This is a genomic window from Paraburkholderia sp. D15, assembly GCF_029910215.1.
Taxonomy (GTDB): domain Bacteria; phylum Pseudomonadota; class Gammaproteobacteria; order Burkholderiales; family Burkholderiaceae; genus Paraburkholderia.
Genome location: NZ_CP110395.1, coordinates 2,641,789 through 2,757,131 on the forward strand (window position 1 = coordinate 2,641,789; position 115,343 = coordinate 2,757,131).

The window sequence follows — 115,343 nt, forward strand, 5'->3', positions numbered from 1 at the left end:
GCTGCAAGGCCACCGCGCGCGTGTACAGATGCTGCGCGCTGTCGGCGGGCGCGCGGGCGGCTTGCGCGTGACTGTCGAGCGCGTCGTCGTAGCGCGCGAGCTGTTGCAACGTGACCGCGCGGTTGAACAGCAACTCGGGATGCGCGCCGGTCAGCGCCAGCGCGCGGTCGTAGTCGTCCAGCGCTTCGTCGTAACGGCCCAGCGTGCGCCATGCGGCGGCACGATTGCGCAACGCATCGACGTGATCCGGCGCGCGCGTCAGTGCCTCGCTATAAGCCTGCGCGGCGTCGCGATGACGATCGAGACCGAGCAACGCATTGCCGCGTCCCAGCCAGGCGGCGACGTGATCGCGATTGCGCGCGAGCAGACGCTCGCAACGACGCAGCAGTTCGTCGCGCGCATGCAGCATGTCGAGCGCCACGCAACTCGCGTAGAGCAAGGCTTCGTCGGCAGGCGCGTGTTGCAGACCTTCGTCGAGCACGGCGAGCGCTTCGGCCGCGCGTCCGAGGTCCGTCAAGACGATGCCCTCGGCCAATAGCAGCGCGGGGCGTCGGCCCTGAATCACCATCGCCAGCCGGTATTCGCGCAACGCTTCGTCGCGCTGGCCGATTTCGCGCAGCGCATGGCCACGCTCGACGTGCGTGACGGGATCGCGCGAATCGAGTTGCAACGCGCGATCGAGGCTGATCAGCGCATCGGCGGGACGGCCCAGCGCGCGCAGCGCGGCGCCGCGCCGGCTCCATGCCTGGCCTTGCGCGGGCGCGCGTTGCAGCGAGCGGTCGTAGGCGGCGAGCGCATCGTCGTAGCGTTCGAGACCGAGCAGCGCGTCGCCGCGCGCCGCATGCACGGCCGGCTGATGGGGATCGGACTGCAACGCGTGATCGAGCATCGTCAGCGCGTCCCGATAGCGGCCCACGCCCGCGAGCGCCGCGCCGTGGTTCGCGATGTTCCAGGCGTGCCGCAGGCCCGCGCGCATCGATCGCGCGATCAGCGGTTCCGCGCGCGCCGCATCGCCCTGGCGCAGATAGACGACGCCGAGCAGATGCAGGGCCTCGACGTTGTCGGGCGCCATCGTCAACACGCCTTCGTAGAGACCGCGCGCGGCGGCGAGGTCGTGCCGTTCCAGCGATGCGCGCGCATTGCGCAATGCGTCGGCGATCGCCGTCTGCAACGCGTTCGCGTTTGCGCTCAGGTTCGATAGCGGCGCGAAACGCAGCGCGGCGTCCTGCGCCGGTGCGCGGCTCATCGGCCGGCTCCGTGCGCATGCGCCGGTTGTGCCGATTGCGGCGATAGCACCGCTTGATCCGCTGGCGCGGCTTGCGACGGTTGTTCCGCCGGTGCTGGTTGTTCCGCCGGTGCCACCGATGCCGATTGTGCCGCCGGTGCCGATTGTGCCGCCGATGCCGCGTGCGTCGCCGATGCCGCCTGTGCCGCCTGCGCCGCGTGCAGCAGCCCAGGCACCGCGGCCCGCACCGCCGCCACCACCGGCGTCCAGTCGCCCGCCTCCGGCTGCCGGAACAGACGCGCATGCGGATACCACGGGTTGTCCTCCCGCTCCAGCAGCCAGCGGAAGTCCGGCGTGTGCGGCAGCATCACCGCGAGCGGCCGCCCCAACGCACCGGCCAGATGCGCGACCGACGTATCCACGCTGATCACGCCGTCCATCAGCGCGGTCAATGCCGCCGTGTCGGCGAAGTCCTTGAGTTCGTCGCCGAGGTGAAGAATCGGACTCGCTTCGAGCGTCGCCTTGTCCTCGTCGCGCACCACCTTTTGCAGGCTGATCCATTCGATCGAATCGTCAAGCAACGGCAACAGGTCGGCGAGCGCCATCGAACGGTTGCGGTCGTTCGAATGCAGCGGGTTGCCCGACCACACCAGGCCAATGCGAGGCCGTTGCGCCGCCCCCACGCCGGAATCCAAACGCGTCGCCCAGCGTTCGACGGCCACCGGATCGGCGCGCAGATAAGGCACCGTCGCGGGAATCGACGCGAGGTCGGTACGGAATTCGAGCGGCAGGCTCAACAGCGGGCAATGCAGATCGAACGGCGGCAGCGGATCGCCGCGCGCCGCCAGCAGGTCGACGCCATCGAGCGTGCGCAGCAGGCCATGCAACTCGCGCTGCGCTTCGAGCACCACGGTCGCGCCCAGCGCCTTCACGAGCGGCACGTAGCGGCAGAACTGCAGCGTATCGCCGAGCCCCTGCTCCGCGTACAGCAGAATCGTCCTGCCCGCGAGCGGCATGCCGTGCGTCCACCTCGGCTGCGCGAAATCGCGGCGGCTGCCGTCGAGTTGCGCGTCGCGCCAGCGCCATTCGTATTCGCTCCAGCCCGCCTCGAAATCGCCGATCGACAGGCACAGGAACGCGCGCATGCAATGCGCGAGCACGTAATCCGGTTCGATGTCGATGGCCTGCGCGTACGCGTCTTTCGCTTCCTCGTGACGTCGCAGCGAACGCAGCGCATTCCCGCGATGAAAATGCGCGAGCGGATCGCGCGGCGTCGCTTGCAGCACGCGGGCGAGATCGTCGAGCGCGGCCTCGTAGCGGTGCGTTTCCAGCGACGCGCGGGCGCGCGTGAACCACGCGGGCACGTAGTCGGGTTGAAGCGCGAGCGCGCGTTCGCAGGCCGCCTTCGCGTCCTCGTGCCGGCGCACGCCGATCAGCGCGCTCGCGTAATTGCACAGCACGCCGAGGCTGTCCGGCTCGGTATCGAGCGAGCGCGCGTAACTCTGCACGCCCTCGGCGTCGCGGCCCAGATGACACGCGGCGTTGCCGCGATTCGCATGCGCTTTCGCGTGCCGCGGCTCGATCGCGAGCACCCGGTCGCAACGCGCGATCGCCTCCTGATGGCGTCCCAGCTGTTCGAGCGCGATCGAACTGTTGTAGATCGCGTCGATGAACTGCGGACTCGCGGCAATCGCCGCGTTGAAGTCGGCGAGCGCGTTGCCCGCCTCGCGCAGATCGAGAAAGCTCACGCCGCGCAGGAACAGCACCTCGGCATTGCCGGGAGCGATCGCAAGCGCCATCCCGTAGTTGTCCGCCGCGTGCTGGAAGCGGCCCAGTTCGCGCAGCACGCGGCCGCGTTCGCGCAGCGCATCGAACGAGCGGCCCGCGAGCGCGAAGGCACGGTCGCAACAGGCGAGCGCTTCGTCCGCGCGGCCCAGCGCGCGCAGCGACTCGCTGCGTTTGAGCAAGGCCTCGGCGGAATCCGGCTGGAGGTCGAGCAGGCGGTCGTACGTGAGCAATGCGTCGTCGTGACGGCCAAGTTGCGCAAGCAGACCCGCGCGCTGGAACAACGCGCGCTGATGGCCGGGGTTGAGCGCGAGCGCTTCGTCGAGCCGCGCGAGCGCATCCTGGGTGCGGCCGAGCCCCAGCAGCACCGCCGAATGATTGGCCAGCACGAGCGCGGCCGGCTCCCGCTCGATCGAGCGGCGCATCAGCGCGTCGGCTTCGTCGAGACGCCCCTGCTGAAAACGCACCGCGCCGAGCAGATGCAGCGCCTGCGCGTGCCCGGGGTCGAGCGTCAGCAACTCGGCATAGGCCGCTTCCGCGCGGTCGAGTCCGCCGCCGGCGTGCGCCTCGCGCGCGCGCCGCAACAAACGTTCGAGCCGCGCGGCGTCGGGCTTCGGCACGTCGTCACGCGGACGCGGCGAATCGGCGGATAGCGCAAGCGTCGTCCCTTCGCCATTCGATGTCATGGTTCTGCCCTTGTAGTTCAGCTTTTTTATCGTTCGGTTCGGCTCGATGCAGCTTTGTCCGGCTTTGTTCGGCTCAGCTCAGTGCGGCTTTTCCAGCGCGGCGATCGCGACGCCGAGCGCTTCGATCACGTCGTGCCATTGCCCCGGCCTGTTCTGCCGGAACAGCCGCGCGCGCGGATACCACGGGCTGTCCGCGCGTTCGCGTTGCCAGCGCCATTCGGGCGGGTCGGCCAGCACGACCCAGACAGGACGGTCCAGCGCACCGGCCAGATGCGCGAGCGCCGAGTCGACCGAGATCACCAGATCGAGCGACTGCATCAGCGCCGCCGTGTCGGCGAAATCGTCGAGTTCGTCGTCGATGCGGATCATCGGTGTGGTATCCAGCGCGTCCTCGTCGGCGTCGGACATCTGCTTCTGCACGCTGATCCAGTCGACGTCCAGATCGAACAGCGGCGCCAGTTGCGCGAGGCCGATCGAACGGTTGTGGTCGTTGCGGTGCGCGGGGTTGCCGGCCCATGCGAGGCCGATGCGCGGACGGCGCGGGCCGGGTGGACGAGGTGTTGGGTGTGCTTGATGTGCCCGGTCGAGCGCGTCGTCCAGCCGCTGCGCGCAATAGCGCACGCGTTCCGGATCGGCATGCAGATATGGCGTGTCGCGCGGAATACTCGCCGCATCGGCGCGCAATGCAAGCGGCAGGCTGAGTAGCGGACATTGGTAGTCGAATGCGGGCAGCGGGTCGCCGCGCGCGATCACCTGCACTTGTGCTTGATCTTGCCCTTGCGTGGATGCCGGCAACGAAGCCATCAGCGTGTGCAACGTCCGCGGCACTTCCAGCAGCACGCGCGCACCCAACGCGGCCACGCGCGGCACGTAGCGGCAAAACTGCAGCGTGTCGCCATAGCCCTGCTCCGCGTGAATCAGGATCGTCCTGCCGTCGAGCGGCGCGTCGCCGCGCCACGCCGGCTGCGCGAACGCACGATCGTGCCGCGTCCCTTCGGCATCGCGCAGCCGCCATTCGTACGCCGTCCAGCCGCGCGCGAAGTCGCCCTGCGCGAGGTACAGAACGGCCCGCGCGACATGCGCGTCCACATAATCGGGGTTCAGTTCGATCGCGCGGCCGTACGCATTCAGCGCCGCTTCGTCGCGCCCCGCATCGGCGTGAAGCTTGCCGCGATTGAAGAAGTCGATGGCTTGCGCGGGCCGAAGCGCGGCCGCGCGATCGAGTGCGCTCAGCGCCTCGTCACGCCGGTGCAGATCCTGCAACACGCCGCAGCGGTTGAGCCACGCATCGGCGAAGCGCGGGTCGCGCGCCAGCGCCGCGTCATACGCAGCGAGCGCCGCGCCGAAGCGCTTCAGATGGCGCAGCGCGTTGCCGCGATTGCAATGCACCTCGACCGCGTCGGGCGCGATGGCGAGCGCGAGGTCGTAGCTCGACAACGCGGCCTCGTATCGTTGCAATCGGAGCAGCGCATTGCCCCGGCAGCTCAACGCGGGCGCATGCCGCGCGTCGAGCGACAGCACCCGTTCGCAGCGGCCGATCGCTTCGGCCGCGCGCCCGAGGTGTTCCAGCGCAATCGCGCTGTGATGAAGCGCGTCGATCCGGTTCGGTTCGGCGGCGATCGCCTCGTCGAAAGCGGCCAGCGCTTCGCTCGAACGATCGAGATCGGCGAGACACTGGCCGCGCATCGACAACATCGCGGCATGGCCGGGCTGGAGCGAGAGTGCGCGCTCGACGCTGTGCAACGCGTCGGCGGTGCGTCCCAGTTCGCGCAGCACGAGGCTGCGGTTGAACCACGATTCGAACGACGCGGGATCGACCACGAGCGCGCGATCGTAGCTCTGCAACGCCTCGTCGCGGCGGCCTAGCGCGCGCAGCGCGCCGCCGCGGTTGCACAACGCGTCGAGCACCAGCGGCGAGATCGACAGCACGCGGTCGAACGCGTCGAGCGCGGCCGCGTGGCGGCGTTGGGCACTCAGCGTATTGCCCTTGCGCACCAGGGTTTGAACGTCGGCGGGATCGAGCCGCAGCGCCGCCTCGAAGTGCGTGAGTCCCTCGTCGATGCGACCCGTTTCGGCGAGCACCGCGCCGAGATCGGATAACGCGCGCACGGCAGGCGCGCGCGCGATCGAACGGCGCAGCAGCGCCTCGGCCTGCGCCACGGCACCGCGCTGGTAGTGCAGCACACCGTATTGATGCAGCACGTCGGCGCGTTCGGGTTCCTGCGCGAGCAGCGTGTCGTATTCGCGCGCGGCCTCGTCGAAGCGGCCTTGCGCGTGCCAGTCTTTCGCGCGCGCCAGATTTGCCGCGCCCCGTGCCCTGTCCTCTGAGTATCCGGCCTCCACCTTCGCTCCCCTCGTCGTATTGGGCGATGTGCGGTCACCGCCGGCCGCGCCGCGCTCGCGGTAGCGCGAGCGGGCGTTGCCAGTGACTGCTTCATACCGAGACTAGCGGACAGGCAATAACAGCCGTATGACGAAAGTTACGGAACATTTCCTCGATCGCGCATGGATATGCATCGGGCATTTTATTTACCCAGCATGCGGGATTTTTCATTGTCCGATCGGAATCGTCCGCACGAATTCGACCGGCGGGCTACCCAGCGACACGGTGAAGCGAACTCCACGCGGCAACGGCAAACCGAGCGACGTGAGGTTGCTGATGCCATGCTGCGACAGAAAGTGCGTGTACGCGGCCTCGACCGCGGGCTGGCTGGGTGTCCAGCCGTCCGGTGCGAGCCACACGGCGAGTTGCATCGCGTGGGCGTCGTCGCTGACGACGATGCGCGCGAAGCGGTCCATGTGCTGGAGCGCGTCGTCGAGATCGGCGAGCGAGCCGAGCGGCTGCGACGCGCTGCGGGTGAGTTCGCGGCCCTTCAACTGGTAGCGCACCACCTGCACCTGGGTCGGCCCGCTGTCGACGCCGACATGCCGCACCAGCACGAGTTCGTTGGGCCGCATGCGCAGCGGCGGCCCGAACACTTCGTCGGCGGTCACGAGATTGAGCAGGTCGTACTGGAGTTGCGAGAAGTAGCGGCCGATCAGACGCGTCTGCGCCAGGTTGCCATTGATGTCGGCGCGCGCGCGAATCGTCGCGTCGAGACCGCGCCACGACAGCAGCGCGATCACCGCGAGCAGCGCGATGGCGACCAGCATCTCGATCAGCGTGAAGCCGTGTGTGCCGCGGCGCTCGAAGCGGCGTTCGAAGCGGCGCACGAGGGGACGCCTGAAGCGCCCCCCGGCGCCGCGCGTCATGCCGGCCATGCGCGCCGCCGCGCGCCGCCTAGTGACGCGCTTCATCCTGCACCACGGTCGCCGCTTCGGCGAGCACGTTGCGGCTCGCCGCCGACGCGAACACGCTCACCGTCACCTGCCGCACCAGCGGACTCTGGAACGCCGTCACGACCTGGCGGCAGACGAAGCGGTAGGCGCCCTGCGGACACGCGAATGTCGTGCGTCCCACCGGCGGCCACGCCGAGGAAATGCGGATCGCGGCGAGCGCGTTGTCGGCGCTCCATAGCGCGAGCAGACGCGCGCGGGCGTCGTCGGTGCCGGTGGCGAGCGCGCCGGTGGCACGCAGCACCGCGCCGAGCGCGATCGCGACGATCGCCAGCGCGATCAGCACTTCGATGAGCGTGAAGCCGCGCCGGGCGCCGGCGTCGCGGCGCCCGCGCGCCGCCCGCGTCCATGACGGGACGCGCGGCACGCGCCCGTTCGGAAGGACACGCATGGGATTCCCCGCGGAAGAGACGGTCGTACAGGAAGAAAAGCTACCGTCCGGCGACGTTAACGCGGGCCTGTGGCAAGCGCGTGTCGAATGCTACGCACCATTCGCGACAGCAGCCGACGGCAGGCGACAGCACGCTCGCCGCGATTCATCCGTCCTGCCCTGCTCGACCATCCCACCCCGCGCCCGGCTCACGGCTGCCATGCCGCGCCGTTGGGAAACGCGTACTGATCGAGCGAGGCCGCGTGCATTTCGATGCTGTAGCCGGGCCGTTGCGGCGGCATGTAGCGTCCGTGGCGGATCACCACGGGATCGATGAAATGCTCGTGCAGATGATCGACGTATTCGAGCACCCGGTTCTCCAGCGACGCCGACACGCAGATGTAGTCGAACAGCGAAATATGCTGCACGTACTCGCACAAACCGACGCCGCCCGCATGCGGACACACCGGCACGCCGAACTTCGCCGCCATCAGCAGCACGACGATCACTTCGTTCAGGCCGCCCAGCCGGCAACTGTCCACCTGGCAGAAATCGATCGCCCGCGCCTGCAGCAACTGCTTGAACATCACGCGGTTCTGGCAATGTTCGCCGGTCGCCACGCCGATCGGTTTCAGACGTTCGCGGATCGCCGCGTGGCCGAGCACGTCGTCGGGACTGGTCGGTTCCTCGATCCACCAGGGGTCGAACTGCGCGAGACGCCGCATGTTGGCGACCGCCTCGTCGACGTCCCACACCTGGTTCGCGTCCATCATCAGCTTGCGCTGCGCGCCGATCTCCTCGCGCAGAATGCGCGCGCGGCGCATGTCTTCGTCGAGGTTGCCGCCGACCTTCTGCTTGAAATGCGTCCAGCCCTGGGCGACGCCTTCGCGCGCGAGGCGGCGGATCTTGTCGTCGTCGTAGCCGAGCCAGCCGGCCGAGGTCGTGTAGGCGGGATACCCTTGCGCGAGCATTTCCGCTTCGCGCGCGGCGCGCGTGGCGGCGTGGCGATGCAGCAGCGCGATCGCTTCTTCCGGTGTGATCGCGTCCGTCACGTAGCGGAAGTCGAGACAGCGCACCAGTTCTTCCGGGCTCATGTCGACCAGCAGCTTCCACACCGGTTTGTTCCGCGCTTTCGCCCACAGATCCCACACGGCATTGACGACGGCCGCCGTCGCCAGATGGATCGCGCCCTTGTCCGGGCCGATCCAGCGCAGTTGACTGTCCGAGGTCAGCGCGCGCCAGAACGCACCCATGTCCGCCGCGATGTCCTCGAGGGTCCTGCCGGCCACCAGCGGCGCGAGCGCCTGCACCGCCGCCACGCAGATCTCGTTGCCGCGGCCGATGGTGAACGTCAGGCCGTGCCCGGTGAGCGCCTGGGGCGCATCGGTTTCGAGCGTCACGTAAGTGGCGGAGTAATCGGGCGCGGCGTTCATCGCGTCGGAGCCGTCGAGCGAGCGCGAGGTCGGGAAGCGGATGTCCCGCACGGACAGTCGGGTGATGGTGGTCACTGAAACGCCCTCCTCGGCGGCAGGTATCGGTGTCCGTCCGCGCCGCGCGGCGCGGACGGAAGGCGGCGGCTCAGTCGTACAGCACCGCGGCGATCTTCGGATCGGTCATGTTGGTCTTGTCGTACCAGTAGAAACCGGTATCGACCTTCTTCGGCAGCTTCTCGCCCTTCAGGGCCTTCATCGCCGAATCGACCACGCACTTGCCGATGCCGACCGGATTCTGCGTGATCGCGCCGAGCATCAGCCCCGAGTTGATGTCGTCCTTCTGCTCCTTGCCCGAGTCGTAACCGATCAGCACCAGCTTCTTGCCCGACTCCTTCACGCCGATCGCCGCGCCTTCCGCCGAGCCCTCATTCGAACCGAAGATGCCCTTCAGGTTCGGATTGGCCTGGATCATCGCCTTGGCGATTTCGGCGGACTTCAGGTGATCGCCGCCGCCGTATTGGACCGACACGATCTTGATGTTCGGATGCTTCGCTTTCATCTCGTTCAGGAAGCCGTCGCGCCGGTCGATACCCGTGCGGCTCGTCTGGTCGTGCACCACCAGGCCGACTTCGCCCGCGTTGCCGATCGCTTCCGCCATCTTGTCGGCGGCGAGTCCGGCGGCGGCGAGATTGTCGGTCGCACAGGTGGTCAGCGGAATATCGCTGTCGACGCCCGAGTCGAACGCGATCACCGGAATCTTCGCGGCCTGCGCGCGCCGCAACAGCGGAATCGCCGCCTTGCTGTCGAGCGCGGCGATGCCGAGCGCCTGCGGCTTCTTGGCGAGCGCGGCCGACAGCATGTCGATCTGCTTGTCGACCATCGCCTCGGTTTCCGGCCCTTCGAAGGTGATGCGCGCATGCTGCTGTTGCGCCGCCTGCTCGGCGCCGGCTTTGACGGCCTGCCAGAACTGATGCTGAAAGCCCTTCGAGATGAGCGGAATGTACGGGTCTTCCGCATACGCAGGGTTCGCTGCGCCGATCAACGCGCCCAGCCCGAGCGCAACTCCGAACAGTCTTCGATTCAACATGGCATCTCTCCTCCTAAGGTTGACCTTCTCCTTCTGCTGTTCAGGGCGCGTGAAGCATCGCGTGCGCCCGCTTTTTTCCGCTTTCCTTGACGCCCGCGACGTCACCGCGCATCAACGCTTGCTGCGCCGAAGAATGTCGGCATAGACCGCGAGAATGATGATCAGACCGGTCACGACGATCTGCCATTCCTGCGCGACCGACATGATGCGCAGCCCGTTGGTCAGCACGCTCATGATGAACGCGCCGATGATGGTGCCGAGTATCGTGCCCGAGCCGCCGCTCAGCGACGTGCCGCCGATCACCACCGCGGCGATCGCCTCGAGTTCATAGCCCTGACCGAGCGCCGGCTGCGCCGAGTTCAGGCGCGACGCGATCAGCAACCCCGCGATCCCGCAGATGGCGCCGCCGAGCGCATAGATCCCGATCTTCCAGCGGTCGACGTTGACGCCCGAGAGCCGTACCGCCTCCTCGTTGCTGCCGAGCGCGAACGTGTAGCGGCCGAGCGCGGTACGGTTCAGCGTCAGCGAACTGACGATGGCGAGAATGAACAGGATCAGCACGCCGTTGGGCACCGGCACGCTGGGCAGCACGTGCGCGATCAGCGAGTCCTGCGAGATCAGGTAGAAGTTTTCCGTGTCGGTGAAGTAGATAGGCTTGTCGGCCGACACCACCAGCGAGAGCCCCTTGAGCAGCAGCATCATGCCGAGCGTCGCGATGAACGGCGGGATCTTCATCTTCGCCGTGAGCGTGCCCGAGATGGTGCCGCATAGCGCGCCCGTGCCGATCGCGGCAAGCACGCCGGTCCACATCGGCAGATGCCAGTTGGTGAGGAACACGCCGCAGATCACCGCGGTGAAGGTCATCAGCGTGCCGACGGACAGATCGATGCCGCCCGTGATGATGATGAACGTGCAGGCGATCGCCAGCACGCCGTTGACCGCGGTCGCCTGCAGAATGCCGAGAATGTTGTCGATCTGCATGAAGGCCGGCGACGCGAAACTGAAAAACGCCAGCAGCAGGATCAGACTCGCGAACGCGAGCAGCTTCTGCAGCGCGGCCGGTTTGAAAAGCCGCGCCCTGAGCCCAGCCGCGCGCGCGCCGCCCGCTAGCGCCGATGTATCCGATGGCAATGTCATAAGCGTCTCTCGAACGATCCTTGTGGATGATTCTCGTGGCTGATTTCCGTCACTTGTTATTGCCCTGCCTTTGCTCTGCGTTTGCTCTGCCTTTGCTCTGCGTTTGCTCTGCCTTTGCCCTGCGTTTACTTCTCAAGCCGCCGTCTTCAGCGGGTCGCGCTGCGTCGCCAGATGCATGATGCTCTCCTGCGACGCCTGCGCGGCCGTCAGCTCGCCGGTGATCCGTCCTTCGCACATCACCACGATGCGGTCGCTCATGCGCAGGATTTCCGGCAGCTCCGACGAGATCATCACGATCGCCTTGCCCTCGTTCGCGAGCGCGCGCAGCAGCTTGTAGATTTCGCTTTTCGCGCCGACGTCGATGCCGCGCGTCGGTTCGTCGAAGAACAACACGTCGCAGTCGCGCTCCAGCCATTTGGCGATCACGACCTTCTGCTGGTTGCCGCCCGACAGTAGCCTCACCGGCTGCGTCGCGGACGGCGTGCGGATCGCCAGCAGATCGATGAAATGCGCGGCGGTGCGGCGAATCCGCGCGCGGCGCAGGAAGAAGTTGAACGACAGGAACTTGCGCAGATTGGACATCACGATATTCGACTCGACGTCCATGCCGGTGGCGAGACCGTAGCGCTTGCGGTCTTCGGACAGGTAACCGATGCCGTGCGCGACCGCGTCGCTCGGTTGGCGGATCGCGGCGGGCTTGCCGCGCACCACGATCTCGCCCGACTCGACGGGATCGGCGCCGAACACCGCGCGCGCCACTTCCGTGCGGCCGGCGCCCATCAAGCCGGCAAAGCCGAGAATTTCGCCGTGGCGCAGCGTGAAGCTGACATCGCGCACCAGCGGCCCGGCGTTCAGATGCCGGACTTCGAGCGCGATCTCCTTGTTCGGTGTGTTCTCATCGGGCACCGGCCGCGGTTCGACGTCCGTCAGCGTGCGCCCGACCATCATGCCGATGATCGTCTGCACGCTCGCGTCCGCCGCGGCCACGGTGGCCACGTATTCGCCGTCGCGCAACACGGTGACGCGGTCGGCGATCTGCTTGAGTTCGTCCATCTTGTGCGAGATGTAGACGATCCCCACGCCCCGGCTCTTCAGTTCGCGGATGATGCGGAACAGTTCGGCGATCTCCGCGTCGTTCAGCGCGGAGGTCGGTTCGTCCATGATCAGCACGCGCGAGTCGAACGACAGCGCCTTGGCGATCTCCACCATCTGCTGCCGCGCGACGGTGAGCGCGCCGACCATCGCACGCGGATCGAGCGTGACGTGCAGATGATCGAGGATCTCGCGCGCCTGCGCATTGAGTTTGTCCTCGTCGAGAAACACGCCGAGCCGTCCACGGGGTTCGCGGCCGATGAAGATGTTCTGCGCGACGCTCAGATGATTCATCAGTTGCAGCTCCTGATGAATGATGCCGATGCCGGCGGCCTGGGCCTCGCGCGGACTCTGGAAATCGACCGGCTGGCCGTCGCGCAGGATGTCGCCCGAGTCGCGCTGATAGACGCCCGCGAGGATCTTCATCAAGGTGGACTTGCCGGCGCCGTTCTCGCCCATCAGCGCGTGGACTTCGCCCGCCATCAGATCGAACTGGACGTCGTGCAGCGCGCGTACGCCGGGAAAGCGCTTGCTGAGCTGGCGGATGGCGATGAGCGGGGTCATTGCGCGCAGCGGCCGCGGCGGAATGCGCGGTGGCCGGCGGGCTCCGCTGGAAAAGCGGACCGGGAGCAAGCGAGAGCCCGGCGTGGCCGGGCCGGCAGACGGTAATCGCAACGAGAAACCAGGCGCATTGCTGGACTCCCAAATCGACGTCTGACGATTCTACGTTGCCCGGTGGTGGCGGCTCAAGGTGGGGGGTTCCCGGGGGTGGGGGTTAACGTGGGGTTTGGGTGGAGACCACCTCAATACACCTCATGCGGACGACACCGCCTCCTTGATCAGCAGCAACGCCATCAGAATCATCAAACAGCCGCCGGCAACGTGAATTTTCCGTTCGTTGAGCGTGCGGGCGCGTGAGCTCACCGCATGCGCCACCCACACCCAGATCGAATCGATCACGATACCCAGTCCCACCGGCACGAGCGAATAGGCCAGCAACGTCCCGACCGGATTATCCGCATCGGGTATGAAGCCCGGCAAAATCGCGCCGAAGATCACGAGCGCCTTGGGATTCGTCGCGCCGACAATAAAACCCGAAAGAAAGGACGCGCGCCTCATCTTCCCGCCGGGCCCTGTTGCCGGATGGATCCCGACCTTCAACGGCGCCTTCGGCCGGATATACATGAAGCCGATCCATGCCAGCACGATGGCGCCGATAAACCGCGCGAGCACGACGAAGAAGCCGGATTGCGCGAGCACCGTGCCGATCCCCGCCGCGAGAACGACGGCCACCGCATACGTGCCCAACGCATTACCGAGGACGCCTCGCAGCGCCGTATTGCGGCCGGAGGAAATGGCCTGCCCCACCAGGAACATGATGCTCGGCCCTGGAATCGCGATCAGCACGATGCAGGTGATGATCAATCCGGTCAGGCCCTTGCCGAGAAAGTAAAGATCGATCATCGCGCGGACGGGTTGTGGATGTAGTGCAGATACTCATGACAGGAAGGCAGTTCGTCCTGCAAGCGCCGTCCTTCCCGGGCAATGCGTTCGAACACCGCCGCTGCCTCGTCGCTCGTCATTCTTTGAACGGCCGGACGTGCATTGGCAGGCCCGAGGCCCAATCCCAGGATCATCGTGTTCCACGAATACGGCTCGAAACCGTGGTAGTGCGGATAAATCGTTTCGCTGTCCAGCAGATGATTCGATGCGGTCTTCAGGCGCATGCGCAACCCGTCCGGCAGTCCCCGGTTTTTCATCGCCTTCCAGTAGTCGGTATCGTTGCGCTTCGCGCCATGAAAATGCAGCACCAGAAATTCCTTTACCCCGTCCACCGCGCGAGCCACGCGCAGGTTGTATTCGTCACGCAGTTCATCATCCCAACGCGCGTCCGGGAAGAATCTGACCAACTGCTCGATTGCGTGCTGAATGAAAAATATCCCCGTCGATTCGAGCGGTTCGACAAAAGCACTCGATAACCCGATCGCGACGCAATTCCCGACCCACGAGTGCTCCCGCCGGCCTATGCGCATCTTGATGTGATTGGCCGTGCAGTCTGTCGTGTCCACGGGAATGGACTGCCTCAGCTCCCTTTCCGCCGACTCCGGCGAGATGAACTGATCGCAATACACGTAGCCGTAACCGTTTCTTTTGTAGAGCGGGATGGTCCAGCGCCATCCGGCGGTCATCGTCATCGCGGTCGTGTAGGGCTCTACGCGTTCCCGGTCTTCCCGCGCGACACGCAAGGCAACGGCCCGGTTATTGACCAGCACGTCCGAGAAGGACAGGAAACGCTCCGACATGGCCTGCTCGATCAACAGCCCCTTGAACCCGGAACAGTCGATGAAAAGATCGGCCTTGTATTGATCATCACGCCTCTCATCCAGATAGCTGTTCTCAGGTGTCGGCCTCCGGCGCGTTGACTGAACGCCATGCCGCGCCCGACCCGTTTATCCCCAGCACGTCGAAGCGCAATCGGGACGCTGTCCGACCGTTTCGTTCACACCGGGAATCGCGCTATTAAACAGGGCAATTTTTTTGCGATAAACCCATCGAACGAACAGCTTGTTTTGAGATATCTGGATGATCCGTAATGCGGCAGGACAGACGCGCGGGGCGAGCGCGCGTCCGTGACGACAACAGCAATGTCGAAGTCGTTACTTGCTGTCAGGCAGCACGGCGATCAGATCGACTTCGAATTTCACATCAGGCTTGAACAGCGATTCGACGCCGATCAACGTGCTTGCCGGCGGGTTGTCCGGGTCGATGATCAGACTGCGGGCATCGCGAATGACCGGCAGATGCTCGGTCTTGAGATCGCATACATAGATGGCGATCCGCACCAGATGACGCGGTTCGATGCCTGCATGCGCCATGGTGCGCTTCAGATTCTCGAACACCTGAACCACCTGGGCGCGGAAATCGGGCGGCTGGACCTGCCCATCGTCGTTGAAGGGAACATGCCCCGACAGATAGACCTGTCGGCCCTTCTCCACGACGACACCATCGGGAACACCGGGAATCCTTGCGGATTCGGGCGTTGCATAAATACGGGTAAGAAGGTTACCGGATGCAGACATAAATTATCCATTAACAGTAAATAACAAGCGACGAAAGACACGCGCACCACGAATTGATCGACACGCCTGATTCGCGGCGGATCGAAAATTCGATAAAAATCAACCAGCGCCCGTGGCCTTCATTTTAAAGACTTCAATGCCGCCCAGACGCTCCAGATTTGAGCTTCCGTTTTTTCAAAAATGAGACGGCAAGATTAATATCGTCCACACAATCGTTCTTTATTTTTCAAACCATTGACTTATTCCCGCATAGCCTCAAAATTGAGACTCTGGCTTTTAAAAAACGGGACGGCCGCGTGGGCAACATCGATGACATGTATCTCTTCAAAACGATCGCGGAAAGCGGCAGTTTCAGCGTGGCCAGCCGCCACCTGTGCGTTCCGAAATCGACGCTTGCGCGACGTCTCGCCGCCCTGGAGGAAAGTCTGGGTCTTGCCCTGTTCAACAAAACGGGCCGCGAATTGCAATTGACCAATTTCGGACATGAATGTCTGAATCATTGTCAAAAAATCGCCAAAGAAGCGGACGAAATATTTTTTCTCGCCGAAAAACACAAAACCGTACCGGATGGCTTTTTACATATCATATTTCCACCGCTACTCGGCGAGCAGGTGGCCGAAGATGTCGCATTGGCATTCACACTGAACAATCCGGGAATCAGAATTCACATCGACACGGACACCACCGTTCTCGACCCGCGCGTCGACTCGGCGGACATCATCATTCACGTCGCCTTCGACCCATTGCCGGATCTGAATATCGTCGCCAGAAAAATCGCGGAAGCGCCTTACGCACTCGTCGCGAATCCCGAGATTTTCGGATCGTCCGCGCCACCCGCATCGCCAGCGGAGTTACGGAACTGGCCATGCCTCGCGTTCGGACAGAAGCAGCCGCGTGCCAGCTGGCAGGTGCAGGACGGCACCCGTTCGTTGAATCTGGAGTTCACGCCACGGCTCTCCACCACGCATCTACCCACGCTGCGTCGGGCCGCGCTCAAGGGACTCGGTATTGCCGCGCTGCCGGCGCTGGCGTGTGTCGACGATATTTCGGCCGGCAGACTCATACGCGTGCTACCTGACTGGACGACGGCCCCTGGAATCATTCATGCGATCTACCCAAGCGGGAAATCCCTCACCACGGCCGCGAGAAAAGCGCTGGAAATGTTTGTCGAGCAGATCAGGCGGCACGTCGAGTCATTTACTTTTTGAAGCGTGAACATCCGGCGCCGCGCTCGCTGCGCCCTGCCCGATTCACTTCGATCCTGTATCGACGAACACGGCGTCGCGTTTGCCGGCGTGGTAGCGATAAATAGTGATCACCTGATCGCGTAGATCGCCGTAACGGTCGAATGCAATGCGTCCTGTTGCGCCATCCAGGGACTCCGTCGGCAAGGTCTGCAAAATGCGTGCGGCCTGCGTGGAATTCGCGTGTGTCATCGCGTCGGCAATCAGGTAAATCGCGTCATAGGCATAGGGTGCGAAGCCGCTCGAACCCGTACCGAACGCCTGGATGAAGTGACGCTCGAATGCCGCGCCGCGCTCGCCATGGCGATAGTCGACACCGGCGGTCGAACAGATCAGACCATCGGCCCCACGGCCGACGAGACTCGCGAGCGCGTCGTCGCACAGACCATCGCCACCCAGAAGCATCGCATGCAGGCCGAGTTGATGCGCCTGCCGCGCGAACAGGACACCCGTGTTGATGTAACCGCTAAACAGGATCGCGTCCGGCCGCGCGGATTTCAACGTGGTCAGCAGCGCACGAAAGTCCATCGCATACGCGCTGACCGCCTCGTGCCGAAACACCGTGATGCCGTTCTCCCGTGCGGTCTGCTCGAACGCCGACGCCAGACTCTTGCCGTACTCGCTCTGATCGTCGACCAGCACGACGCTTCGCACGTGCAACGTGTGCGCCGCGTATTTCGCGAGCACCGCGCCTTGACTCGCATCGGTGGGGACGAGGCGGAACGCCGTCGCGAAACCCTGGTGGGTATAGACCGGACTCGTCGCGCCAGGCGAAAGCTGCGCGATGCCCGCATGACTGTAGATGCGCGATGCCGGCACCGAGGTGCCCGACGTCATATGGCCGACCACGGCGACCACGCGATCGTCGACGAACGACTGCGCGACCAGGGTTGCCGTGCGCGGATCGCCCGCGTCGTCACGCGACTCGAGAACAAGCTGTACGGGCTGGCCGTTCACGCGCACCGGCTTCGCATTGAGTTCGGCGATGGCAAGCTGCGCGCCTGCTTCGGTTGCCTTGCCGTACTGTGCAAGAGGTCCGGTCAACGGCGCCGCGAAACCGATCTTCACGACTTCGCTGGTCGCCGCGCGGCAATCGGCGGCGACCAGCAGCAAGATCGCTATCAACCAGAAAAAAGACCGGCGCGTGCGTCTGGCGACATTCAGCGAATCGTCGCAACGACGACAGATACGACGACCCTGTGTTGTCGTGACGGCCGATGGCGGCCCGGTGAAGATTCGCTGAATAGTTCACTCCGTCGGAGAGGGACGCCCGATAAAACACCTGGCGCCGGTCATAAAATCAGGCAGTCATATCAGTCATGAAAGCACGCCGCCTAGAACCAGTGGCGCAGACCGACCGCATACTCCGCCTGGTTGTTCGAATCCGGCAGTTCGACTCGCGCCGCGCCTGAGGTGTGGTTGTAATCGAACTGCGCATACACGCTGGTACGTTTGGAGAGAAAGTACTCCGCTTCCGACACCGCCGTCCAGCGCACCCCATTGTTGCCGGCGATCTTCATCGTATCGCGCATGTCATCGTAGTAATACGCCTCGCGCAGTAGAACGGTCGGCGCGATCTGCCATGACACGCCGGCAAAAGCGCCTTGATCCCGCCGCGTGACGTTCGCGGTACCGTAGGGCGCACCCGCAATGTTCAACTGCGAGTCGGCGATGCCCGCGCTATCGTGATTGTTCTGATAGCCCACGTAGAACGTCGCATCGCTGTACTTGTACGACGCCGCCGCACCGACAATCTGCTGCATTCCGCCGACGCCGAGTGCTTTCGTCTGTTGATACACCGTCGTGAGCGCGACCGGCCCTTGCGTGTAGTTCAACGAGACGCCCCATTGCGAACCGCGTGCGATGCTTCCCGCGACACCGCCGACGCCATACCCCAGTGTGGCGGTGAAAGGGCCCACCGTTTTCGAATAACTCACCGAACTCGGCTTGCGAAACGTGTCGGTTCCGAACCACCACGACGTATCGTAGTAATCGCCGACGGTCAACGGATCGAGCGAACCCATTGCCAGATAGAACGGCGTGTCCTGATTGCCAAGCGTCAGCGACCCGAAGCCGCCCTTCAGCCCGACGATCGCCATGCGGTCGAACAGCGTGTTCGCCGCGGACATCGTGCCGTCCTGCAGATTGAAGCCGCTTTCGAGCTGGAAGAACGCGGTGTTGCCGCCGCCGAGATCTTCGTTGCCGATCAGACCAAAGCGACTGTGGTTGATCGCGCCGTTGCTCATGAACAAAGCGTTTTTTCCCTGCGCGTCGGCGTGCGTCTGATACACGAGGCTGGCATCGGCGAGGCCCTACAGCGTGACTGAAGACTGCGCGCAGACAAGTGGACTGCAAAGCGCCGCGGCGCACGTCAGCGCGAATTGACGGTACGACATAGTTGAATCTCCTGTTGCCTGAAAGCGCGCCGATTCCTGCGAACCGACGCATCATTGATGAAGTTTTTTATGGCGTGAAGGATCACGACGCGGCATCGCGATTGGCGAGTCGCTTCGCTGCTTCGTTCGGGTCGACGGCGTTGGTGTTGCTGAAGGTCAAGCATCCGACGCCGCCCAGCGGAGTGCGGAAGCCTGACTTGCGGCAGAGATGTTTTACTTGTGCGCGTCCGGATTGAATTCGCCGGCCACACCGCGCCCGCGCGGATCGGCGGCGGCGATCGGCGTACGGTTCACGATCTGGATTGCCTGAATGTCGCCGGAGAATGGCTGATCGGCGAGTTTGTAGCCGCGTGCCTCGATCTGCTGCGCGAGCGTGCCCGTGATCGGCATGTACGGCTCGTAGAAAATCGTATTCGGCGGCAGCAGTTGATGATGGAAGCGCATCGCCGCGACGGCATCGGGCAGCGGCATCCGGAAGTCGTACAGATTGCTGATCACCTGAAAGATCGACGTGAAGATGCGCGAACCGCCCGGCGTGCCGATCACGAGCGCGACCTTGCCGTTCTTCGTCAGAATCGTCGGCGTCATCGAAGACAGAGGACGCTTGCCCGGTTCGATCGCGTTCGCATCGCTGCCGACCACGCCGAACATGTTGGGCACACCCGGCTTCGACGAGAAGTCGTCCATCTCGTCGTTGAGTACGATACCCGCGCCGTCCACCACTTCACCGGAACCGAAGCCGCCGTTCAGCGTATAGGTGTTCGACACCGCGTTGCCCCACTTGTCCACCACCGAGTAATGCGTGGTCTCCGACTTCTCGGGCATCGAACGCAGCGGCAGCGCGGTGCCGAGTCCTGGCTTGACCGACTGCGTATCCGACGGCTGCGTCGGATTCACCTCGGCCGCGCGTTTTTCCAGGTACGTGTCGTCCGTCAGTTGCGCGACCGGAACCTTGTAGAAGTCTGGATCGCCGATGTATTGCGCGCGATCCGCGAAGACCCGCTTCTCGATCTCGGCCACCAGATGGATGTACTGCGGCGAATTGAGCGTGACACCGTCGAAGTTCTGCTTCAGATCCTCCTTCATCTTCAGCAACTGCAGCAAGCCGATACCGCCCGAGCTCGGCGGCGGCGCGGTGATCACCCGATAGCCGTTCCAGCTTCCCAGCACGGGCTGCCGCCATACCGCTTTGTACTGCGCGAGGTCTTGCTTCGTGATCAGGCCGCCGTCCTTCCGCATCTTCGCGGTGATCAGATCGGCGGTTTGTCCTGTATAGAAGCCCCGCGCGCCTTCGTTCGAAATGCGTTCGAGCACGGCCGCCAGTTCCGGTTGCCTGAAGTTCTGATCGGCTTTCAGCGAACCGAAGTACTGGTCGAAGTTGGTTCTTTTCCCGAACGCTTTCGATGCATCCGCCGCGCGCTGCGCGAGTTGTTCGTCGACGATGAAACCATCACGGGCGTAGCGGATCGCCGGGGCAATCACCTGCGACCACTTCAACCTGCCGAAGCGCCGCTGCGCTTCCCACATTCCCTCGACCGTGCCGGGCACGCCGACCGACTTGCCGCCGACCAGACTCAGGTCATCGACCACGTTGCCGTTCCTGTCGAGATACATGTCCTTCGTCGCCGCAAGCGGCGCGCGCTCGCGGTAGTCGAGAAAGTAAGGCTTGCCGTTCACCGCGAGCGTCATGAAACCGCCGCCGCCGATATTCCCCGCTTCCGGATACGTTACCGCCAGCGTGAACGCGATCGCAACGGCGGCATCGACGGCGTTGCCCCCCATTTTCATGATCTGTTGTGCCGCCGCGGCGCTGTACTTGTCCGGCACCGCGTAGGCGGCGGCGGTCAGCAAGGCAGGCGTGCTTCGCTGCGTGCTCGCCACGGCGTCGAGCGTACCGGCAACCGCGCTGCTCAACGACAGGCAGGCCACGAGGCCGGCCCCAAGCAGACCGGCCATCGAACGGGTGTTTCCTTCCATCATCTTCTTCACTCTCACTTATCAGTAATCCGGATTATTCAAATAACAACTAGACGGGGACGGGTTCCTGGGGACGAGCCCCGTCCTACTCCCCTACCTCGCTGGTATCGCGTGCGACAACCACCTTCGTGCAGACTCCTCTTTAAAATATTAGGTCTAGACTATAGACTATAAAAAATGATGCCAAGCGAGTAATTTCCCTGGCTATCGAAACGGCTGCCGGGTGATGCCGCCTGACGACAACGCGCCGGGCAAGGTTCGACGCGCATCCGGCGTCCAGCGGTCATGCGATACTTCACCCATTCCGTAATCGCACCTGGTTTCGACGCATGCCCGACCAACTTCCCACGAGACTCGATCAGACAATCAGCAGCCGCAGCGCCCCCGAAGCGATCGTCGAGCGCATTCTCGATGCGCTCACCTCGGGCGACCTGAAGGCCGGCGACCGGCTCCCGGATCAGACACAACTGGCGAAGTCGTTCGGCGTCGCGCGGATGACGCTGCGCAACGCGCTCGTCGTGCTGCAGGAACTCGGGCTGGTTTCGACGGCGCGGGGTCGCCAGGGCGGCACGTTCATCGCACCGGATGTACGCGAGCGTTTGCACGACATGGGGCGCGTCACGAAGATCAGCAGCGCGGCACTGCGTAGCTTCAGCGACTGGCGGCGCGCGATATCCGGCGAGGCATGTTTTCTTGCGGCGCTTCGCGCGTCGAATGCGCAACTACGCCAGATCGAGCAGGCGGCACAGGGTTTCGTCGATACCCTTTCCGATGTCGAAGCACGGCGCTCGGCCGATGCCCGCTTTCACGTGCTGATTGCCGAAGTCACGGGGTCGCGCCACCTGATCGAACAGGAACAGGCGATTCAGGAAGAATTCAATGTCCTTTATCAGGCGTTGCCGCCGCTCGTGCAACCCGTCGGTACGCAGTCGATGGACCACGATCCGTTGCTGCTGGCACTACGTACGCACGACCCGGATCGCGCAAGAACAGAAATGATCGAGCACATCGAGTCGACTCATGCGTGGCACTGTTCGCTGCTTCGCGTGAAGAAACTCGTCTGACCCGCCTTCCCCGCGTCCCCTAACGCGTTCACCTGTCGCTTTCCAGGGTAATCACTTACCGCCGGCTATTTTAAAGTCTAGTTTGTATACGTTATATTTGCGATCCGCAATCGCAGGCGCATGCTCGGCAATACAAGGCAAGATTGCTACTGCCGCCGGATTGGCGACGCAGGTTGAATCGTCACAAGTTCGATGATGTACTGACCATCTCACGCTCAGTATGGCTAACTTGTTTACCGCAGCAACGTACTACTCGTACCAGACAGGTGAAATGCATGATGAAGAAACTGATTTTGACCGTTGCGCTACTCGGGGCGCAGGCGGTGATTGCCTCGGCGCATGCGCAGGACGCCGGCACACTGAAGAAAATCAAGGACACGGGCGTCATTTCGCTGGGTCATCGCGAATCGTCGATCCCGTTCTCGTATTACGACGACAAGCAGAATGTCATCGGCTACTCGCAGGAATTCGCGCTGAAGGTGGTGGAAGCCGTCAAGCAGAAGCTGAACATGCCGAACCTGAAGGTGAAGCTCACGCCGGTCACGTCGCAGAACCGCATTCCGCTGGTGCAGAACGGTACCGTCGACATGGAATGCGGCTCCACCACGAATAACGCCGAGCGTCAGCAACAGGCCGCGTTCTCGAACACGATCTTCGTGATCGGCACGCGTCTGATGACCAAGAAAGACTCCGGCATCAAGGACTTCGCCGACCTGAAGGGCAAGACGGTCGTCACGACCGCCGGTACCACCTCCGAGCGCCTGCTTCGCAAGATGAACCAGGACAAGAGCATGGGCATGAACATCATCAGCGCGAAGGACCACGGCGAGTCGTTCCTGACGCTGTCCACCGGCCGCGCCGCCGCGTTCATGATGGACGACGCGCTGCTCGCGGGCGAACGCGCCAAGTCGAACAACCCGGGCGATTTCGTGATTGTCGGCGCACCGCAATCGCACGAAGCGTACGGCTGCATGATCCGCAAGAACGATCCGGAATTCAAGAAGGTCGTGGACGACGCGATTGCCAAGGTCGAAACCTCGGGCGAAGCGGACGCGATCTACAAGAAGTGGTTCGAATCGCCGATTCCGCCGAAGGGCCTGAACCTGAACTTCCCGGAAAGCGATGACATGAAGGCGCTCTTCAAGAGCCCGAATGACAAGGCTATCGACTAAATCCGGGCGGTTTTTCTGAAACGCTGCAAGGAACGGAAGGGGCGCGTGCTTCTTCCGCTTTTTTTTGCCGGTTTTTGCTGGTTTTTGCTGGAGTCCTGGTCATGTCATATCACTGGAACTGGGGCATTCTGCTCAGCCCCGTCTCCACCGGCGAGCCGACCACCTATCTGGGCTGGCTGCTGTCGGGCTTCTGGGTGACGATTACCGTGTCGCTGTCGGCATGGGTGATCGCGCTGATCGTCGGTTCGATTTTTGGCGTGTTGCGCACGGTGCCGAATAAATGGGCGTCGGGCGCGGGCACGGTGTACGTCGCGGTGTTCCGCAACATCCCGCTGATCGTGCAGTTCTTCATCTGGTATCTGGTGATTCCGGAGCTGCTGCCCGTTTCCATCGGCAACTGGTTCAAGCAGTTGCCGCCGGGCGCGCAGTTCTTCTCGTCGTCGATCCTGTGTCTGGGGCTCTTCACCGCCGCGCGCGTGTGCGAGCAGGTGCGCTCGGGCATCAACGCGTTGCCGAAGGGCCAGCGCGCGGCCGGTCTCGCGATGGGCTTCACGCAGTGGCAGACGTATCGCTACGTGCTGCTGCCGGTCGCCTACCGGATCATCGTGCCGCCGCTCACGTCGGAGTTCCTGAACATCTTCAAGAACTCGGCGGTCGCCTCGACGATCGGTCTGCTGGATCTGTCCGCGCAGGCGCGTCAGCTGGTCGACTACACGTCGCAGACGTACGAGTCGTTCATCGCGGTCACGCTCGCCTATGTGCTGATCAATCTGGTCGTGATGCAACTGATGCGCTGGGTCGAAGCGAAAACCCGGTTGCCCGGCTATATCGGAGGCAAGTAATGCACCATTTCGACTGGAGCGGTATTGCGGGCGCGCTGCCCACGCTGTGGACCGGTGCGATCGTCACGTTCAAGATCACGCTGATCGCGATCGTGTTCGGCATCATCTGGGGCACCCTTCTCGCGATGATGCGGCTGTCGTCGTTCAAGCCCTTCGAGTGGTTCGCCAAAGGCTACGTGACGATCTTCCGTTCGATCCCGCTGGTGATGGTGCTGCTGTGGTTCTTCCTGATCGTGCCGCAGGTGCTGCAGAACGTGCTGGGTCTGTCGCCGGACATCGACATCCGTCTGGCGTCGGCGATGGTCGCGTTCTCGCTGTTCGAGGCGGCCTATTACTCGGAAATCATCCGCGCCGGCATCCAGGCGGTGCCGCGCGGGCAGGTGAATGCGTCGTTCGCGCTCGGCATGAACTACGCGCAGGCGATGCGTCTGGTGGTGCTGCCGCAGGCGTTCCGCGCGATGGTGCCGCTGCTGCTCACGCAGGGCATCGTGCTGTTTCAGGATACGTCGCTCGTCTACGTGATCAGCCTCGCCGATTTCTTCCGCACCGCCACCAATATTGGCGACCGTGACGGTACGAATATCGAAATGGTACTGTTCGCGGGCGCGTGTTACTTCGTGGTCTGCGTGATCGCGTCGAGCCTCGTCAAAGGTCTTCAGAAAAAGGTCGCAAGATGATCTCAATCAAGAATGTTTCGAAGTGGTACGGCCAGTTCCAGGTGCTGACGGACTGCACGACGGAAGTCAAAAAAGGTGAAGTGGTGGTGGTGTGCGGACCGTCGGGTTCGGGCAAGTCCACGCTGATCAAGACGGTCAACGGTCTCGAACCGTTCCAGAAGGGCGGGATCGTGATCAACGGCGAGTCGCTGACGGATAAAAAGACCAATCTGTCGAAGCTGCGTTCGAAGGTCGGCATGGTGTTCCAGCACTTCGAGCTGTTCCCGCATCTGTCGATCGTGCAGAACCTGACGCTCGCGCAGGTCAAGGTGCTCGGCCGCTCGAAGGATGAAGCGACCGCGAAGGGGCTCAAGCTGCTGGAGCGCGTGGGCCTGCGCGCGCATGCGGACAAGTTTCCGGGGCAATTGTCGGGCGGTCAGCAGCAGCGCGTGGCGATTGCGCGCGCGTTGTCGATGGATCCGATCGCGATGCTGTTCGACGAGCCGACCTCGGCGCTCGACCCGGAGATGATCAACGAAGTGCTCGACGTGATGGTCGAACTCGCGCAGGAAGGCATGACCATGATGTGCGTGACGCACGAAATGGGCTTTGCGAAAAAGGTCGCGCATCGGGTCATCTTCATGGACAAGGGTTTGATTGTGGAGGACGACCGCAAGGAAGATTTCTTCGCGAATCCGAAGTCGGATCGGGCGAAGGATTTTCTGGCGAAGATTCTGCATTGAGGGTGGAAGGGCTTTGCGGGCCGGGCGCATTATGTCGCCCGGCCGCGAAAAACCCTTCTCTCGAATGAACACGATCGATCAATCGGCCTTTCGTTCATCGCGCAGCATCATCGTGAGTGCCATCGCCACGCATGCAAGCACCGACGCGGCGATGAATACACCCCGAAGCGATCCATACCACCTCGGAACATATCCGCCGACGACATTACCCAGTGTCGTGCCGAGACCCAGAAAGATGTTGGCAACCGCAAACACCGTCGTCGCCGATCGAGCATCGACCGTCTTGCTGATATAGGCCGGAATCAAGCCATAAATTGCATAGAACGACACGCCGAAACACATCGCGGCCAACTGCAATTGCCAGATTTGGGAACGAAAAGCGACCAGAAAAGCGGAAGAAGCCAGCGCCGCATAGGACAACACCAGTGCGACTCGCACGCCGATCCTGTCAGCCGCCATGCCTGCCGCGAATCCGCTGAAAAGCCCGATCACACCGACAATCGACCAGAGTTGCCCGATCGTTTCGAGCGAACTACCTCGCTCAACGGACAGAAAGCTCGAGAGATAATTTTGCCACGGCCCACACGCCATCCCGCTCAGTCCCAGCAATGTCCAGACAGTGAGATTGCTACGCGTCCATAAGCGACGCCGGTCGCCGGATGCAACGTTATGCTCCACGCTCTGCGCCGTTTCGTTGACAAAAACCTGCGACGCAAACAATCGGAGAACCACAAAACCGAGCAGCACGATAACGAGCGATGCCGAGCCAGCCACAAGCCAGATCGTGCGCCATCCGTAGCCCGGCAAAAGCCAGGGCACCAGCACGCCATTCGCGACTTGCCCATAGGCCGTACCGCTGGATATCAGCCCGTTGACGCGGGACCGGTAGCCTGACGGAACATAGGCCGAGATGACGCCGACAGTCGGAATCACCATGAACGCCGCGGCCGCGCCGAGTCCGGCGAGAACGAACCCGGTCTGCAAGACACTGCGCACTCCCGCAAAGAGCAGCAGCAACACCCCCGCGGCAGCGACGGCGCCCACGATCACCTGCCCTCTCCCGAAACGGCGCTCGACAAGCGGACACAGAAGCGCCGCCACGAGGTAAGCGGTTTGCGCGCCGCCAGTCACGATTCCAATCGCCGCATATTCGAACCCGAGACGCGTCCGCATCACGGGAACGACCAGGGCAAAAAGATACAGCCCGAAGCCAAACACGATCGCCACGAAAAGCGTGAAGACAACCGCGATGCTGATGGTGCGCGTGATCGGCTGCGCGTTGCCTGAAGTCGCTGCGTGAGTCGCCATGACGGGATCTGTATCGATAAATATCTATATAGATAGAGTACAATATAGATATCTCGCGTCAAGGACAATCCGCACCATGCAGAAACCGGACAGCCTGTTTGAGAGCTCGCTGCAGGAGGCGCTTAATGCGCTTTCAAACCGTCACCGCCTGACCATACTGATCTGGCTAACCGAACCGAAAAAGCACTTCCCGCCGCAGCGGGACGGTGACCTGGTGAAGGACGGCGTCTGCGTCGGTTTCATCACGGAGAAGATCGGCTTGAGTCAGCCCACCGTGACCACGCATATGCAGGCGCTGGCGAAAGCAGAACTGGTGACCTCGAAGAAGATCAAGAACTGGGTGTACTACAAACCGAATAGCGTGATGATCGAGCGCTTGCTCAACGATCTCAATCGCGCTCTGCGTGGCCCCTGACCGATTCGTCCGGGGACATTCAAGGAAGCTGGCGCGTCGGTCGATACAGAATCTCGTTCACGTCCATGTCCTCGGGCTGATCGATCGCGAATGCGACGGCTCGCGCAAAAGACTCGGCCGATATCGCGTTGGCTTCATAGAACACGCCGAGACCTTGCGCGATATCCGGCTCGCTCACGCCGCCCGGCAGTTCCGTATCCACCGCACCCGGCGAGATCACCGTGGTGCGGATATTCCACGGCTTGACCTCCTGCCTCAGCCCCTCCGACACCGCCCTGACCGCGTGCTTGGTCGCGCTGTACACCGCGCCGTTCAGCATCAGCTTGTGGCCCGCCACGGACGCCACGTTGACGATATGCCCCGACATCTGACGCTGCATGTGCGGCAAAGCGGCCGCGACACCGTACAGCACGCCCTTCAGGTTCACGTCGATCATGCGGTCCCACTCGTCGACCTTCAGGCGCTCCAGCGGCGCGAGCGACATGAGCCCCGCATTGTTGACGACGACGTCGACGCGACCGAAATCCCGCACCGCCCTGTCGACGAGCTGCACGACCTGGTCGCGCACGGTCACGTCGACGGCAACGGCCAGCGCGCGAGGCCCTGGCCGGTTAAGTTCCTCGGCCACCTCCCGCAGACGGTCGATGCGCCGCGCGCCGAGCACCACGCGCGCGCCGCGTGCGGCGAGGAAACGCGCGGCCGCGAGACCCAGTCCGCTGCTGGCGCCGGTGATGACAATGACCTTCCCTTCGATGTTCCCGCTCATGGAGCGCTCCTGGTTGTGTTGAGTGATGCCCGCCGATTCTAGGCAGTCCACTGTCAATCCAGTAGCCGTCTCCGGCTTGCTCCAATAGCAAGTTCAGGTTGATACTGGGCGCACGCAAATTTTGGGAGGCGCCGTGTCCATCAGCGACGTTCGCGCGATTGAAATCTTCACCCGGGCCATCGAGTTGGGCAGCATCCGGCGCGCCGCGGCGACCCAGGGCGTCAGCCCGCAGGCTGCCAGCCAGGCCCTCGCGGCGCTCGAGAAGCGGCTGGGCGTGCGCCTGTTGCATCGCACGACACGCAGCATCGCGCTCACGCATGAAGGTCAGCAATTTCTCGAGGCCACGCAGCCGGCGCTGGCGGCGCAGGAACGCGCGATCGATCGCGTGCGCATCGCGAAGGACGAGATCGCCGGACCGCTGCGCATCGTCGCACCGAAGTACTCGTTCCTGCCGGTGCTCTGGCCGCTGGTCGACGAGTTCTGCCGGCATCATCCGGAGGTCCAGCCGGACATCAAGCTCGACGATCGCATCGGCAACTGGGTGCAGGACCGGATCGACATCGGCTTTCGCATCGGTGCGACGCTGGAGGACGAGCTCAGCGCACGGCGCCTGTTTGCGCTGCAGCTGATCGTCTGCGCCGCGCCGGCTTACCTCGCCCGGCATGGCGCACCGGATTCGATCGAGCAACTGGCCTCGCATCGTTGCAGCGTGTTCCGGCATCCGGGTAGCGGCCGTGTGCTCCCATGGCTGCTGCGCGTCGACGATGAGGTGATCCGTCATGATCTGCCGCCGGCTCTGTCGACCAACGATGCTCAACTGGAGACCGAGGCTGTTCTGTCGGGTCAGGTGATCGGCTTGTTGTCGGGGCTGTCGGCGGCGCCGTTGATTCGCGCGGGACGCCTGGTGCCGCTGCTCACGGCGCATGCGACCGATCATATGAGCGTGTATCTGTATTACGGGAGCCGGCCCGCGCAACCTTCGAGGGTGCGCGCTTTTATCGACCTCAGCGTCGAACGGTTGGCCGGATCGCGCGACTATGTGCTCGACGCGCGTGAGCTGGCGGTGGCGGAAGAGAAAGGACGGACGAAACTGCGTCGAAAGAGATGATGGAAGCGGCAGTCCATCGGGCGAGCTGTGAAAACACTGCCGGACCGTCCACTCGCCGGGTTGTCTTCACCGGCGAGCGCGGTCCGTGTGACCTTGGCGTAGCAGCGCCACGTTCTGGTCGATGCGCCTTTGAATCATGCGCAAGGTGTCTCGAGTAATCACCCCCGAGTACAGGCTTCGGGCAATGTCTGCAAATTGGCTGGCCACCTCGCACATCCTGTCGATCATCACGCCGGCATCGCCCTGCGACACCTCCGCCTCCTCGGCAAGCCGAAGCAGGTGCGCGCGAGAAATCGCCAGCGCCTCTCCCATCACGTCCATCTGGTGATAGCCTCCGGGTCCCTCGCAGAAGGTCACGTCGTAAGCCGGCGCCAGCCTCCATTGCCCCTCTCGCGCCATGATGCAGGCGAAGTTCTTGGGATGATCGTCCCGGTTGTTGAACGCAACATTGAAGACGGCACGCTCGAAGGCCACCGCCATTTGTCGTACGTCGTTGGTGCACATCTGCGTCGCCCGCAAGAAGGTGACGTAGTCCAACGCCCCCGGCGTCCGGTAATTGGCACCCGTGAAGGCAGCGAGGCTCTGCATGGGGATGCGCAATCCATCGTGGCGATCAAAGCGCTTGCTGGCAAACGCCGCCAGCCCATTTGGCAAACTGAAGTACCGCGTATCCGGGGTCTCGATGCCGCATCGACGCAGGCATTCGGCATAGACCATCTCGATGGCGCACACATCGAGATGTTCTTCTTTCGCGGGAAATTTGACTAACCAGGCTTCGAATCCCGGTGTCACCGCCGTGGTAAAGCCACCGGTTTGGGGATTGCGATAGACCAGGGCCTTAGGCCTTGCGCCTTGGGGCGAACCGCCCACCAGCAGCAACGACTGCAGGAACGCGCCACCTTCTCCATGGAGCACCTCCTGCACTTGCGCGGCGAGTTTTTCCATCGGAATGTGGACGCCCGGCTCCGCCCCTTCAGGCAACACGGGTTCGAACGTCATGGCCCCCATCGCATTCCTACCGATATAGGACAGCCGCTCCAGGGGCCCAACGCGCGCCGTGGTCAGCCCACGGCTCCTGAACATGCGGTCCATCAGCAGTATGCCCCAACCGTCCGGCAAGGCGTCGTAGACGGGCCCTGGTAGTTGCAATTGATGGTCCGGGAAATCTCGCCGCAAGTTGGGGCCCTGCAGCGGCAGCGTGTACGAGGACAGTTCCAGGCCCCTTTGTCTGGCTTCGCTGCTGTACTCGAACGCGATCATCGGGCGACTGCCGAGGGCGGTCGTGGAGATCAGCGTGCCCCAATGCCAGCGCTCCCCCCAGCCCTCGTAGAAGACGTTCACCTGCTCAAGCATTGCCGGGCCTCCTCTTGGTGCGGAGACGATTGGCCGTCTTTTCGTAGCGGCGGATGTCCTCGATGCTGTCCAGCTTTGGCTGGAACAGCGCTTCGAGCTCCCTCGTCCTCCCAAGCGCCATCGCTACCCGGACGACGGCCTCGAAGCCGACGTTGCGCCCGGCTTCCAGGTTCGACACGGTGTTGGTTGCGATGCCGGCACGGCCGGCCAGATCGGCCTGTGTCATGTCCTGAGCCAGGCGCTCTCTGCGCAAGCGGTCGCACAGGCGAGTCACGACCTCGCTGGGCTTGCTGAAGGTTAAATCCAGCATAGTGGGTGTTTACCCCGTTTTTTGGCAGTTAACACCCAAAATTATAGAGTTAACGAGACTCTTATTCAAGATAGATTAATTCCCTAATTTTGTGCTTTATCTGTCAAATTTCGCAAATAACCACAATATATTGGAGTTAGTCAGATCCACGCTGACAAAGGGGCGGCAAGCCGTCGCGAGGCTGCACTGCGCTAACCCAGGCAGCCAACCGCATTCCGAAGCCGAGAATGGCGCATGGCGTTTCGACGGCATGCCGTATCGGTCATGACGGAACTCGAATCGAAAGGAAATGGTGCCCGCCGGAGATACTGCGACGGACATGCGGTCGCGGTCGGCGATCTTGCACAGGGTTGTGCCGGGCTTGAGGTTTCGCAGTGCACATTCGGCGAGCATCGTTTCTCGTTCTCGTGGTCGGCATGCCTTTTACCGTCACCAACCACGAGCCCTCGATATGCCCTCAAACCCGCACCACGCCTGACTTTTTTGAAATCAAAGACTTATAGAGAAATGGCTGGCAAGAAAAACTCTGTGCCAATCCCCATAAGTCATCTGATTTTATTGATAATTTTTTTACCGCTTATTCCCACTCGATTGTCAACCATTGGGCTGGAGCCTTGTGTAGACGGCCTTTCCGCGGGTTGGCATTGCAACGATACCGCCAGCGATGCCGACAAATCCGTCCAGCACTTCTCGGCTTCCGGTCGATTGCAATGGAAGACAACGCCTCTTTTCCTCACCACACCCGGGGAGGAAGAGTACCGCAAAGCATTGCACAAAGGTAATACCGTCACGAGTACGGTCAGGCTCCTTCCGACGCGGCCCGCTCAAAGCCAACAGATGCTGCGATGTTCAAGGTCACGGGCTCCCAGCGCACACCGCCAAAGCGAGGAGATGGGCCTACATCTCACGCTGGCAAAGCCCGAAGCAGTGCCGAAGGCGGCCGCCAAATCCAAAACCGCGACGAAGGGCGTTGTGCCGAAGAAAGCATGGCCAGTCGCGAAGCGAGCGGGCAGCACGACCTCGAAGAGCCGTACCCGAGCCGGCAGTGCGGCACATGCCTGACGCCCAATCTGCCCCAGCTCACGATCGGTCGAACCGCCCTCGCGGGCTTTTCTTTACGATATAGAGACGGCGTAGAATCTATGTTCCTCGCCACGCCCCCCCCCGCAAGCGCCAAAGCCTCGACGTCCGATAGTGTCCAGACGCTGCAGCAAACGCTTGAGGCCTTCTGATCAGCCTGTGTTGCAGAAGGGGATCTCCGAAGCTGGCGACACTCGGCCATGACAGAAAACACCTTGAACGAATTTGATCGGGACAGCAGAATCTGTGGGACATGTCTCGACGACATCCATTTAGATAAAGAAATAAAAGCAACAGGGAAAGTAGACGAGTGCGACTTCTGTCGGAAACGTCGCAAAACGTGGGATCTGTTGACGGCCACGACGCGCGTGCACGATGTCCTGGAAGAATACTTCGTCAAGGGCACTTACCAGCACTACGATGGGGAAACCTCAGGCGATCCACTATCCGACGTTGTCACGGAAATCCTCGGAGAGGATGCAGAGGAGCGAGTGGTACCGGCGATCCTTGAAGTGCTCACCGACAATTTCAACGGTGATCCCAGCGATGGCGATGAGCCGTACTGGGATGACACTGAAAATTACGAAATCCGTTCCGGCTGGAACATCGACGAATACGCCGATGATGCGTGGGAACATTTCCGGCGTGGCGTCAAATCGGGATACAGATTCTTCAATGATGATGCGAGAGACTTCCTCGCCAAGCTCTTTCAAGACGTCGACAAGTTGCGCACTTGGCAACGGCACTCGAAAGGCAAACCCACGGTCATCTATGAACTCACAGACCAGTCAATCTTTCGCGGTCGCCAAGTAACGTCCCTCGAACAGCTTCGTCAATTTGCCGCCAACCCGGCCCGCGAGCTACATGCACCGCCGCCAAGTGTCGCGAAGGCTGGGCGGATGAATCCGGAAGGCGTTTCGGTTTTCTATGGATCCTTCGAACGTCCGACCTGTGTCGCCGAACTCCGGCCTCCGCTCGGTGTACAGGTCAGCTCTGTCGAATTTCGAACCGTCCGGCCGCTGCGTGTTCTCGACTTCACGCTCCTCGAGAAATCCCACGGGATGGCGCTAAGCTACTTTCAGGACGATTTCCGCAATCGAGCAATGCTGTTTCGTCTCTTGCGCCATCTGCACGACCGTATTAAGACGCCGATTCGTCCTGGGGAAGAACACGAATATCTGACCACACAGGTCCTAGCCGAATATCTGACTGCAATACATCAACCACCGTTGGACGCCGTCGTGTTCGGATCCGTGCAACACGAGGAAGGGAAAAATATCGTCATTTTCGGACGCGCGCTCGGTGCATTTCACGCTGACACCGGATGGTCAACAGATCCGCTTCGCGTAGTTCCCGATACTGTCGAAGCCGTATTAGTCAAAAGGGTCGACTACTCAACGTCTCCTGTCCAAATTCCGGGGACTAGTTCGGATCAGATCGATTCGGATGACGATTATTGGAGTCCACCCGAGCGTTAATGCGCGTAAAGGTCTTGGCAAGATTGACATCGAGTTGCAGTCGACTGGTGGGCTCTGTCTTCTTGACTGACGTAGACGAGTCGGCCGCAGGCGTCAGCGAGGCGCGAGGCATAGCCCACGAACCCTACGTCGGAACGCCAAGATGCCCGACCGGATGTTCAACCTACGCCGGGCCGGAAGGGGCCCTTTTTCACTGCACAGTAAATATTGGTATTCGACCGAATATTCACTATAATGCGTATATTTACTGACCAGTAAAGAAGGTCTTGGCGCCTATGTTTGAGTCTCCTCTGACCGGACGACAGCTCATCACCCAGTTCGTGGACGCGCTACAGGAGCTTCCGGAAGTGGACGCCGACCTCGACCACTGGGAGCCCGTGAGAACGCACGGCGACCGTGGATACGACGCCCAGGTCGATCTGCACGTCGCCGGCAAGTCCTTTGTCTTGCTGATCGAAGTCAAGAAATCCGTCTTCCCCCGAGATGTCCGTCAAGTGGCCTGGCAACTTCGGGAAGCGAGTCATGGACGAACTGCAGGGCAAGGGCAAGGGCAAGCGCCGTTGCCGCTCCTCGTCGCCGAATCCCTCTCCCCCGGCGCGAAGGAGTTGCTCAGAAGCGAGCGCATCGGCTATTACGACAGCGGCGGCAGCCTGTACCTGCCAGCGCCCGGTGCGTACCTCTACATCGAAAAGCCGCCGCCCAAGGCCCTTGCGAAGTCGGTACGCACGCTGTTTACCGGACGGCGCGCCCAGGTGCTCCACGCACTGTTGGTGCAGCATCAGAACTGGTTTGGCGTCACGGAACTGGCACAGCAGGCGATTGTGTCGCCCGCTACCGCCTCCCAAGTGTTGACCGAACTGGAGCGCTTCGACTGGCTGGTGGCGCGTGGGCAAGGCCCCAGCAAGGAGCGTCATCTTCGCGAGCCGACGGCCTTGCTGGACGCATGGGCCAAGCAGCTTGCCACTATCCGCCCGCCAAACTTGCGACGGTACTATGTGCCGGGCACAAAGGCCGAAATGCTGGCGATGCGGATTGGTGAAGTCTTTGACATGCACGACGTCGAGTACGAAGTCAGCCACGAGGCGGCCGCGCAACGTTATGCACCATTTCTTTCCAACGTCTCCCAGGTCCGCGTGCGGGTGCTAATCGGTGCGAACGCCGATGCCGCGATTGGTGACCTAGGCGCGCGCGTCGTCAACGAAGGCGCCAACTTGGGCATCATTGATGCCAAGTCATCGGGCGAACTGTTGTTTCGCGACAGAGTCGATGGCCTATGGCTCGCCAGCCCCATCCAAATCTATCTCGACCTGTTGCGCGGCGAAGGCCGCTCCAAGGAAATGGCCGAGCACTTCCGCAAAGAAAGGATCGGCTTCTGATGGCCAAGCCCGCAACGCTCGACGGTTACAGCGACCAATACACAGTGGACTGTGAACGTGTCCTCGTGACACTGCTGCGAGGTCTCGGACCGTGGAAGGATTCGGTCTACCTGATCGGTGGGCTCACACCGCGGTATCTCGTCGCCGCGCGGCCTCCTGTGGTACCGGCGCACGCGGGGACGCTGGACGTGGACATCGTGATCGACCTGCAAATCCTGGCCGATACCGAGGCGTATCACACGCTGGAGGACAACCTCAAGAAGATGGGCTTCGAGCGCGCCGAAAACGAAGCCGGGAAGAAACTCTCGTGGCGTTGGCAGACCCGCACCGAACACGGTGCGCTGATGGTCCTCGAACTACTGGCGGACGCGCCGGATCTCGCCGGCGGCAAGGTACAGCCCCTGCCGACCGAGGGCACGATCTCGGCCCTGAACATCCCGCACTCGTCGATCGTCTTCGACCTGCTGTTGATACGCGCATAAAACTGACCCACTTCCGCTAGAAATTTGCATCGAAAATTGACCCACATGTTCAACTGCCTGCTTGGACGCCAAGCAGGAGAACGGAGTGATAACCGTGAGCATGTTGGCCAAAATTCGGCGGATGCATTTCCGCGATGGCGTCCCGCTCCGGGACATTGCAAGACAGACAGGGCTTTCGAGAAACACTATTCGACGATGGTTGCGCGAACCGTCGGAAAGCGAGCCGAAATTCGCTAAGCGCATCAGCAACAGCGTCGTCGACCCGTGGTCAGAGCAACTGCGACTATGGCTGGTCGCCGATACGAGGCGTACAAGACGGGGACGGCGCTCGGCAACGCAGATGTATGAGGATTTACGGGCGGCTGGCTACGACGGGAGCTACGACCGCGTGTCTGCCTTTGTGCGCAACTGGAAGAAGGAGCGCGATTCCGGAGCGCAGCGTGGCGCCTTTGTGCCGCTCGCCTTTGAGTATGGTGAAGCATTCCAGTTCGACTGGAGTTGCGAGTATGTCTTCATCGGTGGACTCAGACGACGCGTAGAGGTCGCACACATGAAGCTCGCCGCGAGTCGTGCCTTCTGGCTTGTGGCCTATCCGACCCAAAGCCATGAGATGCTGTTCGACGCCCACGCACGAGCATTCGTCGCGTTAGGCGGCATTCCCCGGCGCGGCATCTACGACAATATGAAGACTGCCGTCGACAAGGTTGGCCCGGGTAAGGAGCGAGCTATCAATGCGCGCTTCCACGCGATGTGCGGCCACTACCTGTTCGAGCCTGAGTTCTGCAACCGGGCCGCTGGCTGGGAGAAAGGCATCGTTGAAAAGAATGTCCAGGACCGCCGCCGGCAGATTTGGCACGATGCAATCGGTATCCGGTGGGAATCGCTTGAGGTCCTGAACATATGGCTGGCAGAACGCTGCCAACAGGCCTGGAAGCAACTGAGACATCCGCAATGGCCTGAGCTCAGTGTGGAAGACGCCCTCGCGGATGAACGCCCTCGGCTGATGCAGGTTCCAAAGCCGTTTGATGGCTACATTGAGAAACCCGTGCGCGTCTCGCCGACGAGTCTGGTACATCTCGACCGGAACCGTTATAGCGTGCCGACGGAGTTTGCACATCATATTGTTAGCCTGCGTAGCTATCCGACCTACATCAGCCTGGTGGCTGACGGCATCGAAATTGCCCGCCACCCCCGCAGCTTCGACCGCTACCAAACCTTTTATGACTGGCGGCACTACATCGCTTTGGTGGAACGAAAGCCCGGCTCTTTGAGAAACGGCGCGCCGTTCCTGACGATGCCAGAACCGATGCTTCGCCTGCAGAGACACCTACTAAGGCAGACCGGTGGCGACCGCGTAATGGTCCAGGTCCTGGCGGCCACCCCCGTTCATGGCCTGGAGGCCGTGCTGGTTGCCGTCGAGCTTGCGCTCGAGTCCGGACGTCCCAGCGGAGACCATGTCCTGAACATCCTTGCCCGACTGAAAAGCCAGTCGGCTCAATCGGGCGACGGGGTGAGGACAGCAATAACGCTCAAGGTCGAACCGCTTGCAGACGTCTACCGTTATGAACGACTGCGCGTAATGCGCGACGAGGAGGATGGTCGTGTCGAATGAAACTGCCGCACTTCTCAAGGCGCTAAAGCTTCACGGAATGGCGCAGGCGTGGCCCGAACTGGTAGCACAGGCACGACACAGTGACTTTGAACCGGAGAAATTCATGCAGATGCTGCTGAAAGCAGAAACGGCTGAACGGCAGGTTCGGTCAATCAACTACCAGATGGCCGCCGCACGCTTCCCCGCGCACCGTGACCTTGCCGGCTTCGACTTCGAGCAGGCTAGCGTCGATGAAACTCTTGTGCGAGAGCTCCACACTGTCCGCTTCTGCGAGTCCGCGCAGAACGTAGTGTTCATCGGTGGACCTGGCACAGGAAAGACGCACCTGGCGACGTCCATCGGTATCGACGCGATACAGAATCATGCAAAGCGGGTCCGGTTCTTCACTACGGTTGAACTCGTCAACCAGCTTGAAGCCGAGAAGGCAGCCGGCAAACCAGGGCAACTGGCAAATCGTCTCATGTATGTCGACGCCATTGTTCTGGACGAGTTGGGCTATCTCCCGTTCACTCAAACGGGCGGTGCACTGCTGTTCCATCTGCTCTCGAAACTTTACGAGCGTACGAGCGTTCTCGTTACAACCAATCTGAGCTTCACTGAATGGTCGAACGTCTTCGGCGACGCGAAGATGACAACTGCGCTGCTTGACCGGCTCACCCACCACTGCCATATAGTGGAAACAGGCAACGATTCCTGGCGCTTCAAAAACAGTACGGCGGGGCAGCCCGCTTCGCGGGCTGCAACCCGTAAAAGCTCACCCAAACGACAAAAAGAGGAGGAAATCGACGCACCAGATTGATGTTTATCAGCATCAGGGGTGGGTCAATTTTAGATGCAAAAAGTGGGTCAGTTTCCAGTGCAAATCAACAGCTGAAGGTCGCCAAGCGGGCCGGGGGCCTAGCCCTGACCGCATTCACCGGCATTCCGACGCCCGAGCAAATCGGAGCAATCGTCGGCTCGCTCGAAGCGCTAGTGGCTGACCCCGCCAAGCTCGTCACAAAAGAAAACCTATCGACAGCCATCCATGAGGCGAAAGCCGTGCTAAAGCCCGGCGAGTCCAAGAATGTGCCGGAGGAAGTGGAGGCCTTCCGCAAGGCATTCGACCAGCTCCTGAAAGATGCAGGCATCAAACAGCTCGTTGTCCTGATCGACGACCTTGATCGATGCCTGCCCGACACCGCCATTGAAACGCTCGAAGCCATCCGGCTGTTCGTGTTCACCGCGCGAACGGCCTTTGTCGTCGCGGCTGATGAGGCAATGATCGAATACGCGGTGCGCAAGCACTTTCCAGATCTACCCGACAGCACCGGGCCGCGAGACTATGCCCGCAATTACCTCGAAAAACTAATACAGGTTCCGTTCCGCATCCCTGCCTTAGGTGAAACCGAGACGCGGATCTACGTGACATTGTTGCTCGCTGGCGCTGAAGTCGGCGAGAACAGCGAGAATTATGGGAAGCTGATCGCTGTAGCGAGAGAGAAGCTGAAACGGCCGTGGACCAGCGGTGGTCTGGATGCCGCGACGGTCAAGACAGCGCTCGGCCAGCAAGCCGAGAAGGCAAACAATGCGCTGGCACTCAGCGACCAGATCGGCCCCATCCTCGCAAGCGGCGCAAAGGGCAACCCGCGCCAAATCAAGCGCTTCCTCAACACGCTGCTGTTGCGCGAGCGTACTGCGACTGCGCGCGGTTTTGGCGACGACATCAAGCTACCCGTGCTCGCGAAGCTCATGCTCGCAGAACGATTCATCCCGAGGTTGTTCGAGCAGATTGCGTTCGTCGCAGCGGTTCATCCGCAGGGACTGTGTGAAGACCTCGAAACGCTGGAGAAGAGCCTGGTTTCGGCCGACGGCAAGGACAGCGAGTCGAAAGGGCCAAAGGCCGCCGAAGCGGTGCCTGCCTCCGACAACGTCGTGTTGAACGAGTGGAAGTCGTCGGAGACGGTGCGTGACTGGGCGCACCTCTCCCCGAAGCTGTCAGGACTCGATCTGCGCCCCTACTTGTTCGTCACAAAGGACAAGAAGGACTACTTCGGCCCAGTGTCGGTACTCGGCCACCTGGCCGGCGTAGTCGAGAAGCTGTTCGGCGGCAAGATGACCGTCCAGGGCTACGAAGCCGAGTTAAAGCAGCTCGTGCAGCCCGAAGCCGAGAAGGTGTTCGAGGCCGTGCGCAGCAAAATCATGAGCACGGGCACCTTCGATACCAGGCCTGCAGGCATCGACGGTCTCGCCGTCCTTGTGAAGGCGCAGCCTGGGCTCCAGAGCCGGTTGATGGATTTCCTGGAGGCACTACCAAGTGGTAAGTGTGGGCCTTGGGCTGTCAGCGGCTGGCAAGGCGTCATCAAGGACAGCGAATGCGCTGATCGCCTGACGAAGCTGCTGGGAGACTGGAGCAAAGTCACCAATAACCCCGGCCTAAAGGCCAGCGCCGAAGCAGCGCTCAAGGATTTGAAGGGAGGACGTTGATGGGAACCTCCACGGCGTACGGCGGCCCTGGCGGCGGAACACCACTTGTTCCGTCATGGTTGGGTGACACCGACGGCGCGGGCGCACCAGCAGCCCCTCCGGGCGATGGCGCAGTCCCGGACGGCCAGCCGCCGGCAGACGGCACCGCGCCACCGGTGCCGCCGAACCGGCCCCCCATCCCCAAGACGGCAGACCCTCAGCGTTTCTCCGGTGCTCGCAACAGCTTCACGCGATTTGCCGGTTCTGGTGGCAGCGACCGTGCCAACCTGGGCCGCGCAGTCTCAAGATACGTCTCAACATCGGCCGGCGGCGCGCACCAGGCTGCCCAACGCATGGGCGCCTCGCGCGGAGCGGGTGCACGGCTGCTTGGCTTTCTGTCCGATGCACAAGCAAGGGGTGTGCGCGAGGCGCTACGGGCGCTGGACCTGGAGTCGTTGGCCGGACGACCGCTCACGGAAATCTTCGTTGGCCTAGCCGACTACGTCTGCCCAGGCGCGGGCACCGTCGATGAAGGCATCGCCCGCGAGGCGTACATTGAAACTATCGTTGAACTGGCAAGTGAAGGGCTCACCGATCTAACCACCTTCACACCAGATCAGATGCAGACAGTCTTCGAGCTGTATGCCACCCACGCGATAGAAGCCCGCATCTGCAACGACATTGGCACAAAGGCCGTGACCATGCCAGCGGACACGCAAGCTGCGCACCGCGTCGAACAGCAGTTGCGCGACTTCATCCGGGGCGGGGTGAGCGACGCGCTGACGCGGGCTCGTGCAGAAACGCCGAATCTCACGCCGGAGCGAATTCAGGGTTTCGTCGATGCGCTGTACGAGTCTGCATTTGCAATCTTGCAAACCCTGGGCGATGCGGAGGCGGACCAATGAAACGACAACTCCTGGCGGGCCGCTTCGGTCCTGACGACAGCTTCGATGTGACGGCGGGCGCCGATGAACAAAGGACCTACCTCCAACTCGTTGCCGGCGAGAAGTCTTTGGATCATGGCATCGGTGGCGCGCTGACTAGCTTGAAGAAAATCGGTGTGTTTCCCTCGGAGATCGGCATTGACCTGCTGGTCTTGGCCGCTCATGTCCATGCGGCGGACACACGCATCTCTCGCACCGAGCAGTCGCAGGACTCGTGGACGCGTGAGATACGACTGGTCGTGCCGGTAGGCGATCCATCTCGCTGGGCCGCTGCGGCACCGACTCTCAAGAAGTCTCTGGATTTCCTGACGGGCGATCGCTGGACGATCGGGTTCAGGGCACGTCCAGATCGGTTCGCGACGATCGCCCAAGTAGCGCCTCCGAGTCTGATCGCTCCGCCCTTTGATTCCGTCAGCCTGTTCTCTGGTGGATTGGACAGCTTGATCGGAGCGATCGATCTGCTGGAGGACGGTGCCACTCCCCTACTGGTCAGCCACTTCGGCGAGGGCGCGACGAGCGATGCTCAAGGCAAGCTGTTCGCAAGTTTGAAGAAGCACTACGTCAAGTCATCTTTCGAGCGCTTGCGAGTGGGCATGACCTTCGTGGATGGTCTTGTGGAAGGCGTCGGCGGCGAGAACAGCACACGCGGCAGATCGTTCCTGTTCTTCGCTCTCGGGGTGTTCGCCGGTACTGGGCTTGGGCGCCGCTTCATCCTGCGCGTCCCCGAGAATGGGCTGATCGCGCTGAATGTGCCTTTGGACCCCCTGCGGTTGGGATCAAACAGCACCCGTACCACGCATCCGTATTACATGGCGAGGTGGAACGACCTGCTCGTCGCACTCGGCATCGACGGCGAGATTCGGAACCCTTACTGGGACAAGACGAAGGGTGAGATGACCGCAGCCTGCCGCAACCCGGACCTCTTGAAGAAGCTGGCGACGGATTCGTTGTCGTGTTCGTCCCCTGCTAAGGCCAGATGGTTAGGACATGGTATCGAGCAATGTGGCTATTGCCTGCCATGTCTTATCCGTCGCGCAGCGTTGACGGCAGCATGGAGTACGGGGAACGACCCGACGACGTACACGGTACCCGATCTTCATGCGCATCCGTTGGACACACGCCAGGCGACAGGAGTGCAGGTCAGGTCGTTCCAGTACGCGATCGAGCGCTTGAAGAGCAAGCCTCAGCTCGCGAACCTCTTGATCCACAAGCCCGGCTCGCTTGCCGACGAAGCCGCACACTTGGACCAGCTTGCCGACGTCTACCGGCGCGGCCTGGGCGAAGTCGCACGGCTCATCGACGGTGCCGAGGCGAAACCAAGATGAGGGTACGCGCATGATCGCCACTGCGGGCCTCGTGGACTTCCACTGCCATCTTGATCTCTACCCGGACCATGCGGCGGCGGTCCATGATGCGGAGGCGTCCGGCGTGTTCACGCTGGCCGTAACGACGACACCTCGCGCGTGGCCCCGCAATCACGAACTCGCGCAGCGCACAAAGCATGTTCGAGCAGCGCTGGGGCTGCACCCCCAACTGGTCGCGGAGCGTGAAAGCGAGATTGAGCTGTGGGATCGGCATCTTGCGGAGACGCGCTATGTCGGCGAAGTCGGATTGGACGCCGGCCCCCGCTTCTTCAAGTCGCTCGATGCGCAGAAGCGTGTCTTCCAACACGTGCTCCAGCGTTGCGCGCAGGCCGGCGACAAGATCATTACGGTCCACAGCATCCGATCGGCCAAGGCGGTACTCGATCTCGTCGAAGCGAATCTACCACCCGAGCGCGGAAAAATCGTTCTCCACTGGTTCACGGGAACAAAGAGCGAGGCGAAGCGCGCGTTGGAGTTGGGCTGCTACTTCTCCATCAACGCGGGAATGCTGGGCAATGAGAGGCACGCACCGATGGTGCAGGCTATCCCCTTGGATCGGATGCTGACGGAAACCGATGGCCCTTTCACTCGCACCGGCGACAGACCTTCACTGCCGACCGATGTAGCAGGCGTCGTCGAGGAGCTGGGGCGTTTGCATCGGCTAACTGCGAGCGACGTGGCAAGCCTCATTCGCGACAACCTACGAGCATTGCTCGGATAGCTGGAGGTGGCACGCTGCGAGCGGACTCTACGTTCGCTGGAGTATTCTCCAACACACTTAGCGGATTGCCTCCGATATCGTGATTGCCGGCCAATTCGTGCAGGCACTCGATGTCGGCACGCTGATCCAAATGCAACATCTGTTGTCACAGCATAACTGACCACACCGTTAACCTCCAATCAATCAGCAGTCAATAGCCCGCGTCGTCGTCGCGATCGTCCCCGCCGTCGCGACCAATGTCGATGTTCAGGCGCCGCTCCTGCTTTTCGTCACCAGCCTCGGGTCTCCAGAACGGAATGAAGGCTACCGCAAATATAAACGCCCCCAATACAACATCGAAGGGCAGCAGACCCGCAACAGACGACGATGGCCCGATCAGATAAGTTCGTATGGTTGCCATGCCAACCATTGCGGCAATCAGTTCGAGTCCCGCCGCCTCTGTCGTCCGGCGCCAAACGTAAAGACAGGGGACGACGCCCAGGACGGCAAGCAGCGCAGCCATCAGACCGATATACCACGGGCTCCGGCTGATCACGATTCCGCATGAGCGAGCACGAGGTGATTCCTCATCTGATCCATCCGTACCGTCGAAACCTTCGTGAAACGGTTCGTCCGCGCCAATCTTCCTATGCGCGTCCCAACCCGGCTCGCCCTCGAACCTCACATGGAGTTCCAGCGGAATGTTCGGCGCGGGCTGCATCGATTGTGGTGGCAGGGGCAGAACCAGTCGTGCCGACTGGATACCGACCCAGTACCGGTCGAACGGATACGCCCTAAGCGTGCCGTTGCCCACCGGGCTCGCTTCGAGTTCCATCTGGTAGACCTCGGTTCCCTCAAACTCTGTTTTCACCGGGGTCGAGACGGACAGAGGCAGCCACGGAACGTGAACCTCTCCATCGTCGGACATGTCGGGCAGATCAATCTGGCCTCTCTGCGACCCGGGTACGCCTTTGGGCCACAACAAGACTGGAACGTACACCTCACCCGTCATCTGGAATTTTCCGCCCGATCCACCTTCGATGCCTAGATAGATGCGCCCGCTGCTTCCCGGCGGCGACGTCGCATTGCAAGCATCTCTTCCGTGGGTGTCCAGTATGCTGGACTGCGCCCACCAAAGACATCCCGCAGCGGACAGCAAGAAAATCATAAACGTCAGTACTGAAAAGAGCTGTACACCGGAGAACTTGCGACGTCTTTTCACTGGCAAACGCATATGCATAACCATGTCATGGATTTTTGGTCTGTTCCGCTGGTCTCCCTCTGGCAGAGAATGACCTCGAATCGCCGTCCCGTAGTAGATTCCATAGGGACAACATATCCCTATCTAACCCAGTGAACCTTATACTTTTCCTCAACTCTTTCTATTTCTGCTTTGATGCCGGGCAGATCAATTCTGGCGTGTCCCGTTGAAAAACTGGGTTCCGCGCTCTTGTTCTCTACCGGAAGACCGGTATGGCGATGGTCGGGAAAGAAGTTGACGTCGTGATGGTCAGGTGCGTCATCGATTCGTGCGACCTGGGTGCCATTAGGAAGATTCACCATGTAGGAATATCCACGTTTAACGGTACTGTGAATCCTGAGTATCACAGTAAATCCGGATACCCGCCGGATCCCGGTGATTTCCCTTTCGATATCTTTTATTTTTTTGACCTTGCAATCCAGTTCCTGATCGACCAGCTCAATGGTCTCGGAAAAGTAAGCCTTATCAGTAGACAGATCGAGCGGCTGCAACGCCAGTCTGCGGGGTGAGCCACACCACGCAGCCAGATAATTCAGCACTGAGTCCGCCTGGAATGCCTCCGTTGCGTGCGGCTGACAGAGAAGGAGCTGCATAGATTCCCCAGTCTGGCTGCCCCATGTCGTGGTGATCAACGCAACATCTGCGGCGCCACAAAGGAGGCATCCATCCGTTCGCCAAAGTGCGGTTTGCGTGACAAAAGTATTCTGCCGGCGCCCTTCTGCAAACGCTTTCGCGGTGGCCAGATGGCGTGACTTTTGATGGGCCTCTTTGTAAGAACGGATCCGCTCTGCCGCTGACCGCGCACCAACCCGCTCCAGAAACTCATGCTCACCCAACATGTTCTTCGACCGGAATCCGTGCCTCTCCAGCCGGGATGCAACGGATGCGAATTCAGCTAGGCTGCCGCCCGGCGTGAAATGGTAAATGCGAGGCACCGGACACATTTCGTTGATGTCGTAGCAGCAGCAAAATATCGGAGGATTGTCGACTAAGACAAAGGTGTCATCCGATTCATCAATCATGGATTGAAGCTGCTCCACAGTATCCAGACGAAGCCGTACAAAACGAGCGTTGTCGTTTATTTGCGGCGAATACACGGTCACCCATTTGTCGAGATGCCGTCCGCTAAGCTTATGGGAAAGCCCAAACTGAAAATAATCGTCAAAATCGATCATCTACAAGATTCTCACGAACTCATGATACTTATGCTAGCGACATCGAATGCACGAACTTTAGGAGTGGTCGTGAGCCTGCGTATTTCCATTCGTCATAAACCCCTACGACAACTGCCGAAGCGCAGGTCCCCGCCATGCAGGCGAGAAAAGCTCGGCCGCGACATGCAACTGTAACCGGAATGCATAGTGGGCATATCAATTCAGTCATTTCCAGGCCGACCAGCATCATTGGCTCTCGGTCATCACGGACGCCATCGCGTGCGGCGTCATTTCCACTAGCGAGCACGACGGCATCCGGTATGTGCGCAGGGCTAGTACGTAGTTCCGAACGGACCTGACGAATGCGGTTCACAATGGCCCGCCCGAGTTTAGTCCTTGGGCGCGCGCATATCGCTCCCAAGAACGAAGCTCAATCCTGCTGTTGAACACGCGCCGACAATTCCGCAATCTACTGGAGCATCATCGGCAAGGCGCCTAACCTCACAACACGCGGGCGACGATCGCTGGCATAGCTATATCTGAAGGCATTAGATTCGGCCGATGCCCGCCTCCCTGTACCCATGCATCGACCATGTCCGCCCACTCCTGGAGCATATGCCGACGCTGTGCGGCATACTCGGCCTTGTTGTACACCGCTCGCGAAGATCTCCCATCTCCTCCGTGTGCCAGCGACTTTTCGATCCAGTCGCCATTGAAACCCGCTTCGTTAAGCAGCGTTGAGCCCGTACGCCTCAAATCATGGACGGTGAATGGCTCCAAGGGTAGTCCAGCCGCTTTTGCCCGTTCGGCAACGAGCTGCGTAACCCGATTTAATGTCGCCTTGGACATGCATCGATCCGCGGCATAGCGGGAAGGCAACACATATCGGGAACCTGCCGCGCAGGTATGCAGCGCCACCATGATGTCGATCGACTGGCGGGACAAATATACGTTGTGGGCGCGCCGCGCTTTCATCCGGGACTTCGGTATGGTCCACACCGCAGCTTCGAAATCGACCTCATCCCACGTTGCCTCGATCAATTCGCTCTTACGCACCATCGTCAGCAAAATGAGACGCAAGGCGAGCCGGATCGTCGGGTACGTCGCCACCTGTTCCAACTGTCGATGCATGAGCCGAATTTCCAACGGCGAGAGGACCCGGTCCTTAGGCACAAACGTGGCGATCGACGCGACGCCAACTTCGTCAGCCGGATTCTCGATCTTCTCGCCGTGCAGATTCGCATACGCATATATCTGCTTAACGATATCGCGAAGATGAACTGCGGTTGCCGGCGCACCACGCTCCTTGACCCGCATGCAGAGCGCCCGCAGATCGTCAGCAGTGACCTCGGAAAGAAGCCTCTCCTTGAAGGCCGGCAGGATATCGCGCACGACGATGCTCCTGCGCACGGACCGCGTCGTGTCCGCCATTTTGGCTCCGTCAAGCCAGCTAGCAGCCCATTCACCGAAGGTCTTCGCCACAGCGCGCCGCTGCTTTTCCCGCTGTTTCTCCACGGCCGGCGACTTGCCCTCACGGACGGCACGACGAGCGTCTAGCAGCTTTTCCCTTGCTAACGCCAGCGAGATGCCGCTTCGACCATAGCGACCGATTGTCAGTGTTTCTCGCCGCCCGTTAATGCGGTAGTCGTATCGAAAGGAAATGGTGCCCGCCGGAGATACTGTGACATACATGCCGTCGCGGTCGGCGATCTTGTACGGGGCTGTGCGGGGCTTAAGGTTGCGGAGTGCAAATTCGGTGAGCATCGTTTCTCGTCCTCGTGGTTGGTACACCTTTTACCGTCACCAACCACGAGCCCTCGATGTGCCCGCAAAACCGCACCACGCCTAGCTTTTTGGAAAGAATTTTACCGTCGCGGCCGAATCGCGCTGCCGGTAAATTATCGAGTCGCAATCGTGCATTCGGCGCATACCGTCCGCCATACCGTCCGCCATACCGTCATTTTGCGGCACACAACGGCCCGGCTGTTTCCGGAATCTTCAAAAATTTTTCTTCTATATCAATGACTTACAACGAAACGATCAACAAAGAAACCTCTACATCAAACATCGCAAGCCATTGATTTTATTGGGAATTTTTTACCGCCTACTCCCACTCGATCGTTGCCGGCGGCTTCCCCGAAATGTCATACACCACCCGGTTAATCCCCCGCACTTCATTGATGATGCGATTCGACACATGCCCCAGCAGCTCATGCGGCAGATGCGCCCAATGCGCGGTCATGAAGTCCAGCGTCTGCACCGCACGCAGCGCGACCACATACTCGTAAGTCCGGCCATCGCCCATCACGCCCACGCTCTTCACCGGCAGAAACACCGCGAACGCCTGGCTCGTCAGGTCGTACCACGACTTGCCGGTTTCCTTGTCGATGAACGTACGCAGCGTCTCGATGAAAATCGCATCCGCGCGACGCAGCAGGTCCGCGAAATCGCGCTTCACTTCGCCAAGAATCCGCACGCCCAGACCCGGGCCCGGGAACGGATGGCGATACACCATGGCCGGCGGCAAACCGAGCTTCACGCCAAGTTCGCGCACTTCGTCCTTGAACAGTTCGCGCAGCGGCTCGAGCAGCTTCAGGTTCAACGTCTCCGGCAAGCCGCCGACGTTGTGATGGCTCTTGATGGTCTGCGTCGCCTTCTTGCCCTTGCCCGCCGATTCGATCACGTCCGGATAGATCGTGCCTTGCGCGAGCCACTTCGCGTCCGTCAGCTTGCCGGCTTCCGTCTGGAACACTTCGACGAATTCCGCGCCGATGATCTTGCGCTTCGCTTCCGGATCGGTCACACCGGCCAGCTTGCGCAGGAACACCTCGCTCGCGTCGACGTGAATCACCTTCACGCCGAGGTGATCGGCGAACGTCGCCATCACCTGCTCGGCTTCGTTCAGGCGCAGCAGACCATGATCGACGAACACGCAGGTCAGTTGATCGCCGATCGCGCGATGCAGCAGCGCCGCCGCCACCGACGAATCCACGCCGCCCGACAGCCCCAGGATCACGTGCTCCTTGCCGACCTGCTCGCGAATCTTCGCGACTGCTTCGTCGATGTAGTGGCCCATTTCCCAATCGGGTTGCGCGCCGCAGATCTTCAGCACGAAGCGTTCGAGCATTGCGCGGCCCTGCACCGTGTGCGTGACTTCCGGGTGCCATTGCAGACCGTAGAAATGGCGCTTCTCGTCGGCCATCGCCGCGATCGGGCACGATTCCGTCGATGCCATCAACGCGAAGCCCGGCGGCATTTCAAGCACCTTGTCGCCGTGGCTCATCCACACCTTCAGCATGCCGTGACCTTCCGGCGTGGTGAAGTCGCTGATGTCTTCGAGCAGGCTCGTGTGATTACGCGCACGCACTTCGGCGTAACCGAATTCGCGCAGATGGCCGTTGTCGACCTTGCCGCCCAGCTGCTCGGCCATGGCCTGCATGCCGTAGCAGATGCCGAGCACCGGCACGCCGAGTTCGAACACGGCCTGCGGCACGCGCGGCGTATCCGTTTCGGTGACCGAGCTCGGGCCGCCGGACAGGATCACGCCCTTCGGCGCGAAGTCGCGAATGAACGACGCGTCGACGTCGTACGGATGGATTTCCGAGTACACGTTGGCTTCGCGAACGCGACGTGCAATCAGTTGGGTGACTTGCGAACCGAAGTCGAGGATCAGGATCTTGTCGTGCATGGCAGCGGACGGAGTCAAAAGTAAGCGGATAAAAATCGCCGCGCTGGAAGCGCGGCGTTGGATTCAAAACGGTCTACGCGACGGGGCGCGTGCGGACCAAAGGCGATGAGCGCAATGAACGAGGTAGCGCGGCGCGGGTCAGCCATGAAACGGCGGCCGAGGATTGCCGGCCGCATCGGCTGCGGCATCGCGGGCTTCGTCGCGAGTTGTGGCGGCTGCGGCTTCTGCGCGCGCTGCCCTCTCTGCCCGTTCAGCAGGCGTGAGAGAGGCTTCGTCGACGGCCGGTTGCAACGGCCTCGTAGCCGGCGTCGCCGGCACGACAGGCGCCACCACCGGTTCCGCGTGGTACACCGGAAAGCCCGCCGTCACACGGCCCGGCTCGCGCCGGTCGATGGGGTCCTTCGCGGCATCCCTGGCGGCCTGCTTTTCAGCTTGCTTTTCAGCCTGCTTTTCAGCTTGCTTCCCGGCCTGTTTAGCCGCCTTGCGTTCGGCTTGCTGCGTACGCTCGGCCGCGGCAGCTTCGGCAAACCGCACCCGCTCGCGCCGCCGCACCGCGCCCGACAGACGCACGCCGCCCAAACCGATCACCAGCAGCACCACACCCGTCAGCACCGCGGCGATCTGACCGAAACCGGTCAGCGCCGGCGTATGCAAACCGAGCAGCCAGACCAGCATCAGCACGCCGGTCAGCCAGTTCACATGGCCGACCACCTTGGCGACCGTCGCGGTCAGCGCCCCGTCGATCGATGCGTGCAGCGCCAGCCACGCCAGCCCGATCAGCGCCACGCCAAACCCTTGCCCGACAAGAGCGGGCTGGGTTTGCACCAGAAGCAGCGCGTTGTACAACGAAGTCCAGGGCGTCAGCAGGAACAGCAGGCCGAACGCGAGTAGCAACAAGGCATCGAGGATCAGTACAGCGCGCAGCAATGGCTTCATTGGCGTTTAGTCCACGTGGTAGTTGGGCGCTTCCTTGGTGATTTGCACGTCATGCACGTGCGACTCGCGCAAGCCCGCGCCGGTGATCTGGACGAACTCGGCTTTCTCGTTCATTTCCTCGATCGTGCGGCAACCGCAGTAACCCATGCTGGCGCGCACGCCGCCGATCAACTGGAACAGGATCGCGTTGACCGAACCCTTGTACGCGACACGGCCTTCGATGCCTTCCGGCACCAGCTTGTCGATATTCGCCGAGTTGTCCTGGAAGTAGCGGTCCGCGGCGCCGTCCTTCATCGCGCCGACCGAGCCCATGCCACGGTACGACTTGTACTGGCGGCCTTGATACAGGAACACGTCGCCCGGCGCTTCTTCCGTGCCGGCGAACATGCTGCCCATCATCACCGCGTTCGCGCCGGCGGCCAGCGCCTTGCTGACGTCGCCCGAGAAACGCACGCCGCCGTCGGCGATCGCCGGTACGCCGGTACCTTTCAGCGCTTCGGAGACGTTCGAGATGGCCGTGACCTGCGGCACGCCGACACCGGCGACGATCCGCGTCGTGCAGATCGAACCCGGGCCGATGCCGACCTTCACGCCGTCCGCGCCGTATTCGACGAGCGCACGGGCCGCCGCGGCGGTGGCGATGTTGCCGCCGATCACCTCGACCTGCGGGAAGTTCTGCTTGACCCACTTGACGCGCTCCAGCACGCCCTTGCTATGACCGTGCGCGGTATCGACGACGATCACGTCGACGCCCGCCTGCACCAGCAGTTCGACGCGCTCTTCGTTGTCCGCGCCGACGCCGACCGCCGCGCCCGCGCGCAGCTTGCCGTGTTCGTCCTTGCACGCGTCCGGGTGTTCGGTCTGCTTGGTGATGTCCTTCACGGTCATCAGGCCGCGCAGTTCGAACGCGTCGTTGATGACCAGCACGCGTTCGAGGCGGTGGCTATGCATCAGCGCCTTGGCTTCCGCGAGCGGCGTGCCTTCCTTGACGGTGACGAGGCGCTCGCGCGGCGTCATGATGCTGCGCACCGGCTCGTCCAGACGTTCCTCGAAACGCAGATCGCGGTTCGTGACGATACCGATCAGCTGAGCGCCTTCGACGACCGGGAAACCCGAAATGCCATGCTGGCGCGACAGCGCGATGACGTCGCGCACCTTCATTTGCGGCGGCACCGTGATCGGATCGCGCACCACGCCCGATTCGAAACGCTTGACCTTGGCAACTTCACGCGCCTGCTCGGCCGGCGTGAGGTTCTTGTGGATGATGCCCACGCCACCCATTTGCGCCATCGCGATCGCGAGACGGGCTTCGGTGACGGTGTCCATGGCGGCGGACACGAGCGGCATATTCAGGGAGATGTTGCGGGTCAGCCGGGTCTTGAGGCTGGTGTCGCGCGGCAGAACATCGGAGAAGGCCGGGACGAGGAGCACGTCATCGAACGTGAGTGCTGTTTGGATCAGACGCATGGCAAATCCTATAGGCGCAAAAGCGAATTATACGCGATACCTCCCCGCTTTTCACTGCACGAACAGCAGCTTAGCGAATTTCCAGCGATTTTTTTCGTGACTTCGGGCGCGCCGATTTCGCTATTCCGTTCGGCTCGGGTTCGATCCGGTTTCGTTTGCGCGTTCGGGCGCAAATCGGCACTGGGCGAGCGACGAGGCTGAAATCCGCGCTCGAATGCAGAATCGAACAAGACGCCCGCCGTCGCGAGCCGCTATTCTCCCGACCATTCCAGTTTTCTTGCAGGGGCAGTTCATGCAGCGCGGTGTGGCATATGGAGTTCTGGCCGGCGCCCTATGGGGCATGGTTTTTCTGGTGCCGCGCATGCTGCCCGACTTTTCGCCGCTGCTGCTGAGCGCCGGCCGCTACACGATGTACGGCATCGTCTCGCTGGCCGCCGCGCTGCCGATGGCGCGCTCGCTCGTCAAACGCCTGTCGCGGGAGGATCTTGCCGCGCTGGTGAAACTCGCGCTGGCCGGCAACCTGCTCTACTACCTGCTGCTGACGGCCGCCGTGCATCTGATCGGGATCGCGCCGGCGTCGCTGATCGTCGGCGTACTGCCCGTCACGGTCACCCTACTCGGCCGGCGCGATCATGGCGCCGTACCGCTCGCGCGCCTCGCCTGGCCGCTCGCGATGGTGATGGCCGGCATTGTCTGCATCAACGTGGACGTCTTCACTCTCGCCGACGGCACGCCGTCGAGCATCGCGACGAAGCTGGCCGGCCTCGCCTGCGCAATCGGCGCGCTGGCCTGCTGGACCTGGTTCGCGGTCGAGAACGCCCGCTATCTGCAGCGTCAGACGCATTTCAGCGGCAACGAGTGGTCATTGTTGTGGGGAGTGGTGACCGGCGCGCTCGGCGCGGCCATGTGGCTGATCATCGCACTGCTGCCGCCGGGCAGCCCGCAAGGCGAACTGGCCGACGCCCGCTGGCATACGTTCTGGATGCTGAATCTGGCGGTCGCGATCGGCGCGTCGTGGCTCGGCAACGGACTGTGGAACGCCGCGTCGAAGCGACTGCCGTTGACGCTGTCCGGCCAGATGATCGTGTTCGAGACGCTGTTCGCGCTGCTGTACGGATTTATCTACGACCAGCGGCTGCCGCGTCCGCTGGAGATCGCGGCGATTCTGCTGCTGGTGGCGGGCGTGTGCTGGTCGGTGCGCCAGCATGCGGACGACGATTCGTCCGGCGCGGCGCCGCTGGGCAAGAAGGCGCAGGCGTCCGCGCCTTAGGACGGGCGCAGCGCCTAAGCCGAACCCGGAGCCTGGCGCGAATCCCGGTTCTGCCAGCGCCGCCCTTCGATCGAACCCGCCTTCCGGGTTTTCTCCACGCGCCGTTGCCGCGACAGCTTCGGATCGACCAGCAGCGGCCGGTAAATCTCGACGCGGTCATGATCGGCAAGCACCGTATCGAGCGTCTTCACCTTGCCGAACACGCCGACCTTCTGCGTAGCCAGATCGATACGCGGAAAGCGTTGCAGGATGCCGCTCGCGTCCAGCGCCTGCTGCAACGTGGCGCCTTCGGGCAGTTCGACGACGACGAGTGCCTGCTCGTCCGCCGTCGCGTAACACACTTCGACCGACAGACGCGCGCTCATGCCTTGCCGTAGCGCTGATCGGCGCGCTTCACGAACGATTCGACGAAGGTGTTCGCAATATGGTTGAACACCGGCCCGATGATCTTCTCGAGAATGATGTTGGTGAATTCGTAGTGCAGCGCGAATTCGATCTTGCAGGCGTCCGCGCGCAGCGGCGTGAAGCGCCAGAAGCCGGTGAACTTGCGGAACGGGCCGTCCGCGAATTCCATGTCGATGCGGGTGGGCCGCTCCATGCTGTTGCGCGTGGCGAAGTGCTGCTTGATGCCCTTGAAATTGATGTCGATCTTCGCTTCCATGCCGTTCTCGTCCTGCCGGCGGATTTCGACGCCTCCGCACCACGGCAGGAAATTGGGGTAATCGGCGACGTCGGTGACGAGGTCGAACATCTGTTCCGCCGAATGACGGATCAACACGGTTTTCTGGACATCTGCCATAAATTGAACAGCGCGCGGCAAGGGTGGACGAAGCGCGGCGGGCTTTCCTGGCCCCGCTTTGCTAAAATCGTGATTTTAAACGAGTTGGGCACTTTCCATTCATGAGCATTATCGACAACAGAAAAGCCTTCTACGACTATTCGGTCGAAGAACGCTATGAAGCAGGGCTCGTGCTCGAAGGATGGGAGGTCAAGGCGCTGCGCGCCGGGCGCGGCCAGATCAAGGAAGGTTACGTCGTGATCAAAAACAACGAACTGTTCCTGATCGGCACGCACATCAGCCCGCTGCCCGAAGCCTCGACCCACATCAATCCCGACCCGGTCCGCACGCGCAAGCTGCTGCTGCACGCCGAGCAGATCAGCAAACTGATCGGCAAGGTCGAGCAACGCGGCTATACGCTCGTGCCGCTGAACTTCCACTACAAGGGCGGCCGCGTCAAATGCGAGATCGGTCTCGCCAAGGGCAAGAAACTGCACGACAAGCGCGAAAGCGAGAAGAAGCGCGATTGGGAGCGCGAAAAGGCGCGCTTGATGCGCTCGTAGCATCGCGCCGTTCAATTTCAATGTGAGCGAATGCGCGCATTTGCCGCGCGGCGCGCCCCGGTCGCCCCATTACGCGTTACGCGCACACGCTTGAACAAAAAAATGGCCCGCTTTGGAAGCGGGCCATTTTTCGTTCAGATGCATGGAACGGAGAAAGCCGACGCGAGTGCCGGCGCGGGCCGGCCTCACGTCAACGCCCTTCAGGCACGCCTTTGCCCTTGTTCACGATCGTCAACGCCGACGCGATCATCGAACTCATATCCGACAGATTCCCCGGCACGATCAGCGTGGTGCCCTGCCTGGCCAGGTTGCCGAACGCGTTCACGTACTGTTCGGCCACCTTCAGGTTCACCGCTTCCATCCCGCCGTTCGACTGGATCGCCGCCGCGATTTTCTGGATCGCCTGCGAGTTCGCCTCGGCCACGGCCAGAATCGCCGCCGCCTGCCCTTGCGCCTGATTGATCGCCGCCTGACGCTCGCCCTCGGACTTCTGGATCGCCGCCTCGCGTCCGCCCGACGCGATATTGATCTGCTCCTGCTTACGCCCTTCGGACGCCGCGATCAGCGCGCGCTTTTCGCGCTCGGCGGTGATCTGCGCCTGCATCGCGTGGAGGATTTCCTTCGGCGGCGTCAAATCCTTGATTTCGTAGCGCAGCACCTTCACACCCCAGTTCGACGCCGCTTCATCCAGCGACGACACGATGCTGTGATTGATGAAATCGCGCTCCTCGAACGTCTTGTCGAGTTCGAGCTTGCCGATCACCGAGCGCAGCGTGGTCTGCGACAACTGCGTGATCGCGAACACAAAATTGCTTGATCCGTACGACGCCTTCATCGGATCCGTGACCTGAAAATACAGCACGCCGTCCACCTGCAACTGCGTGTTGTCGCGCGTGATACATACCTGGCTCGGCACTTCCAGCGGGATTTCCTTGAGGATGTGCTTGTACGCGATCCGGTCGACGAACGGCACCGCGAAGCTTAGGCCCGGCGTCAGCGTGCGGTGATAGCGGCCGAGCCGTTCGAGCACCCACGCGTGTTGCTGCGGGACGATCTTGAGCGTCTGCGCGGCAGTCACGATGACGATGATCAGCAGTACTACCCCGACGATAGTCGATACATCCATTGTTGTTCTCCGGTCCGTACTCGATTGGTTGCGTGAAAATGGGTTGGGTTGGGTGCGGGAATGGGTCCCGGCGGTCTCGCTCCCGGCCCTCAACGCCGGCCGGGGCCGCCCGTCGGATCGAGAACGCGCGGCGCGTTCAGGCGTCCACCGTCCGCCTGCTGGCGATCACCACCAGACAACTGCCGTTCAGCGCGGTGATTTCATAAAGATGCGCGTCTTCCGGCTCGCCGGGCGCAAGCTCGACGTCCCACGCGGCGCCGCGATAGTTTGCGCGAGCGCGACGCGCCTGCCACGCGTCGACGGTCAAGGTCTGGCCGATATCAAGGTTGACGTCCGGATTGCGCGACGCGTCCTTGCGCGCCCGGCGGCCGAAACGCGAGCGGCGCAGCAGCAGCACCGCGGCCAGCGCGACCACGGCCGCCACCACGAATTGCACGGAAGCAGGCGCACCGGCAATGTGTGCGAGCGCCGCCGCGGCGAAACCCAACGCGATCATCAGCAGATAGAACGTGCCGCTCATCAACTCCAGCACGACAAGCACGCCCGCACCGATCCACCAGAACAGTCCACCTGGCGCCACATTGACCTCCACAAAGCAAAACACCCCGGATCTACCGGGGTGTTTATAGCACGAAGCTGGTGCATCGAACGGGGGTTGCGACACGCCTGGACACACATTTGGCACAGCGATCCGCGCCCCCCCGCGTCACGTTATGCATGCCGCTTAAGAAGCGGCATGCGGTACGCGCTTATTGCCAACTCTTATTGCTTCGTCGACTGCGCCAGTTGCTGCCACGTCTCGATGATCGAGTCCGGGTTCAGCGAGATCGACTTGATGCCCTCGGCGGTCAGCCACTGCGCGAAATCCGGATGATCCGACGGACCTTGACCGCAGATACCGACATACTTGTTCAACCGCAGGCAAGTTTCGATCGCGCGCTTGAGCATGAACTTGACCGCCGGGTCGCGTTCGTCGAAGTCGACGGCCAGCAACTCCATGCCGGAATCGCGGTCCAGCCCGAGCGTGAGCTGCGTGAGGTCGTTCGAACCGATCGAAAAACCGTCGAAGAATTGCAGGAATTCCTCGGCGAGAATCGCGTTCGACGGCACTTCGCACATCATGATCAGGCGCAGGCCGTGATCGCCGCGCTTCAGGCCGAACTTGGCGAGCAGCCCGATCACGCGCTCCGCCTGCTTCAGCGTACGCACGAACGGCACCATGATCTCGACGTTGTCGAGGCCCATTTCCTCGCGCACCTTCTTCAGCGCGATGCATTCCATCTGGAACGCCTCGGCGAAGTCGTCGGCGATGTAGCGCGACGCACCGCGGAAACCGAGCATCGGGTTTTCTTCGTCCGGCTCGTAACGCGAACCGCCGATCAGCTTCTTGTACTCGTTCGACTTGAAGTCCGACAGACGCACGATCACGGGCTTCGGATAGAACGCCGCCGCGATCGTCGCGATCCCTTCGGTCAGCTTGTCGACGTAGAACGCGCGCGGCGATGCGTGACCGCGAGCGACGCTTTCCACCGCCTTCTTCAAGTCCTGATCGATGTTCGGGTACTCGAGAATCGCCTTCGGATGCACGCCGATGTTGTTGTTGATGATGAACTCGAGACGCGCCAGACCCACGCCCGCGTTCGGCAGTTGCGAGAAATCGAAGGCCAGTTGCGGATTGCCGACGTTCATCATGATCTTCACCGGAATCGGCGGCAGTTCGCCGCGCTGCACTTCGGTGACTTCCGTTTCGAGCAGACCGTCGTAGATCTTGCCTTCGTCGCCTTCCGCGCACGACACGGTGACGAGCGAGCCTTCCTTCAGCACGTCGGTCGCATCGCCGCAGCCGACCACGGCCGGCACGCCCAGCTCACGCGCGATGATCGCCGCGTGGCAGGTACGCCCGCCGCGATTCGTGACGATCGCCGACGCGCGCTTCATCACCGGCTCCCAGTTCGGGTCGGTCATGTCGGCGACCAGCACGTCGCCCGGCTGCACACGGTCCATTTCCGACGGATCGTGAATCACCCGCACCGGACCCGCGCCGATCTTCTGACCGATCGCGCGGCCGGTGGCCAGCACGTTCGACTGCCCCTTCAGCTTGAAGCGCTGCTCGGCCTTGCCGGTGGCCTGGCTCTTCACCGTTTCCGGACGCGCCTGCAGGATGAAGATCTTGCCGTCGCGACCGTCCTTGCCCCACTCGATGTCCATCGGACGCTCGTAGTGCTTTTCGATGATGACCGCGTATTTCGCGAGCTCGATCACGTCTTCGTCGGTGATCGAGAAACGGTTGCGCTGCTCGTGCGTCACGTCGACGGTCTTCACGCGGCCTTCTTCACCGGCCTTCGTGAATTCCATCTTGATGAGCTTCGAGCCGATCGAACGGCGGATGATCGGGTACTTGCCCTGCGCGAGCGTGGTCTTGAAGACGTAGAACTCGTCCGGATTCACCGCGCCCTGCACCACGGTTTCGCCCAGGCCGTAGCTCGACGTGATGAACACGGCGTCCTTGAAGCCCGATTCCGTGTCCAGCGTGAACATCACGCCGGCCGCGCCGACGTCCGAGCGCACCATGCGCTGCACGCCCGCCGACAACGCGACTTCAGCATGCGTGAAGCCCTTGTGGACGCGATAGGAGATAGCGCGGTCGTTGTACAGCGACGCGAACACGTGCTTCATGCGATCGAGCACGTCGTCGATGCCGACCACGTTGAGATAGCTTTCCTGCTGACCCGCGAACGATGCGTCCGGCAAGTCTTCCGCCGTCGCCGACGAGCGCACGGCGAACGACAGCTCTTCAGGCGAGCTGTTTTGCAGGGTGTCGAAACCCGCGCGGATATCCGCTTCGAGTTGCGGCTGCAGCGGCGCGTCGACGATCCATTGACGGATCTCCTTGCCCGCTTCGGCGAGCGCCTTCACGTCGTCGACGTCGAGCGTCTCGAGACGTTTGGCGATGCGTTCGGTCAGATTGTTGTGATGCAGGAAGTCACGGAATGCCAGCGCCGTGGTGGCGAAACCGGTGGGCACGCGCACGCCGGCTTCAGCGAGCTGACTGATCATCTCGCCAAGCGACGCGTTCTTGCCGCCGACAATCTCCACATCGGTCATCCGCAACTGCTCGAACGGAACTACATACGCCTTATCCTTTGCGACGGTAACTGCGTTAGTCATACAAGCCCCTAAGTGTGAAAGAAATTCACGGCTGTGCAAGTGGGCTCGAACGCGAGGCGCCTATTGGAAGCGTGATCTCGCGTCTTGCACAACCTGTTGGAGAAGCAATCGCCTTCGGCATTGCCAAAACCGGGACGGATCGGCGACGAAGCCCGCGAATGGCCGAAATTACCAGCCAATTCACCACATTCACCGCACGTTACCGGCAGAAGGCGACGCGTTAAACGACCGTTCACGGTAAGTTAGACGCCAATCGCCTGCAATTGCTTATCCAACAGGTTGCCGCTATTCTACCGTGCCGACTCTCAAAATGTGACTGTCGGACGAGAAATGCGCCTCGAATCGCGCGCCGGACCGGCCGGCGGGCTTCAAAGCACTGGCGGCCGTCATGCCATTGCGATGCCCATCGTCATCCGGACGCAATTGCGGTGCCCACGGCGCGCCGCGTCGACCCGCTGCATGCGCCGGTTAGCCACCGGGCAGCGAGGTTCGCGCGGCGCTGTTTGCTTCGAGCGCGTCGTTCCGCTCACGTTCCCCAGCCCCACTGATGCCGCCCACCGTATTCATCGTCTCCGACGGTACCGGGATCACTGCCGAAACCTTCGCGCATTCGATCCTCTCCCAGTTCGACCAGAAATTCCGCCTGGTTCGCGTGCCCTTCGTCGACTCGACCGAAAAGGCCTACGCGACGCTCGAAAAAATCAACGAAGCGGTCGCGCAGGACGGCCGTCGTCCAATCGTGTTCACCACGCTGGTGGACAGCGCGTCGAACCAGATCGTGAAAGGCTCGAATGCGCTGGTGCTGGACATGTTCCAGACCTTCGTCGAGCCGCTCGAACAGGAACTCGAACTGAAGTCGAGCCACGCGATGGGCCGTGGTCACCAGAACGCGGACACCGAGGAGTACAAGAACCGGATCGAAGCGATCAACTTTTCGCTCGCGCACGATGACGGTCAATCGAACCGCAATCTGGCCGACGCCGACGTGATCCTGGTGGGCGTCTCGCGCAGCGGCAAAACGCCGACCAGCCTGTATCTGGCCATGCAGTACGGGGTGAAGGCGGCGAACTATCCGCTGATTCCGGAGGACTTCGAGCGCGGCAAGCTGCCCACGCCGTTGCTTGCGCATCGGCAGAAGATGTTTGGTTTGTCGATCGATCCGCAGCGGCTGTCGGAGATCCGCAACGAGCGCCGGCCCGGCAGCAAGTATGCGGCGCCGGAAAATTGCCGTTACGAGATCAACGAAGCCGAGGCGATGATGCGGCGCGAAGGGATCAAGTGGCTGTCGTCGACGCACAAATCGATCGAGGAGATCGCGACGACGATCCTGCAGGAGATCAAGCTGGACCGGCCGTCGTATTGATCGTTGGGGCCGCTGGGAGCGCTGGGGGCGCTGTGGTCGTTGCAGTTGACCGCGTTGTTAGCGCGGTCTCACCGCGTTTTATCCGCGCCCTCGCCCGCCGCGCTGCTGGCGGCACTGTTCGAACACGCACACCGCCGCCGCGGCCGCCACGTTAAGCGATTCCATGCCGCCCGGCTGCGGAATCGTCACCCGCATCGACACCGCGTCGCGCCAGATCTGCGACACCCCCGCGCCCTCGTTGCCGAACACCCATGCGAGCGGACCACCCAGATCGCAGTCGTAGATCGCTTCGGCGCCGTGCGAATCGGTGATGACGATCGGCACGCTCAGACGATCGATCAGCGTTTGCGCGTCCACGTCCTCGTGAATCTGCAAAAGGAAATGCGCGCCCATCCCCGAGCGCAGCACCTTCGAGGACCACGCGTACGCCGTACCCGGCGCGCAGAACACCTGCTGGATACCGGCCGCCGCCGCGCTGCGCAGAATCGAGCCGACGTTGCCGGCATCCTGCACGCCGTCGAGCACGAGACAGGTCTGCGCGACTTTCTCCGGCAACGGCGTATCCAGCTTATCCACCAGCAGCAGAATCCCGACGCCATGCACGACGTTCGACAGTTGCCCGAACAACGCATCCGGCAGCGTCACGACCCGATGTTCGTCGACCCGCGCGACGATCGCGCGCGCTTCGTCGTGCGCAAGCGCGCCGTCGGTGACGACGCACAGTTCCGGTTGCCCGGCGACGTCGAGATACGCGCTCGCCAGATGAAAACCTTCGAGCAACGCCTGGCCGCCCCGACGCTGTTGATGCGTCGAGCCGGCCAGTGCCTTGAGGCGTTTATAGAGCGGGTTGTCGCGCGAGGTGATGGCTTTCACGGGCAGCGAAGACGGTTAAGAGTGAGAAAAGCATGAACGCCGCGCGACGGCGGCCGCGCGGCGTTCACAAGGTGACTTGAATAGTTTAGACGGCTCAGGCGCTTTATGCGGCGCGCAGGCTTCGTACGCCGTGCACGCCTGATACGCTCTTCTGCAGTTACGCGCTACACGCCGCTGCGCTCGCCGAACGCATCGTCGTCGAGCGTCGCACCGGTGGTCAGCGTGGCGGGCACGAGGATCACGTCGCCCGTGGCTTGCAAATGCACACCGCCACTCGCGCCGAAAAAGCGCACATGCGCCTCGCGAACCGGCGCGAACGAGCGCCGATGATGCTCGCACGGCCCATGTTCGCGCAGCGCCGCAAGATGCTGCGGCGTGCCGTAACCGGCATGCGCATTGAAGCCGTACACCGGAAACGCCTGATGCAGTTCGAGCAACATCCGGTCGCGCGTGACCTTGGCGAGAATCGACGCCGCCGAAATGCTTTTGACGAGCGCGTCGCCGCCGATCACCGCCTCGCTGCGCACGCTCAGCGTTGGACAACGATTGCCGTCGATCTTCACGAGCGTCGGCACGACCGACAGCCCCTCGACCGCACGCTTCATTGCGAGCATGGTCGCGTGCAGGATATTCAGCGAATCGATTTCCTCGACACTCGCGGACGCGATGCAATACGCCAACGCCCGCTCGACGATCTTGTCGTACAGTTCGTCGCGCTTTTTCGCGCTGAGCGCCTTCGAATCGTCGAGGCCGCGGATCATCGGTTTCGACGGATCGAAGATCACCGCCGCCGCGACGACCGGACCGGCCAGCGGACCGCGGCCGGCTTCGTCGACGCCGCAGACGATCTCGTCGGGCGTATCGAAGTTCAGACCGGTCTGCTGCGCGGCGGCGCCCGCCACGGAAGCCTTGCGGCGCGGTGCACGAGCCGCGGTCATTGGCGCGCCCTGCGCTTGTCGATGACGTCCGCCACGACTTCCGCCGCACGCTGTGCGGTGTTCTGCTTCAGCACGTGATGCATCTCCGTGAAGATTTCCGTCAGCGTGCGCCGGTTGCCTTCGTCGCGCAACTGCTTCAGCGTGGCCTCGGCCAGCGCCTGCGGCGTGGCGAAGTGCTGCAGGATTTCCGGCACGACGAAGCGCCCGGCCAGAATATTCGGCAGCCCCACGTACGGCAGATAGCCCTGGCGGCGCATGATCTGCCCGGTCAGCCAGGGCACCTTGTACGAGATCACCATCGGCTTTTTCAGCAGCGCGGCTTCCAGCGTCACCGTGCCGCTCTTCACGAGGATCGCGTCGGCGGCGGTCATCGCGAGTTGCGACTGGCCGTCGGTGATGGTCAGCGCAAGCCCCGGGTGCGAGTCGACCAGCGGCCGCAGCATCTCGCGCAACGTCGGCGTGGCCGCCGGCATCACGAAGCGCAGACCGGGTTCCTGGTGCTGCATCATTTCCATCGCCGCGAAGAACGTCGGGCCGATCAGATCGATCTCCGAGCGTCGGCTACCCGGCAACACCGCGATGATCGGGCCGTCTTCCGCGAGACCGAGCGCACGCCGCGCGCCGAGTGTGTCGGGCACGAGCGGAATCTCGTCGGCAAGCGGATGGCCGACATACGACGCCGCGACGCCCGCCTTTTCCAGCAGCGCGGTTTCGAACGGGAACACGCAGAGCATGTGGTCGACCGCTTTCGCGATCTTCTTGATGCGCCCGCCGCGCCACGCCCAGATGGACGGGCAGACGAAATGCACGGTCGGAATGCCGGCGTCGCGCAACGCATGTTCGAGCCCGAAGTTGAAATCGGGCGCGTCCACGCCGACGTACACCGAAGGCGGCTCCGCCAGCAATTGACGCTTCAGTTCGTTGCGGATCGCGAGAATGCCGGGGATGTGCCGCAGCGCTTCGACGTAGCCGCGCACCGTGAGCTTTTCCATCGGCCAGTGCGCGTCGAAGCCCGTGGCGATCATGCGCGGGCCGCCGATCCCGTAGTACCGCGTGCCATCCGGCAAACGGCTCGCGAGACCGTCGAGCAGCGACGCCGCGAGCAGGTCGCCGGACGGTTCGCCGGCCACCATCGCAATGCGCAGCGGAGTGGGTTGCAGGACCATCGTTTAGCGGATGATGCCGCGTTGCGACAGGTCGATGAACGACAGCAGCGTCTGCACCGGCTCGTCGCCGTCGCCGCCGGCCGTCGCCAGCTCACGCAACTGCACCTTCGCTTCTTCCAGCGACAGTCCGTTCTTGTACAGCACGCGATAGGCCGCGCGCAGCGCCGAAATCGCGTCCGGCGAGAACCCGCGGCGACGCAGCCCCTCGACGTTGATGCCGTGCGGCTCCGCCTTGTTGCCGGCGGCGATCACGAACGGCGGAATGTCCTGCACCAGCGCCGACGCGCCGCCCAGCATGGAATGCGCGCCGATGCGCACGAACTGATGCACGCCCGACATGCCGCCGACGATCGCGTGGTCGCCGATCGTCACGTGGCCCGCCATCTGCGCGTTGCTCGACAGCACGACGTTGTTGCCGACGTGGCAGTCGTGGCCGATATGCACGTAGGCCATGATCCAGTTGTCGTCGCCGAGCGTGGTGACGCCCGCGTCCTGCACCGTGCCGGTGTGGATCGTGGTGAACTCGCGGATCGTGTTGCGGTTGCCGACCACGAGCCGCGTCGGCTCGTCCTTGTACTTCATGTCCTGCGGACGGCCGCCGACCGATGCGTAGTGGCCGATCCGGTTGTCTTCGCCGAGCGTGGTGTGACCTTCGATCACGCTATGCGAGCCGACCGTGGTCCGCGCGCCGATCGTCACGTGCGCGCCGATCACGGCATACGGTCCGATCTCGACGGATTCGTCGATCTGTGCGCCCGGTTCGACGATCGCAGTGGGATGAATCCTGCTCATGCGTCCTCGCTTCTGATTCTGTTGCGTTGTGTCTGGATGGGCCGACGCGGCGCCGCTACGGCCCGCGCCCGAGCGCACCAACGGCGCTCACGAAAGCCGCTTCCGAAGGACGCTCAAGCGTCCTTGTCCGTGTGCCGCACCGCGCACATCAGGTCGGCTTCCGCCGCCACGACGCCATCCACCTCGGCGCGCGCCTTGAACTTCCAGATGCCGCGCATGTGGCGCTCGAACGTGCAGTTCAGGATCAGCTGATCGCCCGGCTCCACCACGCGCTTGAAGCGCGCATTGTCGATACCCACGAACAGGTACAGCGTGTTCGTCGGATCGCTCGGCTCTTCCGAGAACGTCAGCAGCGCGGCGGTTTGCGCCAGCGCTTCGAGGATCAGCACGCCAGGCATCACCGGACGGTTCGGGAAATGCCCCATGAAGTACGGCTCGTTGATCGACACGTTCTTCAACGCTTTGATGCTCTTGTGCGGCTCGAGTTCGAGCACCCGGTCGACCAGCAGGATCGGGTAACGATGCGGCAGCAGCGTGAGAATCTTATGAATGTCGAGATTGATTTTTTCGGTGCTCATGGTGTTTCTGCTCACGCATTGACTGCGCGATGATGACTGCGGATGCTGGTGCAGGTGGGTTGATAACGCGTGCTGCCGGCGCTCGCCCTGACCCGGGGGCCGCGCCACCCGGTCACGGCCACCGACCTTGCTTCTGATGCTGGCCCGCTATTCTACGCGGTGCCCGCGGGCCGCCCGGTTTCGCGGACGCGCGCGCCAACGGCGCTCATTCGCCCGCGGAGTGGAGCTTGCCGGCGCTCTCGCCGCTTGCCGCGCTTGCCGCACTTGTGGACTGCCCGGCCGCGGCGTTTTCAAGCGCCTTGATACGGTCGCGCAGCTTGTCGATATTACGCAGCAGCGCCGCGCTCTTGTTCCAGTCCGCGTGATTCACGGCCGGGAACGCGCTGGTGTACATACCGGGCTTGAGCAACGACTTCGACACGCCCGACTTCGCGGTGACGATCACGTAGTCGGCAAGCGTCACGTGCCCCGCGATACCGACCGCGCCGCCGATCATGCAATGCCGGCCGATCGTGGTGCTGCCCGCGATGCCCGCGCACCCGGCGATCACCGTGTACGCGCCGACCTTGCAGTTGTGACCGATCTGCACGAGGTTGTCGATCTTCACGCACTCCTCGATGATCGTGTCGGCCATCGCGCCGCGATCGATCGTGGTGTTCGCGCCGATTTCGACGTCGTTCGCGATCGACACGCCACCCACCTGCGGAATCTTCACCCAGCTGCCGGTGCGCGCGTCGCCTTCGCCGACGAAGTCCGGCGCGAAGCCGAAGCCGTCCGAACCGATGACCGCGCCCGCGTGCACGATCACGCGCTCGCCAAGCTTGCAGCCGTAGTACACCGCCACGTTCGGATACAGATGCGAACCCGCGCCGATCCGCGTGCCGCGACCGATCACCACGTTGGCGTCGAGCCGCACGTTCTCGCCGATCACGGCGCCCGCTTCCACCGTGACGTGCGGACCGATCACCGCGCTCGCGGCGATCTGCGCGGACGGATCGATGGTCGCGCTTTGATGGATGCCCGGCGCGGCCTTGGGTGCAACGAGGTCGATGAAGGTCTGCGCGACGCGCGCGAAGTAAGCGTACGGATTCGGCGTGACGATGAAGTTAAGCGCGCCGTTTGGGCGGTCTTCGCTGGGAGTCAGCTTCGCGAGGTCGGCGGCATTGATCAACACCGCGCCCGCGCGAGTCGTCTCGACCTGCGACAGATACTTCGGATTGGCGAGGAACGCCAGTTGGTCCGGACCTGCCTGATCGAGCGGCGCGAGACTGCCGACGCGCTGCGAACCGTTGCCGACTACCTCACCGCCGAACCGTTGGACGATGTCCTCGAGCGTAAATGCCATGCCTGTCCAGTCTCCTGCAGTTCAGTCCAACTTGTCAGTTCTACGTCTGTGCTGCTCACCGGGATGCCAGAATGCGCCGGAGCCGGTGCACTGCTCACCGGCTTGGGGTCTCACCCGGTGCGTACGTCCCGATGTCTTTTAATTGCCCGACGCCGCCAGCGCCTTGAGCACCTGGTCGGTAATATCGATGCGCGGGCTCACGTACACCGCTTCCTGAACGATCAGGTCGTAGTGCTGCTGCTCGGCGATCTGCTTGATCACCTTGTTCGCGCGATCGAGCACCGCCGCGAGTTCTTCGTTGCGGCGCTGGTTCAGGTCTTCACGAAATTCGCGTTGCTTGCGCTGGAAGTCCGTGTCCAGTTGCGACAGGTCGCGCTGCTTCTGCGCGCGGTCGGTCGCGGACATCGAGGCGCCGTTCTTGTCGAGCGCGTCGGACATGGTCTTCAGCTTCTGCGCCATGTCGGCGAGATCCTTGTCGCGCTTGGCGAACTCGGCTTCGAGCTTGACCTGAGCGGCTTTCGCGGCCGCGGATTCCCGCAGGATCCGGTCCGAATTCACCGCGGCGATCCTGGCTTCCTGCGCGTGCGCTACCCCGACCCCCAAGGTCATTGCCAGCGCCAGCGCGCATGCCACACGTTTCGAAAACATACCGGTTAGCAAAGTCATCCTCTCGATACTGTAATTTGACCGGCGGCCCAACGCCGGTTGCCCGCGGCCCACTGCCAACAACCCGCCGCCGGCCGCCCGTTGCGCACGCGCCCGGATCGGGCCGCCCGCCGCGGGTTTGCCTGCCACCCGATCAGAACGCCGTCCCGATCTGGAACTGGAACTTCTGATACTGGTCCCCGGTGTGCTTCGTGAGCGGGAAGCCCAGGCTGAGCTTGAGCGGACCGATCGGCGAAATCCATGCGAGACCGACACCGTAGCCGTAACGCAGACCGTTCGCGCCGGTCGACGTCGCGGCGCTGCTCGCGTCGGCCCAGACGTTACCGGCGTCGAGGAACGTAAACACGCGCAGCGTGCGGTCGTAGCCCGTGCCCGGCAGCGGGAACGTCAACTCGATATTGCCGACCAGCAGCTTCGAGCCGCCGATCGGGTCGCCGGTGGTGGCGTCGCGCGGACCCAGCGAGCTCGGCTCGTAGCCCCGCACCGAACCGATACCGCCCGCGTAGTAGTTCTTGAAAATCGGATACGGCTTGCCGCCGAGACCGTTACCGTAGCCGCCCTGGAAGTTGAAGCCCAGCACGAAGCCGCGCGCGAACGAGTAATAGTACTGCGCGTTGATGTCGGCCTTGTAGTACTGGGTCCCACCGATCGGCGTGCCGTATTCGGCATTGGCCTGCGTGAAGTAGCCGCGGCTCGGCACGAGCGCGCTGTCACGCGCGTCGCGCGACCAGCCCACCGTGATCGGCACGTTGTTCGACACGCGGCCGAAATCCTGCACGTACTGCTTGTACGAAGCCGGCGTGTTCGCGTCGATGTCCAGCTGGTTCTGCTCGAGGCCCGCGCCGAAGTAGACCGTGTCCACTTCCGAGAACGGGATGCCGAACTTCAGGTCGCCACCCACGGTCACGATCTTGAAGCTCGAATCGGTCGAGTAGTACAGCGGCTGATACGTGCGGTAGTAGACGTCCGTGATCCGCTTGATGCCGTCGACCGTGAAGTACGGATCGACCTGCGTGACCGTCAGCGTACGGTAGGTCTTCGCGGTATTCACGTTGACCGACAGACTCGTGCCCGAACCGAACACGTTGTCCTGCGACACACCTGCCGACAGCACCACCTTGTCCGTCGACGAGAAGCCGGCGCCCAGCGTGATCGCGCCGGTCGGCTTTTCGGCGACCTTGACGTCGATGTCGACCTGGTCGGGCGTGCCTTCCACCGGCACCGTGGTGACGTCCACGTCGGTGAAGTAGCCGAGACGGTTGATACGGTCCTTCGACAGCGCGAGGCGGTTCGAGTCGAACCACGAGCTTTCGAGCTGGCGCATTTCGCGGCGCACCACTTCGTCGCGCGTACGGGTGTTGCCGACCACGTTGATGCGGCGCACGTAGACGCGGCGGCTCGGGTCCACCTGCAGCGTCAGGTCGACCTTGTGGTTGGTCTGATCGATCTGCGGCTGCGCGTTGACGGTGGCGAACGCATAGCCGTACTCGCCGAGCTTGTCGACGATCGCCTTGGTGGTGGCCTGCAGTTTCTCGGCCGAGAACCGGTCGCCCGGTTTGATCTTGATCAGCTTGGCCAGCTCCGGCTCGCGGTCGAGCAGATTACCGGCCAGCTTGATGCTCGAAATCGTGTACGGCTCGCCTTCATGCAGCGTGACCGTCAGATACATGTCCTTCTTGTCCGGCGAAATCGACACCTGGGTCGAGTCGATGTTGAACTCGAGGTAGCCGCGATTCAGGTAATACGAGCGGACGTTTTCGAGGTCGCCGGTGAGCTTGTCTTTCGCGTACAGGTCGTTCTTCGTGTACCACGAGAACCAGTTCGGCGTGGACAGCTGCATTTCGTCGCGCAGCGTACCCGTGCTGAATGCCTTGTTGCCGATGAAGTTGATCTGGCGGATCTTCGCGCTCGGACCTTCGGCCACCGAGAACAGCACCGCGACGCGGTTGCGGTCGATCGGCGTGATCGTGGTGGTCACTTCGGCCGCGTAGTATCCGCGCGTGAGGTACTGACGCTTCAGTTCCTGCTCGGCCTTGTCGACCAGCGCCTTGTCGTAGTAACGACCTTGCGACAGACCGACCGCGCGCAGCGCCTTGGTCAGGTTGTCCTTGTCGAATTCGTGAATGCCGGCGAAGTCGATCGTGCCGATCGCGGGGCGCTCCAGCACCTGCACGATGACGACGTTGCCTTCGGTGGCGATCTTGACGTCGTTGAAGAAGCCCGTGGCGTACAGCGCGCGAATCGCTTCCGAGGCCTTGTCGTCGGAGAACGTATCACCTTGCTTGATGGGCAGGTACGCGAACACGGTACCGGGTTCGACGCGTTGCAATCCCTCGATCCGGATGTCTTGCACCACGAAGGGCGACGTTGCGTGAGCAACCAGCCCATGCGCGGCGAGCGCCGCGGCTATAACCGTCTTTGGAACAAAGCGATGAGGTTTAAACAACGTGCTTCCCCAGTGTGTATAGCTGCATCAGGTCAGACGGTCGCCATCGTGAACGCCGCCAGACACTTTAAAAATGGATTAAACGAGCCAGATCGTTGAACAGCGCGATCGCCGACAATGCGACGATGCAGGCGAGACCCGCCCTCTGAAAAACGAGTTGCCAGCGATCGGAGACAACTTTGCCGGTTACAGCTTCAACCAAATAATATAACAGATGACCCCCGTCCAATACCGGAATTGGTAGCAGGTTCAGTACACCGAGGCTAATACTGACAAGGGCCAGGAACGACAGGAATGCAGAAGGACCTAGACGTGCGCTCTTTCCTGCGTAATCGGCGATCGTCACCGGACCGGAAAGATTTTTTAGCGATGCCTCGCCGACGATCATCCGCCCGAACATGCGCACCGAGTACACCGCGAGATCCCACGTGCGGCGCGCGCCGAGTTGCAGACTTTCGACCGGGCCGTAACGCACGTCGATGGACGGCACCTGGGTCGCCAGTTCCGCGCCGATTCGCCCCACCTGCTGACCGCTCGCCTCGTCGCGCTGCAACTGCGGCACGAGGGTGATCTCGTCGAGCTTGCCCGCCGCGCCACCCGCCTGCGCGCCGCGTTCGACCTGCAGCGTCAGCGGTTTGCCGGCGTGGGATTTTACATAAGCGATGAAGGCCGTGGCGTTATCGGTCGGGATACCATCTACCGCGCGCAGGCGATCGCCCGCGACGAGTCCCGCCTTCTGCGCCGCACTGCCGGGCTGCACGCCCGCGACCGTCAGCTTGCCGCCGCCCGGCTCGAAACCGAGGTGCGACATGAAGTCGTCGTCGACATCTTTCTCGCCGAGGCCGCGCAGATCGAGCTGGAAATCGGACGTGCCGTGCGCGTCTTTCGCGCTCAGCACCACGCGCTTGTGATCGAAGGCCGCGCCCAGCAGCTTCCAGCGCAGATCGGACCACGAACGCACGGGCTCGGATTCGCCGGCATTTTCCGCGCGCACCGCGACGATCGTCTCGCCGCCGTCGAAGCCGGCCTGAGCGGCGGGCGTGTTCGGCGCGGGCGCCGCGACCACGGCGGCCGGCTCGGTCACGCCCGTGGCGAACACCAGCGCGAACAGCACGATAGCCAGCAGGAAGTTCGCGACCGGCCCGGCCGCGACGATCGCGAAGCGGCGCCACACCGACTTGCGGTTGAACGCCTGCGACAACAATTCGGCGGGAATCGGCGCGGCGCCGGTTTCACGCTCGTCGAGCATCTTCACGTAACCGCCGAGCGGCAACGCTGCAATGGTCCACTCGGTGCCCGTCTTCGGGCTCACCCACTGGAACAGCGGCTTGCCGAAGCCGATCGAGAACCGCAGCACCTTCACGCCGCACCAGCGCGCGACGCGGTAATGCCCGTACTCGTGGACGACCACCAGTACGCCGATCGCGACCGCGAAGGCGAGCAGCTCGATCAGCAGGTTCATAAGCGCCTCACTGGACGGCGCGTTCCGTGCGACGGGCGCCGTCAGGCAGACGCGCGATGAAGTCGGCAGCGGCGCGGCGCGCGGCGGCGTCCGCTTCGATCGCATCGTCGAGAGAATGCGCGCTGCGGTTCGGCAACGCGTTCAGCACGGACTCGACCACCTGCGCGATCGCCATGAAACCGATCTGGCGCTGCAGGAAGGCCTCGACCGCGACTTCGTTCGCGGCGTTCAGCGCCGCGCTCGCGAGGCCACCTTCGGCGAGCGCCTTCATGGCGAGCGCGAGACACGGGAAGCGCGCATAGTCCGGCTTTTCGAACGACAGCGACGCGACCTGCACGAGGTCGAGTTGCGCGACGCCCGAATCGACACGCTCCGGGAACGCCAGCGCGTGCGCGATCGGCGTGCGCATATCGGGGTTGCCGAGCTGCGCGAGCACCGAACCGTCCGCATACGACACCAGCGAGTGAATCACGCTCTGCGGGTGAATCAGCACGTCGATGCGCTCGCCCGGCAGACCGAACAGCCAATGGGCTTCGATCACTTCGAGGCCCTTGTTCATCATCGTGGCCGAGTCGACCGAGATCTTGCGGCCCATCGACCAGTTCGGGTGCTTGCAGGCTTCGTCGGGCGTGACGTCGACGAGCGTGGCCGGTTCGCGGGTGCGGAACGGGCCACCCGACGCGGTCAGGATGATCTTGGAGACGCCGCCGTGCAGCGCGGCTTCGCGCGGCAGGCACTGGAAAATCGCGTTGTGTTCGCTGTCGACCGGCAGCAGCACCGCGCCGTTGTCGCGCACCGCGTCCATGAAAATCGAGCCGGACATGACCAGCGCTTCCTTGTTGGCGAGCAGGATGCGCTTGCCGGCGCGTGCCGCCGCGAGGCTCGGCGCGAGGCCGGCCGCGCCGACGATCGCTGCCACCACGGTGTCGCAGCCGGCGCTGTCCGACACGTCGACGAGCGCTTGCGGCCCGTACGTGACCTCGGTCTTGCTGCCCGCTTCACGCAGCTTCGCCGCGACCCGCGCGGCCGTGTCGGCGTCGCCGACCACCGCCACTTCGGGCGCAAAGCGCAGGCATTGCTCGACGAGCTTGTCGCCGTTGCGATGCGCGGTGAGCGCGTAGACCGAAAAGCGCTCGGGATGACGCGCGACGACGTCGAGCGTGCTGTCTCCAATCGAGCCCGTGGAACCGAGCAATGTCAGACGTTTTTGCATATCTCTTTCTCTAGCCGAGCAGCAGCATGGCAAGCGGCAGCACCGGCAATAAGGCGTCGATGCGATCGAGCACGCCGCCGTGACCCGGCAACAGGCCGCTGGAATCCTTGACGCCGGCCTGGCGTTTCAGCATCGATTCGAACAGGTCGCCCACCACGCTGAATGCCACCAGCACGGTCAACGCGAGCAGCGCACGCACGGCGCCCCATTGCGCCAGCAGCGAAGAATACAGGGTCGGCTCGAATGCGTGCAAAAAGACCGCCGCCGCCGCGACGATCATCACGGCCAGCCAGCCGCCGATCGCGCCCTCCCAGGTTTTACCCGGACTGATGGCCGGCGCCAGCTTGTGTTTGCCGAACGCCTTGCCCGAGAAGTATGCGCCGATATCGGCCAGCCAGACCAGGAGCAGCAGCGACAGCACGAACGGCACGCCCTGCATGCGCGCCGCGACGAGAGCATGCCAGCACGCGACGAATACCACAATGCCGGCAAGAAACAGAAAGGCGCGCCACGCGCCCTGCGCGAGCGTCGGCTTGCGCAGCAGCACGAACGGTCCGGCGATCACCCAGAAAATCGCCGCGGCCTTGAACAGCGACCGCGCCTGTTCGACGCCGGTGCCGAGCCGCGTGCTGGCGACCAGCGCAACCGCGGCGACCAGCGCGTAGACGATCGGACCGGCGCCGCCGAGCTTGAGCAGACGCGCCCATTCCCACGCGGCGAACACGACGACGAAGGCGATCAGCGCGCCGAACGCGCCCACCGGCGCGAACAACGTGACCGGCAGGAACACCGCCAGCAGGATGATCGCCGTGATGACACGGGTTTTTAGCATGGAAGCGAATCGACGTTTTGCGATTGCGGCTCGAGTTGAGCACTGGTGCGCCCGAAACGGCGCTCGCGCTCCGCGTACGAAGCGATGGCGTGACCGAGCGCGTCGGCGTCGAAATCCGGCCAGAACGTGTCGGTGAAGTAGAACTCGGTGTACGCGAGCTGCCACAGCAGGAAGTTGCTGACGCGGCGCTCGCCGCCGGTGCGGATGAACAGATCCGGTTCCGGCGCGTAGGCCATGGACAGGTGTTCGGCGAACGATTCCTCGTTGACCTCGACCGCCTTGCCCGCCAGCGCCGACTGTTCGGCGAGCTTGCGGGTGGCCTGCATGATGTCCCAGCGACCGCCGTAGTTGGCGGCAATGGTCAGCGTGAGACGGGTGTTGCGCGCGGTTTTGGTTTCCGCGCGCCGGATCAGTTCGCGAATGCGTTCGTCGAAGCGGGACAGGTCGCCGACCACGCGCAAGCGGATGCCGTTCGCGTGCAGCTTGCCGATCTCGCGCTCCAGCGCGGTGACGAACAGACGCATCAGGAACGACACTTCGTCGTTCGGACGGCGCCAGTTTTCCGAGCTGAAGGCGAACAGCGTCAGATATTCGACGCCTTGCCGCGCGCACGCCTCGACGGCCGCACGCACCGCGTCGACGCCGCGCGTATGGCCCGCGACGCGCGGCAGACGCCGCTGAGTGGCCCAACGGCCGTTGCCGTCCATGATGATCGCGATATGTCGCGGCACCGCGGCGACATCAGGCACGCGCACGGTTGAGCTGGTATAGGTCATGGCCGTTGGACAGTGACTGCAAATAAAGAAGTGGAAATCCTGAAAGTACCGAGCGCCGCGAGGCGTCAGACCGTCATGATCTCGGCTTCCTTCGTCACGACCAGCTTGTCGATTTCGGCGACGAACTTGTCCGTCAGCTTCTGCACGTCGTCACCGGCACGACGCTCGTCGTCTTCCGAAATTTCCTTGTCCTTGACGAGCTTCTTCAGTTGCTCGTTCGCGTCGCGGCGCAGGTTGCGCACCGCCACCTTGGCCGTTTCCGCTTCGCTCTTGACCACCTTGGTCAGTTCGCGGCGGCGTTCCTCGGTCAGCGCGGGCATCGGCACGCGGATCACATCGCCTTGGGTAGCCGGGTTCAGACCCAGGTCCGATTCGCGGATCGCCTTTTCGACGACCTGCACCATCTTCTTTTCCCACGGCTGCACGCCGATCGTGCGCGCGTCGATCAGCGTCAGGTTCGCGACCTGCGAGATCGGCACCGGCGAACCGTAGTAATCGCACTGGATATGATCGAGCAGGCCCGTGTGTGCACGGCCCGTACGGATCTTCGACAGATCGTTCTTGAACGCGTCGATGGAACGCTGCATTTTTTGCTCAGCGCCCTTGCGGATATCAGCCACAGACATTTTTAAACCTCCGAACCTTCAAAACGGTGCGAGCCGGCCGGCGCGCGCGATGCGGCGGCCCGGGCTCGCGTTAAAGCCCACGTTATGTGAACGAGAGTTTACACGTGGACGAGGGTGCCCTCGTCCTCGCCTTGTACGATGCGTTTGAGCGCGCCCGGCTTGACGATCGAAAACACGCGGATCGGCAGCTTCTGGTCGCGGCACAGCGCGAAAGCGGTTGCGTCCATCACCTGCAGGTTACGGCCGATGGCTTCGTCGAAGCTGATCGTGGTGTAGCGGGTCGCGCTCGGGTCTTTCTTGGGGTCGGCGGAGTAGACGCCGTCCACCTTGGTGGCCTTCAGCACGACTTCCGCGCCGACTTCCGAGCCGCGCAATGCCGCGGCCGTGTCGGTGGTGAAGAACGGGTTGCCGGTACCGGCCGCGAAAATCACGACCTTGCCTTCCTCGAGCTGGCGGATCGCGCGGGGCCGGATGTACGGCTCGACCACCTGATCCATGCGCAGCGCGGACTGCACGCGCGCCTCGATGCCGGCGTGGCGCATGGCGTCCTGCAATGCCAGCGCATTCATCATGGTGGCCAGCATGCCCATGTAGTCGGCCGTGGCGCGGTCCATGCCGGCCGCGCCGCCCGCGACGCCGCGGAAAATATTGCCACCGCCGATCACCACGGCCAGCTGCGTTCCGAGACGGACCACTTCGGCCACGTCCGCCACCATTCGTTCGATGGTCGCGCGATTGATGCCGAAGGCATCGTCGCCCATCAAAGCTTCACCGGAGAGTTTGAGCAGGACGCGTTTATAGGCAGTGGGCATAGGGGTATCCAGATCGCGCAGAACAGGGCAACAACAAGGGACTAATGTAGGGGTGAAATGCTGATTCGGGCAAGCGCCGCCAAATTGACGAACCCTGGGTCCGCCAGAGGCGGCTGCGAGGCGGGGGTCTGCCCGCCCGCAGCCTTGCGGCACTGCCGAGCGCGGCAAAGTCTTGCTCCGCCGCGGGTCCAACAGTACTGACTAATGCTTATGTGATGCTTATTGTTGCTTTGCAGCAGCGACTTGCGCAGCCACTTCCGCCGCGAAATCGTCCTGCTTCTTCTCGATGCCTTCGCCGACCACGAACAGCGCGAACTTCTGAACGCTTGCGTTGCCAGCCTTCAGCATCTGTTCGATCGTCTGCTTGTCGTTCTTAACGAACGTCTGGTTCAGCAGCGAGACTTCCTTCAGGTACTTCTGCACGCTGCCGTCGACCATCTTCGCGACGATTTCAGCCGGCTTGCCCGATTCGGCGGCCTTCTGTTCAGCGATGCTGCGTTCCTTGGCGATCAGGTCCGCCGGCACGTCGTCCGACGACAGCGAAACCGGCTTCATCGCGGCGATGTGCATGGCCACGTCCTTGCCGACCTGCTCATCCGCGCCGGTGTACTCGACCAGCACGCCGATGCGCGTGCCGTGCAGGTACGCTGCCAGCTTGTTGGCCGTGTCGAAGCGCACGAAACGGCGGATCGACAGGTTTTCGCCAATCTTGCCGACCAGTGCCAGACGCACCGCGTCGACGGTCGAACCGTCCAGCGGCAGCGCCGACAGCGCAGCGACGTCGGCCGGGTTTTGCGTGGCGACCAGCTCGGCGATCTTCTTCGAGAAAGCCAGGAAGTCGTCGTTCTTCGAAACGAAGTCGGTTTCGCAGTTCAGCTCGACCAGCGAACCCGCGTTGCCGCCGATGAAAGAGGCGACCACGCCTTCAGCCGTCACGCGCGATGCAGCCTTGCTGGCCTTGTTGCCCAGCTTCACGCGCAGCAGCTCTTCAGCGCGCGCCATGTCGCCGTCGGCTTCCGTCAGCGCCTTCTTGCATTCCATCATCGGCGCGTCGGTCTTTGCGCGCAGTTCTGCAACCATGCTTGCGGTAATTGCCGCCATCATTTGCTCCTTGAGTTCCGTCTGTCACACACCGCCCGGACTTCGATGCCGGCGGCAAGAATTCGTTTCAGCGTATCGCGTGTTTTTTACACTGCCTTTAACACCCGCCTGACACCGATACACCTCGAACACTGCTCGGGCGCTTTTTCAGCGCCCCACTACACCGTCGCGACTTAAAAAAAGGGGGCCTGTAGAAAGCCCCCTTTTTTGCCGGACACGGGGCAGCTTTACGCTTCCGCGTTGACCTCGACGAACTCGTCGCCGTCACCGCCACGGGCAGCCTGCACCACTTCGTTGACCGCGTTCGCACGGCCTTCGAGGATCGCGTCAGCCACGCCAGCCGTGTACAGAGCGACAGCCTTCGAGGCGTCGTCGTTACCCGGGATCACGTAGTCGATGCCTTCCGGCGAGTGGTTCGTGTCGACCACGGCGATAACCGGAATGCCCAGCTTGTTCGCTTCGGTGACAGCAATCTTGTGGTAGCCGACGTCGACCACGAAGATCGCGTCCGGAATGCCGCCCATGTCCTTCACGCCGCCGATCGACTTCTGCAGCTTGGCCATTTCGCGTTCGAACAGCAGCGCTTCCTTCTTGCTCATGCGTTCGGTTTCGCCTGCTTCCAGCGCCGCTTCCATGTCCTTCAGGCGCTTGATCGATACCTTCAGCGTCTTGAAGTTGGTCAGCATGCCGCCGAGCCAGCGTGCGTTGACGAACGGCATGCCAGCGCGTTGCGCTTCTTCGGCGATCGTGTCGCGCGATTGACGCTTCGTGCCGACGAACAGGATCGTGCCGCGGTTCGCTGCCAGTTGACGCGCGTACTTCAGCGCGTCGTTGTACATCGGCAGCGTCTTTTCGAGGTTGATGATGTGAATCTTGTTGCGATGACCGAAAATGAAGGGGGCCATCTTCGGGTTCCAGAAGCGCGTTTGGTGACCGAAGTGGACACCGGCTTCCAGCATTTGACGCATGGTAACTGCCATGAAAATCTCCGCGAGGGTTGGGTCTTAAGCCGGCTGCCGTATCGGCCGCGCCCGCCTTCAATTTGGCGGCACGCGACGGACACCCTTGGGTGCGGCCGGCTTGCGAATTGGCTGCCTGATACTACCTGGGTACTGCTTACCTCATGACGCAGGCAACCGGACGATCATGAGAAGACGCCTGATCCGCTTCTTTTGCCCGATTTCCCCAATCAAGCTGGGACATCGGACAATAAAACGAAGGCAGATAGCGACTTAGCCAAAGATTATAGCACGCGACTATCGCCCGACTCAACCTGCCCGGTAGCTCCCGGAAGGGCTCGACGGGTTGCACCTGCCCCGGCACACCGCAGGCACGCAGCCGATGCACAACGAATGAGCACGACTCCCAGGGAGGCCCGCAGCCTATACCCTGCCCCGCAAAAGCCTGCGGCAGGCGGGATATGGTGCGATAATCCTGAAATAAATCGCATTTCAGGCCCGACTCATGGCTATTACGCTCAAAAACGAACACGATATCGCGCAAATGCGCGTCGCCTGCAAACTCGCGAGCGAAGTGCTCGACTACATCACGCCGTTCGTCGCCGCCGGCATCACGACTGGCGAACTCGACCGTCTGTGTCACGAATACATGCTGAAGGAACAGGGCACGGTGCCCGCGCCGCTGAACTATCAGCCGCCCGGCTACCCGCCCTACCCGAAGGCAACCTGCATTTCCGTCAACGACGTGATCTGCCACGGCATCCCCGGCGAAAAGACGCTGAAGAACGGCGACGCGCTGAATATCGACGTCACCGTCATCAAGGAAGGCTATTTCGGCGACACGAGCCGCATGTTCATCGTCGGCGAAGGGTCGATCATGGCGAAGCGGCTGGTTCAGACCACCTTCGAATGCATGTGGCTCGGCATCGACCAGGTGCGCCCCGGCGCGCATCTCGGCGACATCGGCTACGCGATCCAGAAACATGCGGAAGGCCAGGGCTACAGCGTGGTGCGCGAATATTGCGGCCACGGCATCGGCACGGTATTCCACGAAGATCCGCAAATTCTGCACTACGGCCGTCCCGGCACCGGGCTCGAGCTGCAGGCCGGCATGATCTTCACGATCGAGCCGATGATCAACGCCGGCCGCCGCGACATCCGCACCATGCCGGATCAATGGACCGTCAAGACGAAAGACCGCAGCCTGTCGGCGCAGTGGGAACACACGGTGCTCGTCACGGAAACCGGCTACGACGTGCTGACCGTGTCCGCCGGCACGCCGGCCCGGCCGCCGGTGGTCGCGGCCACGGCCTGACCGACTTCCCGCCCACTGTCCGCCCGCTGCCCGCCACCTGCCAATGAGTAGTGTTCCCGCCGTCGCCCCATCCCATGCCACGTCGCTCAAGGCGGACTACAAAGTGGCCAAAGCCCAGTTGCTGGAACGCTTCAAGACGGCCACCAACGTCGACGCGTTGATGGCCGCCCTCGCGCGCGCCACCGACAACTCGCTGCGCGCCGCCTGGGACACCTGCGAACTGCCGCCCGACCTCGCGTTGCTGGCAGTCGGCGGCTACGGGCGCGGCGAACTGGCGCCGCATTCGGACATCGACATCCTGGTGCTGCTGCCGGAATCGCCGGTCGCGCATCTCGAAGCGCGCATCGAGCGGTTTATCAGCCTCGCGTGGGATCTGGGGCTGGAACTCGGCAGCAGCGTGCGCAGCGTGTCGCAATGCCTCGAAGAAGCCGCCAACGACGTCACCGTGCGCACTTCGCTGCTCGAAGCGCGTCGCATCACCGGCAGCGCGCCGCTGTTCGACGATTTCGCGAAACGCTATCGCGACGCGCTCGACCCGAAGGCCTTCTTCCAGGCGAAGGTGCTGGAAATGCGCCAGCGCCACGCCAAATTCCAGGACACGCCCTACTCGCTCGAACCGAACATCAAGGAAAGTCCTGGCGGACTGCGCGATCTGCAACTGATTCTGTGGATCACGCAGGCGGCCGGCTTCGGCAGCAGTTGGCGGGAACTGGAAGCGCGCGGCCTGATCACCGAGCGCGAAGCGCGCGAGCTGCGCCGCAACGAGGGCTTTCTGAAGGCGCTGCGCGCACGGCTGCACGTGATCGCCGGACGCCGCCAGGACATTCTGGTGTTCGATCTGCAAACGCCGGTGGCCGAGAGCTTCGGCTACCAGCCGACCGCCACCAAGCGCGCCAGCGAACAGCTGATGCGCCGCTATTACTGGTCCGCCAAGGCCGTCACGCAGCTCGCCACGATCCTGATCCAGAACATCGAGGCGCAACTTTTCCCGAGCACGAGCGGCATCACGCGGGTGCTGACGGATCGTTTCGTCGAAAAACAGGGCATGCTGGAAATCGCCAGCGACGACGTGTTCCAGCGCGAGCCGAACGCGATCCTCGAAGCGTTCCTGCTGTACGAGCTGACGCCCGGCGTCAAGGGTCTGTCGGCGCGCACGCTGCGCGCGATCTACAACGCCCGCGACGCGATGGACCAGCACTGGCGGCGCGATCCGGAAAACCGCCGGCTCTTCATGGAAATCCTCAAACAGCCGGCCGGCGTCACGCACGCGTTGCGGCTGATGAACCAGACCAGCGTGCTTGGGCGCTATCTGCTGAATTTCCGGCGCATCGTCGGGCAGATGCAGCACGACCTGTATCACGTGTACACGGTCGATCAGCACATCCTGATGGTGCTGCGTAACCTGCGCCGCTTCGCGGTGGCCGAGCACGCGCACGAGTATCCGTTCTGCAGCCAGCTGATCGTCAATTTCGACCGGCCGTGGGTGCTGTACGTGGCGGCGCTGTTTCACGACATCGCGAAAGGCCGCGGCGGCGATCATTCCACGCTCGGCATGGCCGATGCGCGGCGTTTCTGCCGCAGCCACGGCATCGAGGGCGACGACGGCGCGCTGGTGGTCTGGCTGGTGCAGCAGCATCTGACCATGAGCCAGGTCGCGCAGAAACAGGACACGAGCGACCCGGAAGTCATCAAGCGCTTCGCCGAACTGGTCGGCACCGAGCGCCGGCTGACGGCGCTGTACCTGCTGACGGTCGCCGATATCCGCGGCACCAGTCCGAAGGTCTGGAATACGTGGAAGGGCAAGCTGCTCGAAGACCTGTACCGGGCGACGCTCGCCGTGCTGGGCGGCGCGCGGCCGGACGCGCATTCGGAACTGAAATCGCGTCAGGAAGAGGCGCTCGCGCTGCTGCGCCTCGAAACCGTGCCGGAAGGCGCGCAGACCGCGTTGTGGGACAAGCTCGATATCGGCTATTTCCTGCGTCACGACGCGGCGGACATCGCGTGGCAAACCCGCGTGCTGTCGCGTCATGTCGAGACGCCCGTGCCGATCGTGAGGGCGCGTCCGTCGCCGATCGGCGAGGCGTTGCAGGTGCTGGTGTACGTGAAGGATCAGCCCGATCTGTTCGCGGGCATTTGCGCGTATTTCGACCGCAACGGCCTGTCGGTGCTGGATGCGCGGGTCAGCACGACCCGCCATGGCTATGCGCTCGATAATTTCCTCGTCGCGCATACCGAGGAAGACGTGCATTATCGCGATATTGCGAATCTCGTCGAGCAGGAACTGACCGCCCGCCTCACCGGCGACGGCACCCTGCTGCCGGGACCGTCGAAGGGCCGTTTGTCGCGGCTTTCGCGGACCTTCCCGGTGACGCCGCGTGTCGACCTTCGGGCCGACGAGCGCGGCCAATATTACATCCTGTCCGTGTCGTGCAACGACCGGCCAGGCCTTCTTTATTCGATCGCGCGCGTGCTGGCCGAGCATCGGGTCGGCGTCGCCTCGGCGCGGATCAATACGCTCGGCGAACGCGTCGAAGACGTGTTTCTGCTGGATGGACACGGCCTGTCGGACAACCGTCTGCAAATTCAGGTCGAGACCGAACTGCTGCGCGCGATCGCAGTGTGAGATTTCATGCGAATCAAGTTAACAGCCAAGCATCCGCGGCCGGCTTCGTCCGAACGCGCCCCTGTCCGTACCGGCAGCACGTCGGCGCGTAAGCCGACGCGTCCCGTGCGTCCGGCCCGGCCGGAGGGTACGGGACCGTCGACGGCAGGTTCCAGCGGCGCGGGTGCGGGCAAACGGAGCACTGGCGGAGCGGGCGGCAAGCCGGCCGGCGCCGGCGCGCGTGCGCCGCGTGCGGAAGGATCGGATCGGTCTTTTTCGCGTGAGCGGGATGCGGGTGATCGGGGTGGGCGTGCTCCGCGTAAGTTTGAAGGTGCGGGTGATCGGGGCGAACGTGCTCCGCGTAGGTTTGAAGGCGCTGGTGATCGTGGCGAACGTGCTCCGCGTCGATTCGAAGGCGCTGGCGATCGGGGCGAACGCGCTCCGCGTCGATTCGAAGGCGCTGGCGATCGGGGCGAACGCGCTCCGCGTAAGTTCGAAGGTGCTGGCGATCGCGGCGAACGCGCTCCGCGTAAGTTCGAAGGCGCTGGTGATCGCGGCGAACGTGCTCCGCGTAAGTTCGAAGGCGCTGGCGATCGCGGCGAACGTGCTCCGCGTAAGTTCGAAGGTGCTGGCGATCGCGGCGAACGCGCCCCGCGTAAGTTTGAAGGCGCTGGCGATCGCAGCGAACGCGCTCCGCGTCGATTCGAAGGCGCAGGCGATCGTGGCGAACGCGCTCCGCGTAAGTTCGAAGGTGCGGGTGATCGCGGCGAACGCGCCCCGCGTCGGTTCGAAGGCGCCGGTGACCGCAGCGAACGCGCTCCACGCAAATTCGAAGGCGCTGGTGATCGCGGCGAACGCGCCCCGCGTCGATTTGAAGGCGCTGGCGACCGGGGTGAACGCGCTCCGCGTCGATTCGAAGGCGCCGGCGATCGCGGCGAACGCGCTCCGCGCAAATTCGAAGGCGCCGGCGATCGCGGCGAACGCGCCCCGCGCAAATTCGAAGGCGCCGGCGATCGCGGCGAACGCGCCCCGCGCCCTTTCGGCGACCGTCCGCCGCGTCGCGACGACGGCGAACGCCGTTCGTTCGACTCGCGTCCTGATTCGCGTCGTCCGCCGGAAGGCGGCGCACGCGGCGAACGTGACCGCGACGACCGTCCGCGCTTCAACAGCGACCGTGGCCCGCGCAGCGACAGCGCACCGCGCCGTTTCGAAGGCGAACGCGGTTCGTCCGACCGTGGCGCACGCAGCTTCGCGAAGCCGGTAAAAGACGGCTACGGCGATCGCACGGATCGCCCTGCCCGCAGCTTCGACAAAAGCGCGCCGTCAGCCGGCCGTCGCTTCGCCGACGACCGTCCCGCGCGCGCCGACAAGCCGCACGGCAACAAAGCACACGGCGACCAACCCCGCGCGCCCCAGTCCAACGCGCGCGCCGGCCACATCGACCAGGATCGCAACGACCACGGCGACCACGACAACCACGGCGACGACACCCCACGCCGCACCCCGCGTCGCGATTACGAAGACGCGCCGGGCACGCTGCGGCTCTCGAAACTGATGTCCGAACTCGGCCTCTGCTCGCGCCGCGAAGCCGACGAGTGGATCGAAAAAGGCTGGGTGCTGGTGGATGGCGAACGCATCGACACGCTCGGCACCAAGGTCCGCCCGGATCAGCGCATCGAGATCGATCCGGCCGCGGAAGCCGCGCAGGCCAGCCAGGTGACGGTGCTGATCCACAAGCCGGTCGGTCTCGTGTCGGGTCAGGCGGAAGACGGCTATCAGCCAGCTGTCACGCTCGTCACGCCGGAAAACCGCTGGGAAGGCGACCACTCGGACATCCGTTTCTCGGTTGCGCATCTGCGGCAACTGGCGCCGGCCGGCCGTCTGGACATCGATTCGACGGGCCTGCTGGTGCTCACGCAGGACGGCCGCGTCGCCAAGCAATTGATCGGCGGTCATTCGGAGATCGACAAGGAGTATCTGGTGCGCGTCGCGTACGGCGAGCACACGGTCGACGTCGAAAGCCATTTCCCGGCGGACAGTCTCGCGCTCCTGTGCCACGGCCTGTCGCTCGACGATCAGCCGCTGAAGCCCGCTCAGGTCAACTGGCAAAACGGCGAGCAGTTGCGCTTCGTGCTGCGCGAAGGCAAGAAGCGCCAGATTCGTCGCATGTGCGAACTCGTCGGCCTCGAAGTGATCGGCCTGAAACGCGTGCGGATGGGACAGGTGATGCTGGGCGCGCTGCCGCCGGGTCAATGGCGCTATCTGGCGCCGGACGAGTCCTTCTGACGCATCGAAATCGCGCGGTCACGCTGGACCGCGATGCGGCGCCCACGCGTCATCAAACAAAAACCCCACGTTCTCGCGAACGTGGGGTTTTTTTCCAACGAGACCATTTTCCGCCGGAGCGAACGAGACCACGGGACCAACGGGACCACCGCGGCTTCGCTCAATCGTCGCTATTCGGATCCAGATCCGGAAACAGCACTTCGGTGAAACCGAACTTCGCAAAGTCGTTGATCCGCATCGGATACAGCTTGCCGATCAGGTGATCGCATTCATGCTGCACGACACGCGCGTGGAAGCCCTCGGCGACGCGATCGATCGGTTTGCCGAACTGATCGAAGCCGTGGTACTTGATCATCGAAAAACGGCTCACCGCGCCGCGCAAACCCGGCACCGACAGACAGCCCTCCCACCCCTCTTCCATGTCTTGCGACACCGGCGTGATGGTCGGATTGATCAGCACCGTCTCGGGCACCGGCGGCGCATCCGGATAGCGTTCGTTGTGACCGAAGCCGAAGATCACCACCTGCAGATTCACGCCGATCTGCGGCGCGGCAAGGCCCGCGCCATTGGCATCGTGCATGGTCTCGAACATGTCCTTGATGAGCTCGTGCAATTCGGGCGTGTCGAAATGATCGACCGGCTCGGCGATTTGCAGCAAACGCGGATCGCCCATCTTGAGAATTTCGCGAATCATAACTGCCCCTCCAGGAGCTTACGCAATCCATCTTCGTCGAGTATGCGAATGCCGAGTTCCTCGGCCTTCGTCAGCTTGCTGCCCGCTTCGGCACCGGCCACCACGTAATCGGTCTTCTTCGACACCGAGCCCGCCACCTTCGCGCCGGCCGCTTCGAGCATCTCCTTCGCTTCCTCGCGGGCCAGCGTCGGCAAGGTGCCGGTCAGCACCACCGTCTTGCCGGCCAGCACGCCTTGCGGCGCCTTCGGCGCGGGCGGACCTTCGGGCCAGCTCACCTTGCCCGGCGCGCGCAACTGCTCGATCACCGTGCGGTTGTGTTCCTCGGCGAAGAATTGATGCAGCGACTCGGCCACCACCGGTCCCACATCGTTGACTTCGAGCAAGGCTTCCACCGACGCATCCATGATCGGCGTCAGCGAGCCGAAATGCTTCGCCAGATCTTTCGCGGTGGATTCGCCGACGTGACGGATACCGAGCGCGTAGATGAAGCGCGCGAGCGTGGTGTGCTTGGCCTTTTCGAGCGAATCGAGCAGATTCTGCGCGGATTTGTCGGCGAAACGGTCGAGTTCCGCGAGCGTCGAGAAACCGAGGTTGAACAGATCGGCCGGCGTGCGCACGAGGTTCTGCTCGACCAGTTGATCGATGATCTTTTCGCCCAAACCGTCGATATCCAGCGCGCGCCGCTGCGCGAAATGCCACAGCGCCTGCTTGCGTTGCGCCGGACAGAACAGGCCGCCGGTGCAGCGTGCGATCGCCTCGTCCGGCAGCCGCTCGATGGCCGAGCCGCACACCGGGCATTGGGTGGGCATCACGAACTCGCGGGCGTCGTCCGGGCGACGATCGAGCAGCGCGCTCACCACCTCGGGAATCACGTCGCCGGCACGCCGCACGATCACCGTGTCGCCGATCCGGATATCCTTGCGGCGCACTTCGTCCTCGTTATGCAGCGTGGCGTTCGTCACCGTCGCGCCGCCGACGAACACCGGCTCCAGCCGCGCCACCGGCGTGATCGCACCGGTACGGCCGACCTGCACGTCGATCGCGAGCAACCGCGTGAGCGCTTCCTGCGCGGGAAATTTATGCGCGAGCGCGAAACGCGGCGCGCGCGACACGAAGCCGAGCGTGTCCTGCTCGTCGCGCCGGTTGACCTTGTACACCACGCCGTCGATGTCGTACGGCAGGCTGTCGCGCTTCTCGCCGATGCCGTGGAAAAACCCGAGCAAACCGTCGGCGCCCTGCACCACCGCCCGTTCGCCGTTCACCGGCAAACCGAGTTCCTTGTACCAGTCGAGCATGTCGCTATGCGTGCCCGGCATCTCGAAGCCTTCGAGCACGCCGATCCCATACGCGAAAAACGACAGCGGCCGTTGCGCGGTGATCTTCGAATCGAGTTGCCGCAAGCTGCCCGCCGCCGCATTGCGCGGATTCGCGAATTCCTTCTGCCCGGCGGCGCGCTGGCGTTCGTTCAGACGCTCGAAGTCGCGCTTGAACATCAGCACTTCGCCGCGCACGTCGAGCACGCGCGGGATGCGCTTGCCCTTGAGCTTGAGCGGGATCGAGCGGATCGTGCGGACGTTTTCGGTGACGTTCTCGCCGGTCGCGCCGTCGCCGCGCGTGGCGGCCTGCACGAACACACCGTCGACGTAGCGCAACGAGATCGCAAGGCCGTCGAATTTGAGTTCCGCCGCGTAGTCGACCGGCACCGGCGGCTCGCTCGCGTTCTTGCCAAGCGCGTCGCCGACGCGTTTGTCGAACGCGACGATGTCTTCGTCGGCGAAACCGTTGTTCAGCGACAGCATCGGCTGGTCGTGCACGACCGGCTCGAAGCCGCTCGCCGCTTCGCCGCCCACGCGCTGGGTCGGCGAGTCCGGCACGATCAGATCGGGATGCTCGCCCTCGAGGCGCTCCAGCTCCTTGAACAGCTTGTCGTACTCGGCGTCCGGCAAATCCGGCTGATCGAGCACGTAGTACGCGTAATTCGCGCGTTCGAGTTCCGCGCGCAGCCACGCGGCGCGTTCTGCGGGCGCGCTGTTTGCCGGGTCGGAGGCGGGGGTTCGGGCCATACGTTGGGACAATTTTTCAGTGAAATTCAGACTGGGATTATGGCAGGAAGCGTGCCCCTTTACATCGGCCGGATGAGGGGTGGCAGGCGCGCGCCATCCGTGCAAACGACAACGGCCGCACATCGTGCGGCCGTCGGCAAACGCGTTCGGGAAAATCCCGGGGCTTCGACGCTTACTGGCTGAACAACCGGCGCGTGGCCGGCGAACCCGCCGGAATGCCGGCCTGTTCGAGTTTCGCGTACAGCGTCATCAGCTGCTTTTCGATCGCCAGCAGCGCGCTTTCCGGCAGCGGCCGGCGGCCGTCGTCGACCACCCGTCCACCGATACGCTCGGCCAACGATTTCGCGTAGTCGCACATCAGCCGGAACGGCAGGATGTCTTCGTCGGCGACCGGCACGTCGAGCACCAGCGTGATCATCTGGCCGCCCTTGTAGGTCAGGTCGTCGCGCAGGAAGTTGGTGTCGCCGAACTGCAGCATGAATACCGGGCTTTGCTTCGCGTCGAGCTTGACGAAGCGCGTGCCGTCGCGCGACAGCAGCAGACCGTCCTGCGACGCGACCGCCTGCACGTAGTTGGCCGACCACGGCGCGCCGTCGGACAGCACATTGATCGACAACTGCGCGTCGCACTGCGCGGCAAAGCCGTCCAGCTCGCGCGCCATCGCGACGGTTTCGAGCATGTCGGGGAATTCCGGCGCCGCGTCCAGCGCGTCAGCGAATTGCTGGACGCCGGTCACGAACTCCGAGAACTCCAGTTCGTTCAGCGCGCCGCTGCGGTTCGCCAGTTGCGCGGCCGCGCGCAGTTCTTCGTAGCGCGCGCCGTTTTGCAGCAGTTCCCACGCGCCGCCTTCGAGCTTGCCTTCGATATGCACCGGCTTGCTGCCGGCGCGGCGCAGACGCTGCGCGAGCGGAATCACCTTGTCGCCGGCCACCGGGCCATTCAGCCGGATCGGCACGATACAGTCGATGCGCCGGTCGACGATGGCCGGCGGCGCCGACGAGATCGTCGTGGCGGCGGGCAGGATCGGTTCGACGGGTTCGTCGCCATGAGTGCCATGAGTGCCATGTGTGCCATGCGCGCCGTGTGCGCCATGAGCCGCTTCAGCCCCGGCCGGTGTGCCGCCTTCAGCCTCGGCGATGCCTTCGCTTTCCGGATACCCGTTCGGCGTGGTCGTCTCGGCCTGGATATCGGCCGCCGTGTCCAGCGGCGCCGCCGCGCCGAACGTCGGCTCGACGCGCGCGGCGCCTGTATCCGCCGCCGCGTCGGCACCGACGACCGGCTCGCGGCGCGTGGCCGGCCGGGCCGGCTCGATGAACGGGCTCTGCTCTTCCTGGTCGTCGCGCGCGAAGCTCTCGGCGCTATCGGCCGGCATCGGGCGCGGCATCTTGCGACGCACCTTCGCACCCTGCCACGCGTTGTACACGACCACTCCCCCGACCACCACGGCGCCAGCGCCGATCAAACCGAGTGTCAACTCGTCCATGCATGCTCCATCAGCAATTCTTTTATCTGCGCGGCTGATCGCCCGCTTCGCGTTGCACGCGGCCTTGAGCCGCTGCGCTGAACGCGGGCGCCCGCGCGGTTCGATTCAAGCGGAAACTCAAACGATATTCTGGGCGAAACCGGCAGCCGTTTCCATGTCGACCGCCACGATCCGCGACACGCCCTGCTCCTGCATGGTCACGCCGATCAGCTGCTGCGCCATTTCCATCGCGATCTTGTTGTGCGAAATGAACAGGAACTGGGTCTTGTCCGACATCGCCCGCACGAGGTTCGCGAAACGTTCGGTGTTGGCGTCGTCGAGCGGCGCGTCCACTTCGTCGAGCAGACAGAAAGGCGCGGGATTCAGCTGGAACATCGCGAACACCAGCGCGGTGGCGGTCAGCGCCTTTTCGCCGCCCGACAGCAGGTGAATCGTCGAATTCTTCTTGCCCGGCGGTTGCGCCATCACCTGCACGCCGGCGTCGAGAATTTCGTCGCCGGTCATGATCAGCTTCGCCTGGCCGCCGCCGAACAGACGCGGGAACAGTTCGCCGAAGTGGTGATTCACCTGGTCGAACGTGCCTTGCAGCAGCGTGCGCGTTTCGGCGTCGATCTTGCGGATCGCGTCTTCGAGCGTTTCGATCGCGTTGTTCAGATCCAGCGACTGCGCGTCGAGGAAGCCCTTGCGCTCGGTCGCCGCCTTCAGTTCGTCGAGCGCGGCCATGTTGACGGGCCCAAGCGCGGTGATCGCGTTGTTGATGCGCGTGACTTCGCCCTGCAGGTACGACGGCTTCATGTCCGGCGTGAGCTTGGCCTGCAGCTCGGCTTCATCGACACCGGCCGCGGCCAGTTGCTCGATGAACTGCTCGCCGTTCAGACGCGCGGCCTGTTCCTTCAACTGCAATTCGTTGATGCGGTCGCGCAGCGGCTGCAACGCGCGCTCGGCGGTCAGACGGGTTTCGTCCGCGGCGCGCAGCTTCGCGGTCAGATCGTCCAGTTCGAGACGCGCGGCATGCAGCGCCTCTTCCTTCACCGCGCGGATGTCGAGCGCGTCCTGCAAGCCGGTGTGCGCGGTCTGCTCGTTGATGGTTTCAAGCTCGGCGCGAGCGTCTTCCAGCGACGCCGCGACGCGTTCGCTCTGCTCATGCGCGACCTGGATGCTGCGCTTCAACTCCTCGATGCGGTTCGCCATGTTGCGCGCGGCGAACCGCGCGTCGGTGGCGGCACGATCGAGGTCGCGCGATTGCCCGCGCGCGGCGGTGAGTGCTTCGTCCAGCGCTTCGAACGCGAGCTGATGATCTTCGAAGCGGGCCTGCAATTCGGCCAGTTCGCCATCGTGACGTTCGAAATTCGCTTCGGATTCCGCACGCATCGCGCGCTGTTCGTCGATCTGAGCGGTGATCTCTTCGAGCTCTTCGCGGATCTGCGTGCTGCGCTGCGTGTAGCGCTCATGCGCCTGCGTGAGCTTGAGCACGTCCATCTGCAATGCATGCACGCGCTGGGTCGCGCGCTCGGCCTGCTGACGCACGTCGGTCAGCGCCTGCGCGGCTTGCGTGTGCGCGGCTTCGGCGCGGATCGCGGCGGCCTTCGCTTCGTCTGCGAGCAAAGCCTGCGCGCGCACCTGGCGGCCGAGATTTTCGATTTCCTGCTGACGGGCCAGCATGCCGGCCTGTTCGGAATCGGCGGCATACAACTGCACGCCGACGCGCGTCACCACATGCCCCGCCTTGACGACGAAGGCACCGCCTTCCGGCAATTGCGAACGCGTGGCGAGCGCCTGCTGCAGGTCGTCCGCGACGAACACCTGGCTGAGCCAGTCGTTCAGCACCGCGCGAATGCCGGCGTCGTCGATCCGCACCAGCGACAGCAGCGGCCGCAACGCAGCCGGCGCGGCAACCGGCTGAGCGGCCAGCGGCGGCGCGTAGAACGCCAGCTTGGCGGGCGGCGCATCGGTCGCGAAGGCCTTGACCCAGTCGAGATTCGACACTTCGAGCGCGGCGAGGCGCTCGCGCAGCACGGCTTCGAGCGCGGCTTCCCAGCCGGCCTCGACATGCAGCTTCTTCCACAGACGCGGCAGGCTACCCAGTTCGTGCTTGTCGAGCCACGGCTGGATCTTGCCCTCGGTCTGCACGTTTTCCTGCAGTTGCTTGAGCGCGGCAAGCCGGGCGTCGAGCTGATGAATCTGCGCGCTTTCCGACTGCACGCGCTCCTGGGCGGCGCGCCGTTCGGCGTCCAGACGCGGCAGGGTTTCCTGCGCGTCCGCGAGACGCGCCTGGGCGTCGTGGAGAATTTCCTCGTGCTCGGCGAGCTGCATGCGCAACTCCTCGAGCTGCGTTTCGTCGGGCGCGTCGAGACCGCCCGCTTCCGACTTCAGCCGCTCGTGACGCTGCTGCAACTGCTGCAGTTGCTGGTCGGCATTGCGTTGATGCGCGGCTTCGAGCTTGAGCGCCTGTTCCGTCTGCGCGATGCCGCCGCGCTCCGCGTTCAGTTCGCTCTGCGCATCGCGCCAGCGCGCTTCGAGCGCGGGCATCGCGTCGTGCTTCGCGGCGGCTTCTTCTTCGGCGATAACGGCCTTTTCCTCGGCGACGGCGAGTTGTTCCTCGGCATCTTCGAGATCGCCTTGCGCCTTTTCCGCCTGCGATTGCCACTGTTCGCGCTGCGCGGTCAACGCGGCGATCTGCGCCTGCACGCGGTTACGCGATTCGACGATGAACTTGATCTCGGCTTCGAGCCGGCTGACTTCCGCGTTGGCCTCGTAGAGCGCGCCTTGCGCGCCCTGCATCGCATCGCTCGCGGAGTAATGCGCGACGCGCAGCGTTTCGAGCTGCGCCTCGACTTCGCGCAGCTTTGCGGTCTGCGCTTCAAGGTCGATCTGCGCCTGTTCGATCGCGCGCTGCTGACGTTCCTGCTCGCCGCCGGCTTCGTTCTTGCGCAACAGCCACAGGAGACGCTGCTTCTCTTCGCCGTCGCTTTGCAGATCCTTGTATTTCGTCGCGACGATCGCCTGCGCTTCGAGCTTCTCGAGATTCGCGCCGAGTTCGCGGACGATGTCCTCGACCCGCGTCAGATTCTCGCGCGTGTCGTGCAGACGGTTTTCGGTTTCGCGGCGGCGTTCCTTGTACTTGGACACGCCCGCGGCTTCCTCCAGGAACACCCGCAGTTCCTCGGGCTTCGCCTCGATCAGCCGCGCGATCATGCCCTGCCCGATGATCGCGTAGGCGCGCGGCCCGAGACCGGTGCCGAGGAAGATGTCCTGGATGTCGCGGCGGCGCGCCGGCAGATTGTTGATGTAGTAGCTCGAGGTGCCGTCGCGCGTGAGCACGCGCTTCACGGCGATTTCGGCATACTGGCCCCACTGGCCGGCGGCACGGCCGTCGGCGTTGTCGAACACGAGTTCGACACTGGCACGGCTGCCCGGCTTGCGCGCGGTCGAGCCGTTGAAGATCACGTCCTGCATCGACTCGCCGCGCAGCTCGGAGGCGCGCGATTCGCCGAGCACCCAGCGCACGGCGTCGATGATGTTGGACTTGCCGCACCCGTTCGGTCCGACCACGCCGACAAGCTGGCCCGGAACCTGGAAATGCGTGGGATCGACGAATGACTTGAAGCCAGCGAGTTTGATCGAGGTCAGACGCACGGCGATTTCGCTGTTTGAAAAGGGAAAGAATCGGGTAGCTCGCGCAGTCCGCGCGGACCGTTCGCCCGTTCGGCGGCGCGGCCCGCGACGCTGCGCGGCACGAGTGCCGGCTACACGCGGTCAGGCATGCGCCGGCTAATGAGGGGCAATCATACCATCGCGCGTGAGCGGTTCTTACCGTCCTTACGGTCTGTTTCCACGCCGCCGGCAGGGCTCGCGTCCTCGCTCGCCGGGTCCGGCGGCACGGCCTTGCTGCGATGCACCCAGCTGGACAGCGCCGAGGCCAGCACGATGCACAAGCCGCCCGCCCATTCGCGCGGACCGGGCGTCTCGCCGGCGAAAAGCCACGCGGACAAGGCGGTCACGACGATCTCGAACAGCATGATGATCGACGCCCGGTTGGCCGGCACGCGCGACAGTCCGTATTGCACCAGCATATTGTTCGACGCGAGCAGCAGGCCGAGTCCGAGCACCAGCAGACCGGCCGTGCCCAGATGCGCGCCGGTGGGCGGCGCCGGCATCGCCTCGAACAGCGACGCGCAGGCGCTGAACACCGCCGCGCCGCCGAAGATCGTCGCGGTGCGCATTTCCGGCCGCATCTCCGGCAAGACGCGGCTCGTCTTGAGGATCAGCACGTTGCTCATCGCGAAGCCCATGCCGCCCGCGAGGCCGGCCCATTCGGCGAGATTGCCGGGCACCGGGATGCCGAGCTGCGGCGACCACAGCATGGTCATCGCGCCGGCCAGCGACAGCGCGGCGAGTCCCGCGCCCGCCCACGTCAACCGTTCGTGCAGGATGAAATGCGCGAACAGCGCGGTCCATGCCGGGGTGAGATAGAACAGCAGCAGCACGCGCATCACCTGCCCGTGAATCGAACCCCACACGAAGCCGAGATTGGTGACGCCCGCGGCCAGCGCCAGCGCGGGCAGCAGCCAGTGCCAGCGCACGGTCTTCAGCGCGCGGAAACGCACCAGCAAGACGAACAGGCAGCCGGCCGCGCTCGTCAGCGCGCTCGCCGCCGTGCCGGTCACGCCGAGCGCGGCCAGCATGCGCAGCGGATACCAGATCATTCCCCACACCGACGCGCCCAGCATGATCGCGAGCGTCGGCCAGCCGTTGCGAAGCCAGTTGGTCGTGGTGCTCATGATGTGGCGCTCCCGTCAGGGTTCGCGTGGTGGACGCGTCCGATGCGCCCTTTGCGTCTGGAACTCCCGAGGACTGCTGCGTGCATTGCTGCTCCTGCTTCTCTTTTGCGCGAACCGTCGGCGGTTCGCGTCGTTCCCGCTGCAACGCAGTCGCTGCGCCGCCTGGCGGGTTGCGCCGGGTTGATGCCGGCGCGATTCTGTTTTTGCCTCACGGGTTCGCCTGCCATGCCGGACCCGTCCGGTGCGTGCCGCGACGAAGCGGCCGCCACGCTATAATCCTTCGTTCGCCGCCGCTATCCGCTTCCGGCCGGCGCGCATTTTTCCGCGTATGTGCCGCATGTCTTCCGCATTTGCGCCACCTACGTTGCGCGCCGCCTCAGGCGTCACGCCAGCGGCCCGCGTGTCCAGCATCCCGCTTCATCCGTCTGCGCCCACTCTCGATCAGGCTCGTCCGCCCAGTGAACCCGCTACTCGACTCTCTCCAGCCCTATCCGTTCGAAAAGCTGCGCGCGCTTTTCAAGGACGTCACGCCGCCCGCCGGCCTCGCGCACATCAGCTTCGGCATCGGCGAGCCGAAACATCCGACGCCCACGCTGATCCGCGACGCCGTGATCGCGTCGCTCGGCGGTCTCGCCGCGTATCCGGCCACGGCCGGCACGCCGGCGCTGCGCGAAGCGATCGCGGCATGGGTCACGCAGCGCTACCATCTGTCGCCGGTCGATCCGGCCACCCAGGTGCTACCGGTGTCGGGCTCGCGCGAGGCGCTGTTCGCGCTCGCGCAGACGGTGCTCGATCCGAAGCGTGGCCGCGGCCAGGCTGATGGCCAGGCTGACAACGAGCCTGCGATCGTACTCTGTCCGAACCCGTTCTACCAAATCTACGAAGGCGCCGCGTTGCTTGCCGGCGCGCAGCCGTACTTCGTGAACAGCGACCCGGCGCGCAACTTCGCGTGCGACTATTCGGCGGTCCCCGCCGATATCTGGGCGCGCACCCAGCTGCTGTACGTATGCTCGCCGGGCAACCCGACCGGCGCGGTGCTCACGCTCGACGACTGGCGCGAACTGTTCGCGCTGTCGGACCGCTACGGCTTCGTGATCGCGTCGGACGAATGCTATTCGGAGATCTACTTCGACGAAGCGCAGCCGCCGCTCGGCGGTCTGGAAGCGGCGCAGCGCTTGGGCCGCGGTTTCGAGCGGCTCGTGATGCTGTCGAGCCTGTCCAAGCGCTCGAACGTGCCGGGCATGCGCTCCGGCTTCGTGGCCGGCGACGCCGCGATCCTCAAGGACTTCCTGCTATACCGGACATACCACGGCGCGGCCTTGTCGACGGTATTCCAGAATGCCAGCATCGCGGCCTGGAACGACGAGACGCACGTGCGCGAGAACCGCGCGAAGTATCTGCAGAAGTTTTCCACCGTCACGCCGATGCTCGCCGAGGTGCTCGACGTGCGTCTGCCGGACGCCGCGTTCTACCTGTGGGCGGACGTCTCGCGCACCGGCCTGTCGGACACCGAGTTCGCCCAGCGCCTTTACGCCGACTATAATGTGACGGTTCTGCCCGGCTCGTTCCTCGCGCGCACCGCGCACGGCGTGAACCCCGGCCGCAATTTCGTGCGCATGGCGCTGGTCGCCGACGTCGACGAATGCACGCAAGGCGCACAGCGTATCGTCGACTTTTGCCGCTCGCTCGCGGGCTGAGTTCGCGGCGGGTTACGACACAGCAGCAGCGACAGGAACAGTGGCGGGAGCAATGTCCATGCGCGCGGCGCTTCGGCGTCGCGAGCCACTGCCCCGCGCACCGCGCGCCGCATTCCCATCTTCAGACTTCAACTCTTCAGAAAATCACGCATATGTCGCAACAACTTCAGAGCATCATTGACAACGCCTGGGAAAACCGCGCCGAACTGTCGCCGAAGGCCGCTCCGGCCGACGTGCGCGAAGCCGTCGCCCACGCGATCGAACAACTGGACAAGGGTGCGCTGCGCGTCGCCGAGAAGAAGGACGGCGGCTGGGTCGTCAATCAGTGGCTGAAGAAGGCCGTGCTGCTGTCGTTCCGCCTCGAAGACAACGCGCCGATGCCGGCCGGCGGCTACAGCCAGTTCTACGACAAGGTGCCGTCGAAGTTCGCCAACTACACCGCCGAAGACTTCGCGGCCGGCGGCTTCCGCGTGGTGCCGCCCGCCATTGCGCGCCGCGGCTCGTTCATCGCGAAGAACGTCGTGTTGATGCCGTCGTACACCAACATCGGCGCCTACGTCGACGAAGGCACGATGGTCGACACGTGGGCCACCGTCGGCTCGTGCGCGCAGATCGGCAAGAACGTGCACCTGTCGGGCGGCGTGGGCATCGGCGGCGTGCTGGAGCCGCTGCAGGCGAACCCGGTCATCATCGAGGACAACTGCTTCATCGGCGCGCGCTCGGAAGTCGTGGAAGGCGTGATCGTCGAGGAAAACTCGGTGATCTCGATGGGCGTGTACCTCGGCCAGAGCACCAAGATCTACGACCGCGAAACCGGCGAAGTCACCTACGGCCGCATTCCGGCGGGCTCGGTGGTGGTGGCGGGCAACCTGCCGTCGAAGGACGGCTCGCACAGCCTGTACTGCGCGGTGATCGTCAAGAAGGTCGACGCGAAGACCCGCGCGAAGGTCGGCCTGAACGAGCTGCTGCGAGGCGATTGATGGCGCGCGGCACGAAGACCGTCGTGTACGGCATCCCGAACTGCGACACCGTGAAGAAGGCCCGCGTGTGGCTGGAAGAGCACGGCGTCGAGTTCGAGTTTCACGACTTCAAGAAGCATGGCGTGACCGAGCCGCTGGTGCAGGACTGGCTGAAGGACGTCAAGCTCGACGCGCTGCTGAACCGTCGCGGCACGACATGGCGCGGCCTGTCCGACGACATGAAGGCGGCGGCGGACACGCAGCCGGGCGCGATCGCGTTGATGATCCACAAGCCGTCGGTGATCAAGCGGCCGGTGCTGGTGGTCAACGGCCGCGTCAAGTCGCTCGGTTTTTCCGCCGACGAGTACGCGGCGCTGTTTGCTTGAACGCTGTTCGCGTGAGCACGGTTTGCATAAGCGATTGCATGAGCTTGACCGCATAAGCATGACCGCATGAGCGCGGTCGCATGAGTCCGGCGCGGCCTCGCCGCGCGTCCCGCACATCGCGGGTAAAAGCTGTTGCCGGCTGCGGTGCTGCACCGCCAGCCGGCATTTTTTCATTTCAAAGTGGCTAGTACTGAATCCATGTCCGGCACCCTCGCCCTTACCGAACAACTGATCTCGCGCGCCTCCGTGACGCCCGACGACCAGCATTGCCAGCGCCTTCTGATCGAACGCCTCGCCGCGCTCGGTTTCGAGCACGAAACCATCGAGTCGAACGGCGTCACCAACCTGTGGGCCGTGAAACGCGGCGTGGACGGCACCGGCGGCAAGCTGCTCGCGTTCGCCGGCCACACCGACGTGGTGCCCACCGGCCCGCTCGAACAATGGCACTCGGCACCGTTCGAGCCGACCCATCGCGACGGCAAGCTGTACGGTCGCGGCGCGGCGGACATGAAGGCGTCGATCGCCGGCTTCGTGGTGGCGAGCGAGGAATTCGTCGCGGCGCACCCGGCGCACCGCGGCTCGATCGCGTTCCTGATCACGAGCGACGAGGAAGGCCCCGCCACCGACGGCACCGTGAAGGTCGTCGAAGCGCTGCAGGCGCGCGGCGAGCGCATGGACTACTGCATCGTCGGCGAGCCGACGTCGAGCGCGCAGCTCGGCGACATGGTGAAGAACGGCCGGCGCGGCTCGATGTCGGGCAAGCTGGTCGTCAAGGGCGTGCAAGGCCACATCGCGTATCCGCATCTGGCGAAGAACCCGGTGCATCTGCTCGCGCCCGCGCTCGCCGAACTGGTCGCCGAACGTTGGGACGACGGCAACGAATACTTCCCGCCCACCACCTGGCAGGTGTCGAACCTGCACAGCGGCACCGGCGCGACCAACGTGATTCCGGGCCACGCGGACGTGATGTTCAACTTCCGCTTCTCGACCGCCAGCACGGTGGAAGGCCTGCAGGCTCGCGTGCATGCGATTCTGGACAGACACGGGCTCGAATACGACCTGCACTGGACCGTCAGCGGTCTGCCGTTCCTGACGCCGCGCGGCGAACTGTCGAACGCGCTCGCCACGGCGATCAAGGACGAAACCGGCGTCACCACCGAACTGTCGACCACCGGCGGCACGTCGGACGGCCGCTTCATCGCGCGCCTCTGCCCGCAGGTGATCGAGTTCGGACCGCTGAACGCCAGCATCCACAAGATCGACGAACATATCGAAGTCGCCCATATCGAGCCGCTGAAAAACGTGTACCGCCGCGTGCTCGAACAACTGATCGCCTGACCGATCGACTGAAGAACCAAAGAACCAAAGAACCCAAGGACTTTTCGCGATGACGCTCCCGTTTTCCACCGTTCGCGACCTGCTGCGTTTCGCGGTGTCGCGCTTCAACCAGGCTGGCCTGTCGTTCGGCCACGGCTCGGCCAACGCGTTCGACGAAGCCGCCTATCTGGTGCTGCATACGCTGCATCTGCCGCTCGATCTGCTGGACCCGTTCCTCGACGCGCGCCTGAGCCCGGCCGAAATCGACGCCGTGCTCAACGTGATCGAACGCCGCGCGAGCGAGCGCGTGCCGGCCGCGTACATCACGCAGGAAGCGTGGATGCACGGCTACCGTTTCCACGTCGACGAGCGCGTGATCGTGCCGCGTTCGTTCATCGGCGAGTTGCTGCAGGACGGCTTGCAGCCGTACGTGGAAGATCCCGAGCAGGTCGGCGCGGTGCTGGAACTGTGCACCGGCTCCGGCTGCCTCGCGATTCTCGCGGCGCACGCGTTTCCGAACGCGGACATCGATGCGGTGGACCTGTCCGCGCCCGCGCTCGAAGTCGCCAGACGCAACGTCGCCGACTATGAACTCGACGACCGCATCGCGCTGTTCGAAGGCGATCTGTACACACCGCTCGCCGAGCGCCGCTACGACGTGATCATCAGCAATCCGCCGTACGTGAACGCGACGTCGATGCAGGAACTGCCGGCCGAGTACAAGCACGAGCCCGACATGGCGCTCGCGGGCGGCGCCGACGGCATGGACATCGTGCGGCGCATCATCGCGCAGGCGCGCAACTGGCTGACCGACGACGGCGTGCTGGTGGTCGAGATCGGCAACGAGCGGGCCAACGTCGAAGCGGCGTTCGGCGGCCTCGATCTGGTGTGGCTGTCGACCAGCGCCGGCGACGACAACGTGTTCCTGATCCAGGCCAACGATCTGCCGGTTTGACGGCGCCTCGCCAACCCTTCGTCCGCCTATGCAATTCGACCTGCTTCACGTCGGTCCGCTGGTTGCTCTCGCGCACATCCTCGGCGTGATCGCCGCGTGCCACGCGATTCTCAACACCCGCACCTCGCAAGGCGCGATTGCGTGGGCCGTGTCGCTGGTCGCCATGCCCTATCTGACGCTGGTGCCGTATCTGTTCCTCGGCCGCAGCAAGTTCGCGGGGTATGCGGACGCCCGCCGCGTCGAAAACGAGTTGCTGCGCACCCGTGCGCATCCGCCGGAATGGGACACGCGCGCTTCGTCCGCGGGTTTGCCGACCCAGCAACTCGGCGCGCGGCTCGTGCATTCGCTCACGCGTCTGGGCGGCATGCCGTTCCTGCCGGGCAATGCGGTGCGCACGCTGGTGAACGGCGAAGCCACCTTCGAAGCGATCTTCGAGGCGATCGAAAACGCGCGCCGCTACGTGATCGTGCAGTTTTTCATCGTGCGCGACGACTCGCTCGGCGAGATGCTCAAGGACGCGCTGATCGCGAAAGCGCAGCAAGGCGTGCGCGTGTACTTCCTGTACGACAGCATCGGCAGTTTCGATCTGCCGCACCGCTACGTGGCTTCGCTGCGCGCGGCGGGCGTCGAAACGCATCCGTTCGCGACCAACCGGCGCTTCGTGAACCGGCTGCAACTGAATTTCCGCAATCACCGCAAGATCGTCTCGGTGGATGGCGAACGCGCGTTCGTCGGCGGTCATAACGTGGGTGTGGAGTATCTGGGCGGCAAGCCGCCGCTCTCGCCATGGCGCGATACCCATATCGAAGTACGCGGCCCGACGGTGGCCAGCATCCAGTTCGTCTTCACCGAGGACTGGTACTGGGCGACCCAGCAACTGCCCGAATTCGACATGCCGCCCGCGCCGCCCGCCGATCCGCTCACGGCGCCCGGCATGCACTGCCTCGTCGTGCCGAGCGGACCGGCCGACAAGCAGGAGACCTGCTCGCTCTTTTTCGTCGAGGCGATCAACGCCGCGCGCGAGCGGATCTGGATTACCTCGCCCTATCTCGTACCCGACGAAGCGGTGTTCTCGGCCTTGCGGCTCGCGGTGCTGCGCGGCGTGGATGTGCGCATCCTGATTCCGAGCCGGCGCGATCACCGCGTGGTCTTCGCCGCGTCGAAGCTGTATGCGTTCGACTGCCTGCGCGCGGGCATCCGCATCTTCCGTTATCAGCCTGGCTTCCTGCACCAGAAGGTCGTGCTGATCGACAACGTGGCCGCCGCGATCGGCAGCGCCAATCTCGACAACCGTTCGTTCCGTCTGAACTTCGAAATCATGGTGCTGACGGTGGACCGTCATTTCGCCGACGAGGTCGAGACGATGCTGCTGAACGACTTCGCCGAATCGCGCGAAATCGACCGCAACGAATACCGGCAGGCCAGCGCGCTGCGCCGCGTGGCGATGCACGTGGCGCGGCTCTTTTCACCGGTGCTGTAGACGCCAGGCTTTCACGCTCACAACTGCTTTTCGATGTCCTCGGCAATCGCCTCGGGCTTGGTCATCGGCGCATAACGCTTGACCACGTCGCCGTCGCGGCCGATCAGGAATTTGGTGAAATTCCACTTCACCGCCTCGATGCCCAGCACGCCCGGCGCCTCGCCGGTCAGATAGCGGAACAGCGGATGCGCATTCGCGCCGTTCACGTCGATCTTGTCGAACATCGGAAAGGTCACGCCGAAGTTCTTCTCGCAGAAACTGCCGATCTGCGTCGCGTCACCCGGTTCCTGTTTGCCGAACTGGTTGCATGGAAAGCCGAGCACCGCGAGACCGCGCGCCGCATAGGTGTCGTACAGCTTCTGCAAGCCCGCGTATTGCGGCGTGAATCCGCACTCGCTCGCGGTGTTGACGATCAGCAGCACCTTGCCTTGATACTGCGTGAGGCTCACTTCCTCGCCGCCGAGCGTGCGTGCCGAAAACGAATAGATCGATGTCATGTGCTGTCCCCCGTAAAAGCTGCCAGTCTATGCCAAAAGACGCGCCGTTACAGTCGGCCGAATGGCCTATCCCCGTTGAGCGCCCGGTGTCCTCGCCGGCAGTCTAAAATAGCGGTTTTCTTCTGCCGGCCTCGTCGTGATCCGCTTTAATCAGTTCAGCCTTGCACGCGGTACCAAGCCGCTTTTCGACAACACCACGTTCACGCTCAACCCCGGCGAAAAGGCCGGTCTGGTCGGAGCGAACGGCGCGGGCAAGTCGACGCTGTTCGCCGTGCTGCTCGGTGAACTGCATGCGGACGGCGGCGACTTTTCGATTCCGCCCAACTGGCAGATCGCCCACGTCGCGCAGGAAACGCCGGCCGCGGACAAAACCGCCCTCGCCTACACGCTGGATGGCGACGCCGCGTTGCGCGCGATCGAAGCCGCCATTGCCGCCGCCTCCGCCGCGCACGACGGCGCGGCCGAAGGCGAAGCCCACGCCGCGTTCGCGGATGCCGACGGCTACACCGCGCCCGCGCGTGCCGAGGCACTCCTGCTCGGCCTCGGCTTCACGCTCGACCAGACCCGCGAGCCGGTCAGCAGCTTTTCGGGCGGCTGGCGCATGCGGCTGAATCTCGCGCAGGCGCTGATGTGCCGCTCCGATCTGCTGCTGCTCGACGAACCGACCAACCACCTGGACCTGGACGCGATCGTCTGGCTCGAAGACTGGCTGCATCGTTATCCGGGCACGCTGATCGTGATTTCGCACGACCGCGAATTCCTCGACTCGGTCTGCAATGTCACGCTGCATCTGGAGCAACAGCAGATCAAGCGCTACGGCGGCAACTACTCGCAATTCGAAGTGCTGCGCGCGCAGCAGATCGCGCTGCAACAGAGCGCGTATGACAAGCAGCAGCGCACGGTCGCGCATCTGCAGAGCTACATCAACCGCTTCAAGGCGCAGGCCACCAAGGCGCGTCAGGCGCAAAGCCGGGTGAAGGCGCTGGAGAAGATGGAGCTGATCGCGCCGGCGCACGCGGCTTCGCCGTTCACGTTCGAATTCCGCACGCCCGACTCCGCGCCGAATCCGATGATGGTGATGGAAGACGTGCGTTGCGGCTATCGCGTGGAGAGCACGGAAAGCGGGGAAAACGTGGAAAGCGCGGACGGCAGCGAGGGCGCCGAGATTCCGATCGTCGAGCGCGTCATGCTGTCGATCCAGAACGGGCAGCGCATCGGCCTGCTCGGCGCGAACGGCCAGGGCAAGTCCACGCTGATCAAGACACTGGCGGGCACGCTGCCCGCATTGGGCGGTCACGTACGCGAAGGCAAGGGGCTACGTATCGGCTACTTCGCGCAGCACCAGCTCGAAACGCTGCGCGCGGACGATACGCCGTTGCAGCACCTCGCGCGTCTCGCGCCCGACACGCGCGAACAGGAACTGCGCGACTTCCTCGGCAGCTTCAATTTCTCCGGCGAAATGGCGACCTCGAAGATCGCGCCGTTCTCCGGGGGCGAGAAGGCCCGTCTCGCGCTGGCGCTGATCATCTGGCAAAAGCCGAACCTGCTGCTGCTCGACGAGCCGACCAACCACCTGGATCTCGAAACGCGTCACGCGCTGACCATGGCGCTCGCGCAGTTCGAAGGCACGCTGATTCTGGTGTCGCACGACCGGCATCTGCTGCGCGCCACCACCGACCAGTTCATGCTGGTCGCGAAGCATCGCCTGCAGGAATTCGACGGCGATCTCGACGACTATCGCGACTGGCTGCTGCAGCACGCGGCGGAACAGCGCGCGGCGCTCAAGGCCGGCGCTGCATCGAACGGCGGCGCCAGTGGCGGTAGCGGCAATGGCGGCAACGGCGCCGATGCGGACAACGGCGTCAATCGCAAGGAACAGCGCCGGCTCGAAGCGGAAACGCGGCAGAAGCTCGCGCATCTGAAGAAGCCCTTGCAAAGCCGCATCACGAAGATCGAAAAGGAAATGGACGCGCTCAACACGGAGAAGACGCAGCTCGATGCCTTCGTCGTCGATCCGGCCAGTTACGAGCCCGAACAGAAGAGCAAACTGACGGATGCGATCCGCCGTCAGGCAGACGTGAACGCGCGCCTCGAAACGCTCGAAGCCGAATGGCTCGAGACGCACGAGGAACTCGAACAGATCGGCTAGCGGCAAACGGTTTCCGGTCCGCGCCGGTATCGACGGGAGGTTGGCCTTGTCATCCACGACAGCATCGTCCGCATCGTCTACATCGCCGGTGCCTGCGTCCAATGCGGCGCCGCCCGCGTTGCAGGGGCTGCGCGTACTCGACCTCACGCGGCTGCTGCCCGGCCCGGTCGCCGCGCTGCGGCTCGCCGAACTCGGCGCCGACGTGCTGAAGATCGAAGCGCCCGGCGCCGGCGACCCGACCCGCACGATGCTGCAGTCGTCGAGCGACCGCGTCGCCGGGCGCCCCGGCGCGTTCTACCGGCTGGTGAATCGCGGCAAACGCGAGACCCGCCTCGACCTCAAGTCCGACGCGGGCCGCAACGTGCTGCGCGCGCTCGCGGCCGAAGCGGACGTGCTGATCGAGAGTTTCCGGCCGGGCGTGATGGATCGGCTGGGCCTCGGCTACGACACCTTGCGCGCACTCAATCCACGGCTCGTCTACTGCTCGATCAGCGGCTACGGTGCGAGCGGTCCTTTCGTCGAGCATGCCGGGCACGATCTGAACTACATCGGCTATGCGGGCGTGCTCGATCAACTGGCGAGCCGCGACGGCACGCCGATCCTGCCGAATTTCCAGATCGCCGATCTGCTGGGCGGCGCGCTGAGCGCGGTCACGCAGATTCTCGCCGCGCTGTGGCACGTGTCGCGCGGCGGCGATGGCCGCTTCGTCGACGTGTCGATGACCCATGCGTCCTACGCGCACAACGTGCTCGCGCAGGTCTCGCTGATCAACGAAGGCGCGGCGCCGGCCGCGGGCGCCGGTCTGCTGAATGGCGGTGTGCCCTGCTATAACCTGTACCGCACGCTCGACGAGCGCTGGCTCGCAGTCGGCGCGCTCGAACTGAAGTTCTGGGAAACCTTATGCATGGCGCTCGACCGGCCCGAGTGGGCCACGCGTCACTGGAGTCTCGGTCAGGCGATCGGCGGCCCGGACGCCATCGCGCTCATGCAGGAACTGGCCGGGGTGATCGGCAAGCGTCCGCTGCAGGAATGGGTGTCGTTGCTGGAACCGCTCGACTGCTGCGTGTCGCCGGTGCTGACGGCGGCGGAGGCGGCGCGGCATCCGCTGTTCAATCCCGACGCTTATGCGGCGTCGTTGCGCGCCGCTGAAAAGGAAAAGGCATCGGCTGAAGGGAAGCCGCGCGGCGAAGTCAAACGCGGGTTCAAGTGAGTTCGACGCAAGCGGCGATCGGGCTTCGGCCGATCGCCTGAGGAGTCATCGCACGGCCATTGGCTCGCGGCGTTCATCTCGCGGCGCTCTACTCGCCGCGCCCACCTCATCGCGCTTACCTCATCGCGCCCACATCATCGCGCTCACCTCACCGCCGCACCACCGTCTGCCGCGGCAAGGTCTGACGAGGCGTCTTTTCATCGTCGTACAGCACGTGCTTGCGGCCTTCCACATGCCGGTTGATCGTGGCGCGAACTTCCGCGGCGGTGGCATCCTCGGCGACCACGCGGCGCGAGATCTGCCCGGTCGTATCGATCCACTCCACGATCCGGCACGCGCCGCCCCAAGGCTGGCGAATCGGCGCCGAGACGCGGCAGCCGCGCACCTGGATAGGCCGCTCGGCGGTGGTTTTAACTGATTGTTTCAAGGCGCAATCCTTTTTCCGGCATCCGATGAAGCGACGCGAGCAACACGTGTTGCATGCATGGCCATGCATGACGCTTGCAGCTTAGAAAAAAGCAATGGCGGCTTGGTTACAACCAATATGGAGATATTTACCGGCCATTACCGCGCAAGGCGGTGCCGGACGGCGCCCGAAGGCGCCGCAAGTCCGTCTATTCGAGCGTGCGGACCCGGTCGATCGCCTGTTCGATCCGTTCGACCGCAACGACCTGTAAGCCTTCGATCGGCTGCTTCGGCGCGTTGGCCTTCGGAATCACCGCGACCGAGAAGCCGAGCTTGGCCGCTTCCTTCAGACGCTCCTGGCCACGCGGCGACGGCCGGATTTCGCCGGCGAGCCCCACTTCGCCGAACACGACGAGACCCTTGGGCAACGGTTTGTTACGCATCGACGAATGAATCGCGAGCAGCACGGCGAGGTCGGCGGCGGGTTCGGTGATCTTCACGCCGCCCACCGCGTTGAGAAACACGTCCTGATCGAAGCAGGCGATGCCCGCGTGACGATGCAGCACCGCCAGCAGCATCGCGAGCCGGTTCTGTTCGAGACCGACCGCGAGACGCCGCGGATTCGGCGCATTGGCCGCATCCACCAGCGCCTGCACTTCGACCAGCAGCGGGCGCGTGCCCTCCTGCGTGACCAGCACGCACGAACCCGGCACCGACTGCTCGTGCTGCGACAGGAACAGCGCCGACGGATTGGCCACGCCGCGCAAGCCGCGCTCGGTCATCGCGAACACGCCGAGTTCGTTGACCGCGCCGAAGCGGTTCTTTATCGCGCGCACCAGACGGTACGACGAATGCGTGTCGCCCTCGAAGTACAGCACCGTATCGACGATATGTTCGAGCACGCGCGGCCCCGCGAGCGCGCCTTCCTTGGTCACGTGGCCGACCATGATGATCGTGGTGCCCGATTGCTTGGCGATCCGCGTGAGTTGCGCGGCGCACTCGCGCACCTGCGCGACCGAACCCGGCGCGGAAGTCAGCGCGTCGGAGTAGACGGTCTGGATCGAGTCGATCACGGCGACGTCGGGTTGATGATCGGCGATCGTCGCCTGAATTTTTTCGAGCTGGATTTCCGCGAGCAATTGCAGCTCGCTCGCCTTCGAGCCCGGTTCCAGCAGCGAAAGACGCTGCGCGCGCAACGCGATCTGCGCGGCCGATTCTTCCCCGCTGATATAGAGCGCCCGTTTGTCCGCGGCGATTTCGGCGAGCGACTGCAGCAGCAGCGTCGATTTGCCGATACCCGGATCGCCACCGATCAGCACCACGCCACCCGGCACCAGACCGCCGCCGAGCACGCGGTCGAATTCGCTGACGCCGGTCGAGAAGCGCGGCACGTCGGACGCCTCGATGTCGGCGAGACGGCGCACCGGCGCGCTCTTCGCCAGCGACTGGAAGCGGTGCGTGGACGGCGCTTCCGCCACCGACTCGACCAGCGTGTTCCACGCGTTGCACGACGGGCACTGCCCGGCCCATTTCGGCGACTGTCCGCCGCATTCGCTACAGATATACAGAGTCTTGGGTTTTGCCACGCGCGAGCTTGCCTTGTTTGCTGTTTCTGGAATGGAGGTGAAGCCCGGCTTACTCGGCCCGCACCGGCACGCGCGGCGCGACCGCGCACATCAGCTCGTAGCCGATCGTGCCGCATGCCTGCGCGACGTCGTCGATCGGCAGCGAAGTACCCCACAGTTCGACGCGCGAGCCGACGTTGGCGGTCGGCACCGGCGTCAGGTCGACGGTCAGCATGTCCATCGAAACGCGCCCGACGATCCGCGTGCGCACGCCGTCGACGATCACCGGCGTGCCTTCCGGCGCAACCCGCGGATAGCCGTCCGCGTAACCGCACGCGACCACGCCGATGCGCATCGCGCCGCGCGATTTGAACGACGAGCCGTAGCCGACGGTCTGCCCCTCGCTTAGCGTCTGCACGGCGATCAGCTCCGAGGCGAGCGTCATGGCCGGCTGCAGACCCGTGCCCTCGATCGCGGCCGTCACGCCCGACGGCGACGCGCCATACATGATGATGCCCGGGCGCACCCAGTCGAAATGCGCGGCCGGGTGCCACAGCGTGGCCGCCGAGTTGGACAGGCTGCGCGCGCCGGCGATGCCCTGCGCGCCGCGCTCGAACGCTTCCATCTGATGCGCGATGCCGCGCTCGCCGTCGGCATCGGAAAAGTGCGTCATCAACGTGATCTGGCCGACGCCCTGGCAGGCACGCGCGCGCTCCCACGCGGCGCGGAATTTCTCCGGCGTGTAACCGAGGCGGTTCATGCCGGTGTTCATCTTCAACTGAATGTTGACGGGCTTGGACAGGCGCGCCATTTCGAGCATGCGCAGTTGTTCGTCCGAATGCAGCGCGGTGGTCAGGCTGTAGCGGTCGATCACGTCGATATCGGTCGGACGAAAGAACCCTTCCAGCAGCAGAATCGGGCCAGCCCAACCCAATTCACGCAACTTCACGGCTTCTTCGAGGTCCAGCAAACCGAAGCCGTCGGTGGCGCGCAGACCCGGGAACGCGCGCGCAAGCCCGTGCCCGTAAGCATTGGCCTTGACGACGGCCCAGATTTTGGATTTCGGCGCGTAGCGCCGGGCGACGGCGAGGTTATTGGCGAGTGCGGCGGTATGGATCGTGGCTGAGAGGGGGCGCGGCATGGGATATTTTCGTAAAGACGCTTGCGAATCAGCAGCTTACAGGGCGTTTTCAGCGCCAGGCAGCTTGCTGGGCGGTGCGATCAAGGATTTTGCTAGTCCGAATCCAGCTATTTTCATGATATAAAGCCGTGCGCACAACCCATTTCGAACGGTATAAGCCCTGAGGCCTTGCACACGGCCGGGCCGGATAGACCGCAGCGAGGACAGCATCGCATCAGATGAAAAAAGGTTTTTACACCATCATGGCCGCGCAGTTTTTTTCGTCGCTGGCCGACAATGCGCTTCTGATCGCTGCAATTGCACTGCTGAAAGATCTTCACGCCCCGAACTGGATGACGCCGCTGCTCAAGCTGTTCTTTGTGCTGTCGTACGTCGTGCTGGCTGCGTTCGTGGGCGCCTTCGCCGACTCCCGTCCGAAAGGACGCGTGATGTTCGTCACCAATACCATCAAGGTCGTCGGCTGCATCACGATGCTGATCGGCGCGCATCCGCTGATTGCGTACGGCATCGTGGGTTTCGGCGCGGCGGCCTACTCGCCCGCCAAATACGGCATTCTCACCGAACTGCTGCCGCCTGACCGGCTGGTCGCCGCGAACGGCTGGATCGAAGGCACCACGGTCGGTTCGATCATTCTCGGCACCGTGCTTGGCGGCGCGCTGATCAGTCCGCACATCGCCGCGCCGATCCTGCGCCAGCACATTCCCACCGTCGACACCCCCGCCGAAGCGGCCATGCTCGTGATCATGGCGATCTACGTGGTCGCCGCGCTGTTCAACCTGCGCATTCCCGACACCGGCGCGCGCTATCCGAAACAGGAACGCGGCCCGATCAAGCTCGTCACCGATTTCGCCGACTGCTTTCTGGTGCTGTGGCGCGACAAGCTCGGCCAGATTTCGCTCGCCGTGACCACGCTGTTCTGGGGCGCCGGCGCGACGCTGCAATTCATCGTGCTGAAGTGGGCCGAGGTGTCGCTGAACATGTCGCTCTCCGAAGCCGCGATCCTGCAGGCGGTGGTCGCCGTGGGCGTGGCGGCCGGCGCGATTTTCGCGGCCTCGCGCGTGCCCTTGAAGAAGTCGCTGTCGGTGCTGCCGGTCGGCATCATGATGGGCATCGCGGTGATGCTGATGGCGTTCTACACGCGCGATCTGTTCCCCGCGCATTGGGGCGTGTACTTCGGCCGCATGCATGTGCCCGGTTATCTGATCGTCGCGTATATTTTCCTGATGGTGGTGGGCGGCCTGTCCGGCTTTTTCGTCGTGCCGATGAACGCGCTGCTTCAGCATCGCGGGCACGTGCTGCTGTCGGCCGGTCATTCGATCGCCGTGCAGAACTTCAACGAAAATCTGTCCGTGCTCGTCATGCTGTGCCTATACGCAGTGCTGGTCTGGCTCGACGTGCCGGTCACCGCGGTGATCGTGCTGTTCGGCACGTTCGTGTGCGTGATGATGTGGCTCGTGATGCGCCGTCATCAGGCGAATCAGCGCGCGTTCGACTCGGTCGCGCTGATCGGCGAAGCCAAGCACTGACCCGTCAAATTCATTCACCCCTCGCGGGATGGCCGGCCAGCTCGCCGGCCGCGTCTTTCCGTCTGTCTTCTTCGCCGCTCGCCATGACTCAATCGATTCCCAATGTGCTGACGATCGCCGGTTCCGATTCCGGCGGCGGCGCCGGCATTCAGGCCGACCTGAAGGCTTTCTCGGCGCTCGGCGCGTACGGCGCGAGCGTGATCACCGCGCTTACCGCGCAGAACACGCGCGGCGTGACCGCGATTCACGCGCCGGATGCGGCGTTCATCACCGCGCAACTTGATGCCGTGTTCGACGACCTGCGTATCGATGCCGTGAAGATCGGCATGCTGGCGAATGCGTCCATCGCGCGGGCGGTCGCGGATGCGTTGCGGCGTCACAAGCCGCAGCACGTCGTGCTCGACACGGTGATGATTTCGAAGAGCAATCACGCGTTGCTGCTGCCGGATGCGGTGGCCGCGGTGCGCGACGAATTGCTGCCGCTCGCCGATCTGCTGACGCCGAATCTGCCGGAAGCGGCCGCGCTGCTCGGCATCCCCGCCGCGACCGACGAAGCCGCGATGGTCGAGCAAGGCGAAGCGTTGCGCGCGCTGGGCGCGCGGGCGGTGCTGATGAAGGGCGGCCATCTGAGCGCGACCGATAGTCCCGACTGGCTCATCGAGGCAAGCGGAACCCTGCGGCTGGGCGGTCCGCGTGTGCCGGTGAAGAATACGCACGGCACGGGCTGCACGTTGTCGTCGGCGATCGCCGCGCTGATTCCGCAGCGGGACGATCTGGCGAGCGCGGTGGCGGATGCGAAGGTGTATCTGACCGGCGCGTTGCAGGCTAGCGACCGGTTAGCGGTCGGTAGCGGGGTCGGGCCGGTGCATCATTTTTATCGCTGGTGGTGAGGGCGGGAGCGCTCTACGTCTCTCTACGAGCCTCTATAAGCCGCTATAAGCGCGCGTGACGCTGTGCCTGCTCGGGCCAGTCGTCCGGCACGATAAAACCGCGCGAACGTTCCACCAGATCGCCTGCGGCATCGTCCGCCAACGCGACGACCGTGACCGGTCCACGCAGCAGTGTGATTTGCCCGGCGAGCGTTTCGGCGTCGACGACCGTCCTATCCCCATCCGCATCCGTCTGCTGTTCGATGCCCTGCTCGACGCGCTGCTCGATCCGCCTCGGCGCGAGCCACTCCAGACGCGGCAACGGCCGCCACCAGCTCGCATGCGTGCGGGCAAAGTCGAGCCACTCGCTGCTCGTCACCCACCAGCCGCGTCCGTGCGCCGGATCGAGTTCGGCGCACTCCGGTGGCGTCTGCGCGTGCCGGTAAAACAGCCAGCCTTTGACGAACATCTGCGGAATCCACGACCCCGCGTATCCGGTCGACGCGAACTCGTCGCGCGCGCTGATCGGCAATTGATGATTCAGCAGATGCGCGCGCTTCAGATCGAGACGGTCCTTGAGATTCGGGCCGACAAAATCCGCCAGTTGGCCACGGCCCGCGCCCGCATGCAGGTAGCACTTCATCGCCAGTTCCCAATGCAGGCGGACGCCCTGCCTCGTCTGCAGCAGAAAATCGCATTCGCCGAGCGTGATGCCGTCGCGCCTCAACTGCACGCCCGCCGCGATGAGCCGCGCGGCCGGCCCCTGCTCGAGAAACCAGCCGAGCAGACGTTCGGCGTAGCGCCCAACGCGCGACATGCGGATCGCCGCGAGGTGTTGCAGCAGCGGCTGCGGCGCGGCATCGAGCGCGCGCAGCCAGGCGACGGTGGCGTCGAATTCGTCGGGGGTCGCGAATGGCGTCGCCAGCGCGCCGGCCGGTGGTTGCGGACGCAACAGGTCGGGGCTGAGCAGCAGCCACGCGAGATCGCGCACGGCGGTGACGCGCAGGTCGTTCAGGAGATCGTTCAGGACATCTTTTAGCAGCGCATTTTGCGGCCCGGCCCGCGGCACCGCGAGCGGCGTGTCGAGCGGCCCGGCGGCGCGCGCCGCCGGGTCATCGGAGGCGCTCACTGCGGCACGCCGCCAGCCTTGCGCCACGTATCGCGCGCGAGGCACAGGTCGGCCCACGCCTTCGACTTGTCGGGCAGGCTGCGCAGCAGATACGCCGGGTGATACGTGACGATCACCGGCACGCCTTCGTATTCGTGCACGCGGCCACGCAGCGACGAAATGCTCGCGTCGGTCTTCAGCAGACTCTGCGCGGCGAAGCGGCCGAGCGCGACGATCAGCTTCGGCTTGACCAGCGCCACCTGACGTTGCAGATACGGCTCGCAGCGCGCGACTTCATCGGGCTCGGGATTGCGGTTGCCGGGCGGGCGGCACTTGATCACGTTCGCGATGTAGACGTTGGTGTCGCGCGCGAGCGTCAGCGAACGCAGCATGTTGTCGAGCAGCTTGCCGGCCTGGCCGACGAACGGTTCACCCTGGCGGTCTTCGTTTTCGCCGGGAGCTTCGCCGATCAGCATCCAGTCGGCGTTGCGATCGCCGACGCCGAAGACCGTGTTGGTGCGCTTCTCGCACAACCGGCAGCGTTCGCAAGCCGCGACGCGCTCGCTCAGCGCGTCCCAGTCGAGCGTGTCGACGGCCGGCGGTTGCGGCGCTTCGCGGCGTGCTTCGGTGGGCGCATGAGCCGCGCCATGGCCCGCGGGTTCGGACGGCAGATCGTCGAACCAGGCGAAGTCGTCGCCGGGCGGCGCATCGAACGACGGCGGCTCAGCGGCGCGGGAGGATGGCGCGGATGGCGCGGGTTGCCGGGAGGGCGACGGGGATGGCGCACGCGGCTGGCGCGGCGCATCGGCGGCGAAGGAATCCGCCTGCGGTTGACGCGAAGCAGCCACCCCAGCGCCCCCAGCGGCCTCGGCACGCGTCGCGCTCTCGCCATGCGCGGACCGCGCACCACGCTCGTCCGCCGCGCCTTGAACGACGGCGCGCGGCTCATCGATAACGCGCGCGGACGCATCGGGATCATCCGCGCCAACCCCCTCCGCGGCCTCACCCGCCGCGCGCACCGCCAACCCTCGGCGCACCCACAACGGCGCGAGACCGAACTCTTCCAATACCGATTCATGCAGCGCCATTTGCGCCCTCCGAGGCAAACGAGAAACGCATCACGATGGCGTCCTCCCGGCTGCGATGCCGCGCCGGATAATAATTTTTGCGCCGCCCGATCGACGCGAAACCGAAGCGCTCATACAGCCGGATCGCGCGATGGTTCGACGGCCGCACTTCGAGCAGCAAGCCGTCGAGCTTCTCGGCGCGCGTGATCCGCACGGCCTCGCGCAGCAGCGCGAGCCCCGCGCCGGCGCCTTGCGCGGCCGGCGTCACGCACAGATTGAGCAGATGCATTTCGTCGACCACCGGCATCAGCACGCAGTAGCCGATCAGCGTGCCCGTCACGTGCCGCAGACAGACGCCGAAATAGCCGTTGCGCAGCGAATCGCCGAAGTTGCCGCGACTCCAGGGAAATTCGTAGGCGATTTTCTCGATGGCCGCGACCTCGTCGAGGTCGCCTTCGGTCATCGGCGACATGTAGCGGTCCGCCAGCAACACGCCGCTCATTGGCCGCCCTCGCCCGCTTTGGCTTCGCCGGTGTTGTCCCTCTGCGCCATCTTTCCGGCCTTCTGCGCGATCCGTTCGGCCGTCGTCTGCGCGACCTTGTTGCGCACATATTCCGGCGCGGCTTGATCGGCCGGCACGGTGCGCCCGGCGCGCCACGCTCGCAGCGCCGCGTGCGCGAGCGGCACCGCATGCGGCAGCGCTTCTCCATCGACGGTGCGGGCGGCGGCGGCCGCGGGCAGGCGCTCGCCGAACGCCGCGGCCGCGTTGCCGGCCAGCGTGAACGGCGCGTCCGGCAGCACGAGCCGCTCCGGCGCGTCGAGCGACGCCGGCTGCAACGTGCGCCAGTCGCCTTGCGCGTCGTCCCATGCGTAGTCGGCCCAATAGATTTCGTCCATGCGCGCATCGAGCGCGGCAAGCACGCGGGTCGCCGCCGGATCGCGCAACCGGGCGCTTTCCGCGCAGGCAAGCAGCGTGCTGACCGGCACCACCGGCAGATTCAGCCCGAACGCGAGGCCTTGGGCGACGCCGGTCGCCGTACGCAAGCCGGTGAACGAACCGGGACCGGCGCCGAATGCGATCGCATCGCAGTCCGCGAGCGTCAGGCCGGCTTCGGCGAACAGTTCGCGAATCGCGGGCAAAAGGCGCGTGCTGGACACGGCGCCCGTCTGCTCGTGGCGGACCCAGAGACGGGGTTCGGCGGGCGCCTGGCCTGACGCCGGGGCGGCGACGGACAGAAGCGCCACCGAACAGAATTCGGTCGAGGTATCGAGAGCGAGGAGCACAGTTTGAGTCATGGACCGTATTGTAATCGGCGTGATCGGCGCGGCGCGCGCCAATCTGGTCCGCGAACGGATTCGGATTTGCCCGCACCCCGGCGGCGGTGTTTGGAATAAGCCCTCGGGCCGGCGGCGACATGCAATTGATATGATCGTCGGCCACCCTAAACGCAATCCCGCCCGGCGGGCTACACGACCATGACCGACATCAGCACCCAATTCGCCCAAGCCCAGGAAGACGTCAAGCAGTTGCCGGAACGTCCGGGCAATCTGACGCTGCTGCGCCTGTACGCGCTCTTCAAGCAGGCCACCGAAGGCGACGTGCACGGCGACAAGCCGGGCTTCACCGACATCGTCGGCAAATACAAGTACGACGCCTGGGGCGCGCTCAAGGGCACCGGCCAGGACGCGGCCAAACAGCAATACATCGACCTCGTCGAATCGCTGAAGAGCGGCGCGGCGGCCTGACCGGCGATCTTCCCCGCGATTTACGCAGCGATCCACCCGCGATCGAACGGCATGCCGCGGTGATGATCCGGAAACGGGCCCGACGAATGGGCCCGAATCGAGGGCTCAGAACGATCCAGAATACGGGCCCCGAGCATGGCCCGAAACGGCCACCGCATCCCCTACTGCCCACTCCCGGCAAAAGCCGGAAAAATCCTCGCCCGCACCCAAAGAGCAATTTTTCCGCCAGGAATAGTCTTAACGGTGGCGCGGTGCAACAAAACTCTATACAATGCTGCCTGCGCTTCACTGCTCTGCCCGGCTTTCCTCTAGCGGCCTTTGCGGCGCAGCGCCTCGTAGCGTTTAGCTCCAATCCAGTTTAGAACCTGTCCCCTCCTGCCTAGCCCCCTACGGGCGATCATGTCCCAGGCTGGCGACACGCCGTGTTGGCATGTCGCATCCGATACAGCTTCTAACGAAAAGCTCGCCTTCATTGTCGCGAGCTGCCCCCGTTTTTCGATTTGCTCGCTGCTTCTTTGCTCGCTGAATCCGACGACTTGGGTATGCCGATTGGCGCCGACGTTTCATTTCGTGTGTACCCAGGAATTTCCAAGGATTCTCAATGACTTCGAGCAACATCTCCAGCAGCCCGTTGAACGCCATCGCCGATCAGGCCCTCGGTCTCGCCGACGCGCCCGCCCAAGCCGCAGCCGTTGCTGCCGCGCCGGCCGCCGTCGCCGCTGAAGCCGCTGCGCCCGCCGGCCCGACGTTCGCGTCGCTCGGTCTGTCCGCGGATGTCGTCTCCGCGCTGACCGCCGCTGGCTACCAGAACCCCACGCCGGTTCAGCAACGCGCCATCCCCGCCGGTATCGCCGGCCGCGATCTGCTGGTCTCGAGCCCGACCGGTTCGGGCAAGACCGCCGCATTCATGCTGCCGGCCATCGAGCGTTTCTCGCAACTCCAGAAGGCGCAAGCCAGCCAGCCGCGCGAACCGCGTCCGGCCGACGGCGCCCGTAACACCCGCCGTCCGCAACCGGTTGCCCGTCCGACCATGCTGGTTCTGACGCCGACCCGCGAACTCGCGATGCAGGTCACCACCGCCGCCGCCACGTACGGCAAGCATCTGAAGCGTCTGCGCACGGTCAGCATCCTGGGCGGCGTCGCCTACGGTCAGCAACTGATGCTGCTGGCGAAGAACCCGGAAATCCTGGTTGCCACGCCGGGCCGTCTGATCGACCACCTGGAACGCGGCCGCATCGACCTGTCGCAGCTGCAGATTCTCGTGCTCGACGAAGCCGACCGCATGCTGGACATGGGCTTCATCGACGACATCGAAACGATCGTCGCCGCCACGCCGGCCACGCGTCAGACCATGCTGTTCTCGGCCACGCTCGACGGCAAGATCGGTTCGCTGACGAGCCGTCTGCTGAAGGATCCGGAACGGATCGAAATCGTTCAGCGCCTGGAACAGCGCACCAACATCGCGCAAACCGTTCACTACGTGGACGACCGCGATCACAAGGACCGTCTGCTCGACCATCTGCTGCGCGACGAAGGCCTCGATCAGGCCATCGTCTTCACCGCCACCAAGATGGACGCGGACCAGCTGGCCGGCCGTCTGGCCGACGCCGGTTTCGAATCGGCCGCCCTGCACGGCGATCTGCCGCAAGGCGCGCGTAACCGCACGATCCGCGCCCTGCGCGAGCGCCGTGTGCGCGTGCTGGTCGCGACCGACGTCGCGGCGCGCGGCATCGACATCCCGGGCATCACGCACGTGTTCAACTACGACCTGCCGAAGTTCGCCGAAGACTACGTGCACCGTATCGGCCGTACCGGCCGCGCGGGCCGCTCGGGTATCGCGGTGAGCCTCGTGCATCACGCCGAACAAGGCGCGCTGAAGCGCATCGAGCGTTTCGTGCGCACGCCGCTGCCGGTCAACGTCGTGGAAGGCTTCGAGCCGCGCAAGTCGGCACCGTCGGGCAATGGCCGTCCTGGCTTTGGCGGCCGCGGCCGTCCGGGTGGCGGCAATGGTGGCGGCCGTCGTTTCGGCAGCGGTTCGGGCAAGCCGGCCGGTAACGGCGGCGGCGCGCGCAGCGGCAGCAGCAGCGGCAATGGCGGCGGCTGGGCCGGCAAGTCGGCCGGCGGCGGTTCGCGTGAAGGCTACGGTGGTGGCGGTTCGCGTGAAGGCTACGGCGGTTCGCGCGACGGCGGCTACGGTGCGCGCCGCAACGACGGTCCGCGTACCGCGCGTCGTGGTAGCTAAGATCAGTCAAGCAGTGACATGACCGGCCTTCGCGCCGGTCGTCAATCGAAAAACCGGTGCTCAGGCGCCGGTTTTTTTTCGCCCATCGCCGATCGACGGCAATATTTCATGATGTGAAAAATTTTTTTGCGTCGTAAAAAATCGTGCTGCACGGCACAACCCGGCCTGTTGCAAGATGGGAAAAGTCGTTTCACAACTCGAAACGAATAAAATAAACCGTTGATTTTTAACGATAATAAAAATCACACAAAGCCTTCTCGCCGTCTATTGCGCCAGCACCGATTTGCCTAGACTCTTATATAAGACTTCACGAAACGAAACGCCAGATCATCCCGAAACGGTCGGCCGCTTCGACGAAGACACGAGTCACCCTACCCATTACAGGCAACCAAGGAGCACACCATGACGACGCGCGAAGAACAGGCAAAGCAACTCCAGCAACAGTGGGACACCGATCCGCGCTGGAAAGGCGTGAAGCGGACCTATTCGGCGGACGACGTGATCCGTCTGCGCGGCTCGGTGCAGGTCGAGCACACGCTCGCCAAACGCGGCGCGCAAAAGCTGTGGGAAAGCGTGAACACCGAGCCGTTCGTCAACTCGCTCGGCGCGCTGACCGGCAACCAGGCGATGCAGCAGGTCAAGGCCGGCCTGAAGGCAATCTATCTGTCCGGCTGGCAGGTGGCGGGCGATGCGAACGTCGCCGGTGAAATGTACCCGGACCAGTCGCTGTATCCGGCGAACTCGGTGCCGCTCGTGGTCAAGCGCATCAACAACACGCTGACGCGCGCCGACCAGATCCAGTGGTCGGAAGGCAAGAATCCGGGCGACGAAGGCTACATCGACTACTTCGCGCCGATCGTCGCCGACGCGGAAGCCGGTTTCGGCGGCGTGCTGAACGCGTTCGAACTGATGAAGGCGATGATCGAAGCGGGCGCATCGGGCGTGCACTTCGAAGATCAACTGGCCTCGGTGAAGAAGTGCGGCCACATGGGCGGCAAGGTGCTGGTGCCGACCCGCGAAGCCGTCGCGAAGCTGACCGCCGCGCGTCTGGCCGCCGACGTCTCCGGCGTGCCGACCGTGCTGCTGGCGCGCACCGACGCGGAAGCGGCCGACCTCGTGACGTCGGATGTCGACGACAACGACAAGCCGTTCCTGACCGGCGAGCGCACCGTGGAAGGCTTCTACCGCACCCGCCCGGGTCTTGAACAGGCGATTTCGCGCGGCCTCGCCTATGCGCCGTATGCCGACATGATCTGGTGCGAAACCGGCAAGCCGGACCTCGAATTCGCGAAGAAATTCGCCGACGCGATCCACAAGGAGTATCCGGACCAGCTGCTGTCGTACAACTGCTCGCCGTCGTTCAACTGGAAGAAGAACCTGGACGACGCGACCATCGCCAAGTTCCAGCGCGAACTCGGCGCGATGGGCTACAAGTTCCAGTTCATCACGCTGGCCGGCTTCCACGCGCTGAACTACTCGATGTTCAACCTCGCGCACGGTTACGCCCGCAACCAGATGACGGCCTTCGTCGAAATGCAGCAGGCCGAATTCGCTGCCGCCGACAAGGGCTTCACCGCGGTCAAGCATCAGCGCGAAGTCGGCACCGGCTACTTCGACGCCGTCACGCAGACGGTGGAACGTGAAGCGTCGACGACGGCGCTGCACGGTTCGACGGAAGACGAGCAATTCTTCGACAAGAAGGTCGCTTAAGCAGGTTCATGTCTGCAGGTTCAAGTCTGCAGGCAGCACAGCCCGCGCCTTCGCGGCGCGGGCGCGGCAAGGCACGCCGGCGGTCGAACGGCTTCGTCAGAAAGCCACCGCCACAGGGAGGAAAGAATCATCGGGGCATCGCGGTCATGTGCCGCGCCAGCCCCGGGGCCGTGGATCTGGGAGGAGGAAATCGCAGCAGCGCCCATAAAGCCAGCGCAACCGATTGCGCGGCGAACAGCGGACGCGCCGGCCTCATCGCCGGCGCGTTTTTTTTGGCGCGTCATGGGGGAGCGTCATCGGGAAGCGTCATTGGTGCGCGATTTTGAAGCGCATTCTCGAGGCGTGCTTTCCAACGACCTTTTCCACGCACTCCACCCGGCCTTCACCGGTACACGATCACCGGAATTTTCGTATGCGTGAGCACCCGCTGCGTTTCGCTGCCGATCAGCAGGCTGCCGAGCCCGCGCCGCCCGTGCGACGCCATGAAGATCACATCGCAATGGCCCTGCTCGGCCGCTTCGATGATCCCGAGATACGGCGCCGGATGCACGCTGGTACGACTGAGCACCGCCACGCCGACACGCCGCCCCGCCAGCTCGACTTCGCGCAGATGCACGCGCGCTTCGCGCTCGCTGCGTTGCAGGAATTCGGACGGCGGTTCGACCACC

At 63.7% G+C, this 115,343-nt stretch carries 95 protein-coding genes and 2 pseudogenes (2 of these 97 only partly in view); 37 read left to right on the forward strand and 60 right to left on the reverse strand.

Annotated features, from left to right (window positions below):
* The 12 genes from LFL96_RS11300 to LFL96_RS11355 form a co-directional block, all read right to left on the reverse strand.
* On the reverse strand, positions 1–1,246 hold the 5' portion of the coding sequence (locus LFL96_RS11300; RefSeq protein ID WP_280995334.1) for a tetratricopeptide repeat protein. It extends 1,196 nt beyond the left edge of the window; only the first 1,246 of its 2,442 coding nucleotides appear in the window; it begins with the start codon at positions 1,244–1,246; its stop codon lies off the left edge, out of view.
* Positions 1,243–3,696: a tetratricopeptide repeat protein gene (locus LFL96_RS11305; RefSeq protein ID WP_280995335.1), complete on the reverse strand. Its 2,454-nt coding sequence runs from the start codon at positions 3,694–3,696 to the stop codon at positions 1,243–1,245. The genes LFL96_RS11300 and LFL96_RS11305 overlap by 4 nt, the downstream gene beginning before the upstream one ends.
* Before the next feature lie 78 nt (positions 3,697–3,774).
* Positions 3,775–6,039 carry a tetratricopeptide repeat protein gene (locus LFL96_RS11310; RefSeq protein ID WP_280995336.1) on the reverse strand — a complete coding sequence of 755 codons (2,265 nt, stop codon included), beginning with the start codon at positions 6,037–6,039 and terminating at the stop codon, positions 3,775–3,777.
* A gap of 207 nt (positions 6,040–6,246) precedes the next feature.
* Entirely contained in the window at positions 6,247–6,849 is a 603-nt protein-coding gene (locus LFL96_RS11315; protein ID WP_348638423.1) for a type II secretory pathway protein, read from the reverse strand.
* Between the two features lie 127 nt (positions 6,850–6,976).
* Positions 6,977–7,423, reverse strand: a complete 447-nt coding sequence (gene gspI / locus LFL96_RS11320) for a type II secretion system minor pseudopilin GspI (protein WP_280995338.1) — start codon at positions 7,421–7,423, stop codon at positions 6,977–6,979.
* A gap of 188 nt (positions 7,424–7,611) precedes the next feature.
* Positions 7,612–8,910, reverse strand: a complete 1,299-nt coding sequence (locus LFL96_RS11325) for an L-fuconate dehydratase (protein WP_280995339.1) — start codon at positions 8,908–8,910, stop codon at positions 7,612–7,614.
* Positions 8,911–8,980: 70 nt separating this feature from the next.
* Positions 8,981–9,922 (reverse strand): ABC transporter substrate-binding protein, encoded by a 942-nt coding sequence (locus LFL96_RS11330; RefSeq protein ID WP_280995340.1) that lies wholly within the window; start codon positions 9,920–9,922, stop codon positions 8,981–8,983.
* Positions 9,923–10,033: 111 nt separating this feature from the next.
* Complete coding sequence (locus LFL96_RS11335; protein WP_280995341.1) at positions 10,034–11,059, reverse strand: ABC transporter permease; 1,026 nt, start codon at positions 11,057–11,059, stop codon at positions 10,034–10,036.
* Positions 11,060–11,191: 132 nt separating this feature from the next.
* Positions 11,192–12,715, reverse strand: coding sequence for a sugar ABC transporter ATP-binding protein (locus tag LFL96_RS11340; RefSeq protein ID WP_280995342.1), 1,524 nt, complete (start codon positions 12,713–12,715; stop codon positions 11,192–11,194).
* A 249-nt stretch (positions 12,716–12,964) separates the two neighbouring features.
* Complete coding sequence (locus LFL96_RS11345; protein WP_280995343.1) at positions 12,965–13,615, reverse strand: LysE family translocator; 651 nt, start codon at positions 13,613–13,615, stop codon at positions 12,965–12,967.
* Positions 13,612–14,538 (reverse strand): tryptophan 7-halogenase, encoded by a 927-nt coding sequence (locus tag LFL96_RS11350; protein ID WP_348638424.1) that lies wholly within the window; start codon positions 14,536–14,538, stop codon positions 13,612–13,614. The genes LFL96_RS11345 and LFL96_RS11350 overlap by 4 nt, the downstream gene beginning before the upstream one ends.
* A gap of 270 nt (positions 14,539–14,808) precedes the next feature.
* The gene (locus tag LFL96_RS11355) at positions 14,809–15,147 is read right to left on the reverse strand and encodes a RidA family protein (RefSeq protein ID WP_280995344.1); all 339 of its coding nucleotides are present in this window, start codon (positions 15,145–15,147) and stop codon (positions 14,809–14,811) included.
* Between the two features lie 380 nt (positions 15,148–15,527).
* Here LFL96_RS11355 and LFL96_RS11360 point away from each other — a divergent pair, with 380 nt between their 5' ends.
* Positions 15,528–16,439: a LysR substrate-binding domain-containing protein gene (locus tag LFL96_RS11360; RefSeq protein ID WP_280995345.1), complete on the forward strand. Its 912-nt coding sequence runs from the start codon at positions 15,528–15,530 to the stop codon at positions 16,437–16,439.
* A 42-nt stretch (positions 16,440–16,481) separates the two neighbouring features.
* Here the strand turns inward: LFL96_RS11360 and LFL96_RS11365 are convergent, their stop codons facing one another.
* From LFL96_RS11365 to ggt, 3 genes and pseudogenes are all read right to left on the reverse strand, one after another.
* Complete coding sequence (locus LFL96_RS11365) at positions 16,482–17,600, reverse strand: branched-chain amino acid ABC transporter substrate-binding protein (protein ID WP_280995346.1); 1,119 nt, start codon at positions 17,598–17,600, stop codon at positions 16,482–16,484.
* 209 nt (positions 17,601–17,809) lie between these two features.
* On the reverse strand, positions 17,810–18,766 hold the full coding sequence (locus tag LFL96_RS11370) for a porin (RefSeq protein WP_348638396.1): 957 nt from the start codon (positions 18,764–18,766) through the stop codon (positions 17,810–17,812).
* A 318-nt stretch (positions 18,767–19,084) separates the two neighbouring features.
* A pseudogene (gene ggt / locus LFL96_RS11375) lies at positions 19,085–20,710 on the reverse strand (gamma-glutamyltransferase); the annotation flags it as partial.
* A 467-nt stretch (positions 20,711–21,177) separates the two neighbouring features.
* Between ggt and LFL96_RS11380 the strand changes: the two are divergent.
* The 5 genes from LFL96_RS11380 (at position 21,178) to LFL96_RS11400 (ending at position 25,325) form a co-directional block, all read left to right on the forward strand.
* A complete protein-coding gene (locus LFL96_RS11380; protein WP_280995348.1) occupies positions 21,178–21,912 on the forward strand; it encodes an FCD domain-containing protein in 735 nt (244 codons plus the stop codon).
* Positions 21,913–22,190: 278 nt separating this feature from the next.
* On the forward strand, positions 22,191–23,084 hold the full coding sequence (locus LFL96_RS11385) for a glutamate/aspartate ABC transporter substrate-binding protein (RefSeq protein WP_281000707.1): 894 nt from the start codon (positions 22,191–22,193) through the stop codon (positions 23,082–23,084).
* A gap of 101 nt (positions 23,085–23,185) precedes the next feature.
* Positions 23,186–23,926 carry an amino acid ABC transporter permease gene (locus LFL96_RS11390; RefSeq protein WP_280995349.1) on the forward strand — a complete coding sequence of 247 codons (741 nt, stop codon included), beginning with the start codon at positions 23,186–23,188 and terminating at the stop codon, positions 23,924–23,926.
* Positions 23,926–24,603: a glutamate/aspartate ABC transporter permease GltK gene (gene gltK / locus LFL96_RS11395; RefSeq protein WP_280995350.1), complete on the forward strand. Its 678-nt coding sequence runs from the start codon at positions 23,926–23,928 to the stop codon at positions 24,601–24,603. Before LFL96_RS11390 ends, gltK begins: the two co-directional genes overlap by 1 nt.
* Positions 24,600–25,325 (forward strand): amino acid ABC transporter ATP-binding protein, encoded by a 726-nt coding sequence (locus tag LFL96_RS11400; protein WP_280995351.1) that lies wholly within the window; start codon positions 24,600–24,602, stop codon positions 25,323–25,325. The genes gltK and LFL96_RS11400 overlap by 4 nt, the downstream gene beginning before the upstream one ends.
* Before the next feature lie 78 nt (positions 25,326–25,403).
* On the opposite strand, the gene LFL96_RS11405 is transcribed toward LFL96_RS11400, so the two are convergent.
* Positions 25,404–26,633, reverse strand: coding sequence for an MFS transporter (locus LFL96_RS11405; protein WP_280995352.1), 1,230 nt, complete (start codon positions 26,631–26,633; stop codon positions 25,404–25,406).
* 76 nt (positions 26,634–26,709) lie between these two features.
* On the opposite strand from LFL96_RS11405, the gene LFL96_RS11410 reads away from it, so the two are divergent.
* Positions 26,710–27,048 (forward strand): helix-turn-helix domain-containing protein, encoded by a 339-nt coding sequence (locus tag LFL96_RS11410; protein ID WP_280995353.1) that lies wholly within the window; start codon positions 26,710–26,712, stop codon positions 27,046–27,048.
* Positions 27,049–27,067: 19 nt separating this feature from the next.
* Here LFL96_RS11410 and LFL96_RS11415 read toward each other — a convergent pair whose 3' ends face one another.
* Positions 27,068–27,814 carry an SDR family oxidoreductase gene (locus tag LFL96_RS11415; protein ID WP_280995354.1) on the reverse strand — a complete coding sequence of 249 codons (747 nt, stop codon included), beginning with the start codon at positions 27,812–27,814 and terminating at the stop codon, positions 27,068–27,070.
* Between the two features lie 133 nt (positions 27,815–27,947).
* On the opposite strand from LFL96_RS11415, the gene LFL96_RS11420 reads away from it, so the two are divergent.
* Positions 27,948–28,922 (forward strand): LysR substrate-binding domain-containing protein, encoded by a 975-nt coding sequence (locus LFL96_RS11420; protein WP_280995355.1) that lies wholly within the window; start codon positions 27,948–27,950, stop codon positions 28,920–28,922.
* Between the two features lie 66 nt (positions 28,923–28,988).
* Here LFL96_RS11420 and LFL96_RS11425 read toward each other — a convergent pair whose 3' ends face one another.
* Both LFL96_RS11425 and LFL96_RS11430 read right to left on the reverse strand, forming a co-directional pair.
* Positions 28,989–30,275, reverse strand: a complete 1,287-nt coding sequence (locus LFL96_RS11425; protein ID WP_280995356.1) for a type II toxin-antitoxin system HipA family toxin — start codon at positions 30,273–30,275, stop codon at positions 28,989–28,991.
* Positions 30,268–30,582 (reverse strand): helix-turn-helix transcriptional regulator, encoded by a 315-nt coding sequence (locus tag LFL96_RS11430; protein ID WP_348638425.1) that lies wholly within the window; start codon positions 30,580–30,582, stop codon positions 30,268–30,270. The genes LFL96_RS11425 and LFL96_RS11430 overlap by 8 nt, the downstream gene beginning before the upstream one ends.
* Positions 30,583–30,849: 267 nt before the next feature.
* On the opposite strand from LFL96_RS11430, the gene LFL96_RS11435 reads away from it, so the two are divergent.
* From LFL96_RS11435 to qatD, 10 genes and pseudogenes are all read left to right on the forward strand, one after another.
* Positions 30,850–31,647, forward strand: a complete 798-nt coding sequence (locus tag LFL96_RS11435) for a hypothetical protein (RefSeq protein WP_280995358.1) — start codon at positions 30,850–30,852, stop codon at positions 31,645–31,647.
* 218 nt (positions 31,648–31,865) lie between these two features.
* Entirely contained in the window at positions 31,866–33,143 is a 1,278-nt protein-coding gene (locus LFL96_RS11440) for an RES family NAD+ phosphorylase (protein ID WP_280995359.1), read from the forward strand.
* A gap of 275 nt (positions 33,144–33,418) precedes the next feature.
* Positions 33,419–34,519, forward strand: a complete 1,101-nt coding sequence (locus tag LFL96_RS11445) for a hypothetical protein (RefSeq protein ID WP_280995360.1) — start codon at positions 33,419–33,421, stop codon at positions 34,517–34,519.
* A pseudogene (locus LFL96_RS11450) lies at positions 34,519–34,983 on the forward strand (antitoxin); the annotation flags it as partial. The gene LFL96_RS11445 and the pseudogene LFL96_RS11450, both read left to right, overlap by 1 nt.
* A gap of 112 nt (positions 34,984–35,095) precedes the next feature.
* A complete protein-coding gene (gene istA / locus LFL96_RS11455) occupies positions 35,096–36,613 on the forward strand; it encodes an IS21 family transposase (protein ID WP_280995362.1) in 1,518 nt (505 codons plus the stop codon).
* On the forward strand, positions 36,597–37,412 hold the full coding sequence (gene istB / locus LFL96_RS11460) for an IS21-like element helper ATPase IstB (protein WP_280995363.1): 816 nt from the start codon (positions 36,597–36,599) through the stop codon (positions 37,410–37,412). Before istA ends, istB begins: the two co-directional genes overlap by 17 nt.
* On the forward strand, positions 37,412–39,076 hold the full coding sequence (qatA, locus tag LFL96_RS11465; RefSeq protein WP_280995364.1) for a Qat anti-phage system ATPase QatA: 1,665 nt from the start codon (positions 37,412–37,414) through the stop codon (positions 39,074–39,076). The genes istB and qatA overlap by 1 nt, the downstream gene beginning before the upstream one ends.
* Entirely contained in the window at positions 39,076–39,960 is an 885-nt protein-coding gene (qatB, locus tag LFL96_RS11470) for a Qat anti-phage system associated protein QatB (RefSeq protein ID WP_280995365.1), read from the forward strand. The genes qatA and qatB overlap by 1 nt, the downstream gene beginning before the upstream one ends.
* Positions 39,957–41,324, forward strand: coding sequence for a Qat anti-phage system QueC-like protein QatC (gene qatC, locus LFL96_RS11475; protein ID WP_280995367.1), 1,368 nt, complete (start codon positions 39,957–39,959; stop codon positions 41,322–41,324). Before qatB ends, qatC begins: the two co-directional genes overlap by 4 nt.
* Positions 41,325–41,334: 10 nt before the next feature.
* Positions 41,335–42,084, forward strand: coding sequence for a Qat anti-phage system TatD family nuclease QatD (gene qatD, locus LFL96_RS11480; protein WP_280995368.1), 750 nt, complete (start codon positions 41,335–41,337; stop codon positions 42,082–42,084).
* 190 nt (positions 42,085–42,274) lie between these two features.
* On the opposite strand, the gene LFL96_RS11485 is transcribed toward qatD, so the two are convergent.
* The 6 genes from LFL96_RS11485 to guaB all read right to left on the reverse strand — a co-directional run bounded on the left by LFL96_RS11485 (position 42,275) and on the right by guaB (position 50,569).
* The gene (locus tag LFL96_RS11485; protein ID WP_280995369.1) at positions 42,275–43,303 is read right to left on the reverse strand and encodes a hypothetical protein; all 1,029 of its coding nucleotides are present in this window, start codon (positions 43,301–43,303) and stop codon (positions 42,275–42,277) included.
* Positions 43,304–43,404: 101 nt separating this feature from the next.
* Positions 43,405–44,499, reverse strand: coding sequence for a DUF6516 family protein (locus LFL96_RS11490; RefSeq protein WP_280995370.1), 1,095 nt, complete (start codon positions 44,497–44,499; stop codon positions 43,405–43,407).
* A 480-nt stretch (positions 44,500–44,979) separates the two neighbouring features.
* On the reverse strand, positions 44,980–46,242 hold the full coding sequence (locus tag LFL96_RS11495; RefSeq protein ID WP_280995371.1) for a tyrosine-type recombinase/integrase: 1,263 nt from the start codon (positions 46,240–46,242) through the stop codon (positions 44,980–44,982).
* Between the two features lie 340 nt (positions 46,243–46,582).
* Positions 46,583–48,166 carry a glutamine-hydrolyzing GMP synthase gene (gene guaA, locus LFL96_RS11500; RefSeq protein WP_280995372.1) on the reverse strand — a complete coding sequence of 528 codons (1,584 nt, stop codon included), beginning with the start codon at positions 48,164–48,166 and terminating at the stop codon, positions 46,583–46,585.
* A gap of 138 nt (positions 48,167–48,304) precedes the next feature.
* Positions 48,305–49,102, reverse strand: a complete 798-nt coding sequence (locus tag LFL96_RS11505; RefSeq protein WP_280995373.1) for a hypothetical protein — start codon at positions 49,100–49,102, stop codon at positions 48,305–48,307.
* A gap of 6 nt (positions 49,103–49,108) precedes the next feature.
* Positions 49,109–50,569, reverse strand: coding sequence for an IMP dehydrogenase (gene guaB / locus LFL96_RS11510; RefSeq protein WP_280995374.1), 1,461 nt, complete (start codon positions 50,567–50,569; stop codon positions 49,109–49,111).
* A 292-nt stretch (positions 50,570–50,861) separates the two neighbouring features.
* Between guaB and LFL96_RS11515 the strand changes: the two genes are divergently transcribed.
* The gene (locus LFL96_RS11515; protein ID WP_280995375.1) at positions 50,862–51,839 is read left to right on the forward strand and encodes a DMT family transporter; all 978 of its coding nucleotides are present in this window, start codon (positions 50,862–50,864) and stop codon (positions 51,837–51,839) included.
* A gap of 14 nt (positions 51,840–51,853) precedes the next feature.
* Here LFL96_RS11515 and LFL96_RS11520 read toward each other — a convergent pair whose 3' ends face one another.
* Positions 51,854–52,204, reverse strand: coding sequence for an RnfH family protein (locus LFL96_RS11520; protein ID WP_280995376.1), 351 nt, complete (start codon positions 52,202–52,204; stop codon positions 51,854–51,856).
* Complete coding sequence (locus LFL96_RS11525) at positions 52,201–52,638, reverse strand: type II toxin-antitoxin system RatA family toxin (protein ID WP_280995377.1); 438 nt, start codon at positions 52,636–52,638, stop codon at positions 52,201–52,203. Before LFL96_RS11525 ends, LFL96_RS11520 begins: the two co-directional genes overlap by 4 nt.
* A 101-nt stretch (positions 52,639–52,739) precedes the next feature.
* Between LFL96_RS11525 and smpB the strand changes: the two genes are divergently transcribed.
* Positions 52,740–53,180 (forward strand): SsrA-binding protein SmpB, encoded by a 441-nt coding sequence (gene smpB, locus LFL96_RS11530; RefSeq protein WP_280995378.1) that lies wholly within the window; start codon positions 52,740–52,742, stop codon positions 53,178–53,180.
* Positions 53,181–53,370: 190 nt separating this feature from the next.
* Here the strand turns inward: smpB and LFL96_RS11535 are convergent, their stop codons facing one another.
* From LFL96_RS11535 to ppsA, 3 genes are all read right to left on the reverse strand, one after another.
* Positions 53,371–54,306: an SPFH domain-containing protein gene (locus LFL96_RS11535; protein WP_280995379.1), complete on the reverse strand. Its 936-nt coding sequence runs from the start codon at positions 54,304–54,306 to the stop codon at positions 53,371–53,373.
* A gap of 136 nt (positions 54,307–54,442) precedes the next feature.
* Positions 54,443–54,886, reverse strand: coding sequence for an NfeD family protein (locus LFL96_RS11540; protein WP_280995380.1), 444 nt, complete (start codon positions 54,884–54,886; stop codon positions 54,443–54,445).
* A 182-nt stretch (positions 54,887–55,068) separates the two neighbouring features.
* Complete coding sequence (ppsA, locus tag LFL96_RS11545; RefSeq protein WP_280995381.1) at positions 55,069–57,474, reverse strand: phosphoenolpyruvate synthase; 2,406 nt, start codon at positions 57,472–57,474, stop codon at positions 55,069–55,071.
* A 547-nt stretch (positions 57,475–58,021) separates the two neighbouring features.
* On the opposite strand from ppsA, the gene LFL96_RS11550 reads away from it, so the two are divergent.
* Positions 58,022–58,837 (forward strand): pyruvate, water dikinase regulatory protein, encoded by an 816-nt coding sequence (locus LFL96_RS11550; RefSeq protein WP_280995382.1) that lies wholly within the window; start codon positions 58,022–58,024, stop codon positions 58,835–58,837.
* 78 nt (positions 58,838–58,915) lie between these two features.
* Here the strand turns inward: LFL96_RS11550 and LFL96_RS11555 are convergent, their stop codons facing one another.
* From LFL96_RS11555 to rpsB, 16 genes are all read right to left on the reverse strand, one after another.
* A complete protein-coding gene (locus tag LFL96_RS11555; protein ID WP_280995383.1) occupies positions 58,916–59,710 on the reverse strand; it encodes an RNA methyltransferase in 795 nt (264 codons plus the stop codon).
* Positions 59,711–59,874: 164 nt separating this feature from the next.
* Positions 59,875–60,648, reverse strand: a complete 774-nt coding sequence (rnhB, locus tag LFL96_RS11560) for a ribonuclease HII (RefSeq protein WP_280995384.1) — start codon at positions 60,646–60,648, stop codon at positions 59,875–59,877.
* The gene (gene lpxB / locus LFL96_RS11565; protein WP_280995385.1) at positions 60,645–61,814 is read right to left on the reverse strand and encodes a lipid-A-disaccharide synthase; all 1,170 of its coding nucleotides are present in this window, start codon (positions 61,812–61,814) and stop codon (positions 60,645–60,647) included. Before lpxB ends, rnhB begins: the two co-directional genes overlap by 4 nt.
* Before the next feature lie 3 nt (positions 61,815–61,817).
* Positions 61,818–62,606, reverse strand: a complete 789-nt coding sequence (gene lpxA, locus LFL96_RS11570; RefSeq protein WP_280995386.1) for an acyl-ACP--UDP-N-acetylglucosamine O-acyltransferase — start codon at positions 62,604–62,606, stop codon at positions 61,818–61,820.
* Between the two features lie 113 nt (positions 62,607–62,719).
* Positions 62,720–63,184, reverse strand: a complete 465-nt coding sequence (gene fabZ / locus LFL96_RS11575; RefSeq protein WP_280995387.1) for a 3-hydroxyacyl-ACP dehydratase FabZ — start codon at positions 63,182–63,184, stop codon at positions 62,720–62,722.
* Positions 63,185–63,389: 205 nt separating this feature from the next.
* Positions 63,390–64,529 carry a UDP-3-O-(3-hydroxymyristoyl)glucosamine N-acyltransferase gene (gene lpxD, locus LFL96_RS11580; protein WP_280995388.1) on the reverse strand — a complete coding sequence of 380 codons (1,140 nt, stop codon included), beginning with the start codon at positions 64,527–64,529 and terminating at the stop codon, positions 63,390–63,392.
* Positions 64,530–64,667: 138 nt separating this feature from the next.
* Positions 64,668–65,189, reverse strand: coding sequence for an OmpH family outer membrane protein (locus LFL96_RS11585; protein WP_281000709.1), 522 nt, complete (start codon positions 65,187–65,189; stop codon positions 64,668–64,670).
* 139 nt (positions 65,190–65,328) lie between these two features.
* Positions 65,329–67,641 (reverse strand): outer membrane protein assembly factor BamA, encoded by a 2,313-nt coding sequence (gene bamA / locus LFL96_RS11590; RefSeq protein WP_280995389.1) that lies wholly within the window; start codon positions 67,639–67,641, stop codon positions 65,329–65,331.
* Positions 67,642–67,708: 67 nt separating this feature from the next.
* Positions 67,709–69,103, reverse strand: a complete 1,395-nt coding sequence (rseP, locus tag LFL96_RS11595; RefSeq protein ID WP_280995390.1) for an RIP metalloprotease RseP — start codon at positions 69,101–69,103, stop codon at positions 67,709–67,711.
* A 7-nt stretch (positions 69,104–69,110) separates the two neighbouring features.
* Entirely contained in the window at positions 69,111–70,316 is a 1,206-nt protein-coding gene (locus LFL96_RS11600) for a 1-deoxy-D-xylulose-5-phosphate reductoisomerase (protein WP_280995391.1), read from the reverse strand.
* Positions 70,317–70,326: 10 nt separating this feature from the next.
* Positions 70,327–71,148, reverse strand: a complete 822-nt coding sequence (locus LFL96_RS11605; protein WP_280995392.1) for a phosphatidate cytidylyltransferase — start codon at positions 71,146–71,148, stop codon at positions 70,327–70,329.
* Entirely contained in the window at positions 71,142–71,924 is a 783-nt protein-coding gene (gene uppS / locus LFL96_RS11610) for a polyprenyl diphosphate synthase (protein ID WP_280995393.1), read from the reverse strand. Before uppS ends, LFL96_RS11605 begins: the two co-directional genes overlap by 7 nt.
* A 65-nt stretch (positions 71,925–71,989) precedes the next feature.
* A complete protein-coding gene (gene frr / locus LFL96_RS11615; protein ID WP_012433445.1) occupies positions 71,990–72,550 on the reverse strand; it encodes a ribosome recycling factor in 561 nt (186 codons plus the stop codon).
* A gap of 98 nt (positions 72,551–72,648) precedes the next feature.
* Positions 72,649–73,362: a UMP kinase gene (pyrH, locus tag LFL96_RS11620; RefSeq protein ID WP_012400732.1), complete on the reverse strand. Its 714-nt coding sequence runs from the start codon at positions 73,360–73,362 to the stop codon at positions 72,649–72,651.
* 219 nt (positions 73,363–73,581) lie between these two features.
* Positions 73,582–74,463, reverse strand: coding sequence for a translation elongation factor Ts (gene tsf, locus LFL96_RS11625; protein ID WP_280995394.1), 882 nt, complete (start codon positions 74,461–74,463; stop codon positions 73,582–73,584).
* 227 nt (positions 74,464–74,690) lie between these two features.
* The gene (gene rpsB / locus LFL96_RS11630; RefSeq protein WP_280995395.1) at positions 74,691–75,443 is read right to left on the reverse strand and encodes a 30S ribosomal protein S2; all 753 of its coding nucleotides are present in this window, start codon (positions 75,441–75,443) and stop codon (positions 74,691–74,693) included.
* 484 nt (positions 75,444–75,927) lie between these two features.
* Between rpsB and map the strand changes: the two genes are divergently transcribed.
* From map to LFL96_RS11645, 3 genes are read left to right on the forward strand one after another with little or no spacing between them, the layout of a single operon-like run.
* Positions 75,928–76,737 carry a type I methionyl aminopeptidase gene (gene map / locus LFL96_RS11635; protein WP_280995396.1) on the forward strand — a complete coding sequence of 270 codons (810 nt, stop codon included), beginning with the start codon at positions 75,928–75,930 and terminating at the stop codon, positions 76,735–76,737.
* A gap of 43 nt (positions 76,738–76,780) precedes the next feature.
* The gene (locus tag LFL96_RS11640; protein WP_280995397.1) at positions 76,781–79,360 is read left to right on the forward strand and encodes a [protein-PII] uridylyltransferase; all 2,580 of its coding nucleotides are present in this window, start codon (positions 76,781–76,783) and stop codon (positions 79,358–79,360) included.
* A 6-nt stretch (positions 79,361–79,366) separates the two neighbouring features.
* On the forward strand, positions 79,367–81,625 hold the full coding sequence (locus LFL96_RS11645) for a pseudouridine synthase (RefSeq protein ID WP_280995398.1): 2,259 nt from the start codon (positions 79,367–79,369) through the stop codon (positions 81,623–81,625).
* 160 nt (positions 81,626–81,785) lie between these two features.
* On the opposite strand, the gene def is transcribed toward LFL96_RS11645, so the two are convergent.
* The 5 genes from def to LFL96_RS11670 form a co-directional block, all read right to left on the reverse strand.
* A complete protein-coding gene (gene def / locus LFL96_RS11650; RefSeq protein WP_280995399.1) occupies positions 81,786–82,319 on the reverse strand; it encodes a peptide deformylase in 534 nt (177 codons plus the stop codon).
* On the reverse strand, positions 82,316–84,382 hold the full coding sequence (gene ligA, locus LFL96_RS11655; protein WP_280995400.1) for an NAD-dependent DNA ligase LigA: 2,067 nt from the start codon (positions 84,380–84,382) through the stop codon (positions 82,316–82,318). Before ligA ends, def begins: the two co-directional genes overlap by 4 nt.
* Positions 84,383–84,554: 172 nt before the next feature.
* Entirely contained in the window at positions 84,555–85,865 is a 1,311-nt protein-coding gene (locus LFL96_RS11660) for a cell division protein ZipA C-terminal FtsZ-binding domain-containing protein (RefSeq protein WP_280995401.1), read from the reverse strand.
* Between the two features lie 117 nt (positions 85,866–85,982).
* Positions 85,983–89,501: a chromosome segregation protein SMC gene (smc, locus tag LFL96_RS11665; RefSeq protein ID WP_280995402.1), complete on the reverse strand. Its 3,519-nt coding sequence runs from the start codon at positions 89,499–89,501 to the stop codon at positions 85,983–85,985.
* A gap of 149 nt (positions 89,502–89,650) precedes the next feature.
* A complete protein-coding gene (locus LFL96_RS11670; protein WP_280995403.1) occupies positions 89,651–90,646 on the reverse strand; it encodes a DMT family transporter in 996 nt (331 codons plus the stop codon).
* Positions 90,647–91,104: 458 nt separating this feature from the next.
* Between LFL96_RS11670 and dapC the strand changes: the two genes are divergently transcribed.
* The 6 genes from dapC to cls all read left to right on the forward strand — a co-directional run bounded on the left by dapC (position 91,105) and on the right by cls (position 97,440).
* The gene (gene dapC / locus LFL96_RS11675) at positions 91,105–92,343 is read left to right on the forward strand and encodes a succinyldiaminopimelate transaminase (protein ID WP_280995404.1); all 1,239 of its coding nucleotides are present in this window, start codon (positions 91,105–91,107) and stop codon (positions 92,341–92,343) included.
* Between the two features lie 152 nt (positions 92,344–92,495).
* Positions 92,496–93,323: a 2,3,4,5-tetrahydropyridine-2,6-dicarboxylate N-succinyltransferase gene (dapD, locus tag LFL96_RS11680; RefSeq protein WP_280995405.1), complete on the forward strand. Its 828-nt coding sequence runs from the start codon at positions 92,496–92,498 to the stop codon at positions 93,321–93,323.
* Positions 93,323–93,688, forward strand: a complete 366-nt coding sequence (locus tag LFL96_RS11685; protein ID WP_011488878.1) for an ArsC family reductase — start codon at positions 93,323–93,325, stop codon at positions 93,686–93,688. Before dapD ends, LFL96_RS11685 begins: the two co-directional genes overlap by 1 nt.
* Before the next feature lie 198 nt (positions 93,689–93,886).
* A complete protein-coding gene (gene dapE, locus LFL96_RS11690; protein WP_280995406.1) occupies positions 93,887–95,026 on the forward strand; it encodes a succinyl-diaminopimelate desuccinylase in 1,140 nt (379 codons plus the stop codon).
* Between the two features lie 49 nt (positions 95,027–95,075).
* Entirely contained in the window at positions 95,076–95,960 is an 885-nt protein-coding gene (gene prmB / locus LFL96_RS11695; protein WP_280995407.1) for a 50S ribosomal protein L3 N(5)-glutamine methyltransferase, read from the forward strand.
* A gap of 28 nt (positions 95,961–95,988) precedes the next feature.
* Positions 95,989–97,440, forward strand: a complete 1,452-nt coding sequence (cls, locus tag LFL96_RS11700; RefSeq protein WP_280995408.1) for a cardiolipin synthase — start codon at positions 95,989–95,991, stop codon at positions 97,438–97,440.
* Positions 97,441–97,457: 17 nt separating this feature from the next.
* Here the strand turns inward: cls and LFL96_RS11705 are convergent, their stop codons facing one another.
* Complete coding sequence (locus LFL96_RS11705; protein WP_280995409.1) at positions 97,458–97,937, reverse strand: glutathione peroxidase; 480 nt, start codon at positions 97,935–97,937, stop codon at positions 97,458–97,460.
* Positions 97,938–98,073: 136 nt separating this feature from the next.
* Here LFL96_RS11705 and LFL96_RS11710 point away from each other — a divergent pair, with 136 nt between their 5' ends.
* Together LFL96_RS11710 and LFL96_RS11715 are read left to right on the forward strand one after the other, a co-directional pair.
* On the forward strand, positions 98,074–100,086 hold the full coding sequence (locus LFL96_RS11710; RefSeq protein ID WP_280995410.1) for an ATP-binding cassette domain-containing protein: 2,013 nt from the start codon (positions 98,074–98,076) through the stop codon (positions 100,084–100,086).
* A gap of 118 nt (positions 100,087–100,204) precedes the next feature.
* Entirely contained in the window at positions 100,205–101,296 is a 1,092-nt protein-coding gene (locus tag LFL96_RS11715) for a CaiB/BaiF CoA-transferase family protein (protein WP_281000711.1), read from the forward strand.
* A 148-nt stretch (positions 101,297–101,444) separates the two neighbouring features.
* Here LFL96_RS11715 and LFL96_RS11720 read toward each other — a convergent pair whose 3' ends face one another.
* The 3 genes from LFL96_RS11720 to alr all read right to left on the reverse strand — a co-directional run bounded on the left by LFL96_RS11720 (position 101,445) and on the right by alr (position 104,407).
* Positions 101,445–101,723, reverse strand: a complete 279-nt coding sequence (locus LFL96_RS11720) for a DUF2866 domain-containing protein (RefSeq protein ID WP_280995411.1) — start codon at positions 101,721–101,723, stop codon at positions 101,445–101,447.
* Positions 101,724–101,910: 187 nt separating this feature from the next.
* On the reverse strand, positions 101,911–103,287 hold the full coding sequence (gene radA / locus LFL96_RS11725) for a DNA repair protein RadA (protein WP_280995412.1): 1,377 nt from the start codon (positions 103,285–103,287) through the stop codon (positions 101,911–101,913).
* 49 nt (positions 103,288–103,336) lie between these two features.
* Complete coding sequence (alr, locus tag LFL96_RS11730) at positions 103,337–104,407, reverse strand: alanine racemase (protein WP_280995413.1); 1,071 nt, start codon at positions 104,405–104,407, stop codon at positions 103,337–103,339.
* Positions 104,408–104,625: 218 nt separating this feature from the next.
* Here alr and lplT point away from each other — a divergent pair, with 218 nt between their 5' ends.
* Together lplT and thiD are read left to right on the forward strand one after the other, a co-directional pair.
* Positions 104,626–105,933: a lysophospholipid transporter LplT gene (gene lplT, locus LFL96_RS11735; protein ID WP_280995414.1), complete on the forward strand. Its 1,308-nt coding sequence runs from the start codon at positions 104,626–104,628 to the stop codon at positions 105,931–105,933.
* An 83-nt stretch (positions 105,934–106,016) separates the two neighbouring features.
* Positions 106,017–106,823 (forward strand): bifunctional hydroxymethylpyrimidine kinase/phosphomethylpyrimidine kinase, encoded by an 807-nt coding sequence (thiD, locus tag LFL96_RS11740; protein ID WP_280995415.1) that lies wholly within the window; start codon positions 106,017–106,019, stop codon positions 106,821–106,823.
* A gap of 43 nt (positions 106,824–106,866) precedes the next feature.
* On the opposite strand, the gene LFL96_RS11745 is transcribed toward thiD, so the two are convergent.
* The 4 genes from LFL96_RS11745 to tsaB all read right to left on the reverse strand — a co-directional run bounded on the left by LFL96_RS11745 (position 106,867) and on the right by tsaB (position 110,273).
* Positions 106,867–107,844, reverse strand: a complete 978-nt coding sequence (locus LFL96_RS11745; protein WP_281000714.1) for a DUF1853 family protein — start codon at positions 107,842–107,844, stop codon at positions 106,867–106,869.
* 83 nt (positions 107,845–107,927) lie between these two features.
* Positions 107,928–108,998: a uracil-DNA glycosylase family protein gene (locus tag LFL96_RS11750; RefSeq protein ID WP_280995416.1), complete on the reverse strand. Its 1,071-nt coding sequence runs from the start codon at positions 108,996–108,998 to the stop codon at positions 107,928–107,930.
* A complete protein-coding gene (rimI, locus tag LFL96_RS11755; protein WP_280995417.1) occupies positions 108,985–109,479 on the reverse strand; it encodes a ribosomal protein S18-alanine N-acetyltransferase in 495 nt (164 codons plus the stop codon). The genes LFL96_RS11750 and rimI overlap by 14 nt, the downstream gene beginning before the upstream one ends.
* Positions 109,476–110,273 (reverse strand): tRNA (adenosine(37)-N6)-threonylcarbamoyltransferase complex dimerization subunit type 1 TsaB, encoded by a 798-nt coding sequence (tsaB, locus tag LFL96_RS11760; RefSeq protein ID WP_280995418.1) that lies wholly within the window; start codon positions 110,271–110,273, stop codon positions 109,476–109,478. The genes rimI and tsaB overlap by 4 nt, the downstream gene beginning before the upstream one ends.
* A gap of 180 nt (positions 110,274–110,453) precedes the next feature.
* Between tsaB and LFL96_RS11765 the strand changes: the two genes are divergently transcribed.
* From LFL96_RS11765 to aceA, 3 genes are all read left to right on the forward strand, one after another.
* Positions 110,454–110,723, forward strand: a complete 270-nt coding sequence (locus LFL96_RS11765; protein WP_280995419.1) for an acyl-CoA-binding protein — start codon at positions 110,454–110,456, stop codon at positions 110,721–110,723.
* Between the two features lie 601 nt (positions 110,724–111,324).
* Positions 111,325–112,965: a DEAD/DEAH box helicase gene (locus LFL96_RS11770; protein WP_280995420.1), complete on the forward strand. Its 1,641-nt coding sequence runs from the start codon at positions 111,325–111,327 to the stop codon at positions 112,963–112,965.
* 402 nt (positions 112,966–113,367) lie between these two features.
* On the forward strand, positions 113,368–114,675 hold the full coding sequence (gene aceA, locus LFL96_RS11775; protein ID WP_280995421.1) for an isocitrate lyase: 1,308 nt from the start codon (positions 113,368–113,370) through the stop codon (positions 114,673–114,675).
* A gap of 382 nt (positions 114,676–115,057) precedes the next feature.
* On the opposite strand, the gene LFL96_RS11780 is transcribed toward aceA, so the two are convergent.
* Positions 115,058–115,343, reverse strand: partial view of a universal stress protein gene (locus LFL96_RS11780; protein WP_280995422.1) — the 3' portion only. 149 nt of this gene lie beyond the right edge of the window; only the last 286 of its 435 coding nucleotides appear in the window; its start codon lies off the right edge, out of view; the stop codon is at positions 115,058–115,060.

What these genes read in the sequence shown, in the direction of transcription:
- LFL96_RS11305 (WP_280995335.1), bottom strand. Translation starts at nt 3,696, where the DNA reads ATGACATCGAATGGCGAAGGGACGACGCTTGCGCTATCCGCCGATTCG.
- LFL96_RS11315 (WP_348638423.1), bottom strand. Translation starts at nt 6,849, where the DNA reads ATGCTGGTCGCCATCGCGCTGCTCGCGGTGATCGCGCTGCTGTCGTGG.
- gspI (WP_280995338.1), bottom strand. Translation starts at nt 7,423, where the DNA reads ATGCGTGTCCTTCCGAACGGGCGCGTGCCGCGCGTCCCGTCATGGACG.
- LFL96_RS11330 (WP_280995340.1), bottom strand. Translation starts at nt 9,922, where the DNA reads ATGTTGAATCGAAGACTGTTCGGAGTTGCGCTCGGGCTGGGCGCGTTG.
- LFL96_RS11335 (WP_280995341.1), bottom strand. Translation starts at nt 11,059, where the DNA reads ATGACATTGCCATCGGATACATCGGCGCTAGCGGGCGGCGCGCGCGCG.
- LFL96_RS11340 (WP_280995342.1), bottom strand. Translation starts at nt 12,715, where the DNA reads ATGACCCCGCTCATCGCCATCCGCCAGCTCAGCAAGCGCTTTCCCGGC.
- LFL96_RS11345 (WP_280995343.1), bottom strand. Translation starts at nt 13,615, where the DNA reads ATGATCGATCTTTACTTTCTCGGCAAGGGCCTGACCGGATTGATCATC.
- LFL96_RS11380 (WP_280995348.1), top strand. Translation starts at nt 21,178, where the DNA reads ATGCCCGACCAACTTCCCACGAGACTCGATCAGACAATCAGCAGCCGC.
- LFL96_RS11385 (WP_281000707.1), top strand. Translation starts at nt 22,191, where the DNA reads ATGAAGAAACTGATTTTGACCGTTGCGCTACTCGGGGCGCAGGCGGTG.
- LFL96_RS11390 (WP_280995349.1), top strand. Translation starts at nt 23,186, where the DNA reads ATGTCATATCACTGGAACTGGGGCATTCTGCTCAGCCCCGTCTCCACC.
- gltK (WP_280995350.1), top strand. Translation starts at nt 23,926, where the DNA reads ATGCACCATTTCGACTGGAGCGGTATTGCGGGCGCGCTGCCCACGCTG.
- LFL96_RS11400 (WP_280995351.1), top strand. Translation starts at nt 24,600, where the DNA reads ATGATCTCAATCAAGAATGTTTCGAAGTGGTACGGCCAGTTCCAGGTG.
- LFL96_RS11405 (WP_280995352.1), bottom strand. Translation starts at nt 26,633, where the DNA reads ATGGCGACTCACGCAGCGACTTCAGGCAACGCGCAGCCGATCACGCGC.
- LFL96_RS11410 (WP_280995353.1), top strand. Translation starts at nt 26,710, where the DNA reads ATGCAGAAACCGGACAGCCTGTTTGAGAGCTCGCTGCAGGAGGCGCTT.
- LFL96_RS11415 (WP_280995354.1), bottom strand. Translation starts at nt 27,814, where the DNA reads ATGAGCGGGAACATCGAAGGGAAGGTCATTGTCATCACCGGCGCCAGC.
- LFL96_RS11425 (WP_280995356.1), bottom strand. Translation starts at nt 30,275, where the DNA reads ATGCTTGAGCAGGTGAACGTCTTCTACGAGGGCTGGGGGGAGCGCTGG.
- LFL96_RS11435 (WP_280995358.1), top strand. Translation starts at nt 30,850, where the DNA reads ATGACGGAACTCGAATCGAAAGGAAATGGTGCCCGCCGGAGATACTGC.
- LFL96_RS11440 (WP_280995359.1), top strand. Translation starts at nt 31,866, where the DNA reads ATGACAGAAAACACCTTGAACGAATTTGATCGGGACAGCAGAATCTGT.
- LFL96_RS11445 (WP_280995360.1), top strand. Translation starts at nt 33,419, where the DNA reads ATGTTTGAGTCTCCTCTGACCGGACGACAGCTCATCACCCAGTTCGTG.
- istB (WP_280995363.1), top strand. Translation starts at nt 36,597, where the DNA reads ATGGTCGTGTCGAATGAAACTGCCGCACTTCTCAAGGCGCTAAAGCTT.
- qatA (WP_280995364.1), top strand. Translation starts at nt 37,412, where the DNA reads ATGTTTATCAGCATCAGGGGTGGGTCAATTTTAGATGCAAAAAGTGGG.
- qatB (WP_280995365.1), top strand. Translation starts at nt 39,076, where the DNA reads ATGGGAACCTCCACGGCGTACGGCGGCCCTGGCGGCGGAACACCACTT.
- qatC (WP_280995367.1), top strand. Translation starts at nt 39,957, where the DNA reads ATGAAACGACAACTCCTGGCGGGCCGCTTCGGTCCTGACGACAGCTTC.
- qatD (WP_280995368.1), top strand. Translation starts at nt 41,335, where the DNA reads ATGATCGCCACTGCGGGCCTCGTGGACTTCCACTGCCATCTTGATCTC.
- LFL96_RS11485 (WP_280995369.1), bottom strand. Translation starts at nt 43,303, where the DNA reads ATGCATATGCGTTTGCCAGTGAAAAGACGTCGCAAGTTCTCCGGTGTA.
- LFL96_RS11490 (WP_280995370.1), bottom strand. Translation starts at nt 44,499, where the DNA reads ATGATCGATTTTGACGATTATTTTCAGTTTGGGCTTTCCCATAAGCTT.
- LFL96_RS11495 (WP_280995371.1), bottom strand. Translation starts at nt 46,242, where the DNA reads ATGCTCACCGAATTTGCACTCCGCAACCTTAAGCCCCGCACAGCCCCG.
- guaA (WP_280995372.1), bottom strand. Translation starts at nt 48,166, where the DNA reads ATGCACGACAAGATCCTGATCCTCGACTTCGGTTCGCAAGTCACCCAA.
- LFL96_RS11505 (WP_280995373.1), bottom strand. Translation starts at nt 49,102, where the DNA reads ATGAAGCCATTGCTGCGCGCTGTACTGATCCTCGATGCCTTGTTGCTA.
- guaB (WP_280995374.1), bottom strand. Translation starts at nt 50,569, where the DNA reads ATGCGTCTGATCCAAACAGCACTCACGTTCGATGACGTGCTCCTCGTC.
- LFL96_RS11515 (WP_280995375.1), top strand. Translation starts at nt 50,862, where the DNA reads ATGCAGCGCGGTGTGGCATATGGAGTTCTGGCCGGCGCCCTATGGGGC.
- LFL96_RS11520 (WP_280995376.1), bottom strand. Translation starts at nt 52,204, where the DNA reads ATGAGCGCGCGTCTGTCGGTCGAAGTGTGTTACGCGACGGCGGACGAG.
- LFL96_RS11525 (WP_280995377.1), bottom strand. Translation starts at nt 52,638, where the DNA reads ATGGCAGATGTCCAGAAAACCGTGTTGATCCGTCATTCGGCGGAACAG.
- smpB (WP_280995378.1), top strand. Translation starts at nt 52,740, where the DNA reads ATGAGCATTATCGACAACAGAAAAGCCTTCTACGACTATTCGGTCGAA.
- LFL96_RS11535 (WP_280995379.1), bottom strand. Translation starts at nt 54,306, where the DNA reads ATGGATGTATCGACTATCGTCGGGGTAGTACTGCTGATCATCGTCATC.
- ppsA (WP_280995381.1), bottom strand. Translation starts at nt 57,474, where the DNA reads ATGACTAACGCAGTTACCGTCGCAAAGGATAAGGCGTATGTAGTTCCG.
- LFL96_RS11550 (WP_280995382.1), top strand. Translation starts at nt 58,022, where the DNA reads ATGCCGCCCACCGTATTCATCGTCTCCGACGGTACCGGGATCACTGCC.
- rnhB (WP_280995384.1), bottom strand. Translation starts at nt 60,648, where the DNA reads ATGACCGCGGCTCGTGCACCGCGCCGCAAGGCTTCCGTGGCGGGCGCC.
- lpxB (WP_280995385.1), bottom strand. Translation starts at nt 61,814, where the DNA reads ATGGTCCTGCAACCCACTCCGCTGCGCATTGCGATGGTGGCCGGCGAA.
- lpxA (WP_280995386.1), bottom strand. Translation starts at nt 62,606, where the DNA reads ATGAGCAGGATTCATCCCACTGCGATCGTCGAACCGGGCGCACAGATC.
- fabZ (WP_280995387.1), bottom strand. Translation starts at nt 63,184, where the DNA reads ATGAGCACCGAAAAAATCAATCTCGACATTCATAAGATTCTCACGCTG.
- lpxD (WP_280995388.1), bottom strand. Translation starts at nt 64,529, where the DNA reads ATGGCATTTACGCTCGAGGACATCGTCCAACGGTTCGGCGGTGAGGTA.
- rseP (WP_280995390.1), bottom strand. Translation starts at nt 69,103, where the DNA reads ATGAACCTGCTGATCGAGCTGCTCGCCTTCGCGGTCGCGATCGGCGTA.
- LFL96_RS11600 (WP_280995391.1), bottom strand. Translation starts at nt 70,316, where the DNA reads ATGCAAAAACGTCTGACATTGCTCGGTTCCACGGGCTCGATTGGAGAC.
- LFL96_RS11605 (WP_280995392.1), bottom strand. Translation starts at nt 71,148, where the DNA reads ATGCTAAAAACCCGTGTCATCACGGCGATCATCCTGCTGGCGGTGTTC.
- uppS (WP_280995393.1), bottom strand. Translation starts at nt 71,924, where the DNA reads ATGACCTATACCAGCTCAACCGTGCGCGTGCCTGATGTCGCCGCGGTG.
- frr (WP_012433445.1), bottom strand. Translation starts at nt 72,550, where the DNA reads ATGTCTGTGGCTGATATCCGCAAGGGCGCTGAGCAAAAAATGCAGCGT.
- pyrH (WP_012400732.1), bottom strand. Translation starts at nt 73,362, where the DNA reads ATGCCCACTGCCTATAAACGCGTCCTGCTCAAACTCTCCGGTGAAGCT.
- tsf (WP_280995394.1), bottom strand. Translation starts at nt 74,463, where the DNA reads ATGGCGGCAATTACCGCAAGCATGGTTGCAGAACTGCGCGCAAAGACC.
- rpsB (WP_280995395.1), bottom strand. Translation starts at nt 75,443, where the DNA reads ATGGCAGTTACCATGCGTCAAATGCTGGAAGCCGGTGTCCACTTCGGT.
- map (WP_280995396.1), top strand. Translation starts at nt 75,928, where the DNA reads ATGGCTATTACGCTCAAAAACGAACACGATATCGCGCAAATGCGCGTC.
- LFL96_RS11640 (WP_280995397.1), top strand. Translation starts at nt 76,781, where the DNA reads ATGAGTAGTGTTCCCGCCGTCGCCCCATCCCATGCCACGTCGCTCAAG.
- LFL96_RS11645 (WP_280995398.1), top strand. Translation starts at nt 79,367, where the DNA reads ATGCGAATCAAGTTAACAGCCAAGCATCCGCGGCCGGCTTCGTCCGAA.
- def (WP_280995399.1), bottom strand. Translation starts at nt 82,319, where the DNA reads ATGATTCGCGAAATTCTCAAGATGGGCGATCCGCGTTTGCTGCAAATC.
- ligA (WP_280995400.1), bottom strand. Translation starts at nt 84,382, where the DNA reads ATGGCCCGAACCCCCGCCTCCGACCCGGCAAACAGCGCGCCCGCAGAA.
- LFL96_RS11660 (WP_280995401.1), bottom strand. Translation starts at nt 85,865, where the DNA reads ATGGACGAGTTGACACTCGGTTTGATCGGCGCTGGCGCCGTGGTGGTC.
- LFL96_RS11670 (WP_280995403.1), bottom strand. Translation starts at nt 90,646, where the DNA reads ATGAGCACCACGACCAACTGGCTTCGCAACGGCTGGCCGACGCTCGCG.
- dapD (WP_280995405.1), top strand. Translation starts at nt 92,496, where the DNA reads ATGTCGCAACAACTTCAGAGCATCATTGACAACGCCTGGGAAAACCGC.
- LFL96_RS11685 (WP_011488878.1), top strand. Translation starts at nt 93,323, where the DNA reads ATGGCGCGCGGCACGAAGACCGTCGTGTACGGCATCCCGAACTGCGAC.
- dapE (WP_280995406.1), top strand. Translation starts at nt 93,887, where the DNA reads ATGTCCGGCACCCTCGCCCTTACCGAACAACTGATCTCGCGCGCCTCC.
- prmB (WP_280995407.1), top strand. Translation starts at nt 95,076, where the DNA reads ATGACGCTCCCGTTTTCCACCGTTCGCGACCTGCTGCGTTTCGCGGTG.
- cls (WP_280995408.1), top strand. Translation starts at nt 95,989, where the DNA reads ATGCAATTCGACCTGCTTCACGTCGGTCCGCTGGTTGCTCTCGCGCAC.
- LFL96_RS11705 (WP_280995409.1), bottom strand. Translation starts at nt 97,937, where the DNA reads ATGACATCGATCTATTCGTTTTCGGCACGCACGCTCGGCGGCGAGGAA.
- alr (WP_280995413.1), bottom strand. Translation starts at nt 104,407, where the DNA reads ATGCCGCGCCCCCTCTCAGCCACGATCCATACCGCCGCACTCGCCAAT.
- lplT (WP_280995414.1), top strand. Translation starts at nt 104,626, where the DNA reads ATGAAAAAAGGTTTTTACACCATCATGGCCGCGCAGTTTTTTTCGTCG.
- thiD (WP_280995415.1), top strand. Translation starts at nt 106,017, where the DNA reads ATGACTCAATCGATTCCCAATGTGCTGACGATCGCCGGTTCCGATTCC.
- LFL96_RS11750 (WP_280995416.1), bottom strand. Translation starts at nt 108,998, where the DNA reads ATGGCGCTGCATGAATCGGTATTGGAAGAGTTCGGTCTCGCGCCGTTG.
- rimI (WP_280995417.1), bottom strand. Translation starts at nt 109,479, where the DNA reads ATGAGCGGCGTGTTGCTGGCGGACCGCTACATGTCGCCGATGACCGAA.
- tsaB (WP_280995418.1), bottom strand. Translation starts at nt 110,273, where the DNA reads ATGACTCAAACTGTGCTCCTCGCTCTCGATACCTCGACCGAATTCTGT.
- LFL96_RS11765 (WP_280995419.1), top strand. Translation starts at nt 110,454, where the DNA reads ATGACCGACATCAGCACCCAATTCGCCCAAGCCCAGGAAGACGTCAAG.
- LFL96_RS11770 (WP_280995420.1), top strand. Translation starts at nt 111,325, where the DNA reads ATGACTTCGAGCAACATCTCCAGCAGCCCGTTGAACGCCATCGCCGAT.
- aceA (WP_280995421.1), top strand. Translation starts at nt 113,368, where the DNA reads ATGACGACGCGCGAAGAACAGGCAAAGCAACTCCAGCAACAGTGGGAC.